This window comes from Pseudomonas oryziphila (assembly GCF_003940825.1).
Taxonomy (GTDB): domain Bacteria; phylum Pseudomonadota; class Gammaproteobacteria; order Pseudomonadales; family Pseudomonadaceae; genus Aquipseudomonas; species Aquipseudomonas sichuanensis.
On the sequence record NZ_CP034338.1, the window covers coordinates 5,220,525 to 5,335,867 of the forward strand.

Genomic DNA, 115,343 nt, shown 5'->3' on the forward strand with positions numbered 1-115,343 from the left:
TACGCGTGGCCTTGGCCTTGAGCGCACGTTCGATGTGGCCGGCGTCGGTCATGCTTTCATTGGCCAGCTGGCGGACGAAGTCAGCCTCGCTGACCAGCTGGAACAGGTCGCCGATACGTGCCGACAGCCGCGACTGGTTTTCTGCCAGGCGCGCGCTGTAGGTGGCCAGACGCGCCACGGCGTCGCTGGTCAGTGGCGCCATGCCTTCTTCGTTGGTGCGGGTGCGCAACAGCTGGGCAAACTGCTCCAGGCTCTCGTCGACCATGGGCAGGTCTTCGTCGAAGTCGACCAGCACCCGGAACATCTCCTGGAAGTCCGAATCGTGGTCCTGCAGCGCGTAGTACAGCTGGCGCGAACCGATGATCACCAGCTTGACCCCCAGCGGGATCATCTGCGGCGTCAGGCTGACCGTGGCCACACGCCCCAGCTCGCCCAGCGGCGACTCCATCTTCAGCTTGCGCGACTGCAGGGCGCGCTTGAGTGCATCCCAGACGAAGGGCTCACCGAGCATCTTGTCGGCTTCAAGAATCAGGAAACCACCATTGGCGCGGTGCAGTGCCCCCGCCCGCAGCTGGCGGTAGGAGGTGTACAGGGCGCCCTGGTCGGTGTTGTATTCGATGCGGCCGAACAGGTTGTCGTAGGTCGGGTGCGGCTCGAACACCACCGGTGCGCCGCCGTTGCCGCAATGGCCCACCACCAGGTTGGGCGCGTACTGCTCTTCGAGCATCTTGCGCGCCACGGCGTCGGTCTTGCTGTCGTCGACCAGTTGCTCGACCACCGTGCGCAGCAGGTTCAACTGCATGGATTGCAAGTAAGCGCAGACGGCCGCGTTCTCCGCATACTTTTCCGACAGCGGTGCCAGCAGCGGCTGCAGTGCCAGGGTGATGGTTTCTTCGTTGAGCTGGCGCAGCTGGTTGTTCGACTCGCGCTTCCACTGCGGCAGGCTGGCCAGCTCTTCGTTCAGGCGCTCTTCGAGCAGGGCGATGTCTTCATGGAAACGCTCGCGCAATTCTTCCGGCAGCTGGGCGAACTCGGCTTCGTCCAGTGCCTTGCCGTCGGCCATGGGGGTGAAGGCGACGTTGCTGCTGTCGCGGTACAGGGCCACGTCCTTTTCCAGCGAGGCGCGCTCGATCACGTCCAGCGCACGGTCGTAGCGCTGGTTGAAGGCGCGGTCGATGGCGCTTTTCTTCTGCTGGTAGGAGGGGTGCTCGAACACCGCCGGGAAGGTCGCCACCAGGTTGTCGATCAGGCCATTCATGTCACTGATGAATGCATGTGCGCTGCCGGCGGGCAGCTCCAGCGCACGCGGCTCGCGGGAATCCTCGAAATTGTTGACGTAGAGCCAGTCGGACGGCGTGGCCTGGCGCTTGCCCTCGGCCTTCAGGTAGCGCTTCACGAACGAGAAACGGCCGGTGCCGGGCTCGCCCATCACATACACGTTGTAACCGGGGCGCGGCATCGCCACGCCGAATTGCAGGGCCTCGACGGCACGCTCCTGGCCCAGCACACCACGAAATGGCTCCAGATCGTCGGTATTGGAGAAAGCAAACTGTTCAGCGGAGAAACGCCGGGTCAGGGCTTCGGGCGCGAGACGCAGGCGCGAGGCGACAGGATCGGGCATTGGGTTTCCTTACTTCGGCGGGGCGGATGGAAAGCATTCTGGCGCCGCCAGCGCGCAGCTTGCAAGGCTCTGCGGGACTTTATGTCGCAGCCCAACAATGGCGATCACGCAAGACATTTTTCGCAATAAACAACGCAACCTTTGGATCCTGCCTAAACTCCTAGCTGCGCGGGGGGGTGGCACGACTTCCTGTGCTGGCAACCGCGTTGCCAGAACCCTGACCATTGGTACGTCACTTGAGAATGAGAACAACGCTATGAAACGGATTCTTCTGGGTACTCTGTTCGCCGCTGTCTCTATCAACGCCATGGCCGAAGCGCCGGGTGGCCCCAACTGCGGCTGGGGCAACCTGCTGTTCGAAGGCCAGCGCGGCACCCCGGCCCACTTCCTGGCCTCCACCACAAACGGCACGTCCGGCAACGCAACCTTCGGCATGACCTCGGGCACCAACGGTTGCTCGACCAAGGCCTCCCTCACCTATGGCGGCAAGTCGTGGTTCGCCATGAACGGCATGATGAACGAACTGTCCGAAGACATGGCCAAGGGCCAGGGCGAAGCCCTGACCACCTACGCCGTGGTCCTCGGCGTGGCGCCTGAAGACCGCGCGCATTTCGCCGCCGTCACCCACGAGCATTTCCAGCAGATTTTCAGCAGCGCCGACATCACTGCCGAAACCGTCCACAGCAACACCCTGGCAGTGCTCAAGAGCGACCCGCAACTGGCCAAATACGCCACCGAGGCATGAGCCCCACGCCTCCCGCCCCGGCAGCGGGGCGGGCTTGGCGATCCACCTTCGGCATCATTCAGACGTAGTTGCCCGACATGCTCAAACGCTTCGCTACCCTGGCGCTGTTCGTCAGCGCACCCTTGCACGCCGCACCACAGCCAGACCCGGCCCGCCTGCAACAGCTGGCCGCCACACCCTACTGGATCGCCCTGGGCCACTATGAAACGGCCAAGCTCGGCGGCTGGCGCAGCTATGTGGACGACAACCGGTTCTTTCTTGCAGAAGACGGCGCGCACCATCCAGACCAGGAGCTCAAGGCCACGGTCGCAGCGCTGTATGCCCCGGCCAGCCTCGGCGACAAGCACCCGCAGTGCGTATTCCCGGCACGCACCCGCTGGTTGCGCGAACAGCTGGGCCTGACCGACCTGCCGAAGCCGGCTTGCCAGGAGTTCGCCACCTGGTACACATCGGTCGACCCGCACAGCGCGACGCTGATCTTCCCGGCGGCCTACCTCAACAGCCCGTCGTCGATGTTCGGCCACACCTTGCTGCGCATCGACCAGTCCAACACCCGCCGCGACGACACCACGTTGCTCAGCTACGCGATCAACTTCGGTGCCTATATCGAAGGCAGCGACAACAGCATCCTCTACGCCTGGAAAGGCCTGATGGGTGGCTACCCCGGGCTGTTCGCGATCATGCCCTACCAGGAAAAACTGTCCGAGTACCGCAGCCTGGAAAACCGTGACCTGTGGGAGTACCAGCTGGACCTTACGCCGGAAGAGACCGGACGGATGGTCGAGCATGTGTGGGAGCTCAAGCAGATCAAGTTCGACTATTTCTTCTTCGACGAAAACTGCTCCTACCGCCTGCTCGAACTGCTGCAGGTGGCGCGCCCGAGCCTGGACCTCACCTCCCAGTTCCCGCTGACCGCCATCCCCACCGACACCGTCAAGGCAGTCAAGCAGTCCGGGCTGGTCACCGATGTGCGCTACCGCCCGTCCCGCGAGCGTGAGCTGCTGGCCCGGGCCGAGCCGCTGGAGCCTGCGGAGAAACAGCAGGTATTGGCCCTCAGCGCCGACACTGGGCAACTGCAAAGCCCCGAATTCACCGCCCTGCCCCGCGACCGCCAGGCCCTGGTGCAGGACGCCGCCTACCGCCTGGAGCGATACCGGGCCAACGGCCAGGAACGCGACCCAGCCCAGGCCGCGCGCAGCTTCGAGCTGCTCAGGGCGATCAACCGCAACCCGCCGCCAGCGCTGCAAATTGAGCGGCCCGGCCTGCCTGAAGATGGCCACCAGTCGCGGACCTGGCAGCTGGGTGTCGGCACCCGTGAAGATCGCGCCTTCGCCGAGTACGGCCTGCGCATGGCCTACCACGATCTCAACGACAACATGTACAGCTTCCCCCTCGGCGCGCAGATCGAGATCCTCCAGCTCAAGCTGCGCCAGTACGAAGGCAACGACTGGCAGGTGCAGCGCCTGGACCTGGCCACCATTCGTTCGCTGACCCCGCGCAATGAGCTGCTCAAGCCCTGGTCGTGGCAGGTGGCGGGCGGGCTGGAACGGGTGCCGGGCAAGCATGATGACGAAGTGCTGGTCAGCCACGTCAACGGAGGCGCCGGCGGTACCTGGCAACTGAGTGACGGGCTGCTGGGCTTTGCCCTGGGCACGCTGCGTGTGGAGCATCACAACGACTTCGCCGAGTTCGTCTCACCGGCGGCCGGTTTCAATGGCGGCCTGTTGTGGCGCAATGGGCTGGGCAACCTGACGCTGGAGGCCAAGGGCGACTACTTCACCAACGGCGAGGTGCGGCGCAGCGTGAGCCTGAACCAGCAGTGGGAGATCAGCCGGGACCTGGGCGTGCGGTTGAGTGCTTCGCGCCAGTTCAGCCATCTGGCCACGGCGCAGAACGAAGTGATGCTGGAGTTGAAGTGGTATCAGTATTGATCAACTCAGCTTTCCTCGTGGGGGCAACGGTGCGGCGACCCGACTTGCCCCGCGATAAGCCGTCTAGCGCATCGCGGGACAAGCCCGCTCCCACGAACACGTGCAATCCTTCGACAGCGTTTTGACATATCCCCAACAGTTCCCCGCCTAGACTTTGCGCTATCACTTCAAGGGTCTGGTGGATATGTCGCGGTACTGGTTGGGCCTGTGTGTCCTGTTGCTGTTGGCAGGCTGCGAGACCACTCACGAACAGATGGTCAACCAAGGGTATCCCCCCGCCTACGCCGACGGTTTCGAGGACGGCTGCAGCAGCGGTCGCCAGGCCGCCGGGCCGATGGCCGGCGATTTTCGCAAGGACGTTGCGCGCTACCTGCACAACCGCCAGTACGAAAGCGGCTGGGACGACGGTTTTCGCCAATGCCAGGCCATGCAGAACAGCGAAGAGCAGCGCCAATACCATGACCGCTATTGGGACGAACGCGACCGCGACTGGCAGCGCGAGAAGGACCAGGGCGCCGCCCGCGCCTATCGCCGCAACTGACGTCGCAAACGGACAACCATTGCAACCCACGACCTGCCACCATGGTCTCCAGCACAAGGAGGCCCCCATGAGCCGAGCATTCGTCAACGAGGACCAGGCCGCCGCCCAGGCCGACCAGCCGGTAGAGCGGCGTGTCAGCGAAGAACCCAACTACGTCACTGCCAGCGGCCTGTGTCAGCTGCAAGCGCGCGTGGCCGAACTGAATGCCTTGCGCAGTGAACTGCAGGCGCAGGGCGAGCATGGCGACAAGCAGCGCCTGGCCGACACCGAACGCGACCTGCGTTATTTCAATGCCCGCGTGCAGAGTGCCCAGGTGGTGCCGGCAGCGGCTTCACGCAACAAGGTGCAGATTGGTAGCCGGGTACGCTTTGTCGATGCGCAGGACCAGGAGCATGTGGTGCGGCTGGTGGGCGAGGATGAAGCGGATGCTGGGCGGGGATTGATCAACTGGAGTTCGCCGTTAGGGCGGGCTTTGCTGGGCGCGGGGCCTGGGGATGAAGTGGTTTGGCGGCGGCCGGTGGGGGATCAGCTGATCGAGATACTTGAAATTGAGGGTGAAAGCTGAGGGCCTTGGGGGCTGCTTTGCAGCCCATCGCGGCACAAGGCCGCTCCTACAGGGAGCGCGAAAATCTGGATGATCGCGCAATCCTGTAGGAGCGGCCTTGCGTCGCGAAAGGGCCGCAAAGCGGCCCCGTCGGTCTCGGATCAAACCACGCCCTGCGCCAGCATGGCATCGGCGACTTTCACGAAGCCGGCGATGTTGGCGCCCTTGACGTAGTTGATGCTGCCATCGTCTTCCTGGCCATAGTGCACGCACGCATGGTGGATCGACTGCATGATGTTGTGCAGCTTGCTGTCCACCTCGCCCGCAGTCCACAGCAGGCGCATGGCGTTCTGCGACATCTCCAGGCCCGACACGGCCACGCCACCGGCGTTGGACGCCTTGCCCGGCGCATAGAGAATGCCAGCCTCGATGAAGATATCCACAGCGTCGAGGGTGGTTGGCATGTTGGCGCCTTCGGCCACGCAGATGCAGCCGTTGCGCAGCAGGGTACGGGCGTCTTCGGCGTTCAGTTCGTTCTGGGTGGCGCACGGCAGGGCGATGTCGCACGGCAAGGCCCATGGCGTCTGGCCCTTGCGGAACTCCAGGCCGTACTGGGTGGCCAGCTCGCTGAGGCGGCCACGCTTGACGTTCTTCAGTTCCATCAGCGCATCCCATTGGGCATCGCTCAAGCCGGCTTCGCAGAACAGCGTGCCTTCGGAGTCGGACAGCGAGATCACCTTGCCACCCAGGTCCATCACCTTGCGCGCAGCATACTGGGCAACGTTACCCGAACCCGAGATCGCCACGCGGCGGCCATCGATACGCTTGTCCTGGCGCTTGAGCATCTCTTCGGCGAAATACACGCAGCCGAAGCCGGTAGCCTCAGGGCGGATCAGGCTGCCGCCATAGGTCATGCCCTTGCCGGTCAGCACCGAGGTGAACTGGTTGGCCAGGCGCTTGTACTGGCCAAACATGTAGCCGATCTCGCGGGCACCCACGCCGATGTCACCGGCCGGTACGTCGAGGTCGGCGCCGATGTGGCGGTACAGCTCGCTCATGAACGCCTGGCAGAAGCGCATCACTTCAGCATCGCTCTTGCCCTTCGGATCGAAGTCCGAGCCACCCTTGCCACCGCCCATCGGCAGCGAGGTCAGCGAGTTCTTGAACACCTGCTCGAAGGCCAGGAACTTGAGTACGCCCAGGTTCACCGACGGGTGGAAACGCAGGCCACCTTTGTACGGGCCGATGGCGCTGCTCATCTGGATGCGGTAGCCGCGGTTGACCTGGACCTTGCCCTGGTCATCCACCCACGACACGCGGAACAGCACGGCGCGCTCGGGCTCGACCATGCGCTCGAGGATGCCGGCTTTGAGGTAGTGAGGGTTGGCTTCGAGGAAGGGCCACAGGCTGCGCAGCACCTCTTCCACCGCCTGGTGGAACTCGGGCTGGGCAGGGTCGCGCTGTTGCAGACGGGCCAGGAAGGCGTCGACAGATTCAGTCATGGTAGACATCTCACCAAGAGGGATTGTTTTTGGTTTTTTCGGGAATGTACCAAGAACCAATCGCACTGGAACAGGGCGCAATGTCGTTTTTATGAAATTATTTGGTGCGTTTTATATAACTGTATACAAAATTGCTCTCGCGTCGCCCTCTTCGCGGGTAAACCCGCTCCCACAAGGACTGCACCAATTTCACTGCCAGTGCCGGACCTGTGGGAGCGGGTTTACCCGCGAAGAAGCCAGCCCCGCTTTTCGATCAAGCACAAAAATGGGGCCGCATAGGGCCCCATTCTTGTGCAGCTAAAACCGGCTTACTGAGCCAGCTTCTTGTGACGCACACGGTGCGGCTGGGCAGCGGCATCGCCCAGGCGCTTCTTGCGGTCGGCTTCGTACTCGGTGTAGTTGCCTTCGAAGAACACCACGCTCGAGTCGTCTTCGTACGCCAGGATGTGGGTGGCCACACGGTCCAGGAACCATCGGTCGTGGGAAATCACGATGGCGGCGCCCGGGAAGTCCAGCAGGGCCTCCTCCAGCGAACGCAGGGTTTCGACGTCAAGGTCGTTGGACGGTTCGTCGAGCAGCAGGACGTTGCCGCCCTCTTTCAGCGTAAGGGCCAGGTGCAGACGGCCACGCTCACCACCGGACAGGTCCTTGACGAACTTCTGCTGGTCGCCGCCCTTGAAGTTGAAGCGGCCGACATAGGTGCGCGACGGGATCTCGTAATTGCCGATACGGATCTGGTCGGAACCGTCGGACACTTGCTGGAACACGGTCTTGTTGCCGTCCAGGTCTTCGCGGCTCTGGTCGACGCAGGCCAGTTGCACGGTTTCGCCGATCTCGATGCTGCCCGAGTCCGGCTGCTCCTTGCCCATCAGCATGCGGAACAGAGTCGATTTACCGGCACCGTTACCGCCGATAACGCCGACGATGGCGCCCTTGGGCATGGCGAACGACAGGTTGTCGATCAGCACGCGGTCGCCGTAGCCCTTGGTGACGTTCTTGAACTCGATGACCTTGTCGCCCAGGCGCGGACCGGCCGGGATGTAGATCTCGTTGGTCTCGGAACGCTTCTGGAACTCCTGCGACTGCATCTCTTCGAAGCGCTGCAGACGAGCCTTGGATTTGGACTGGCGGGCCTTGGCGCCTTTGCGCACCCACTCCAGTTCCTCTTTCATGGCCTTTTCGTGGGCGCTCTGCTGCTTGGATTCCTGCGCCAAGCGGTCCGACTTGGCCTCCAGCCAGCCCGAGTAGTTGCCTTCGTACGGGATACCGGCGCCGCGGTCCAGTTCGAGGATCCAGCCGGCGACGTTGTCGAGGAAGTAACGGTCGTGGGTGATCGCCACCACGGTGCCGGGGAAGTCGTGCAGGAAGCGCTCAAGCCAGGCCACCGAGTCGGCGTCCAGGTGGTTGGTCGGTTCGTCCAGCAGCAGCATGTCGGGGGCCGACAGCAGCAGGCGGCACAGGGCCACACGGCGCTTTTCACCACCGGACAGATGCTCGATCTTCGCATCCCAGGCCGGCAGGCGCAGGGCGTCGGCGGCGACGTCCAGCTGGCGCTCCAGGTTGTGGCCGTCGGCGGCCTGCAGGATGGCTTCGAGCTTGGCCTGTTCGGCGGCCAGCTTGTCGAAATCGGCATCCGGGTCGGCGTAGGCGGCGTAGACCTCGTCCAGGCGGGCCTGGGCGTCCTTGATCACGCTGACCGCTTCCTCGACCACTTCACGCACGGTCTTGGTTGGGTCCAGCTGCGGCTCCTGAGGCAGGTAGCCGACGTTGATGTCGGGCATCGGACGGGCTTCGCCGTCGAATTCCTTGTCGACGCCCGCCATGATGCGCAGCAGCGTCGATTTACCCGCGCCGTTCAGGCCGAGCACGCCGATCTTGGCGCCCGGGAAGAACGACAGGGAAATATTCTTGAGAATTTCCCGCTTCGGCGGCACGACCTTGCTCAGCCGATGCATGGTGTAGACGTATTGAGCCAAAACCAAGCCCTCTATCAGATAGGTAAAGACATCGACGTACGCCCGAGGCGGTTGCCCGGGGGATGTGTTTACGGGGTGTCATTGAACAAAGTGGGCCATTCTACGCCAAGCGCAGGCTTTGCACAGAGTGGTCGCAGGGTGGCCGAGCCCTTGGGGCTGGAGTGACAGCGATGGCCTGTCACGGCTTCATCGCAAGCAAGCCCGCTGCCACAGGGTTCGCAGCGCCGTGAGGGGCTTCGACATACCTGTGACAGCGGGCTTGCCGCGATGGGGCCAGTAGGGTCTGGCAGGGCTCAGACGTGCGACTGCCTGGCCTTGCCACGCGGCAGGCGGCAACGGTCCGACTGCTCGGCCAGGCGTGCGGCCCAGGCCGACTTGACGCTGAAGGCGCCGCTGCGTGCTGGCTTGTCGACGTGCTTGGCGGCAGGCTTGCTCACCGCCTTGGCGGGTGCTGCGGCAGGCTTGGCGAGCGGCTGCGCGGCAACTTCGGCAGCAGGCTCAGCGGCGGCCTTGGCCGCCTTGGCCGACTTGCGCAGCTCGGCCAGCGACGGCGTCTTGTTCAGGTTGGCAGCAGCCGCGTCCGGCTTGGCCAGCGAGCGCTGGCAGGTCTTGCAGGATACGTCCTCGGCCGCAGCAGTGCTGACCAGGGTCTGACTGCTGCGGCCGCAGGCAGAATCAAGACCATTGGTGGAATAGTGGGTAACCAAAACCTTACTTCTCCGATGCGTTGACTATGAAGCGGCCGGTATTCTCGCACAGGATGCAGGGGCTTGCCGAACCGGCAGGACCAGCTGCGATCACACCCACTGGCACTTTGCCATGTTTGAAGGCATGCTAGGCGGCTTCACATTGGCGGCTTATAGTGCGCCCGGCGGCTTGCCTGGCCACGGCATGCGCCGTGCATGCGCCCTCCCTGCCGTCAGCCCAATCGCAGGACCAACGCTTGACCAATCTCACGCATCCGTCATCCCTGCGCCCCGCTGCTGCCAAGGCCGGCAGCCATCTGCGCGGCTCGTTGAAAGGGGCGCTGGCCCTGCTGGCGCTGGTGTTGCTGGGCCTGCTGCTATGGCAACTGTTCACCCAGTTCCGCCACACCCAGGCTGACCTTCGCCAGCAAAGCCTGACGACCAGCGCGGAACTGGCCGACCATCTGAGCCTGAACATGGCGCTCAAGGCACAGCAAGCGCTGAACCTGGTCCAGCCCTACGTCAAAACTCCGGCGCCCGCCGCCCTGCCGACCCTGCTCGAAACCTTGCAGGCGCGCCTGCCTGCCCTGCAGCAATTGGCCTGGCTGGACAGCAATGGCCAGCCCCTGGTCGACACCCTGGACGGCAGTGACGATCGCCCACTGATTGACGAGCTCCTGCAACTCAACCAGGGGCGCGCCTTCTTCTATACCAACAGCCCTGACAACACCCAGGTCTACCTGCTGCTGCGCCAACCCGCCGAGCAGGACCGCGGCTACTGGCTGCTGCGCCTGAGCCCCGACTACTACAAGGAACTGGCCCAACACCTGGATGGCCCCGGCCACCCATTGTGGTTGCTGGAAAACAGCCGCAGCGGCGAGGTAATCGAGCGCCACGGCCCGACCACCACCAGCAACGAGCCGCTGCAGAGCGTGATGCTGGCCTACATCGACAACAGCAGCTGGCAGCTGCGCGGCCTGTTCGACGCCGGCCTGGCCCGCAGCAAGCTGCTCCCGGCGCTGATCGGCAAATGCGTGCTGGTGCTGTTCTGCGCCCTGCTGCCGGTACTGGCGCTGATCAACATGCGCCGCCGCCAGCGCGCCTTGCAGGAGGACCGGCGGCGTTATCAGGAAATCTTCGAGGGCACTGGCGTGGCCCTGTGCGTGCTCGACCTTTCCAGCCTGCCTGGCCAGCTCGACCGCTACCACTTGCGCAACCGCGCCGCGCTCAAGCAAAGCCTGGCCCTGGACCCGAACCTGCGCCGCTCGCTGCTGGCCGAACTGAAGATCACCGAAATCAACCAGGTCGCCCGCCAGCTGCTCAACGTCGATTGCAATGAAGGCGCCTGGCAACGCCTGATCGATGGCAGCGGCGACGGTCGCGACAGCGTCGGCATGCAACTGATCGACGCGCTGATCGAAGAACGCAGCCAGCTCGAACTGGAAGTGCGTCTGCCGGCCCCGCTGGGCGGTGAACTGCACCTGTGGCTGATGGTGCGCCTGCCGCAGCAGCGCCGCGACTTCCAGGCGGTGATCCTGAGCATCAGCGACATCACCAGCCGCAAGCAGGTGGAACTGTCGTTGCTCGAACGCGAGAGTTTCTGGTCGGACGTGGTCCGCACCGTGCCCGACCAGCTCTACGTGCAGGACGTGCACAGCCAGCGGATGATTTTCAGCAACCGCCACCTCGGCCAGACCCTGGGCTACGACCGCGCGGAGCTGGCGCAGATGGGCGAGCGCTTCTGGGAGTTGCTGCTGCACCCCGAGGACGCCGAGCACTATCAAACGCTGCGCCGGCAACAACTGGACAGCAACCGTGAACAATCGCTGTACTGCCAGCTGCGCTTCCGCCACCGCGACGGCGGCTGGCGCTGCTATGAAATTCGCGAGCAAGTGCTGACCCGTGACAGCGACGGCCTGATCACCCGCATCATCGGGGTGGGCAAGGACGTCACCGTGCAGATCGAGGCCAGCGCGTCGCTACGCGACAGCGAGCAGCGCTACCGCATGCTCGCCGAAAGCATCAGCGACGTGATCTTCTCCACCGACAGCCTGTTGCAGCTCAATTACGTCAGCCCTTCGGCGCAGGCGGTGCTCGGTTACCCGGCCGACTGGATCTTCGCCAACGGCTGGCAGTCGATCGTCGCCAACCCGGCCCAGCTCAGCGGCGTCTATGCCCTGATGGAACGGGTCAGCAAGGCCCTCGGCGACAACCAGCAGCTGGCCCTGCTGCGCACCACCCTGCCCACGCAACTGTTCCTGTTCGACTGCCTGCGCGCCGACGGCCGCAAGATCCCCATCGAGCTGCGCCTGGTGCTGGTGTGGGACGAGCATGAGCGCTTCGAGGGCGTACTCGGCGTGGGCCGCGACATCAGCCAGCAGCGCCGGGCCGAGAAGGACCTGCGCATGGCGGCCACGGTATTCGAGCACTCAACCTCGGCGATTCTGATCACCGACCCGGCCGGCTACATCGTCCAGGCCAACGAGGCGTTCAGCCGGGTCAGCGGCTATGCGGTCGCCGAAGTGCTCGACCAGCTGCCGGGCATGCTCACCGTCGAACACCAGCAGGATGCCCACCTGGGCTACGTGCTCAAACAGCTCAACCAGCGCGGCAGCTGGGAAGGCGAAGTGTTCCTCAAGCGCCGCAACGGCGAGCACTACCCGGCCTGGGTCGGCATCACCGCGGTACTCGACGACGAAGGCGACTTGGCCAGCTACGTGTGCTTCTTCACCGACATCAGCGAGCGCAAGGCCAGCGAACAGCGCATCCACCGCCTGGCCTACTACGACGCCCTCACCCACCTGCCCAACCGCACGCTGTTCCAGGACCGCCTGTACACCGCCCTGCAGCAGGCCGAACGGCAAAAGGCCTGGGTGGTGCTGATGTTCCTCGACCTCGACCGTTTCAAGCCGATCAACGACTCCCTCGGCCACGCCGCGGGCGATCGCATGCTCAAGGACATGGCCGAGCGCCTGCTGGCCTGTGTCGACGACGACGACACCGTGGCGCGCATGGGTGGCGATGAGTTCACCCTGCTGCTGCAACCCAAGGCTACCCGCGAACTGGCGCTCAACCGCGCCATCCACGTCGCCGAGAACATCCTCGGCAGCCTGGTCACCCCGTTCGTGCTGGAGAACCGTGAGTTCTTCGTCACCGCCAGCATCGGCATCGCCCTCAGCCCTCAGGACGGCAGCGAGCTGAGCCAGTTGATGAAGAACGCCGACACCGCCATGTACCACGCCAAGGAGCGTGGCAAGAACAACTTCCAGTTCTACCAGGCGGACATGAACGCCAGCGCGCTGGAGCGCCTGGAGCTGGAGAGCGACCTGCGCCACGCCTTGGAGCAGAACGAGTTCATCCTCTACTACCAGCCGCAGTTCAGCGGCGACGGCAAGCGCCTGACCGGCGCCGAGGCGCTGCTGCGCTGGCGCCACCCGACTCGCGGCCTGGTACCGCCGGGCGACTTCATCCCGGTGATCGAGGAGCTGGGGCTGGTGGTGGACGTCGGCGACTGGGTGCTGCGCGAGGCCAGCCGCCAGCTCAAGGCCTGGCACCTGGCCAAGGTGCGGGTGCCGAAAGTGTCGGTGAACATCTCGGCCCGGCAGTTCTCCGATGGCCAGCTTGGCACGCGCATCGCCACCATCCTGGAAGAAACCGGCCTGCCGCCGGCATGCCTGGAGCTGGAACTGACCGAAAGCATCCTGATGCGTGAAGTCCACGAGGCCATGCAGATCCTCGACAGCCTGAAGAACCTTGGCCTGAGCATCGCGGTCGATGACTTCGGCACCGGCTACTCGTCGCTGAACTACCTCAAGCAGTTCCCCATCGACGTACTGAAGATCGACCGCACCTTCGTCGACGGCCTGCCCGAGGGCGAGCAAGACGCGCAGATCGCCCGGGCGATCATCGCCATGGCCCACAGCCTCAACCTGGCGGTGATCGCCGAGGGCGTGGAAACCCACGAGCAGCTGGAGTTCCTGCGCGAGCATGGCTGCGACGAGGTACAGGGCTACCTGTTTGGCCGGCCGATGCCGGCCAACCAGTTCGAGGCGCAGTTCAGCAACGAGACGTTGTTCATGTTCCAGTAGCCGCTCCGAGGCTACTTCGCCCGCGTCGTGGGAGCGGGCTTGCCCCGCGATTGGCCGGCCGTGGCTACATCGCTTCATGGCCCAATCGCGGGGCAAGCCCGCTCCCACGACGCTCCCACGCAGACCTCGCGCACCCCGAAAAAACCGGACCCTGGAGTCAACTCAAGCCCAGACACGGCGCGGCCTGCAACATGAGTCCCATTGGTCCGCGACTTGATGCCACTTCATATGCCAGGCGCGAATCAATCGGTTAGAATGCCCCCCCAATCCAGCCCGATCCTTGAGGACCGCCATGTTCAGCCGTGATTTGACCATTGCCAAGTACGACGCCGAGCTCTTCGAAGCCATGCAGCAAGAAGCCCTGCGCCAGGAAGAGCATATCGAGCTGATCGCTTCGGAAAACTACACTAGCCCCGCCGTCATGGAAGCCCAGGGTTCGGTACTGACCAACAAGTACGCCGAAGGCTACCCAGGCAAGCGCTACTACGGTGGTTGCGAGTACGTCGACGTGGTCGAGCAACTGGCCATCGACCGCGCCAAAGAGCTGTTCGGCGCCGACTACGCCAACGTCCAGCCGCACGCCGGCTCCCAGGCCAACGCCGCCGTCTACCTGGCGCTGCTGTCGGCCGGTGACACCATCCTGGGCATGAGCCTGGCCCACGGTGGCCACCTGACCCACGGTGCTTCGGTAAGCTCGTCGGGCAAGCTGTACAACGCCATCCAGTACGGCATCGACGGCAACGGCCTGATCGACTACGACGAAGTCGAGCGCCTGGCGGTCGAGCACAAGCCGAAGATGATCGTTGCCGGCTTCTCTGCCTACTCGCAGGTACTGGACTTCGCCCGCTTCCGCGAAATCGCCGACAAGGTCGGTGCCTACCTGTTCGTCGACATGGCTCACGTCGCCGGCCTGGTTGCCGCTGGCGTGTACCCGAACCCGGTGCCGTTCGCCGACGTGGTCACCACCACCACCCACAAGACCCTGCGCGGTCCACGTGGCGGCCTGATCCTGGCCCGTGCCAACGCCGACATCGAGAAGAAGCTGAACTCCGCCGTCTTCCCTGGCGCCCAGGGCGGCCCGCTGGAGCACGTCATCGCCGCCAAGGCAATCTGCTTCAAGGAAGCCCTGCAACCTGAGTTCAAGGCCTACCAGCAGCAAGTGGTGAAGAACGCCCAGGCCATGGCTTCGGTGTTCATCGAGCGCGGTTTCGACGTGGTTTCCGGCGGCACCCAGAACCACCTGTTCCTGCTGTCGCTGATCAAGCAGGAAATCTCCGGTAAGGACGCCGACGCCGCCCTGGGCAAGGCCTTCATCACCGTCAACAAGAACTCGGTGCCGAACGACCCACGTTCCCCGTTCGTCACCTCGGGCCTGCGTTTCGGCACCCCGGCCGTGACCACCCGTGGCTTCAAAGAAGCCGAGTGCAAAGAGCTGGCCGGCTGGATCTGCGACATCCTGGCCGACCTGAACAACGAAGCGGTGATCGACGCCGTGCGTGAGAAGGTCAAGGCCATCTGCAAGAAGCTGCCGGTGTACGGCAACTGATTGGCAGACCGCTGATGTGAAAAAGCCCGGCCATGTGCCGGGCTTTTTTGTGGGTGCTTGGCGAGAGTCTTGCGGCGCTCGATCTCATAGGCAAAACAACTGTTACGTCACACAACTAGTAGTCTCCACGCTAATCCCGCTAATAGTTCTAGCGGGCTGAGGCGTTTCTGCTTCGGCATTTGCCCCGTCGAGTCTTAATGCACGACAGCGCTTGATGGCTTGCATCAGTTGCCAGATGAGCACCCGTTTCAACGCTGGCTCCATCACCGCCTCAGCTAAACCCTCTTCCAAAAGGAAGTCATCGAAATTCGACCCGATGTGAAGATTCATTTGACCCACTCTCATGAAGACCTTGAGGTGGAAAAAATGCCGCCATAAGGCGGCATTCACAAGTCAGACACTTCTGACCGACCCATCACTCAAAGCCTCGAAACCTGCCCGGATCTTCTCCTCCGGCAGCTCGTCACCAATAAACACCATTACGCTTTCCCGGGCCTCGCCTTCCTTCCACTCGGCATCCCAGTCAAACCCATACAGCTTGAGCACCCCCTGAAACACCAGACGGCGGTCTTCGCCGGCGATGTTCAGCACGCCCTTGTAGCGCAGCAATTGCTTGCCGTGCTCCTCCAGCAGCTCGTTCATGAAGTCGCTGAGACGATCAATATCCAACGGCGTTTCGGTGCGCAGCACCAGCGTCGAGATACGGTCCGGCGTCGCGGGCTTGAGCACGGGGCGCAGGCTCGGTTTCAGGCTGATGCCCAAATCCGGGTTGAGGTTGAAGCCGCGCACATCGAGCAACTCGGCCAGGTCGATACGACCATGCTCCACCACGCGGATCGCCGCCCGGCCGTTAATGCGCGCCAGGCGTTCGCGCAGGGCCTCCACCGCCGCACGTTCCGCCAGGTCAGTCTTGCTCAGCAGCAGGCGGTCGGCAAAACCGACCTGGGCCTGGGCGATGGCCTGGGTCAGGTGCAGTTCGGCATGCACGGCATCGACCAAGGTGATGATGCCGTCGAGGACATAGCGCTCACGCAGTTCCTCATCGATGAAGAAGGTCTGCGCCACCGGCGCCGGGTCGGCGAGGCCGGTGCACTCGATCACCAGGCGGTCGAAAGCGATTTCGCCGGCATCCAGGCGCTCCAGCAGCAGGTACAGGGCGCGGGTCAGGTCGCCATGGATGCTGCAGCACACGCAGCCGTTGGCCAGGGTCATGACCTGCACCGGTTCGTCGCCCAGCAGCTGGCTGTCGATGCCGGCCTCGCTGAACTCGTTTTCGATCACGGCGATCTTCAGGCCGTGCTCGGCCTTGAGCATGTGTTTGAGCAGGGTGGTCTTGCCGGCGCCGAGGAAGCCGGTCAACACGGTAACGGGAATCGGCGTTTGCACGCGGTTGTCTCCTGGGGCTGAAAACGAAAGTGGGAGCCCGGTTGCCCGGGCTCCCACTGATTCACACGTGTCGCGGGTTCAACAGCACTTGGGCCCGGACTTGCCACCGTAGCGCGCTTCCTGGCGTTCGCGGAAGAACGCTTCGTAGCTCATCACCGGCTTGTCCGGGTGCTTGGTCTGCATGTGCTCGACGTAGTTGTCGTAGTCGGGCATGCCGACCATCAGGCGGGCTGCCTGCCCCAGGTACTTACCCAGTCGACTCAAGTCGTTGAACATCGCGGCATTCCTCTCAAGCGTCAGGCAAAGCCTGGAACGGGGTTTCCTTGTCGCTGCGCTCCTTGCGGCCCCAGGCGGCATAGCCGACCTTGAGGGCGAAGAACAGGATGCTGAACACCACCAGCAGGAACAGGATCGTCAGGCCGGCGTTGGTGTAGGCGTTGAAGATCACGTGCTGCATCTGGCCGATGTCCTTGGCCGGGGCCAATACCTGGCCGGCGTCCAGCGCGGTGCTGTACTTCTTGGCCAGGGCCAGGAAGCCGACGGCCGGGTTCGGATCGAACAGCTTGATCAGGCCCGCGGCGGTGGTGCAGATCAGCAGCCAGACCGCTGGTACCAGGGTGACCCAGATGTAGCGCTGACGCTTCATCTTGATCAGCACCACGGTACCGAGCATCAGGGCGATACCGGCCAGCATCTGGTTGGAGATACCGAACAGCGGCCACAAGGTGTTGATACCACCCAGCGGATCGATCACGCCCTGGTACAGCAGGTAGCCCCACATCGCCACGCAACCAGCGGTGGCGAGCAGGTTGGCGCCCCACGACTCGGTGCGCTTGAGCGCCGGCACGAAGCTGCCCAGCAGGTCCTGCAGCATGAAGCGCCCGGCACGGGTACCGGCGTCCACGGCGGTCAGGATGAACAGCGCTTCGAACAGAATCGCGAAGTGGTACCAGAACGCCATGGTGTTCTCACCCGGCAGCACCTGGTGCAGGATCTGCGCGATACCGACCGCCAGTGTCGGCGCACCACCGGCACGGGCCAGGATGGTGTGTTCGCCGATGTCACGGGCAGTGGCTTCAAGCTGCTCGGGGGTAATCAGGAAGCCCCAGCTGCTGACCGTTTGCGCCACTGAAGCGACGTCGGCACCGACCACTGCGGCCGGGCTGTTCATGGCGAAGTACACGCCTGGTTCGATCACCGAGGCGGCAACCATGGCCATGATGGCGACGAACGACTCCATCAGCATGCCGCCGTAGCCGATGTAACGGGCGTTGGTTTCGTTGTCCAGCAGCTTGGGCGTGGTCCCCGAGGAGATCAGCGCGTGGAAGCCGGACACCGCGCCGCAGGCGATGGTGATGAACAGGAACGGGAACAGGGTGCCCTTCCACACCGGGCCCGTGCCGTCGGTGAACTGGGTCAGCGCCGGCATTTTCAGCTCAGGAGCGATGATCAGGATACCGATGGCCAGACCGACGATGGTGCCGATCTTGAGGAAGGTAGAGAGGTAGTCACGCGGCGCCAGCACCAGCCAAACCGGCAGCACGGCGGCGACGAAACCGTAACCGACCAGCATCCAGGTGATCTGCACGCCGGTGAAGGTGAAGGCCGGGCCCCAGACCGGATCCGCGGCGATCTGGCCCCCCAGCCAGATCGACAGCAGCAACAGCACCACGCCGATGACCGAGATTTCGCCGATGCGGCCCGGGCGGATGTAGCGCATGTAGATGCCCATGAACATCGCGATCGGGATGGTCGCCATCACCGTGAACATGCCCCACGGGCTCTCGGCCAGGGCCTTGACCACGATCAGCGCCAGCACCGCGAGGATGATGATCATGATCAGGAAGCAGCCGAACAGGGCGATGGTGCCCGGGATGCGGCCCATTTCCTCACGCACCATGTCGCCCAGCGAGCGGCCGTTGCGACGAGTGGAAAGGAACAGGACCATGAAGTCCTGCACCGCGCCAGCCAGCACCACGCCGGCGATCAGCCACAGCGTGCCGGGCAGGTAGCCCATCTGTGCTGCGAGCACCGGGCCCACGAGCGGGCCGGCACCGGCAATGGCGGCGAAGTGGTGGCCGAAGAGGATGTGTTTGTTGGTCGGGACGTAGTCCAGGCCATCGTTGTTGAGTACCGCGGGCGTGGCCCGACGGGGGTCCAGTTGCATCACCTTGGTGGCGATGAACAGGCTGTAGTAACGGTAGGCAACCAGGTAGATGGCCACTGCCGCGACCACGATCCACAAGGCGTTGATTGCCTCGCCGCGCCGCAGGGCTACCACACCCAGCGCGCAGGCCCCTATGACTGCCAGCGCCAGCCACGGAATGTGGCGTAGCAGGCTATTATTGTTGTTCATGGTTTACTTCCAGCTGGTGGATTGGAAAGACCGCCCATCGAGTCTAGGGCGTGTCATCGCGCATTGCCACACTTGCTTTGGTCTAGAGCCTCTGCGGCCAGATTGCGGTACCTGCTACAGCGACATTAACCACTATAGTCAGGTTGAACCCCCGAGGGCTTTCCCCCATGAGCAGTCACGACGAGCGCCGCCGCTTCCAACGCATCAACTTCGATGCACCTACCGAACTGCGCCAGGGCGAACGCCGCTGGCCCGCCAAGCTGCTGGATCTTTCGCTCAAGGGGTTGCTCATCGAGCGCCCCGCCCCCTGGGACGCCGACCTCACCCAGGACTTCGAGGCGATCATCCAGCTCGATGACGGCACGACCCAGGTGCGAATGCAGGTCGAACTGCGCCATGAAGAGGAAGCCTGCCTGGGTTTCATCTGCCTCTATATAGACATCGACTCGATGACTCATTTGCACCGTCTGGTGGAATTGAACGTGGCCGACAGCACCGAAATGATGCGTGAGCTGCGTGAATTGATCGAAGATTGAAATCTCTTAGCCTGCTAACAAACTGACCTGAGAGTGTTTCCTGTCTACCCAGACAGCTTTGTGCGGGCCCCATCGACCCTTGTACACACCCTTCTAGTACCGCATTTGTCGAGTTGGAACGCATTCTGCATCCAGAAAAAGTGCACCCTGGAGGCAGTACTGTGCGCGTCAGGATCAAAATATTGTATACAATTCTGATAGCAATCGAATCCACATCCTGTCTACAGTAGTGCCACAACAATAAATGCTGAGAGCCTGCTCCATGACTACGTCCCCTAGCACGTCTCCCACCCAACGCCCCGAGGATGAAAACCTCGGGCTTGGCGCCAACCTGGCCTACGGCCTGCAACACGTTCTGACCATGTATGGCGGGATCGTCGCGGTACCGCTGATCCTCGGCCAGGCGGCCGGTCTGGCCCCCGCGGAGATCGGCCTGCTGATTGCGGCTTCGTTGTTCGCGGGGGGGCTGGCGACGCTGCTGCAGACCCTCGGCCTGCCGTTCTTCGGTTGCCAGTTGCCCCTGGTGCAGGGCGTCTCGTTTGCCGGTGTGGCGACCATGGGCGCGATCCTCGGCAGCCAGGACGGTGGTGGCTTGCCGGCGGTGCTGGGTGCGGTCATGGCCGCCTCGCTGATCGGCTTCTTGATCACCCCGGTGTTCTCGCGCATCACCAAGTTCTTCCCGCCGCTGGTGACCGGTATCGTCATCACCACCATCGGCCTCACCCTGATGCCCGTCGCGGCGCGCTGGGTAATGGGCGGCAACAGCGCTTCGCCGGAGTTCGGCAGCGTGGCCAACATCGGCCTGGCGGCACTGACCTTCGCCATCGTCCTGGTGCTGAGCAAGCTGGGCAGCGCGACCATCTCGCGGCTGTCGATCCTGCTGGCCATGGTGGCGGGCACCCTGATCGCCTGGGCGCTGGGCATGACCGATTTCAGCAAGGTCACCGAAGGCCCGATCTTCGCCTTCCCCACCCCTTTCCACTTCGGCATGCCGACCTTCCACATCGCCGCGATCCTGTCGATGTGCATCGTGATCATGGTGACCCTGGTCGAAACCTCGGCCGACATCCTCGCGGTCGGTGAAATCATCGACACCAAGGTCGACTCCAAACGCCTGGGCAACGGCCTGCGCGCCGACATGGCATCGAGCATCCTGGCGCCGATCTTCGGTTCTTTCACCCAGAGCGCCTTCGCCCAGAACGTTGGCCTGGTGGCCGTGACCGGGGTCAAGAGCCGCTACGTGGTCGCCACCGGCGGCGTGATCCTGGTGGTGCTCGGCCTGCTGCCGATCATGGGCCGCATCATCGCCGCAGTCCCGACCCCGGTTCTCGGCGGCGCCGGCATCGTGCTGTTCGGCACCGTGGCTGCCAGTGGTATCCGCACCCTGTCGAAGGTCAACTACAAGAACAACGTCAACCTGATCATCGTCGCCGCCTCGCTGGGCTTCGGCATGATCCCGATCGCCGCGCCGAGCTTCTACCACAACTTCCCAAGCTGGTTCGAAACCATCTTCCACTCCGGCATCAGCTCGGCGGCGATCATGGCCATCCTGCTCAACCTGATGTTCAACCACTTCACCACCGGCAACTCGGAAAACCAGTCGGTGTTCGCAGCGGCTTACGAGCGCACCATCCAGTACTCGGACATCTCGTGCCTGCGCGATGGCGACTACTTCAAGGATGGCAAGCTGTTCGACGCCGATGGCAATGAAGTGCCGGTCATGGAACTGGACGAACACGGCAACGAAGCGCCCAGGCGCAAGGCCGTTGCCGAGCACTGATCGCTAAGCGAAGCGATCACGCAGGGGAGCCGATGCGCATCGTCGGCTCCCCTTTTTGTTTACCTGCGCAGATCGCTGATTTCGCAAACGCGGCGCGTTTCCTGTGGGAGCGGGTTTACCCGCGAACACCGGCGAAGCCGGTGCCCTGCACCGCGTCGTCTGCTTCGCGGGTAAACCCGCTCCCACAGGACCCCGCTAAATCAACAAGTCATTTGCAGTTCTTGGGATTGATCAGCCGTGGGCGGCAAAGTAACCGTTCAGCGCATTCAGGTCCCCGGCATCCAGCACCCCCGCCAGGTAGCGCAGTTTCAGCCACGCCCGCAGGTAGTCGTAGCGCGCCTGGGCCAGGTCGCGGCGGGCACTGTAAAGCTGCTGTTCGGCATCCAGCACATCCAGGTTGACCCGCTCGCCGCCCGTCACGCTCTTGCGCGTGGCCTCCACCAGCGCGCCCGCAGCGTTCACCGCCAGGTCATAGGCACGGATCTTCGCCGTGCTGCTGGCGCACAGGTTGAACTGCCGGCGCAACTGGTTGACCGTGTCGCGCAACTGGGCATCCAGCTCGAAACCCGCGGCATCGCGCTGGGCCTGGGCCTGGCGCACCGAGGCCGACACCCCGCCCCCGGCAAACAGCGGCATGCTCAGTTGCAGGCCGACACTGTCGGTGTCGTAGCGCTGGTTGTAGCTGCTTTCGGAACTGGAACTGGAAACCCCGCTGCTGGCATACGCACTCAGCGACGGCAGGTGCCCGGCGCGCTGGCGCTCGACGTTGTGCTCGGCCACCTCCAGGCCATGGCGCTGGCTGGCCAGCTCGGCGTTGTGGGCAACGGCCAGGTCGCGCCAGGGTTCGAAACGTGCCGGTGTCAGTGGCTGGACCGTGAAGCGCGTCGCCAGCGGTGCCAGGTCCTCGACCGTCACAGGCTCGCCGATGATCGCCTGCAGCGCCTGCAGCGCGGCATCGAGGCTGTCGCCGGCCTCGATCTCCTGGGCCTGGGCCAGCTCGAAGCGGGCGCGGGTTTCCAGAAGGTCGGTACGGGTGCCCTCGCCGCCCTTGAGCAATCGCTCATTGAGTGTCAGCTGCTCGGCATAGGTGCGCCGCTGGGCCTGGGCAAGGCCGATCTGCTCGTTGGCGAACAACGCCTCGCTGTAGGCCTGGAACAAGCGCACCACCAGCTCCTGGCCGCGCCCGCGCAGGCGCTCGTCCGCCAATGCAGCCTGGGCCACGCCCTGGCGATAGGCACTCCAGGCGGCGTAGTCGAACAGCGGTTGCTCCAGGGTCAGCGTCGAGCTGTAGCTGCGGTAGTCGCGCTGGGTGGTGACGTTGCCGAGTTGGCTGCGCTGGGTCACCTCGGAGTCGTTGCGCGCGCGGTTGTAGCGGTACGACAGTTTGGGCAACAGGCCGGCACGGCCGATCGCCAGGTTCTCCACACCGGCGGCGCGCTCGGCGATCGCCCCCTGCCAGGCCGGGTCGTTGCGCAGGGCCAGGGCATAGGCATCGCCCAGATCAAGCGCCTGCGCCGGCAGGCTGGCAGCGATCAGCATGGGCAGGGCAAGGCGGGCAAACAGCGGCATCCGCATCACTCCTCCGCCAGGGCGACATGCACCCGGTCGGCCAACGGCTTGAACAGGTAGTTGAGCAGCGAGCGCTCACCGGTACGCACGAACGCTTCCACCGGCATGCCCGGGCGGATGTCCAGCCCCGCCAGCTGCTGCAGGCCCTGTTCGCTGACCTTGATGCGCACCTGATAGTAGGGGTGCTGGGTCTTTTCATCGACCAGCCGATCAGCCGACACCAGGCTCACCTCCCCCTCCACCCGAGGCGTGGTGCTCTGGTTGAAGGCGGCGAACATCAGCTCCACCGGCAGCCCCGGGCGCAAGCGGTCGACCATCTCCACCGGAGCCCTGGCATCGACCAGCAGCGGCGCACCGGCCGGGACGATCTCCATCAACTGCTGGCCACGGGCGATCACCCCGCCATTGGTGAACACACTCAGCCCCACCACCGTGCCGGCCACCGGGGCACGCACCTGGGTGTGGGCCAGCTCGAACTCGGCGCTGCGCAGGCGATTGCCCAGGTCCTCGGCACTGGCTTGCAGCTCGGCCAACTGCTGACGCACTTCGTTCTGGAACTCCTGCTGGCGCTGGCCGATGCGCAGCTTGAGTTCCAGCACCTGGCGCCGGGTGCGGCCGATCGAGCCCAGGTCTTCGGCGATCGAGCCGTTGACCTGGGCCAGCAGGCGTTCATTGTCGAGCAGCCGGTTACGGGCGATATAGCCATCCCGGGCCAGGTCGCGCAGGCCACGCAGTTGCTCGTCGAGGGCGTCGCGCTGGGCCTGCTTGCTGGCCAGCGAGCCCTGCAAGCCCTGCAACGAGGCCTCGGCGCCGGCGATGCCTTCGCGCATGCCAGCAAGCTCCATGTCCAATGCGCGGGCACGGCTGACCCGCAATTGGCGTTGGCCCTCCAGGGCCGCGGCCACCCAGGGCGTGCCGGCCTCGGCCTGCAGGCCCTCCGGGAACGCCAGGCCCGGCAGGCCGTCACGCTCGGCCAGCAACCGCGCCTCACCGGCGCGGGCGTTGACGTACTGCACCCGCAGCGAGCCGACCTGGGCCTGGGCCTGGGTCGGGTCCATGCGCAGCAACACCTGGCCGGCACTGACCGGCTCGCCATCGCGTACCAGCAGTTGCTCGATCACCCCACCCGTGGGGTGCTGCACCGCCTGCTTGCTGCCGGCCACCACCACGTTGCCGGTCACCGGCACGCCCTTGTCCAGCGGCGCCAGCGCAGCCCACAAGAGGAAGCCGCCAAAGCCGGCCAGCACCAGCCAACGCCCCATCCGGGCGGGGCGATGTTCACTGAGGCTGAGCACGTTGTCAGGGTCGGCGGGCACATCGGTCTTGCGCTTGGTAACGGCATGTACGGTCATGAAGTCAGGCTCTTGGCAGGCCGAAGCTGGCGCTCAGGCCAAGGGGCGGGCGTGTGGCGGGGGCGGCGGCAACCGGCGCCGGGCGGGCGGCGCGCTGCAGGTCCTGCAGCACCCGGGCGGTCGGCCCGTAGGCTTGCAGCTGGCCGTTCTGCAGCATCAGCAAATTGTCCAGGCCCGCCAGCAACGACGACTTGTGGGTGATCAGGATCAGCGTGCGCTTGTGCTCACGCAGCTTGCCGACGGCCTTGAGCAGCGCCTGCTCACCGGCCTCGTCAAGGTTCGAATTGGGCTCGTCGAGCACGATCAACGCCGGCAACCCGTACAGCGCACGGGCCAGGCCGATACGCTGGCGCTGGCCGCCAGACAACCCGCTGCCGCCCTCGCCCAGCACCGTGTCATAGGCAGCCGGCAGCTTGAGGATCATCTCGTGCACACCGGCCATTTGCGCGGCGGCCACCACCTGCTGGGCGTCCACCGGGCCCAGGCGGGCAATATTGTCGGCAATGCTGCCGGCGAACAGCTGCACATCCTGCGGCAGATAGCCGATATGCCGGCCCAGCGCCTGGCGTTCCCACACCCGCAGGTCGGCACCGTCCAGGCGCACCTTGCCGGTGGACGGCGCGGCAGCACCGACCAACAGACGGGACAGGGTCGACTTGCCCGAACCCGACGGGCCGATGATGCCCAGCGACTCACCGGCAGCCAGGTCGAAACCCAGGTTGTTCAGGCAGGGCCGGTTGCTGCCCGGCTGCAGCGCGCCCACTTGTTCCACCGTGAGCCTGCCCAACGGCGCCGGCAAGGGCATGCCGGCCGGGCGCGGCGGTTGCGTGCGCAACAGCTCGCTCAGGCGCAGGTAGGCCTGGCGGGCACCGCTCCATTGGCGCCAGGCGCCGATCAACTGGTCGATCGGCGCCAGCACCCGGGCCATCAGGATGGAGCCGGCGATCATCATGCCGGGGGTGATCAACTGCTCGATCGCAAGCCAGGCGCCCAGCCCCAGCACCAGCGACTGCAAAGCCAGGCGCACGGTCTTGGACACCGCGCTGACCGCCGCGGTGCGCTCGCTGCCGAGGTTCTGCCGGGCCAGAAAACCATGGTGCAGGCGTGCCCAGCGCTGGCGCACCGCGCCCAGCATGCCCATGGCTTCGATCACCTCGGCGTTGCGCAGGTTGGCGCTGGCTTCAAGGCCGGCCTGCTGCGACAGCTCGCCCGCCTCGGCGAACGGGGCCTTGGTCAGGCGCTCGTTGACCCAGGCCAGCACTGTCAGCAACACCGCGCCCACCAGCGCCATCAGGCCAAGCCACGGGCTGAACATGAAGATCACCAGCAGGTACACCGGGAACCAGGGTGCGTCGAAGAAGGCGAACAGCGCCTGGCCGGTGGCGAACTGGCGCAGGCTGGTCAGGTCGGCGAGCATCTGCCCGGCAGCGCCCTTGTGCCCCGCCAGGCTGGCCGCATAGGCGGCGTCGAACACCCGCGGGTTGAGGTCCATGTCCATGCGCGTGCCCAGGCGCACCACCACTTGACTGCGCAGCCACTCCAGCACGCCCATGAAGGCGAACAGGCCCAGCACCAGGAGGCTGAGCATGAGCAGCGTCATCTCGTTGCGCGACGACAGGACCCGGTCATACACCTGCAACATGTACAGCGCCGGCGCCAGCATCAGCAGGTTGATCACCGCGGTGAACAGGGCGACGTTGGCGAGGCCGGCACGGCAGGCCTTGAGCGCCTGCAGCACTTCGTTGGCCGTGGCGGGAGCGGTTCGCATTCGTTGGAAACCTCACAGGGTGCGCCGACCGGCGATTGCTTTGTGCCGGTCGACGCCACAGAATTCGCACCACCGCAGCCTGGGCCCGGCAAAGACACGGGCTGCGGGGTAAATGCAACAAATCAGCGAATGGCAGGGTTACCTTCCATTCGCTTTTTCATGCCTGGGCTCAGGCCGCCAAGGCCAGGTCTTCAGGCAGCGCCTGCACGCCAACGGCTTCGGCCGAGGCCGCAACCGGGCCAGCCGCCAGGGCGGTGTTGATCTGGGCGAAGGTGTTGTTGGTGGACACGCCGTAGTCGGCCAGCAGGTTGTCCAGCACGGTTTCCAGGCCGCTGGTCTTGCCCTGCATCAGGTTGTAGATCACGTTGTGTACGTCGTTGCCTGCACGACCGGCACCTTGAGCGGCGTTCAGGTCCAGGCCGTCGAAGCTCACGGCCAGCGCCTGCACGCTGTAGTTGCCGCTGGCGTCACGCAGCAGGGTGTTGCCCAGGGTCACGGTGTCCAGCTCGCCGTACAGGTAGTGGTTCTGGTTGTCGCCGGCCGGCAGCGAGGCATTCCAGACGTAGTGCAGGCCGGTCGGGGTGTCGCTTTCGGCGATCACGGCAAAGTTCGAACCATTGGTGCCGCGAATGGCGTACTGGCTGCCATCGGTGCCGCCCTCGTTGAAGCCACCGGTGTTGCTGGCGTTGTGGGCGGCGGTCTTGAAACCGGTGGCCCAGGCCGAGAGGTACTGGTCAACGGTGAAGTTGGCGAAGGAAGCCGAGTAGGTAACGGACAGAGACATTGCATTTCCTCATTGCGTTGCAGTTGAGAGCGAAGGCGTCCAACGCCTTCGTGTTGCCCGACAGTGGGCGAACCTGGTGAATCAGAATCGATACTCGAGCATGCCGGAGAGGGTCCGGCCACGGGCCAGGGAGAGGTTGTTGGCGTCGCCCATGGCCACGAAGTAAGCCTCGTCGGTGACGTTTTCCAGCGACAGGGCAATGTTCAGCTGCGGGGTCGCCCAGTAGCTGGCATACAGGTCGTAGACCTTGTATTCCGGCCAGCGGGCCTTCTCCAGGTTGCCGTAGCCCTGGCTATTGAGGTGCTCGCCCCGGCCCGCGCTGTAGCGCAGGCGGGCGCCGACATCGAGGGTGTTGTCGAAGAAGCGCAGGCCGGTGGTCAACGCGCCACGGTCGGACGGCATGTAGGCGGCGTTGCCCATGATCTCGCCACAGCTGACCTGGTCATTGATCGCCTGGCCCTCGCTGAAGTTGTAGGCCGGCAAGGTCACCGGGAGCGGGAAGCCGCCGAAGTCGATCACCGTGTCGATCATGCCGGCGTCGTTGCGCTGTACACCGCCGCCCATGTACAGCTGCTTGGAGCAGAACTCGTTGCTGCCGATCATGTGGGTGTAGCTGAGCTGGGTGTAGAAACGGCCGTTGTCGTAGTCGAGCGAGTACTCCACGCCACGGAAGTTGGTGCCTTCAAGGTTGTTGGTGTAGGCACTGTTGCCCAGCGACAGCCCGGTGATGTCGGTGCCGGGCAGGTCGACGCTGTAGTCGAGGTACGAGAAGTTCTCGATCCGCGTATCGAAGTAGGCCACCTTCACGCCGAGGCGGTCGCCATCGCGAAACAGCGATTCCTTGAAAATGTTGAAACCGGCTTCCCAGTTATGCGACTGCTCGGGCTTGAGGAACGGGTTGGGGTACACCAGTTCATTGCCGCCACCGTGCGGCTTGCCGCTCATGAACGCTTCGGTCACCGCCGGCGGGCGCCAGCCGCGACCCCACCGGGTATAAAGCTGCAACCAGTCCAGCCCCGGCTTGACGCCGATACCGAAGGTCGGCGAGAAGCGCCCCTCTTCGCGTTCGACGTCGTAGGCAAACTCGGTTTGCTCGCGCAGCACGTCCACGCCGGTAACCCCGACCGGGTAGGCCCAGGTGGTGAACCCGGTCTTGCCCGTCAGGCGATAGCGGTCGTAGCGCAGGCCGGCATCCAGGGTCAGCCAGCCGTCATGCTCGAACGACAGGTTGCCGAACAGGCTGCCCATGGCCCGCTTGCCTTCTGGGTCAGCCCCGGCGATGAACGGGTTGTCCCTTTCACTCGGCGCGGGGATACGCTCGCTGCTCGGCTTGAAGGTATCCAGGAACAGTTCAGCGCCGTAGTTGAAGCTCAGCAGGTTGCTCTGGCCGAAATAGAAGCGCGAGGTGTTCTGCGCCTGCAGGCCCCAGGTGTCGGTCTGGAAGTGATCGTTGTAGTCGGCGTAGAAGTTGCCGCTGCCGACGCTGGCGGTATTGCTGTTGTTCCAGCGGTCCTGGCGGGTGGTGACGAAATACAGCTTGGCCTTGAAGTCGATCAGGTCGTTGTCCGGCGCATAGCTGTAGTCGAGCCCGAAGTTCTTCGCGTTGATGTCGCTGCTGGCGGTGCGCCGGTAGTAGAACGAGTTAAGGTCAGAGGCGAGCCAGGTCCAGGCGTCCTTGCTGTCGGTGTCGGTTTCCATGTAGCTCAGTTGCAGACGCTGGTCTTCGGGCAGGTTCAGGCCCACCTTGATCAGGTTCGAGCGGGTCACCGTGCCCATGTCGCCAACCTCGGACTCGATCCAGTTGTCCCAGGCCCGCGGGAACAACTTGCGCAGGCGCATCTCGGTGCCCAGGTTGTCCTTGTTGTTGGTGCCGGCGCGGTAGTTGCCGAAGTGGCGCTCGCTCATGCCCAGCAGCAGGTCACCCACTTCGTTGCCGAAGGCGAACACGCCGCTGCCGTTGAAATAGGTGCCGTTGCCCAGCTCGCCGATGCCATGCCCGGCACGAATCCGGCCGCCCATCTCCTTACCTGGGCCGAGAAACTCGGCGGCGTTCAAGGTATTGAAGCTGGCAATGCCGCCGAGCACACCCGCGCCGCCCATGCCGGACTGGCTGCCCTTTTCGATCTCGACGTTGCTGACGAACTCCGGGTCGATGAACATCGTGCCATTGCGCTGCTGGTGGCCGTTGACGCTGAAGTTCTGGCGCATGCCGTCGATGTTCATGTTGACCCGGCCGTAGTCCTGCACGCCGCGGATGTTCACCGACAGGCCCGGATCGCGCTGGTTGACTGCGGTGTACACCCCGGCGGTCTGCTCGAGCATGTCGGCGGCATGGCGCGGCGGGCGTTTGTCGATCTGATCGCGGGTGATCACGCTGGCCGAACGTGGCGCCTGGTACACCCAGTCACCGTCACGGCTGGACTCGACTTGGGTGGCCCCCAGTTCCAGGGCCGCGCCGGACTCTTCGAGCCGCTCCAGGCCCACCTGCCCCGCAGCGCTGAAGTGGTAGCGCACCGGCATGTTGCGCAGCAGCAGGCGCAGGCCCTCTTCCACGCTGTAGCCACCACGCAGCCCTTCGCTGTACAGGCCGACCAGCTTGCGGCTGTCATAGAACACCTGCACACCGGACTGTTCGGCATAGGCCAGCACTGCGCTGTCGAGCGGCTGGGCGGGAATGTCGAACTGCACCAGGCTGCGGCTGGTGCTGTTCGGCGGCGTGGCTGCCTGGGCCAGGCCGATCCCCATCGGCAGGCTCAAGGCGCCAATGGCCAGGCTGCTGGCCAAGGCGATGCGGCTCAGGGGCCGGCGGGGTTGTGCGGGGGGCGTGCTCACTGCGCGTCTCGTCTTCTGTTGGCGATTTCTAGTAATGAAAATCAATCTCAACAATCAGACGTGCGACGTAGGAAAACTCAGTAACGCGAAACCAAAGTTTTTTTCAGCGGTTCAGTAGATCAGCGTCAAACCAGGCAATTGCAGGCGTTCGGCCTTGAGTTCGGCGCTGAGCACATCGGCGGCCACGGCCAGGTTGTCGAGGCGGAACACCCCACTGACCTGGCGTTGCGCCAAGGCCGCGTCGACCACCAGCAGGCGCCCGTCACGGTAGCGGTTCAGCCGTTCGACCACCTCGGCCAGCGGCTGGCGCTCGAACACCAGCACCCCACGCTGCCAGTCGGTGGCCCGCTGCACGTCGCGCCCTGGCCACAGGCGCACGCCCTCGGCCTGGTCGTAGCGCAGCGCCTGGCCCTCCTGCAACAGCTGGCTGGTCACGCCCTGTGCCGGCGCGGCTTGCAGCTTTACCTCGACACTGTGTTCGAGCATGCCGACCCAACCGCCCTCGCCCGCCCTGCCGACCACGAACCGCGTGCCCAGGGCCCGCGTGCTGGCGCCGGCATAATCGACCACGAACGGCCGTGGCTCGGCGGCCGTGACCGGCGCTGCACTGAACACTGCATCGCCGGCCAGCAGGCGCACCCGCCGCTGCTGGCCATCGAAGGCCAGTTGCAAGGCGCTGCGGCTGTCGAGATCAACCAGGCTGCCATCGGGCAAGGTCACCCGACGCACTTCGCCGGCAGCGGTGACGTAGTCCGCGCGCCAGTCCAGCAGCAGGCCGGGCCCCTGCTCCACCCCCAGCACCGCCAGCAGTACCAACGCGCTGCAGGCCACAGCCCGCCGAATACGCGAACCCCTGCGCCGGGCAGGCGTGCGCGTACTGCGCGGCAGCGGCGCGCGATGCGGCGCGCCAGCGGGAGCAAGGCCCGCCAGTTGCCCCAGGTCGCCCCAGGTCGCCTGCGCGAAAGCATAGGCCCGGGCATGGCGCGGGTCACTCGCACACCACTGCTCCAGCGCCTGCTGCTGCACACTGCTCAGGGGGCCGGCGCCTTGCAGCACCACCCACTCGGCGGCCTGCTCGCGGATGGCTTGCTCGTTCTGGCTGCTCACACGGTTCTCTCGCGATCTGGTTATGTCTGGGCTGACGTCTGAAGCGGCGTTTGTCAGTAAACCGTTGGTCATTCCGCTTCCTGCAGGCACTGCATCACATAGGCCAGGGCCTTGGCCAGATGCTTCTGCACGGAGCTGTCGGAAATACCCAGGTGACGCGCGACTTCGGCGTGGGTCATGCCCTCCAGGCGATTGAGGCGAAACACCTGCCGGGTACGTTCAGGCAACGCCTCGAGGATCGCCTGCAAGCGGCGCAGGTGCTGGATGCGAGCAGCCTGCTCGTCGAGCCCGGGGCCGTCCTCGATGATGCTTTCCAGCGCTTCGTGGGGGACCAGATCGGTCTTGCGCCGCTGCTGCTGGCGCACATGATCGACCATCAGGTTGTGGGCGGTGCGGTACAGGTAGGCCTGGGCATTGTCGATGCGGTCGACGTGCTGCTGCTCGGCCAGGCGCAGGAAACTGTCCTGCACCAGGTCGGCGGCCAATTGCGGGTCGCGCACCTTGCGCGAAAGCATGGCCTGCAGGTTTTTCGCGTGCTTGAGGAACAGCCGCTTGAGGTCGAACTCCGCCACACGCACTCCATACGATGGTCGCAAGGTGGCGGCATGCTACTAGCTATTGAGAATCACTTGCAAGAAGCCGACTATTCGAACAATGCATCCAAGGCCTGCTCCAGACGCGTCACGGCAATCACCTGCAAGCCCGGCGGCGCCTCTTTCGGCGCATTGCCCTTGGGCACGATGGCACGCTTGAAGCCATGCTTGGCGGCCTCCTTGAGGCGCTCCTGGCCGCTGGGCACCGGGCGCACCTCGCCAGACAGGCCGATCTCGCCGAACACCAGCAGGTCGTGGGCCAACGGCCGGTTGCGCAGGCTCGACATCACCGCCGCCAGCAGCGCCAGGTCAGAGGCGGTCTCCAGCACCTTGACCCCGCCGACCACGTTGAGGAACACATCCTGGTCGTGGGTGGGGATGCTGCCGTGCCGGTGCAGCACCGCCAACAGCATGGCCAGGCGGTTCTGGTCCAGGCCCAGGGTCACCCGCCGCGGGTTGGCCAGGTGGCTGTCATCGACCAGTGCCTGCACCTCCACCAGCATCGGCCGGGTACCTTCCCAAGTGGCCATCACCACGCTGCCGGGCACCTCTTCCTGGGTACGGTTGAGGAAGATCGCCGAAGGGTTGGAGACTTCCTTGAGGCCGCGATCGGTCATGCCGAACACGCCCAGTTCGTTGACTGCGCCAAAGCGGTTCTTCACCGCCCGCAGCAGGCGCAGGCGCCCGTCCGATTCACCCTCGAAATACAGCACGGTGTCGACCATGTGCTCCAGCACGCGCGGGCCGGCCAGCGAACCTTCCTTGGTGACGTGGCCGACCAGGAAGATCGCCGTGCCGCTCTGCTTGGCATAGCGCACCAGCAGCGCCGCGCTTTCGCGTACCTGGGCCACGCCACCCGGGGCCGATTGCAGCTGCTCGGTGAAAATGGTCTGGATCGAGTCGATCACCATCACCCGCGGCTTCTCCTGGCGGGCAGTGGCGATGATCGCCTCGATGCAGGTTTCGGTCATGACCTTGAGCTGGTCCTGGGGCAGCCCCAGGCGCCGCGAGCGCATGGCCACCTGCTGCTGCGATTCTTCGCCGGTGACGTACAGCGCCGGCATCTGCGTGGCGATGTTGCACAGGGTCTGCAGCAGGATGGTCGATTTGCCGATGCCCGGGTCGCCGCCGATCAACACCACCGAACCATCGACCAGGCCACCCCCGAGCACCCGGTCAAGCTCGGTGCTGCTGGTGGTGAAGCGCGGGATCTCTTCGACGCTGACCTCGGCGAGGGTCTTGATCTGCGCCTGCTGCCCGGCCCAGCCGGCCCGACCGCTGGGGGCCGCCGCGCCGCCGCTTTCGATCATGGTCTCGACCAGGGTGTTCCAGGCGCCGCACTCGCCGCACTGGCCGGCCCATTTGGGGAAAGTCGCGCCACATTCGGTACAGCCATACAAACGCTTGGCCTTGGCCATGGGCGCAGTCTCCTGGAAAAAACCGCCATGATAGCCGAAGCCGGACGTGTCCCGAACGCACCGAGAGGCGACAAAACTATTCGCTCTAACCGCAGTCAGTAGCCCTGAATGCCACGCATGAAGCGTTTAAGTGGCTTACACTGCGTCTACCTCACCATTTGTTACAAGGAAATCGCACATGGGCATGCTCAGTGAGTTCAAGGCCTTCGCCGTCAAAGGAAATGTCGTGGACATGGCCGTCGGTATCATCATCGGCGCCGCCTTCGGCAAGATCGTCTCGTCGTTCGTCGGCGACGTGATCATGCCCCCCATCGGCCTGCTGATCGGTGGTGTGGACTTCAGTGACCTGGCCATTACCCTGAAGGCCGCCGAGGGCGATGTACCGGCCGTGGTCCTGGCCTACGGCAAGTTCATCCAGACCATCCTCGACTTCATCATCGTCGCCTTCGCCATCTTCATGGGCGTGAAAGCGATCAACCGCCTCAAGCGCGAAGAAGCCGTGGCACCGAGCGCACCACCGGTACCAAGCGCCGAAGAAACCCTGCTGACCGAGATCCGCGACCTGCTCAAGGCGCAGAACCAGAAGTAAGCGGCAAGCTTCAAGCTACAAGCTGCAAGAAAAAGCCGGACCGCGATCTGTCAGCATCTGCGGTCCGGCTTTTTCTTGCAGCTTGCAGCTCGAAGCTTGCCGCTTATTACCAGTAGTTCTCCACCGCGACCTGCCCTGGCCGCTTGCTCAGGCTCAATTGCAAGTCGCGCGCCTTGAGCACCTTGCGCGTCTCATCGATCATGTCCGGGTTGCCGCACAGCATGATCCGCGAATGCTCCGGCGACAGCTCCAGCCCCGCCGCGCGCTCCAGCTCGCCGTTTTCGATCAGCGTGGTGATCCGCGCATTCAACGCCCCCGGATGCGGCTCTCGGGTCACCACCGGAATGAACTGCAACTTGCCGGCGAACTCCGCCAGGTAGTCGCGTTGCTCAAGCCCGGCGATCTCCTGTACATACGCCAGCTCCTTGGCCTCGCGCACCGAGTACACCAGTTTGATGTTGTCGAAGCGCTCCCAGGCCTCGAAGTCCTGCAGGATCGACATGAACGGCGCGATACCGGTGCCGGTAGCCAACAGCCACAGGTCGCGGCCACCGGTAAAGCGGTCGAGGGTCAGGTAGCCGAATGCTTGGCGGTCGATCAGCAAGGTATCGCCCGCGCCCAACCGGCTCAGCTCGCTGGTGAACTCACCGCCGGGCACCACGATGGAAAAGAAGTCGAGGAATTCGTCGTGGGGTGCGCTGACCATCGAGTAGGCGCGCCATACCACGCTGCCATCGGCCTTGGTCACGCCCAGGCGGGCGAACTGCCCGGAGCGGAAGCGAAAGCCTGGATCACGGCTGACCCGCAGGCTGAACAGGTTCGGCGTCAGTGGCTGAACATCGAGCAGGGTCTGGCGGGTGAACTTGTCGGCGCTGGCGGTCATGACGGGCTCCATAAATCAGATGCGCCAAGTGTCTCGCAAAGCGCCGGGGATAAACACCACCGGATTGTAGGGCATCGTTTTTGGCTGACAAAAAGCTGCGCAACAAATGCGACAGCTATAGCAAAAAAACCCAGCGCATCACGAGGACTTTTCCTACAATTGGCCCGTGCAGTCCGGTAATTGGATCCATCGGATTTCAGGGAGTTTCACCCATGTCACAGTGGCACAGCGAACAGCTTCAACAGATGCTGGGGGAGCACGACCCCGACAGATTGTTCCTCCAGGCGGTTGAGCTGGTGCAGGCACTCGGCATGCAATTCGTCGGCCTGGCGACCCACATGCATGTCGCGGGTAAAGCCCCCAAGGTGTGTTTCCGCAGCAACTACCCGGACGAGTGGCACCAGGTCTATCAGCACGAGTTCATGAACAGCGACCCGGCTTGCTGCGAATGCCGCAAGACTACCCTGCCGCTGTTGTGGAACGACGACCTGTTCAAAGAAATGCCGCAGCTGCGCGAGTCAGCCTGTGCCCACGGCCTGCGCCATGGCTGGACGCAATCGTTGTTCGATCAACTGCACAACGAGAGCCAGCTGAGTGTAGCCCGGCCAGACGACCCGATTCGCCCCATCGAACTCTATGAAAACGGCGCACAGATCATGTGGTTGTGCCAGGTGCTGCATGCCGCAGTGAGCGAACAGCATATGGCCAGCGAAGAGCACTATCCGCCACTGAGCAAGCGTGAGCTGGAAGTGATTAAGTGGTCCTCGGAAGGCAAAATCGCCGAGGATGTCGCCAAGATACTCTCGCTATCCACCAGCACCGTGAACTTCCACATCCGCAGCGTGATCGCCAAGACCAACACAAACAACAAGGTGGCAGCCATCGTCAACGTCTTCCGCCAAGGACTGCTGTAACCCCCTCGAAGCGCAAAGCCCTGTAGAATCGCCTACCTCAAGCCCGTCGCGCACCGCGACGGCCAGATTCGCGCCGAGCCGTACTTAATGCCACTGTTCAACAGCCCCTTCGCCGACCTCGACCTGATTCGCCAGCCGGAACAGGCCAACGACCCGCTGCTGGCGTTCGACGCCGCCGACCAGTACCTGCTGGAGCACCTGGCGGCCCAAGCACCGGCCGCAGGCTGCCGGGTGCTGGTGCTCAACGACAGCTTCGGCGCCCTGGCCGCCAGCCTGGCCGGCAGGTTGGATGTCACCAGCAGCGGCGACTCGCACTTGGCGCGCATGGCGCTGGAGAAGAACCTGGCAGGCAACGGCAAGCCGTTCGATGCCGTGCCTTTCGTACCCGCCAACCAGCACTGGCAAGGGCCCTTCGATCGCGTGCTGGTGCGCGTACCGAAAACCCTGGCCCTGCTCGAAGAACAGCTGATCCGCCTGCAGGGCCACCTGGCCCCCGGCGCTCAGGTGATCGCCGGCGCCATGATCAAGCACCTGCCACGTGCGGCCGGCGACCTGATGGAAAAATACATCGGCCCGGTCCAGGCCTCGCTGGCCCAGAAGAAGGCCCGGCTGCTCACCGCCACGGTCGCCGAGCGCCCACTCGCCCAGTCCCCCTACCCTAGCCGCTACCGCCTCGACGCGCCGGCACTGGAGCTGGTCAACCACGCCAACGTGTTCTGCCGCGAAGGCCTGGACATCGGCACCCGTGCCTTCCTGCCGCACCTGCCACGCGACCTGGGCCGCGCCCGGGTGGCAGACCTGGGCTGCGGCAATGGCGTACTGGCCATCGCCAGCGCCCTGGCGAACCCTGACGCGCATTACACCCTGGTGGACGAGTCGTACATGGCGGTGCAATCGGCCCGTGACAACTGGCAGGCCGCGCTGGGCGATCGTGAAGTAGCCATTGAGGCGGCGGATGGCCTGGCGGGGCTAGCCAAGCAGTCGCTGGACGTGGTGTTGTGCAACCCGCCGTTCCACCAGCAGCAGGTGGTCGGCGATTTCCTCGCCTGGCGCATGTTCCAGCAGGCACGGGAGGCGCTGGAGGTGGGGGGAGCGTTGTACATCGTCGGCAACCGGCACCTGGGCTACCACAGCAAGCTGGCGCGGTTGTTCAGAGGTGTGGAGCAAGTAGCGGCGACGCCGAAGTTCGTCGTGCTCAAGGCCCGCAAGTAAGGCAGCCCCACTAAACGGGCTTGCACGTCCACTGTAGGAGCGGCCTTGTGCCGCGATAGGGCCGCAAAGCGGCCCCGGCGATTTCTGCATTAACGCTGAAATCCTGGGGCCGCTCTGCGGCCCTATCGCGGCACAAGGCCGCTCCTACAAGACGACAGTTGTTCCCACGGTGGTTTCAATGCAGGCTCAGTGCGTGCTCAACCCCGCAGCACTCATGAACATCCGCATCCCGTAGGCGAATACCCCAAGCGCCGCGACACTCAGCGCCCAGATCAGCACCAGCCAGCCCAGGCGTTGCCACAACGGTTTCTTCTGTTCGACATCCATCATGGCGCGCTCCTAGTGATAGCCGTCTTCATGGGTCACCTTGCCGCGGAACACGTAGTAGCTCCAGTAGGTGTACCCGAGGATGAACGGCAGGATGAACAACGTGCCCACCAGCATGAAGCCCTGGCTCTGCGGCGGTGCGGCGGCATCCCAGATGCTGATCGACGGCGGGATGATGTTGGGCCACAGGCTGATCCCCAATCCGCTGTAACCAAGGAAGATCAGCACCAGGGTGAGCAGGAACGGCGTGTAGTGCGCATTACGTGCCACCGCGCGCAGCAGGCCATAGAAGGTCACCATCACCAGTAGCGGCACCGGCATGAACCACACCAGATTAGGCATGCTGAACCAGCGGTCGGCGATCTGCGGGTAGGCGATCGGTGTCCACAGGCTGACGATGCCGATCACTGCCAGCAACACCAGCGCCAGGGGCCGCGCCATGTCGTGCATCTTCTGTTGCAGCGGCCCTTCGGTTTTCATGATCAGCCAGGTACAGCCCAGCAGGGTGTAGGCAACGATCAGGCCCAGGCCGGAGAACAGGGTGAACGGCGTCAGCCAGTCCAGGTAGCCGCCGACGAACTTGCGGTCGACCACCTTGAAGCCTTCGATGAAGGCGCCCAGGGCCACGCCCTGGAAGAAGGTGGCCACCAGCGAGCCCCAGATGAACGCCTTGTCCCAGATATGCCGCTTGTTGGCCCGCGCCTTGAAGCGGAACTCGAAGGCCACGCCGCGGAAGATCAGCCCCACCAGCATCAGGATCAGCGGCAGGTACAGCGCCTCCAGCACCACCGAGTAGGCCAGCGGGAAGGCGCCGAACAGCGCGGCGCCACCCAGCACCAACCAGGTTTCGTTGCCGTCCCATACCGGGGCGACGGTGTTCATCATCACATCACGGTCACGCTCGTCCTGGACGAACGGGAAGAGCATGCCGATCCCAAGGTCGAAACCGTCCATCACCACGTACATCATCACGCCGAAGATGATGATCACGGCCCAGATCAGCGGAAGATCGATACCCATCTCAGTTCCCCTCGCTCAGGCGGGTGGAGGTGGCCTCATGGCCATCATCGGCGGCGGACAGTGGCCGCGCCGGCGTACGTTGCTGGCCAGGGCCACCTGGGGTGTGCTCCTCGCCTTCGCCGGTTTTCGGCCCTTTGCGCACCAGCCGCATCATGTAGCCGATGCCGGTGCCGAACAGGGCGAAGTACACCACCACGAACATCACCAGAGTGAAACCGAGCTGCGCATAGCTATGGTTGGACACACCGTCGGCGGTACGCATCAGCCCATAGACCACCCATGGCTGGCGACCGATCTCGGTGGTGAACCAGCCAGCGAGGATGGCGATCAGCCCCGACGGGCCCATCCACAGGGTCAGGTAGAGGAACGGCCGCGAGCTGTACAGGGTGCCGCGCTTGCGCAGCCACACGCTCCACAGGCCAACGAAGATCATCAGCATGCCCAGGCCGACCATGACCCGGAACGACCAGAACACGATGGTCGAGTTGGGCCGGTCTTCGGGCGGGAACTCCTTCATTGCCGGTACTTGCTTGTCCAGGCTGTGGGTAAGAATCAGGCTGCCCAGGGCCGGGATCTCGATCTTGAAGCGGGTGGTTTCGGCTTTCATGTCCGGGATGCCGAACAGGATAAGCGGCGTCGGTTCACCGGGTTTGTTTTCCCAATGGCCCTCGATGGCCGCGATCTTCACCGGCTGGTGCTTGAGGGTGTTGAGGCCGTGGAAGTCACCGATCACGGCCTGGATCGGCGCGACGATCAGCGCCATCCACATGGCCATCGACAGCATCTTGCGCACCGCCGGGTTATCCCGGCCACGCAACAGGTGCCAGGCCGCCGAGGCCCCGACGAAGAACGCCGTGGCGACGAAGGCGGCGGTGGCCATGTGCATCAGGCGGTAAGGGAAGGACGGGTTGAAGATCACCGCGAACCAGTCCACCGGGATCACCTGGCCATTGACGATCTCGTAGCCCTGGGGGGTCTGCATCCAGCTGTTGGACGCCAGGATCCAGAAGGTCGAGACCAAGGTGCCGAGCGCCACCATGCAGGTGGCGAAGAAGTGCAGGCCTCGGCCGACACGGTTCCAGCCGAACAGCATGACGCCAAGGAAGCCGGCCTCGAGGAAGAAGGCCGTCAGTACCTCGTAGGTCAGCAAGGGGCCGGTGATGGAACCTGCGAAGTCGGAGAACTGGCTCCAGTTGGTGCCGAACTGGTAGGCCATGACCAGGCCGGAGACCACGCCCATGCCGAAGTTGACGGCGAAGATCTTCGACCAGAAGTGGTAGAGGTCACGGTAGGTGTTGTTGCCGGTCTTGAGCCAAAGGCCTTCGAGAACCGCCAGGTAGCTCGCCAGGCCAATGGTGATGGCCGGGAACAGAATGTGAAAGGACACGGTAAAGGCAAACTGGATTCGGGCGAGCTCTAGGGCTTCTAATCCGAACATGGTGCTTCCTCTTCAGATAATCCGGCGTCCAGGCTTGTGGCCCTTGTCGCCCACTGCCCCCACAGTGATCGAGTGCGGCTCGTTGGAATTGTTCTGTTCGATCGCAGGGATTCCGGCCCGAGGGCCAAATTCGTTGCATCTGGAACGATTGATCCAGGTCAACGAATGTCTGGAAGCATAGTCCCGAATCAAGTCACAAGATGTGTGGTTGATTGCCGCGTGACCCGTTGTCCCACCCCCTTTTCCGGGCGCTGAAAAACTGTCCACCTCGACATTCAGCAACTAAATGTTACAAACAGATGCTACTCTGCAGACCCCTCTATTGCCGAGGTTACAGGCCTGCCGATGTCCGACTCCGCCCCGCAATTGCTGCGTCATCACCGCCCTTTCATGGCCTTCTGGCTGGCCCGCGTCTTCACTGCCAGCGGCTTCCAGATGCTCACCGTGGCCATCGGCTGGCACCTTTACCAGTTGACGGGCAATGTGCTCGATCTGGGCCTGGTCGGGCTGGTGGAATTTGCCCCGCGCGTGCTGTTCATGCTGCACACCGGGCACGTTGCCGACCGCTATGACCGGCGCAAGGTCGCCGCGCTTTGCCAGACCTTGCAGGCGCTGATCGCCCTGGCATTGGCCCTTGGCAGTGTCACTGACAACGTCAGCCGCGAGCTGATCTTCGTGCTGGCCTTCCTGCTGGGCGCCACCCGCTCGTTCGAGATGCCGGCCACCCAGGCGCTGCTGCCCAACGTAGTGCCACCGGGGCTGTTCCCGCGGGCGGTGGCGGCGTCGGCCTCGGCGACCCAGACCGCGACCATTGTCGCCCCGGCGGTGGGCGGTTTCCTGTATGCCTTCGGCAGCATCTGGGTGTATGCCCCGACCGTGGCCCTGTACGTGATTGCCTGCCTGCTCATGCTCAGCCTCGACGCCCGCCAGCAACCGCTCCAGCAAGGCCGCGCCAGCCTGGATTCGCTGCTGGCCGGCATCCGCTTCATCCGCAGCCGCCCGGACATCCTCGGCGCCATCTCGCTGGACCTGTTCGCCGTACTGCTGGGCGGCGCCACCGCGCTGCTGCCGGTGTTCGCCAAGGACATACTGCTCACCGGCGCCTGGGGCCTGGGCCTGCTGCGTTCGGCCCCGGCGGTGGGCGCGCTGCTGATGTCGCTGTGGCTGGCGCGCTTCCCAGTGGAACGCAAGGTGGGCCTGGTCATGTTCACTGCGGTGGGGGTGTTCGGCGTGGCGACCATCGCTTTCGGCTTGAGCACCTCGTTCTGGTTCTCCCTGGCGGTACTGGTGGTGCTGGGCGCGGCTGACATGATCAGCATGGTCATCCGTGGCGCCTTCGTGCAGCTGGAGACCCCGGATGAAATGCGCGGCCGGGTGAGTGCGGTGAACGGGCTGTTCATCGGCGCCTCGAACCAGCTTGGCGAGTTCGAATCGGGGCTCACCGCGCACTGGTTTGGCACAGTGCCGGCGGTGGTGCTCGGTGGTGTCGGCACCCTGGTGGTGACCGGGGTGTGGATGAAACTGTTCCCGACCCTGACCCATCGGGATCGCTTGCACAACGGCTGAGTGAGCGCAGTTGCCTGCACCGGCCAATCGCCGGCAAGCCGGCTCCCACAGGGATGGCGCTAGGCTTGGAGGCGACGCGATCGGTGTGGGGGCCGGCTTGCCGGCGATTGGGCCGGCACAAGCGCCCGCGAACATGACCCGATCAGCCACCCCAACGGCCATAGGCCCCCGCCCCCCATGCTGGTATGATGCGCGGCTTTTTTGCCCCCCACGCAAAACCGCGGCATCCGGTACGGTCTGTGCTTTGCTGTTGGGGACGATACATTCACGGCGCGAGGCGCCCTGGGAGCAGGCATGCTGGAAAGGCTGTTTCAACTAAAGGCACACAACACCAACGTGCGCACCGAGATTCTCGCGGGCGTCACCACCTTCCTGGCCATGGCCTACATCCTGTTCGTCAACCCGAGCATCCTCGGCGAGACCGGCATGGACAAGGGCGCGATCTTCGTCGCCACCTGCCTGGCCGCGGCCATCGGCTCGGTGACCATGGGCATCATCGCCAACTACCCGATCGCCCTGGCGCCGGGCATGGGCCTGAACGCCTTCTTCACCTACACCGTGGTTCTGCACATGGGCCACACCTGGCAGGTGGCGCTGGGTGCGGTGTTCCTGTCCGCCGTGCTGTTCTTCCTGCTGTCGATCTTCCGCATCCGCGAATGGATCGTGAACAGCATCCCGCTGCCGCTGCGTTCGGCCATTGCCGCCGGTATCGGTCTGTTCCTGGCGCTGATCGCCCTGCATAACGCCGGCATCGTCGTCGATAACCAGGCCACCTTGGTGGGCCTGGGCGACCTCAAGAAACCAGCGCCAATCCTCGCCACCCTGGGCTTCTTCCTGATCGTTGCCCTCGAGGCGATGAAAGTGCGTGGCGCGGTGCTGATCGGCATCCTCGCGGTGACCGTGGCCTCGATCGCCATGAACGTCACCCCATTCGGTGGCGTGGTGTCGATGCCGCCATCGCTGGCACCGACCTTCCTGCAGTTGGACATCAAAGGCGCCCTGGACGTCGGCCTGATCAGCGTGATCTTCGCCTTCCTGTTCGTCGACCTGTTCGACAACTCCGGCACCCTGATCGGCGTGGCCAAGCGCGCCGGCCTGATGGGCAAGGACGGCCACATGCCGAAAATGGGCCGCGCCCTGATCGCCGACAGCACCGCCGCCATGGCCGGTTCGCTGCTGGGCACCTCGACCACCACCAGCTACATCGAATCCGCCGCCGGCGTCAGTGCCGGTGGCCGCACAGGCCTGACCGCCATCGTGGTCGCCGTCTTGTTCCTGCTGGCGCTGTTCTTCGCCCCATTGGCCGGCAGCGTGCCGGCCTTCGCCACCGCCCCGGCGCTGCTGTTCGTCGCCGTGCTGATGGCCTCGGGCCTGGCCGAGATCAACTGGGATGACGTTACCGAAGCCGCGCCGGTGGTGGTCACCGCCCTGGCCATGCCGCTGACCTACTCGATCGCCAACGGCATCGCCTTCGGCTTCATCGCCTGGACCGCCATCAAGCTGCTGTCCGGCCGTCACCGCGACCTGAACCCAGCGCTGGTGATCCTGTCCATTCTGTTCGTCATCAAGCTGGGCTGGTTCAACGCATGAGTGCCGTTTTCGACCCTACGCAATACGACGCGCAGCTGGCGACCAAGGTCGCCCGCCTGCGTGAGCTGCTGGCGCCGTTCGCGGCGCCCAAGCCTGCGGTGTTCGACTCGCCGCGCGAGCACTACCGCCTGCGCGCCGAGTTCCGCCTGTGGCGCGAGGACGGCCAGCGCCATTACGCGATGTTCGCCCCGGGCGAGAAGCACAAGGCGATCCTGATCGACGACTTCCCCATCGCCAGCCAGCGCATCAACCAACTGATGCCGCGCCTGAAGGCCGCCTGGCAGGGCAATGAGGCGCTGAACAACCGCCTGTTCCAGGTGGAGTTCCTCACCACCCTGGCCGGCGATGCCATGGTCACCCTGTGCTACCACCGCCCGCTGGACGACGCCTGGGAAGCCGCTGCGCAGCAGTTGGCCGCCGAGCTGAATGTCAGTGTCATCGGCCGCTCCAAGGGCAAGCGCCTGGTGATCGGCCGTGACTACGCGGTAGAGAAACTGGACATCGCCGGCCGCACCTTCAGCTATCGCCAACCCGAAGGCGCGTTCACCCAACCCAACGGCGCGGTGAACCAGAAGATGCTCGGCTGGGCCTTCGAAGCCATGGGCGAGCGCGACGACGACCTGCTGGAACTGTACTGCGGCAACGGCAACTTCACCCTGCCGCTGGCCACCCGGGCCCGCCAGGTGCTGGCCACCGAGATCAGCAAGACCTCGGTCAACGCCGCGCTGCACAACCTCGACGAGAATGGCGTGGACAACGTGCGCCTGGTGCGCCTGTCGGCCGAAGAGCTGACCCAGGCGCTGAACGAGGTCCGCCCGTTCCGCCGCCTGGAAGGCATCGACCTCAAGGCCTACGACTTCGGCACCGTGTTCGTCGACCCGCCGCGCGCCGGCATGGACCCGGACACCTGCGAACTGACCCGGCGCTTCGAGCGCATTCTGTACATTTCCTGCAACCCGGAAACCCTGGCGCAGAACATCGCCCAGCTGCACGATACCCACCGTATCGAACGCTGCGCGCTGTTCGACCAGTTCCCCTATACCCATCACATGGAAAGCGGGGTGCTGCTGGTTCGGCGCTGACCCTCGACATGGCGGGGCCGCAAGGGCCCCGTCGTGTGCTGCAAGGAGTGATGTGCCATTGGATCAGTTGAGTGCCATGCAGGCCTTCCGCCGGGTCGTCGACCACGGCGGCTTCAGCGCCGCCGCCCAGCAGGCAGGCGTTTCCCACACCGTACTGTCGCGCCGGGTGAAGAACCTCGAGCGCCACCTCGGCACCCAGCTGCTCAATCGCACCACCCGTCGCTTGCAACTGACCGAGGCCGGTGCGCTGTTCCATCGCCACTGCGTGCAGATTCTCGAGCAGATGCAGGCCATGAACCTGGAACTGTCCGAACACCAGCAGCAGCCCACCGGCACCCTGCGCCTGGGCGTGGCGACCGCCTTCGGTGAACTGGAACTGGGGCACTGGCTGCCGGACTTCATCGAGCGCCACCAGCGGTTGCAGGTCGAGCTGCACTGCAGCGACCGCTTCATCGATCTGCTGGAAGAAGACATCGATGTCTGCCTGAGGGTCACCGACCACCTGCCCGACTCCAGCCTGGTAGCCCGCAAACTGGCGGTCAGCACCCGTGTGCTGGTAGCCGCGCCCAGCTACCTGGAGCGTCATGGCACGCCGACCACACCTGACGCCCTGCTGGCCCATCCGCTGCTCGGCTACAACCGCTTGCCACAGCCACAGCGCCTGCAACTCACCGGCTCCACGGGTGAGCACCATGAGGTACTGATGCCCCGGCGCCTGGGCGCCAACTCGCCGATGGCCCTGCGAGCCGCGGCGATTGGCGGGCTGGGCATCGCCAGCTTCGATCGTTTCATTGTCCACGATGCCTTGCGCGACGGGCGCCTGGTACCGCTGCTGGCGGACTGGTCCCAGCCTTCACGCACGCTGTACGCCGTGTATCCGCAGAGCCGCCACGTCGCCCCCAAGGTACGGGCGCTGCTCGAGTATGTGCAGGCCTACTATGCCAGGCCACGGTGGGAACCTTGATTTGTGCATATTCGACACAAGACCTGGCTATTTTTTGACGTATTTGTGCGCATTTTCAAAGGCTAGTCTTCGCCCACTGTCATCTGGCGAAGGAGCCTCCCCATGAAAGTACTGCACACGATGTTCGTCGGCCTCACGCTGGCCGCACTCACCACCACGGCAAGCGCCGCTGGCGAGCCACCGAGCTCGGTACCTGACAGTACTGCCTTGAGATGGCAGGACGTGTCCGGCACCCAAGGCGTCGTGAGCTATGCCAACGTCGAGGGCGATCTGTTCGGCAAAGGGCCGTATTCAGCGTACGTGAAGTTTCGCAAAGGCACGGACAATGGCCTGCACAGCCACAGCCAGACACTGCCGACCGTGGTACTGAGCGGTACCTTCTATGCAGTGATCGATGGCAAAAGGGTCGAGTATCCGGCGGGCGCCTACTACAAGCTGCCGGCCAACCTCGTGCATGAAAGCGGCTGCACCGCTGCCGCGGATTGCCTGTTGTTCCAGTACCAGGCCGATGCGTTCGACCTGAACCCGGTCAAGGGCTGAGACTTGTCGCAAGGCCGGCTCCTGCGGGAGCCGGCCTTTGCTGGTCTTGAAACCTCAGAAGTCGAAGAACACCGTCTCCCCGTCCCCCTGGATACGGATATCGAAGCGATACGCCGTCTTCCCCTCCACTTCGCAGCGCTTGGCAATCAGCGTCTCGCGCCGCTGCGGCTGCTCGATGAGGTTGAGCACCGGGCACTTCGCGTTCGCCTCGCCCTCGTCATCGAAATACAACCGCGTGTGCAGGTGGATATTGATGCCCCGGGCAAACAGGCTGATGTTGATGTGCGGCGCCATCGGCACGCCCGCGGCGTTGTTCACCACACCCGGCTTGACCGTGTGCAGGGTCCATTCACCGGCATCGAAAGTGGTGGCGGTGCGGCCGAAGCTGTTGAAGACGTTCTCCTGGTTGTAGTCGTCCTGATACAGGCCGTTAGCGTCGGCCTGCCAGATCTCCAGGAACGAATCGCGCACCAGGTGGCCATTGCCGTCGTACACCTGGCCGATCAGCAGGATGTGCTCACCCGGGGCATTGGCCTTGGCCAGGCGGTTCCAGATTTCCTGGTCGCGGGTCGGGTTGCCGGCCGCTTCCAGGGCCAGGCCTATGTGTACGTAGGGGCCGGCGGTCTGCGAGGGGGTTTCCGGCAGCAGTTCGATAGGCATGACGGTGCTCCTCAGCGGTTTTCGAAGTGGGTCTGGCGCTGGCCGCGCAGGACGATGTCGAAGCGATAGGCCAGGCAATCCATGGGGTTGGCGTGGCTCATGTCGAGCCTGGCGATCAGCCGCTCGACCGCATCCGGGTTGGCGATCGACTTGACGATCGGGCACATCGGGATCAGCGGGTCACCCTCGAAATACAGCTGGGTGATCAGCTTGGTAGCGATCGACGGGCCGCTGACGGAGAAGTGGATATGCGCCGGGCGCCAGTCGTTGGGGCCGTTGCGCCATGGGTACGGGCCAGGCTTGATGGTGCGGAAGCTGTAGTAGCCGTCGCGGTCGGTCAGGCAACGACCGACGCCACCGAAATTCGGGTCCAGCGGCGCCAGGTAGCGGTCGTTCTTGTGCCGGTAACGGCCACCCGCGTTGGCCTGCCACATTTCCACCAGGGTGTTGGGCACCGGTTTGCCGTACTGGTCGACCACGCGGCCGGCGACGATGATCCGCTCGCCGATCGGCAGCCCACCGTTGTTGAAGTTCAGCAGCAGGTCGTGGTCATGCTCGCCGAAGCGCAGGTGGGAAAAGTCCGGGCCGGTGCTTTCGCTGATCGACTGCGGGATGCTCACCAACGCCTGGCGCGGCGAGCGGGCGACCGAGGTCTTGTAGTCGGGGGTGAAGGCCTTGGGGTGCCAGTTGCGATCACGGATCACGAAACGGCTGGTGTCCTGGGCAGGCATGCCGGTTACCTCTTTTGGAATTATGAAGTCGCCTGGGCGTGGCAGGCGGACTTGCAGTTTCCGGCAGGTACGACGGGATGAATATTGAATTCAGCGGTCATAGGCATAACCATTTGGTTATGCTCTTGCGCTTACCTCTACGGCCAGCGCGGCGCTGAACTAATCTTTTGACTTCATGTTTCAAAAAACTGGAGAGCAGCACATGGAATGGCGAAAAGGCCGACGCAGCGACAACGTGGTCGATGCCCGCGGCGAAGGTGGCGGTGGCGGCGGCATGCGTTTCGGCGGCGGCAAGGGCCTGGGGCTCGGTGCCATCCTGTTGATCGTCGGCATCGGCTGGCTCACCGGGCAGGACCCGCTGCAGATCCTCGGCCAGCTGGCCGGGCAGATGGACCAGCAGCAACAGACTGCCCCAGCCAATGTCGGCAGCAAGGCACCGCCCGCCAACGACGAACAGGCGGCGTTCGTCGCCTCGATCCTCGGCGACACCGAAGACACCTGGAAAGCCTTGTTCGCCCAGGCTGGCAAACAGTACCGCGACCCGAAACTGGTGCTGTTCAGCGGCCAGGTCAACTCGGCCTGTGGTTTCGCCTCGGCGGCGGTCGGGCCTTTCTACTGCCCGGCCGACCAGCGCGTGTACCTGGACATGAGCTTCTTCCGCGAAATGGAAACCCGCTTCGCCGCCGCCGGCGACTTCGCCCAGGCCTATGTGATCGCCCACGAAATCGGCCATCACGTGCAAACCCTGCTCGGGGTCTCGGCCAAGGTCGACGCCGCTCGCCGCAGCGGCCAGCGCCTGGAAGGCGACAATGGCTTGCTGGTGCGCCAGGAGCTGCAGGCCGACTGCCTGGCTGGCGTCTGGGCCTACCAGGCGCAAAAGCGCCTGAACTGGCTGGAACCGGGGGACGTGGAGGAAGCCCTGAACGCCGCCAATGCCATCGGCGACGACCGCTTGCAGCAACAGGGCCAGGGGCGTGTGGTACCCGACTCGTTCACCCACGGCACCTCGCAACAGCGGGTGCGGTGGTTCAAGGCCGGGTTCGGCAGTGGCGATGTGAACCAGTGCGATACCTTCTCCAGCCGTAGCCTTTGATCATCGCGGGGCAAGCCCGCTCCCACGCTTTGGGGCGGTCCACCGCGTGGGAGCGGGCTTGCCCCGCGATGATTTCGAATAAACGCAAACGTTTTCAGGCAGTTACAAATCTGCTGAAAAAGCGTTTCAGCTTGCCCCTGCCCTGCCGATAACCCCTGCACGAATCAGCGGGGCTCCCACAACAATAACGCCCAGCGATTGAGATCAAGTGAGCGAAATCATTTTCTGGGAGAGCGTGCATGAACAGCTGGTTCGCCAACATCAGCGTCAACCTCAAACTCGGCCTGGGCTTCGGCCTGGTGCTGGTACTGACCGGCCTGCTGGCCCTGACCGGCTGGAACAGCCTGGGCAGCCTGATCGACCGCAGCAATTGGATGGGCGACATCGGCCAGCTCAACAAGGACCTGACCGACCTGCGCATCGCCCGCCTGCAATACATGATCGCCAACGGCGACGACACAGCGGCGGCCAACACCCAGGCCAAGCTGGACGCGTTCAGCAAGCAGCAGGAATACCTGGTCAGCACCTTCAAGAGCCCCGAGAACGTCAAGCTGCTGCGTGAGCTGGGCCAGACCATCAGCGAGTACAAAGTCTCGCTGAACAAGATGCGCACAGGCTACAAGGCCTCGCTGGCCGCCCGTGAAGTGATGACCGCCTCGGCCATCAAGGCTGACGAAGCCATGGACACCCTGAGCCAGGATGTCATGGCGCGCGCCGAGAGCGACAGCGTGCGCCTGGCCCAGTACCAGCTGATCAGCAAGGCGCGCCAGCAACTGCTGCAGGTACGCATCGACGTGCGTGGCTACATCGCCGACAACAGCGCGACCAACGAGCAAGCCGCCCTGCGCCAGCTGGATGCCGCGCTGGCCGAAGCCGACAACCTCAAGGGCCAGCTGCCCAACGAAGCCACGCGCCTTCGCCAGTTCGAGCAATCGGTGCAGAGCTACCGTGACGCCGTGCGCCAGTTCCGCGACGCCGTGGCCAGCATCGCCACCGCCCGCGCCGAAATGACCGTGCAGGGCGCCGACATCGTCAAGCGCAGCGACGCGCTGTACCAGATCCAGCTTGAGCGCCGCGACATCGAAAGCGCCCAGGCCCGCAGCCTGCAGATCACCGCCACGCTGCTGGCACTGCTGGTCGGCGTGCTGGCGGCAGTGATCATCACCCGTCAGATCACCCGCCCGCTGCGCGAAACCCTGCAGGCCGTGGAGCAGATCGCCGGCGGCGACCTCACCCAGAACCTGCGCGTGACCCGCCGCGACGAGCTCGGCGTGCTGCAACAGGGCATCGGCCGTATGGGCACCACCTTGCGTGAACTGATCACCGGTATCCGCGACGGCGTCACCCAGATCGCCAGCGCAGCCGAAGAGCTGTCGGCGGTGACCGAGCAGACCAGCGCCGGTGCCAACAGCCAGAAGGTCGAGACCGACCAGGTGGCCACCGCCATGCACGAAATGGCCGCCACCGTGCAGGAAGTGGCGCGCAATGCCGAACAAGCGGCCTTTGCCGCGACCAATGCCGACGGCGAAGCCCGCGGCGGCGACAAAGTGGTGGGTGAGGCGATCAGCCAGATCGAACGCCTGGCCCAGGAAGTCAAACGCTCCACCGACGCCATGACCCTGCTGCAGCAGGAAAGCCAGAAGATCGGCAGTGTGATGGATGTGATCAAGTCGGTGGCCGAGCAGACCAACCTGCTGGCCCTCAACGCCGCCATCGAAGCTGCCCGTGCCGGTGAAGCCGGGCGTGGCTTTGCGGTGGTCGCCGACGAAGTGCGCGGCCTGGCCCAGCGCACCCAGCAGTCGACCGAAGAGATCGAAGGCCTGATCGCCAGCCTGCAGCACGGTACCCAGCAGGTCGCCGAAGCGATGAACGGCAGCCGTAGCCTGACCGACAGCAGTGTGGAACTGGCGCGCAAGGCCGGTGGTTCGCTGGAGAACATCACCCGTACGGTGTCGAATATCCAGTCGATGAACCAGCAGATCGCCGCCGCCGCCGAGCAGCAGAGCGCCGTGGCCGAAGAGATCAGCCGCAGCATCCTGAATGTGCGTGATGTGTCGGAGCAGACCGCTGCGGCCAGTGATGAAACCGCGGCCTCCAGCGTGGAGCTGGCGCGCCTGGGTGGTCACCTGCAGACACTGGTCAGCCAGTTCCGCGTCTGACCTCAAGAGGGCCGCTTTGCGGCCCATCGCCGGCAAGCCGGCTCCCACAGAAGCACTCAATACCCTGTGGGAGCCGGCTTGCCGGCGATGGGCTGCAACGCAGCCCTGATCGCCATTACTTGACGATCATCCCCACGCCCCGCCCACGCGGATCTGACGCGGTCTCCAGCTTCTCCCCGGTCACCCGGATCGCCTGGATGTCGCCCATCTCCCAGCCCTGATCTTCCAGCACATAACCCATCTTCTTCAGGTCATCGGCCACCTTGCCGGTAAGCGGCGCATAGCTGTCGAAGTAGATGGTGTCCTTGGGCAGCAACTGGTGATGCACCCGTTGTGCCGCCACCGATTTCTCCAGCGGCATGTTGTAGTCATACAGGTTGTTCATCACCTGGAAGATCGAGGTGAAGATCCGCGAACCGCCCGGCGTGCCCACCACCAGCACCACCTTGCCGTCACGGGTCACCAGGGTCGGGCTCATGGACGAGAGCATGCGCTTGCCCGGGGCGATGGCGTTGGCGTCACCGCCCACCACGCCGAAGGCGTTGGCCGCTCCGGGCTTGGCGCTGAAGTCATCCATCTCGTCGTTGAGCAGGAAGCCTGCGCCCTTCACCACCACGCCGCTGCCGTAGTCGAGGTTGAGGGTGTAGGTGTTGCTCACCGCGTTGCCCTGCTTGTCGACGATGGAGAAGTGCGTGGTCTGGTGCGGCTCCAGGCCCGGCTTGACCTTGTCGGTCTCGGAGATCGCATTCGGGTTGACCTGCTCTGCGCGCTTGGCCAGGTAGTCCTTGGCGACCAACTTGTCCACCGGCACCTGGGTAAAGGCGGGGTCACCCAGGTAGTCGGCGCGGTCGGCGAACACGCGCTTCTCGATTTCGGCCAGCAGGTGGATGTACTTGGCCGAGTTGTGCTCGACGCCCTTGAAGTCGGCCGCACGGTCTTCCTTGATGCCCAGCAGCTGGGCCAGGGCGACGCCGCCAGAGCTCGGCGGCGGCGCGGTGTAGACCACGTTGCCGCGCCAGTCGATGGCCATCGGGTTGCGCCACAGCGCCTTGTAGTCCTTGAGGTCTTCCTTGGTGATCAGGCCCTTGTCAGCCTGCATCTGCGCCACCAGCAGGTCGGCGGTCTTGCCCTGATAGAACTCGCTGACGCCCTTGTCGGCGATGCGTTCCAGGGTCTGCGCCAGCTCGGGCTGCTTGAACAGCTCACCCACCTTCATGCTGCCGAAGTAGTCATTGAAATTGGTGGCGGTCTTGAACAGGCCCTGGGCGTCGTCGCGGTACTGGTACTGCTTCTGGGCAATCTTGAAGCCGTTCTTGGCATAGCCGATGGCCGGGGTGAGCAGCTCACTCCACTTGAGCTTGCCGAACTTCTGATGCGCCTCCCACAGGCCCATCACCGTGCCCGGCACGCCGGCTGCACGCACGCCGACCAGGCTGAGGTTCTCGATCACCTCGCCCTTGTCATCCAGGTACATGGTCTTGGTGGCGGCCTTGGGGGCCACTTCGCGGTAGTCGAGGAAGTACGGTTTGCCGTCGACGAACAGGGTCATGAAACCACCGCCGCCGATGTTGCCGGCCTCGGGGTAGGTGACGGCGAGGGTGAAGGCCGTGGCGACGGCGGCGTCCACCGCGTTGCCGCCCTTCTTGAGGATATCGGCGGCCACCTGTGCGCCATATTGATCAGGTGCGGCTACCGCGCCGCCTTCCAGCGTCACGGCAAAAGCAGAGGAACAGCTCAGGATCGCGGCCCCGAGGGCCAATGGCTGGAACATGACAAGACGCATGGGCACTTCCTTGGTGTTGTTTTTGTTGATCAGTCATTAAGGCCGAAGCGCTCCGACTAAGCAAACACCGTAGGAAATTTCCGCCGCCGACGGGCAGCAGTTGTCGCATTCAGGCAACTGCGCAGGCGTACGCCGCCAGCTTGGCCTGGATGAAATCAAGGAAGCACTGAATGCGCAGGGCCAGCTGGGTGTTGCGGTAGTAGACCGCATTGATCGGCTGGCGATAGCCGTTGTTGTGCTCCGCCAGCAGCACCTGCAGGCGGCCGGCGCGGATGTCTTCGTGGGTCATGAAGTGCGACAGGCTGACGATGCCTTCCCCGGCGATGGCCAGCTGGCGCAGGGTCTCGCCGCTGGACGCGAGCAACTGCGGGCGGATCGCCCAGCGCTCACCCTGGGCGTGGCGCAGCGGCCACTGGTTGAGCGACTCGGGGGAGCTGAATCCGAGCAGGCAATGCTCGGCGAGGTCCTCGACCTTCTGCGGAGTGCCGTGCCGGGCCAGGTACGCAGGGCTGGCGAGCACCTGCACCGGGCTGCAACCCAGCGCCCGGGCATGCAGGCTGGAGTCGGCCAGCTCACCGATGCGGATGGCCACGTCGGTGCTCTGCTCCAGCAGGTCGATGATCAGGTCGTCGGTGTTCAGTTCAAGTTCGATATCTGGATACTGCTGACGGAACTCGCTGATCCAGGGCAGGATCGCGTGCAGCATGAACGGCCCGGCAGCATTGATGCGCAGGCGCCCGGACGGGGTCTGGCGGTGCATCGACAGGCGCTCTTCCATGTCGTCCATCTGCTCGAGGATCTGCCGCGAACGTTCGAGGAAGAAGCGCCCTTCTTCGGTCAGGTCCATGCGCCGGGTGGTGCGGTTGACCAGCGTGGTGCCCAGCTTGCCCTCCAGGCGCGACAAGGTTCGACTGACCGCCGACGGGGTCTGGCCGATCTGCTCGGCAGCGGCGGAGATCGAACCGCAATCGATGACGGCGACGAATACCTGGAGTTCTTCGGAGCGGGTTTTCACGCGGGTGGCCTTGGTGGGGGATCGCATTGATAGATAGCGTTTGGGCGGCAAGCGCGCAAGCCTGCATAACCATCGCGGGGCAAGCCCGCGCCCACGTAATCTTGTGGGCGCGGGCTTGCCCCGCGATCAGGCACCTATCACTCGGCCTTGCCGAACACCGCTTGCAGATGCTGCTCATAGGCCGCCAGCGCCGCCGGCACATCCGGCCGCTTCATCACATCCACCGCCAGGAAGGTCGGCAGCCCGGTCATGCCGAGGAACTGGTTGGCCTTGTGGAACGGGAAGTACACCGCGTCCACGCCCTTGCCTTCAAAGAAGTCAGCCGGGTCATCGAACGCCTGCTGGGGTGCGTTCCAGGTCAGCGACAGCATGTACTGCTTGCCATGGATCAGCCCGCCGCTGCCGTACTTCTGCGAAGCGTCCGAGCGGGTACGGCCATCGCTGGCATACAGGCTGCCGTGGCCAGCGGTGAACACCTCGTCGATGTACTGCTTCACGGTCCAGGGGGCGCCCATCCACCAACCGGGCATCTGGTAGATGATCACATCGGCCCAAAGGAATTTTTCGACTTCTTCCCGGGCGTCGTAACCGCCATCGATGAAGGTTTGCTTCAGGTCGAAACCGGCACGGTCCAGGTGGGCCAGGGCAGCCTCGTGCAGGGTCTCGTTGAGGCGACCGTCGGAATGGGCGAATTGCTTGCCGCCGTTGAGCAGAAGAATTTTTTTCATGGTGTGCCTCGAAGGGTCGGTATCGGCGACCGGGTCAATTGGATGGCGGCAGATTAGGCAGTCGCGGCCGGCGGATAAAGCCGGGGCACGGCAAAATACATTTGCCTGCAAATCACGAATTGCCAGCCAATTATTGCCTTAGAATCTGCTCACCATCTCATCCACAGAGGCCTCACCATGAGCGAGCAGTTTGCTTTCATCCTCCAAGCCAAGACCCGCCCGGAAATGTCCGATGCCTTCGAGCAACTGCTGCGCCCCTACGTGGAGCCGAGCCGCCAGGAGCCGGGCTGCATCGAGTACCACATGCTGCGCGACAAGGAAGACCCGAGCCTGTTCCTGTTCTTCGAGGTGTGGGCAGACAAGGCGGCACTGGACGTGCACTCGGCCCTGCCGCACATGGCTGAATTCTTTGAAAACCGCATGAAATACCTGGAGCGCGACTTCGATTTGCAGATGATCGAAATGCTCAGTGCCTCCTCCGCTAACCGTTGATCAGCAGGTGCCCGCCGAGCAGCGCCAGGCCGATGAAAAAGCAGCGCCTGAACAGCGCTGCACTGATACGGCTGCGAAGCCAGGTACCGGCGAGCATGCCCAGCAACGCCGGGGCCAGCACCAGCAATGAGGCACCCAGCGCCTGGCCGTCCAGTACCTCCTGGCCGGCCAGGCCGATGGCCAGCGCCAGGGTCGAGACGGTGAACGACAGGCCCAAGGCCTGGACCATCTCGTCTCGGCTCAGGCCGAGGCTCTGCAGATAGGGCACGGCGGGCATCACGAACACCCCGGTGGCAGCCGTGACCACTCCCGTCACCAGCCCGCACAACGGGCCCAGCCAGCGCTCGTGATGCCGCGCCAGGCGCAGGCCCGGCCCGATCAAGCCATACAGGGCGTAAACCACCAGCGCACCACCCAAGGCGTGAGCCGCCCAGGGGCCACTGTCGATCCCAAGCCAGCGACTGCCCAGCAAGGTGCCGACGAAGATCATCAGCAGCACCCCGCCCAAGCGCCGCACCAACGCCCGCAGATGCCCGCCTGCCGCCAGCTGCCACAGGTTGGTCAGCGTCGAAGGCACGATCAGCAGCACCGCAGCCTGCGCCGGAGGCATAGCCAGCCCAAGCAGGCCCATGGCGATGGTCGGCAACCCCAGGCCGATGACCCCTTTGACCGCGCCGGCCAGCAGGAAGGTGAGCACCACCAGCAACGTCAATGCCGGGCCGATGTTCTGGTAAAACGCGAAAAATGTATTCATGGCGCCATCCTGACCTGGCCGCGCAGGCCTGAAAATTCGCCATATACTCAGCCAGACTTTTGCCAGGACAGAGGCTGATGCATTTCGACCTGACCGACCTTGCGCTGTTCCAACACACCCTGGAGTGCGGCAACATCACTGCCGGCGCACGCCGTAGCCACCTGTCGCTACCGGCCGCCAGCGCACGGATCCGCGCCATGGAAACCTCGCTCGGCATCCCGTTGCTCGAACGCAATCGCCGCGGCGTGCAGCCGACACCCGCTGGCCAGGCCCTGCTGCAGCACGCGCGGTTGATCGCCGCGCAGGTGGAGCGGTTGCAATACGACCTGGCTCAGTACGCCAAGGGCCAGCAGGGCCAGGTGCGCCTGCTGTGCAACACCGCGGCGCTGACCGAGTACCTGCCCGAGTTGCTGGCACGGTATCTGGTCGAGTACCCGGGGGTGAGCATCGACGTGCAGGAACAGCCGAGCCTGCGCATCGTCCAGGCCATTACCCAAGGCATGGCCGACCTGGGCATCGTCTCCACCGCTGCGCCCAGCGGGCATCTGCAGACTCGAGTGTTTCGCGACGATCCGCTGGTGCTGGTGATGCCGGAGGGGCATGCACTGGCCGAAGCAGCCGCGCCCGATTTTGTGCAGAGCCTTGCATACGGGCATGTCGGCTTGGGCACGAACAGCGCACTGGCCTTGCACCTTGAGGAACAGGCACTGCGGCTGGGGCACAGGATGCGTGTGCGGGTACGCGCCGAGGGCTTCGATGGAGTGATCCGCATGGTGGCTGGCGGGGCCGGCGTGGGGGTGGTGCCATTAGCCTCGGTACGGCGTTGGGAAGGTGTATTGCCCCTGCACTGGGTGGCGCTGCACGAGGCGTGGGCGAACCGGCAATTGCAGGTGTGCGCCCGGGATTTTGCCGCGCTGCCAGGCTATGCGGCGGCGCTGGTCGAGCATTTGCTGATGGTCTGAACAGCTGCGCGATCCCTGTAGGAGCGGCCTTGTGCCGCGATAGGGGCGCGGAGCGGCCCCAGGATCGGTGTATGTCACACAATTGCCGGGGCTGCTACGCAGCCCTATCGCGACACAAGGCCGCTCCTACAGGGACCGCGCCAACCCCGGCGGCTAGCGGAAGGCGACCGCCAGCTCGCGCAGCGCAGCCGAGGCGAGGAAGCCAGAGCGCGAGGCATAACGATGATCGCGTTTCACCTTTTCGTCGATGCGCTGCAGCAGGTTCTCGGGCAACGTGGCATTGAAGCGCACCGCCTTGCCCAGGTACGGGGTGACATCGAAGTCCACCACCGCCCAGACGCCCCCGGCGTAGTCGGGATTGGCCACATGCACATCCACCTCCTCGGCCTGCGGCAGCGCCTCGCCGTCGGCCACCAGGCCTTCGAAATGCAGGGCCAGCGCTTCCTGCACATTCTCCAGCGCCTGGGAAACAGTGGCGCCGGCCGAGAAACAGCCAGGCACGTCGGGCACGATCACGCCGTAGTCAGTGCCCTCATCCTTATGCAGTACAACGGGAAATTTCATGGTCTGTCTCCAGTGATCCTGTGGGCCGCCAAGCGCCCCGCTCAACGCAACCGGCCTCATTTCAAGCCAGCCTGTTTCAAAATGCTGTGCACGGTGCCCCTGGGTAGATCGCTTTTGGGATGGGGAACCGTGACCCGCCCTCGCTTGTACGGATGCCTGAATTGATGGTGACTTCCTTTCACTTCCACCTCGTACCAACCATCAGCCTCGATGAGCTGGATCACGTCCCTGCTGCGCATGCATCCGTCCTTTGGCAGGTGATGTGTAGCGTACACACCACTATGGGTTTTAACCAAGCCAAATACACACCATGCACACAATAGGCGACAAGCGGCACATTCCTTCCGTTTCGTAGGCCTGATGCACTTCACAGATGGGCGCTTTCAACTTGCCGCCGCCCATGCGCCTTATTCACAATTGCCGCATCGCCGCACCACGACAGGGAATTCCAAGTGCCATCGATCTACCAGCTAAAACCCCGCTTCCAGGCGCTGCTGCGCCCGACCGTGCAACGCCTGTTCGAGCGGGGCGTCACCGCCAACCAGGTCACCGTCGCCGCTGGTGCAATCTCCGTGCTCATCGGCCTGCTGCTGGCCTGGCTGCCCCAGGTGGCGTGGCTGTTCATCCTGGTGCCGGTGTGGATGCTGCTGCGCATGGCACTGAATGCGGTGGACGGCATGCTCGCCCGGGAGTTCGGCCAGCAATCGAAGCTGGGCGCCTACCTCAACGAGCTGTGCGACGTGATCGCCGATGCCGCGCTGTACCTGCCCTTCGCCCAGCTGGCCGGCGTGTCGCCGGCGCTGGTAGTGCTGGTGGTGCTGCTCGCGGTCATCAGCGAGTACGCCGGGGTGATGGGCCCACTGGCCGGCGCGTCGCGGCGCTACGACGGGCCGATGGGCAAGAGCGACCGGGCCTTCGCCTTCGGCGTGCTGGGCACCGGGGTAGCCTTCGGGCTGCTGAGCGCAACCTGGATCAATGGCCTGCTGCTGGTCATCCTGCTGCTCTCGCTCTATACCCTGTACAACCGGGTTCGCCAGGGCCTGGCCGAAACCCGCTGAGCCCCCCGCTGCCGGACAAGGATATTCGCCATGCGCCAAGCGCAATCGCTGCATTTTTCCACCCATGACGGCGTCGAGCTGCACTACCGTCACTGGCCCGCCACACGCAACGAACACCAGCCGCGCCGTGCCGTGGTGATGTTCCACCGTGGCCACGAGCACGGCGGGCGCCTGGCGCACCTAGCCGACGAGCTGGACCTGCCCGGCTATGACGTTTTCGCCTGGGACGCCCGTGGCCATGGCCAGTCGCCGGGCGCGCGCGGCGACAGCCCGAGCTTCGCCACCAGCGTGCGCGACGTGCAGACCTTCATCGAGCATATCCAGGCGCAGCACGGCATCGCCGAGCCCGACCTGGTGGTGCTGGCACAGAGCGTCGGGGCAGTGCTGATCGCCACCTGGGCCCATGACTACGCGCCCAAGGTGCGCTGCCTGGTGCTCGCCTCGCCAGCGTTCAAGGTCAAACTCTACGTACCTTTTGCCCGCCCCGGGCTGAAGCTGATGAAAGCCCTGCGCGGCAATTTCTTCGTCAACAGCTACGTCAAGCCACGCCTGCTCACCCACGACCCGGAGCGGGTCATGTCCTACGTGGCCGACCCGCTGATCAGCCGGCCGATCTCGGTGACCATGCTGCTCGGCCTGTACGAAGCCGCCGACCGCGTGGTGGCCGATGCCCAGGCGATCCAGGTGCCGACGCAACTGCTGGTATCGGGCTCGGACTTCGTGGTCGAACGCGCCCCGCAGGAGCGCTTCTTCGAGCGCCTGGGCAGTGCGCGCAAAGAGATGCACATCCTGCCCGGCTTCTTCCACGACACCCTCGGCGAACGGGACCGTGGCCATGCCCTGGCACGGATCAAGCGCTTCGTCGAGCATTGCTTCGATAACCCCGCACCCGTGCCATCGCTGCTCGATGCCGACAAGACCGGCGCCAGTTGCGCCGAGGCCGAAAGCCTGGCCGCGCCGCTGCCGCGCAACTCGCCACGCGACCTGTACTGGCGCGCCACCCGCGCCGGCCTGCAACTGGGCAAGGGCCTTTCCGATGGCGTGAAACTGGGCTTCGACACCGGCTTCGACTCTGGCTCGACCCTGGACTACGTGTACCGCAACCAGCCCACCGGCAAGGGCCGGCTGGGCGAGATGATCGACCAGAACTACCTCAACGCCATCGGCTGGCGCGGCATCCGCCAGCGCAAGCTCAACGTCGAGGAACTGCTGCGCCTGGCCATCGCCCAACTGCGTGAGCAACAGCGCCCGGTGCACATCGTCGATATCGCCGCCGGCCACGGTCGCTACATCCTCGAAGCGCTGCAGGGCTTGCAGCAACTGCCCGACTCGATCCTGCTGCGCGACTACAGCGAGCTGAACGTGCAGCAAGGCAACGCGCTGATCAGCGAAAAGGGTCTGGGTGAAATCGCCCGTTTCGTCCAGGGCGACGCCTTCGACCGCCAGAGCCTGGCCAGCCTCGACCCACACCCGACCCTCGCCGTGGTCTCAGGCCTGTATGAGCTGTTCCCCGGCAATGAGGCCGTGGCTAACTCGCTGGCGGGGCTGGCCGATGCCGTCGAGGAAGGCGGCTACCTGGTGTACACCGGCCAGCCCTGGCACCCGCAACTGGAGATGATCGCCCGGGCGCTGACCAGCCACCGTGGCGGCCAGGCCTGGGTGATGCGCCGGCGCAGCCAGGCGGAGATGGACCAGTTGGTGGCGGCGGCTGGCTTTCGCAAGATCACCCAACGCATCGACGAGTGGGGCATTTTCAGTGTCAGCCTGGCGCAGCGGGTGCGTTGATGGCCCGTGAAACAGGGCTGATCCGACGTGGCGTGCTGTGGCTGTTGCTGCTCGGCCCGTTGTTTTTCCTCAGCTACGGCCTGGCCAACAACTACACGGCTGGGCGCGAAGATGTCGGCAGCCTGGTGTTCGCCTGGGAACGGCACATGCCGTTGTGGCCATGGACGATCATCCCGTACTGGTCGATCGACCTGCTGTACGGCTTGTCGTTCCTGTTGCCGCACACCCGGCGGGAGATGGACCGGCACGCCCTGGCGCTGCTGACCGCGCAGTTGGTCAGCGTCGCTTGCTTCCTGCTCTGGCCGTTGCGCTTCACCTTCGAGCGCCCGGAACTGTCAGGGCTGTTCGGCTGGCTGTTCGATGTGCTGATGGGCTTCGACAAGCCTTACAACCAGGCGCCATCGCTGCATATCGCACTGCTGGTGATCATCTGGACGATGTTCGCCCGGCACACCCAGCAGCCTATGTGGCGTTGGCTGGTGCATGGCTGGATGGGGCTGATCGGGGTGTCGGTGCTGACCACCTGGCAACATCACTTCATCGACCTGCCAACTGGCGCACTGGCCGGTTTCGTCTGCCTGTGGCTGTGGCCGCAGCAAGGCCCGCTGCCCTGGCAGCAGGCCCGGCTGGCGCGCGACCCCAAGCATTGGCGCATGGCGTTGCGCTACGGGCTCGGCGCGATGCTGCTGGCCGTGCTGGCCCTCAAGTTGGGGCACCTCAGTTTGTGGTTGTTGTGGCCGGCTGTGTCGCTGCTGCTGGTGGCGCTGAACTATGGCCTGTTCGGTGCGGGTGGTTTCCAGAAAGGCGCGGATGGCCGGCTGTCGATTGCCGCGAGCGTGTTGCTGGCGCCCTATCTGCTGGCAGCGTGGGCCAACTCACGGTTGTGGACCCGGCGGCACCCGCAGGCGGATGAAGTGTTGGATGGGGTGTATCTGGGGCGGATGCCGGGGCACGGGGAGGCGACGGCGTTTGCAGCGGTGATCGACCTGTGTGCGGAGCTGGCCTGTACCGACGCCATCGCGTGGCAAGCCCGCTCCCACGAGCCATTGCCAAGCGCTGAGTGGGAGCGGCGGTGCGCCGCTGCGACTTGCCCCGCGATGGCCCTCGAACAGCCTGTGCAGTACTACCAGAGCTTGCCGAGCCTGGACCTGATCGCCCCAAGCCGGCAAACCCTGGAGCAAGCCGCCGCCGCCATCGAACACCTGCGCCAGCATGGCCCGCTGCTGGTCTGCTGCGCTCTGGGCTATTCGCGCAGCGCCAGCGCGGTGGCTGCCTGGCTGATCATCAGCGGCCGTTGCAGCGACGCCAGCCAGGCCGAAATGCTCATCCGCAAGGCACGCCCCAGGGTGGTCCTGCACCCGGCCCATAGGCAGGTGCTGCAGCAACTGGAGGCCCGGCCATGAACCTGCGCGTCGTCGCCAGCTTGCTCGCCCGCGGGCGCCAGCTGGAACGTCTGTCGGACGGCATCAGCCTGCTGGCAATCGCCAGCAGCCTGGCGCCGCTGTTCGGCGTGGCGCTACCTTCGCCAACCCACGCACTGTGCGTGGCGCTGCTGGTCATCGGCCTGGCCCACAAGTACTGGGCGATACGTGTCGCCCTGGATGCCGAGCTGTTCGCCCACCTGGCCGCCAGCAGCGACCTGCCCGCCGATACCCAGGCCCTGGACCGTGCCCTGCATGAACTCCGCCTCAAACCCAGCGCCAGCGACAGCCGCGCCTGGCCGGCACGCAGCCAGGCCGCCCTGGCCCTGCTGCGCCGCCAGGCCCTGTGCCTGGCCGTGCAAGTGCTGCTGGTACTGACCCTCCCCTTCACCGGATAAGACCGCCGCCATGCTCGCCAGCCTGACCGCCTTCGTCATCACCTCCGCCGCCCGCCTGATCACCGGCGCTCGCGCCCTGTGGCTGGGTTGCACGCCACAGCCGGTACAACGGCTGTATTTCGCCAACCACAGCAGCCACGGTGACTTCGTGCTGCTGTGGGCGGCACTGCCCGACCCCCTGCGCCGCCATACCCGCCCCGTGGCGGGGGCCGACTACTGGTGCAAGCCCGGTATTCGCGACTTCCTCATCCGCCAGGTGTTCAACGCCGTGCTGATCGATCGCACGCGCACGCCGGCCGAGGGCAATCCGTTGCAACCGGTGCTCGACGCGTTCGCCCAGGGCGACTCGCTGATCTTCTTCCCGGAAGGCACGCGCAACCTCGGTGACGAACCGCTGTTGCCCTTCAAGAGCGGCCTGTTCCACCTGGCCGCGGCCAACCCGCAGGTCGAGTTGGTGCCGGTGTGGATCGCCAACCTCAACCGGGTCATGCCCAAGGGCCGTGCCCTGCCGCTGCCGCTGCTGTGCACCTTGAGTTTCGGCGAGCCGCTGCACCTGCAGGCGGACGAAGGCAAACACGCATTTCTCGAGCGGGCCCGCGAGGCCCTGCTGAACCTGGCCCCGAAGGATGCCTGAGATGGATCACAACACCCTTTCGCTGTTCGCCGGCATCGGCGCCCTGTTGCTGCTGGCCAGCGCCATCGGGCGCCTGCTCAAGTGGCGCGCCGGCCCTGCGCCCCACGCTGTGATCGACAACCTCAACGCGCGCATCAATGCCTGGTGGGTCATGGTGCTGGTGATCGGCATCGCCTTCGTGTTCGGCAAGTACGGGGTGATCGTGCTGTTCTACGGTGTGTCGTTCTACGCCCTGCGCGAGTTCATGACCCTCACCCCGACCCGGCGCAGCGACTACCCGGCGCTGGTGGCGGCATTCTACGTGGCGCTGCCGGTGCAGTACCTGCTGATCGCCATGGACTGGTACGGGCTGTTCAGCATCTTCATCCCGGTGTACCTGTTCCTGCTGCTGCCGATCCTCGCCAGCTTCGGCGGCGACACCACGCGCTTCCTCGAGCGTGCCTCGAAGGTGCAATGGGGGCTGATGATCGCGGTGTACTGCGTGTCGTCGGTGCCGGCGCTGATGACCCTGGATATCCCTGGCTTCGAAGGCCGCAACCTGCTGCTGATCGCCTGGCTGATCCTGGTGGTGCAGATCAGCGACGTGCTGCAGTACGTGTGCGGCAAGCTGTTCGGCAAACGCAAAGTGGCGCCCAACCTGTCGCCGTCGAAAACCGTCGAAGGCCTGGCCGGCGGCGTGGCGCTGGCCACCCTGGTGGGCGCGCTTTTGTGCTGGATCACCCCGTTCACCTTCTGGCAGGCGGCGCTGATGGCGCTGACCGTCAATGCCATGGGCTTCTTCGGCGGGCTGGTGATGTCGGCGATCAAGCGCGACCGCGGGGTGAAGGACTGGGGGCACATGATCGAAGGCCATGGCGGCATGCTCGACCGCATGGATTCGGTGTGTTTCGCAGCGCCGGTGTTCTTCCACTTCGTGCGCTACTGGTGGGCCTGAGTCGGTGGACATCCCCGGGGAATACATCGTCCACGAGAGCGAGCACTGGATCGTCAACCATCACCTGACGTCGCGCCTGCCCGGCTACCTGATGCTGGGTTCGCGGGCGCCGGTGGACAGCCTGGCCGACCTGCCCGACCAAGCGCTGGCGGACATGGGCCGGCTGATGGCCAGGCTGCAACGGGCCATGGAGCAAGCGCTGGCGCCCAGGTGGTTGTACATCGGGCGTTTCGGGCATGTACCGGGTTGCCCGCTGCATTTTCACTTCATCCCGGTCCATGACTGGGTCGAGGCGCTGTTCTGGGCTGATGAGCGTTACCGCGCGCTGCAACAGTTCGGCTCGCTGGAGCATGCCCTGTCGAAGACCGACGGGGCGGAGCTGACGTTGTTCGTCTGGCGCGAGTTCGGCGAAAGCCCGACGCCACCCAAGGTACTGGGGAGGGGTATCCCTGAGGTGATTGCCGCTGTGCGTGAGCGGTTGTAGCGCGTATCGCGAGACCAGCCCCACGGTGTTGGCAAACGCTATTTCAGGTAGGAGCGCAGCAGCGCAGCTACCTTGTCGGCCTCCTCCAGCCGTTCCTCGGCGCTCAGCCCCTCCGCCACCAGATGCTCGCGGATATGCCCTTCCATCATTTCGGCCATCAGCCCGTTCACTGCACCGCGCACGGCGGCGATCTGCTGCAGGATCGCCAGGCAGTCCTTTTCCTGCTCCAGCGCGGTCTCCAGCGCGGCTGCCTGGCCTTTGATCTTGCGCACCCGGGTCAGCAGCTGCTTCTTGCTCTTGAGGGTATGTGCCATTCTGCTTCCATCACTGCAGGTATACTGGGGTATAGTATATTTCACGCCTGTTCGAGAGCATGATAAACCATGACCACGCAAACCTCCGACCGCTGGCTGCACAGCCACCAGTTCCATACCAGCAACCTCGGCGCAGAGCGCAAGACGCGGCTGGCGGTATGGCTGACTGCCGTGATGATGGTGGCGGAGATCGCCGGTGGCTGGTTCTTCAACTCCATGGCCCTCCTGGCCGACGGCTGGCACATGAGTTCCCATGCCCTCGCGCTCGGCCTGTCGCTACTGGCCTACGCCGCTGCGCGGCGCTACGCAGGCGACCGTCGTTTTGCCTTCGGCACCTGGAAAATCGAGATTCTCGGCGGCTACTCCAGCGCCCTGTTGCTGCTTGGCGTGGCCGCACTGATGGCGTTCCAGTCGGTTGAACGGCTGCTGACGCCAGGCGCCATCCATTACGACGAGGCGATCTTCATCGCCGTGATCGGCCTGGCGGTCAACCTGATCTGCGCCTGGTTGCTGCGCGATGACCACAGCCATCATCACGAGCATGCACATGACCACGGCCATCACCACCACGACCTCAACCTGCGCTCGGCCTACCTGCATGTGATCGCCGACGCCGCCACTTCGGTTCTGGCGATCGTTGCCCTGGTGGCCGGCAAACTGTGGGGTGCCGGCTGGCTCGACCCGGTCATGGGCCTGGTCGGCGCGCTGCTGGTGGCGCTGTGGGCCAAAGGCCTACTGCGCGATACCGGGCGGGTGCTGCTGGATGCCGAAATGGATGCGCCGGTGGTCGCGGAGATCCGCGAGGTGGTCGCGCAGCTGCCGGTGGCTGCCGCCATTACCGACCTGCATGTGTGGCGCGTTGGCAAGGACCAGTACGCCTGCATCGTCAGCCTGGCCACTGCCGGCGCACTGAGCGCCGACAGCGTGCGCCAGGCGCTCGGGGTGCATGAAGAGCTGGCACACATCACCGTCGAGGTGAATGCCCTGCGCTGAGCGTCGCTCAGACAAGCGCCAGTGGAGCCAGCAGGCCGGATAGCGCATCCAGACAGCCAGGCGTCGAGCACAGGCAACTGGCCGACGACGCCTGGCCCTATGGTGATGCGTTCTATCACTCATTGCCTGGAGCCACGCCATGTCCGATTTCATCACCGTCCTGCGCGAAACCTGCCCCACCCCGGTGGTCGACGCGACCAAGTGGAAGCGCATCGGCGGCGACCCGCACACCGTCAACCTCAACGCCTACCTGTCGGCCGACGGCAGCAAGATCATGGGCACCTGGATCTGCACCCCGGGCAAGTTCGAGGTCAACTACGAGAAATGGGAGTTCTGCCACTTCCTCGATGGCTACTGCATCGTCACCCCGGAAGGTGAAGAGCCCAAGCACCTGAAGGCAGGGGATGTGTTCGTGATCGAACCGGGGATGAAAGGCACCTGGGAAGTGGTCGAGACGGTGCGCAAGTACTTCGTGTTTGCCTGAAGCGCTAATCGTGGGAGCGGGCTTGCCCCGCGATGACGTCAGGCGGGACAACGCTGTAGCCTGACATGACGTCATCGCGGGGCAAGCCCGCTCCCACGATTCGAAAGCCGGTTCTAACGGGCAAAAAAAATCGCGGAGCGCATGCCCCTCCCCCAAGGTGCGCAGTTACAAGGGGGAGGACCATACGGCCCGCGATGAAGTCCCTCTCGCCCATCAATCCTTCTTGCGATACCCCTCGACGATCGCCGAGAAATCCTTGCCGCCTTCGCCGCGCAGGCTCATGGCCTGGTACAGCTGCTGGGCCACGGCGCCCATGATCACCGGCTGGTGCGCCTGGCGTGCGGCCTCGGTGGCCAGGCCCAGGTCCTTGAGCATCAATTCGGCGCCGAAGCCGCCGGTGTAGCCGCGTGAGGCCGGTGCGGTCTCGATGATGCCCGGCCACGGGTTGTAGGTGTCCGAACTCCAGCAACGCCCGGTCGAGCTGTTGATGATCCCGGCCAGTACCTTGGTGTCGATGCCCAGCGCATTGCCCAGGGCCATGGCTTCGGACACGCCGATCATCGAGATGCCCAACAGCAGGTTGTTGCAGATCTTGGCGATCTGCCCGGTACCTACCTCGCCGCAGTGCACGATGTTGCGGCCCATCTGCTCCAGCACCGGCTTGAGGGTGGCGAACAGCGCCTCGCTGGCGCCGACCATGAAGGTCAGCGTGCCGGCCGCCGCGCCGCCAGTGCCGCCGGAGACCGGCGCGTCACCCATGTCGATGCCCTTGGCCGCCGCGGCCTTGGAAACCTCGCGGGCGGTCTGCGGGTCGATGGTGCTGCAGTCCACGGTCGGGGTGCCGGGGCGGATGCCGGCCAGCACGCCGGTCTCTTCGTCCAGGTAAACACTGCGTACATGGGCAGCGGCCGGCAGCATGGTGATTACCAGCTCGCTGTTGGCCGCGGCCTCCTTGGGCGAGGCGCTGACCTGCCCACCCAGCTCGGCAAGCTCCGCCAGTACGGTCTTGTTCAGGTCGAACAGGTTCAGCGAGTGCCCGGCCTTGATCAGATTGCGGGCCATGGGCGCGCCCATGTTGCCCAGGCCGATGAATGCGATACGCATGGTCAGCTCCTTAGCGCAGGCTGATGGTGGTGTTTACACCGTCGTTGACACTGTCATCGTCGAACCAGCGGGCGGTGACGGTCTTGGTCTGAGTGTAGAACTGCACCACCTGCTTGCCGTAGGGACCGAGGTCGCCAAGCTTGGAGCCGCGCGAGCCGGTGAAGCTGAAGTACGGCACCGGTACCGGGATCGGGATGTTGATGCCGACCTGGCCGATGTCGATCTCGCTCTGGAACTTGCGCGCCGCCGCGCCGCTCTGGGTGAACAGGCCGGTGCCGTTGCCGAACGGGTTGGCGTTGACCAGGGCGATGGCCTCGTCGAGGGTGTCCACCTCCAGCGTGACCAGCACCGGGCCGAAGATTTCCTGGGTGTACACCTGCATGTCGGTCTTGACCCCGGAGAACAGGGTCGGGCCGACGAAGTTGCCCTGCTCGTAGCCCGGCACCTTCACGTCACGGCCGTCCAGCTCCAGCTTGGCGCCTTCCTTGATGCCGCTTTCGATCAGGCCCAGCACCCGCTCCTTGGCACGCTTGGACACCACCGGGCCGACGTCGGTGCCTGGCTCGTTGCCGGCATTGACCTTGAGCTTGCTGGCCGCGTCCTTGATGTCCGGCAGCCACTCGCGGGCCTTGCCCACCAGCACCGCCACCGAGGTAGCCATGCAGCGCTGGCCGGCGGCGCCGAACGCAGCACCGACCAGCGCATTGATGGTCTGGGTGCGGTTGGCGTCAGGCAGCACCACGGCGTGGTTCTTCGCGCCCATCATCGACTGCACGCGCTTGCCGTGCTGGCTGCCCAGGTTGTAGACGTGGGTGCCGACTTCGGTGGAGCCGACGAACGAGATCGCCTTGATGTCCGGGTGGGTGCAGATGCCATCGACCACCTGCTTGCCGCCGTGCACCACGTTGAGCACGCCAGCCGGGATCCCGGCTTCCAGCGCCAGCTCGACCAGCATCATGGTCGACAGCGGGTCCTGTTCGGACGGCTTGAGCACGAAGGTGTTGCCGCAGACGATGGCCATCGGGAACATCCACAGCGGGATCATCGCCGGGAAGTTGAAGGGGGTGATGCCGGCGCACACGCCGATCGGCTGGCGCAGGGTGTAGGTGTCGACGCCACTGGCGACGTTCTCGGCGAATTCGCCCATCTGCAGGGTGCCGATGGAGGCGGCGTGCTCGACCACTTCCAGGCCGCGGAAGATGTCGCCCTCGGCGTCGGCAATGGTCTTGCCCTGCTCGGCGCTGAGGGTCACGGCGATGCGTTTGCTGTGTTCGCGGATCAGCGCCTGCAGCTTGAGCATGATGCGCATGCGCGCGCCGATCGGGGTGTCGCGCCAGGTCTTGAAGGCGCGCTCGGCGGCGGCCACGGCGGCGTTCACTTCATCGACGGTGGCAAACGGCACCCGCGCCAGCACTTGCTGGGTGGCCGGGTTGACGATGTCGCGCCACTCGGTGGTCTTGGATTCGACCCATTGGCCGTCGATCAGCAGTTTTACCTGTTCGACCTTGGTCTGGCTGGGGTTGTGGGGTGCGTTCATCTGCGCTCTCCTTGGAATTATTGTCGGAACGAAGACGCCTACGCCGGGGTGGACACGGGGTGGCGTGTAGGGGCTGAGATCGAGTATAGATGTGCAAACATCCAACAAGAATGAACAAAAAAACCGGATCATCATGCAAAAAGACCTCACCTCCCTGAGCGCGCTGAACTGGGACGACCTCAAGTTCTTTCTTGAGGTAGCGCGCACCCGCAAGGCCAGCAGTGCGGCCAAGCGCCTGGCCGTGGACTACACCACGGTGTCGCGGCGCATCGGCTCACTGGAAGGGGCGCTGGGTACCTTGTTGTTCGAGAAGTCGCGCACCAACGGCTTCGTCCTCACCGCCGAAGGCCAGCGCCTGCTGGGCTACGCCGAGTCGATCGAGAGCACCCTGCACATGGCCTGCGAGCAGGTCTCGGGCTCGGGCGTGGCGTTGTCGGGGCATGTGCGCATGGGCTGCACCGAAGGCTTCGGCAGCTTCTTCGTCACCCCGCAGCTGAGCCATTTCGTCGATGCCTGGCCGGCGATCTCGGTGGATATCCTGCCGTTGCCGCACTTCATCAGCCTGTCCAAGCGCGAGGCCGATATCGTCATCGCCCTGGAGCGGCCCGAGCATGGGCCTTATGTGTGCTGCAAGCTGTGCGACTACCGGCTGCGGCTTTACGCCACCCAGGACTACCTCGACAGCCACGCGCCGATCGGCGCGGTGAGCGACCTGGCGAGCCACCCCTTCATCAGTTACGTCGACGATCTGGCGTTCAGTTCGGAGCTTTTGTACCTGGCGAACCTGATCCCCAATGCCAATGCGCACCTGCGCAGCACCAGCGTGATCGCGCAGTACACGGCGGCCTTGCAGGGGCGTGGGCTGGCGATTTTGCCGTGCTTCCTGGCGGCGCAGGATCCGCGGTTGGTGACGGTGTTGCCGGAGGAGATCGAGGTGACGCGGCAGTTCTGGATGTACTGCCGGGAGGATTTGCGCAAGCTCAAGCGGATTACCCTGCTGTGGGATTACATCCGTGAGGTGACCGAGGCGAATGCGCCGTTGTTGATGGGGGAAACCCGCGAGATGCGCTTCGCCGATTAGTCAAAGGCGACAAGGAGAAATCTCCCAAAGCCTGCCCCAAGGTTGCGCCTTGAGCCCAACAGAGATAGATTTCCCCAGTCGTCGGAGCATCGGCGACGCGACCTTGGCCGGTCGGAATCGAAAGGCGCAGCAGCGCCCAGTCTTCATCGCAGGCGCTTTTTTTGTGCCCGCGATGTCGCGTTATGGCGGTGGTGCGCGGGACACCTTCGGGTGTGCCGGGCCCCTTTCGTCCCGGTCGGCCAACCCGCGTACTGCTGCCACCTCAACTTGCTTGGCCGCGAGCGGTGGCAGTTCCATAACGAAAGGAACTCATGCATGACCACCACGATACTGAGGATCCTCGCATCCGCTCTCCGCCGCCCATCCCCCGCGGCGCCCCCTTCTCCAACCTTCTACCCAATCGACAGCCAATCCCTCGCCACCCGCGCAAACCGGGAGGCATCCCATGACTGACCACGAACGCCTGTCCACCATCCAAAGCTACGCCTGGACCCTCGAATTGCTCGGTGAAGCACTGGTCCAGCATGACGAGGTGCTGGAGTGCGAGCACAACCCACAGCTGAGCTTCCGCAATACGGCGGGGATTCATCAGGCGATCCGGATCATCAGCCGGCTGGCCAGCGAGCAGGTCGGCAAGCTGGAGGCGATGAAGGAGACGGAGTGACCTTGGGGCAGTGAAACCTGCAGCATTGGGGCCGCTTTGCGGCCCTTTCGCCGGCAAGCCGGCTCCCACCCCGACCGCATCGACCACATGCTATACGCGATCCCTGTGGGAGCTGGCTTGCCAGCGATTGGGCCGCGCAGCGGCCCCGGGGCGTCAGTCCGACGCCACCACAATCGACACCCGGCGATTCTCCATGCGCCCGGCGCTGGTGCGGTTGTCGGCCACCGGCTGACTGCTGCCCAGGCCGCGGGTCTGGATGTTCTGCGGCTGCATGCCGATGCCGGCCAGCGCCTTGGCCACGCTCTGGGCGCGGCGTTCGGACAGCTGCTGGTTATAGGCGGCCTTGCCCGAGGCATCGGCGTGGCCGTCGATGCGCACGCGCTGGATATCCACCGACAGCAGCGCCTTGCCGATACGCTCGACGATCGCTTCGCTCTGGCTGTTGAGGCCGTCCAGGTCGCTGCCGAACAGCACCTTGCCGGACAGATCGAAGGCCCAGCCCTCATCGACAGGGGCAAAGCCTTCGCGCTTGAGCACGGCCACCTGCTCCGCAGTCAGGCCCTTGGGCGGTACGCTCTGGCAGCCGCCGAGGGCGAGCAGGGCCAGGGCCATGGCGAACAACGGCAAACGCAGCGATAACAAACGGTCGATCACGGTTCAGCTCCTGTGCTTTTTACATCCGTGGCGCAGCGTTCCGTCTGTGCCACTTGCCAATGGCCACGGCGCTTGCGCTTGGCCTGGTACATCGCCGCATCGGCGGCATTGAGCAGACTGGCCGGGTCGTGGCCGTCGTCCGGGTAATAGGCGATACCGACACTGAGCGAGCTGGTGATGCGGGTGCCATCCTCCAGCAGAATCGGCAGCTGCATGCTGGCGATGATCTTCTCGGCGATGCGCTGGGCATCTTCACGCGCCTGCAGCGGCGCCAGCAGCACGGCGAACTCGTCGCCGCCCAGGCGCGCCACCAGGTCATGCTCACGCAGTTGCGCGCGCACCCGGCTGGCGATGGTGATCAGCACTTCGTCACCCACGGCATGGCCGAGGCTGTCGTTGATCTGCTTGAAATGGTCACTGTCGAGGAACAGCAGGGCCAGGCGCTCGCCCTGGCGCTCGGCACTGCGCAGGCTGCGGTTCAAGCGGCCCTCGAAGAAGGCGCGGTTGGGCAGCCCGGTGAGGCTGTCGTGGCTGGCCTGATGGGCGAGGGTTTCGTTCTCGCTTTGCAGGTGGCTGTGCCAGACCTCCAGTTCGTCGAGCAAGGCATTGAAGTCATTGCCCAGTTCGTTGAGTTCGGCGATCTGGGTTTGCGGCACGCGCCGGTCGAAACTGCGTTCGCGGCGCGCTGCGTGGGCCACGCTGGCCAGGTGGCGCAGCGGGCGGATGATGTCGGCGAACAGCCGGCGCGACAGGTACAACGCCAGTAGCGCACTGAGCACCGTGCACAGCAGGATCCCGACCAGGCCACTGAGCAGGAAGCGCAACAGGCTGCCGCCCTGGCCGACCAGTTCGACATGCCCGACCTTCTGGCCCTTGTGCTGCACCGGCAGGTTGACTGGCTGCTCCAGCAGGGTCCGCGCCACCTGGCTTTGCAGCTGTGCCATCAGGGTTCGGTCATCGCGCTGCCAGTGGGCGAGCAGCTTGCCATCGTTGTCGAAAACCTTGGCCTCGGCCACCTCTTCGGTCTCGGCGATCAGCGCCAGTGCCTCGTTGGCCGCTGGGCTGTCGTCGAACACCACGGCGGCTTCGACGGTGTAATTGATCGAGCGGGCGATCAAATGCAGGTTGTGGTTGGCATAGACGCGCAAGGCGGCCACCCCGAGCAGGGTCACCAGCACCCCGGCCAGGCCGGCGGCGAGCAGGGCAATACCCAGGTGGCCACGCCCCAGCGCCGCTCGCAGCGTCGGCCGGGGCATGCGCTGGTCAGGGCCGCTCATGGCTGCGCCGCCCGCCGCCGCGACAACTGCAGCACGCTGGGGTGGATGCGCACGCCGCTGCGCGCCACCGAGTCGAGGTTGACGTCGAATGCCACCTGCTGATCGCTGACCCGCAGGCAGAACAGGCTGCCCACGGTACAGGGGTCGTCGGCTTCGGTGATGCTCAGCACCGGGTGACCGCTGATGGCCTGGAACAGGCGATCACGCTCGCCGGGTTCGAGCTTGCCGATGTAAACGGCGTCACAGGCACTGGCCAGGCTGGCATTGCCGGCCAGCAGGCGGCGCACCTGCAGTGGCTGCCCGGAATTCTGCGCAGTGCCTTTGATCAGGTCGTCGGCGTATTCGGTGGGGCCGACCAGGCACAGGCGCAGGGGGTTGGGCTCGGCGGGCCAGCGGGCATAACTGAGGATGCCCAGTACCACCTGGGTCACGGCCTTGGCCCGTTGCTGCGCCTGCGCGCTCGGCTCGCCGGCCTGCGCCTGGGCGCACACGCCGGTCAGCAACAGCGTGGCCATCAGCAGCGAGCGCGCGCAATCCTTCACCCGCCTCAAGACCGAGACAGCCACTGTCATGTGGGAAATCTCTCAAAAAGTTGCCAGATAATGCCGCAACGATAGCACAGCAACGTGGTACGCCCGTATCACAGTTGTTCCAGCATCAGCCCCGAAACACGTCGCACCCTGCGCCCCACAGCCTCCTCGAACACGCCACTGCGCGGCTCGATCAGGCTGAAGCAGTGCTTGGCCCGGGTGATGCCGGTGTACACCAGCTCCTTGGTCAGCACCGGGTTGAGAGCGTCGGGCAGCACCAGCGCGGTGTGGCTGAACTCCGAGCCCTGGGACTTGTGCACGGTCATGGCGAACACGGTTTCCACTTCGCTCAGGCGGCTGGGCAGGACGAAACGCACCCCGCCACTGCCGTCGTTACGCGGGAAGGCCACGCGCAGCGGGGCCTGGCCCTGGTCATCGGGCAGGCGCAGGGCAATGCCGATATCACCGTTCATCAGGCCGAGGCCGTAGTCGTTGCGGGTTACCAGTACCGGGCGCCCCTCGTACCACAGCTGCTGGCTGTCGATCAGCCCGGCATTGTGCAACACCCGCTCCACCCGCTGGTTCAGGCCTTCCACGCCCCAGGCGCCCTTGCGCACCGCGCACAGCAGCTGGAAGTCCTCGAAACGGCTCAGCACTTCGCCGGCCCACTGTTCCCAGCGCGGATCCTCTGCCGGGGTGCCCGGCGGCGGGCGCAGGCGGCCGATGTTGCGCAGGTAGCTGCGATAGCCCTGCGGGCCTTCGGCGCCGCGGTTGAGGCCTTCGAGCAGCAGGCGGTCGAAGCGCTTGTCGTGCTCGCCGCCGAGGGTCAGGCAAAAGACGTCATCGGGCTTGCTGGCCAGCAGCGCGCGGGCCTCGGGGGCCTGCTGGCGGTTGACCAGCCGTGCCAGCTGGCCAATGCCGCTGCCTTCACCGAAACGCCGGGAATGGCGCAGCATGACGATCTGCTGGGCCAGCGGGCTGCGCGGGCTTTCGCCCGGTTTCAGGCCGCTGTTGGCCAGCGATTGGCCGCCGATCTGCTCCAGCCAGGTCTGGGTCTGCGGCCAGTAGCAGCCATCCTCGGCGTCGCGGCACAGGTCGCCGAGCACCGCACCCGCCTCCACCGAGGCCAACTGGTCCTTGTCGCCCAGCAATACCAGTCGCGCATTGGGGGGCAACGCGTCGAGCAGGTTGGCCATCATTTCCAGGTCGATCATCGACGCCTCGTCGATCACCAGCACATCCAGTGGCAACAGGTTGCCTGCGTTGTGCCGGAAGTGGCGCGAGCCCGGGCGGCTGCCGAGCAGGCGGTGCACGGTGCTGACGTCGGTGGGGATCTGCGCGCGCACCGCGCTGTCGACCTGCAACCGCTCGACCTGCTGGCCGATGGACTCGGTCAAGCGCGCCGCTGCCTTGCCGGTGGGCGCCGCCAGGCGAATGCGCAGGGGCCGGCCCTGCTCTACCGCCGGTGCCTGCAGCAGGGCCAACAGGCGCACCACCGTGGTGGTCTTGCCGGTACCGGGGCCGCCGGTGATGACGCTGAAACCGGCACGGGTGGCCAGGGCGCAGGCAAGTTTCTGCCAGTCCACTTCACCGGTGGGGGCACCGCCTTCGAACAGCTGCGCCAGCCGCGCCGACAGGTCCGCTTGCAACGGCTGCTGACGGGCCAGGCGCTCGTGCAAGGCGCCGTCGATGCGCCGCTCATAAGCCCAGTAGCGGCGCAGGTACAAACGTTCACCGTTGAGCACCAATGGGCGCGTGTGCTGTGCGCGGCTGCCGCCTGCTGCCAGCAAGGGGCTTTGGTCGATGCGCTGCAACCAGGTGTTCAGGTCGAGGCTGGCGAGCAACTGCGAAGGCAGCAGCAGCGGCCCGGCCAGGGCATCGCCTTCCGGCGGCAGCGACAGGGCGAAGTCTGGCTCGGCCAGAGTTTGGGCAAGGTCGAGGCAGACATGGCCGTGGCCCAGTTGGTGGCTGGCCAGCGCCGCCGCCAGCAGCACCAACGGATCGCTGCCCGGGGCGAGCTCTTCGAGGAAGCCGACGAAGGCCCGGTCCAGCGCACGCAGCCAGCCACGCTCCACCCAGCGGTCGAGCAGGGCCAGCAGGTCGTGGCTGTCGTGCAGTGGCGCCAGGGCAGACAGGTGCTCGGCCTGCAGCGGGGTCGGCAGAAGGTCGTCGAGACTGCGGCTCATGGCGTGGCTCCAGCAAACAGATCCTGCTGCGCGGGCGCGTGCTCGCCACGGAACAGCGCATCGAGGGCTTCGATCAGCGCGCGTGGCGGCCGGGCGTGATACAGGCCATGGCCGGCCGAGTGGGTGCCGCGCAGGAAGATGAACAGGGCACCGCCGACATGGCGGTCGTAGTCGTAGTCGGGCAGGCGTGCGCGCAACTGTCGGTGCAGGGCCAGCAGGTAGAGCACGTACTGCAGGTCGTAGCGGTGCTCGAGGATCGCCTGCTCCATGGCCAGTGCGCCATAGGCCTGGGCGTCGGGGCCGAGCCAGTTGGATTTGTAGTCGGCCACGTAGTAGCGCCCGTCCAGCTCGAAGGCCAGGTCGATGAAGCCTTTGAACATACCGTTGAGCTGGGTCGGCTGCAGCGCCGGGCGCGCGGCGCCGTCATGGGTATGGCGAACCACCAGTTGGTCGAGGCGCACGGCATCGACCTGATGGCTGGCAAACCAGAATTCCATCTCGATCTGATACTGGCTCAGTGCCGCCAGCTGCAAGGTAGCGCCCTGCAACGGCATGGGCTGCACCAGCATCTGCTGCAGCCACTGGCTGAGCGTGGGGATCCAGCCGGCCCAGTCGCGACGGTTGCAGCGCCGGCCCACGGTGCGCTCGATCAGCTCGGGCTGGCTGCTCACGGCGGCGAAGCCTTCCAAGCCGGCCCATTCGAGCAGGCCATGGAGGAAGGTGCCGGGGTTGGGGCCACGGGGGAAGCGGTGGATATCACCGGACTCGGCCGGCACTTCGCGCAGCAGCTGGCTGTCCAGGGCTTCGTCGTCCAACAGTTGCTGGGCCTGGGAGCTGTCGGCGATGAGCGTTTGATCGCCGACGCGCAGCGCACTGTAGGAGGCGATCCACCACTGCTCGGCGGCGGCCCGTCGAGGTTTGCGTGCCGGCAACAGCTCACTGTCGTTCGCCGGGGTACGGTAGCTTTGCTCGTCTGCCTCGGGCAGCGGCCCACTGATGATGGCCGGGCTGTTCGCCCCCAGGGCCTGCAGCCACTCGCCCAGTTGGCTGGAGGCCGTCAGAGGCAGGCCGCCGCCGAGCAGGTAACCCAGGGCCGAGCGGTGCAATTGCGAGCTGCGCTGGGTGCCGCGCTTGAGGTCGGCGACACCCAGCCAGCAACCGTGCTGGGCGCGGGTCAGGGCGACATAGAGCAGGCGCAGGTCTTCTGCCAGGCGCTCGTCGTCGGCACGTTCGACTTGCTGCGCATCGGGGGTGAGCGTGAGGTGCGCGATGCCGTCGTCGTCATGCCAGGACAGCGGCAGGCGCGAGCCATCCACCGGCTTGCTGGTGCAGATGAACGGCAGGTACACCAGGGGGTATTCCAGGCCTTTGGATTTGTGGATGGTCACCACCTTGACCAACTGCTCGTCGCTTTCCAGGCGCAGGATCTGCTCTTCGCCGGCCTGCCCGGCATTGGCCAGGTGCTCGGCCAGGTGGCGGATCAATGCCTGCTCGCCATCCAGTTCGCCGGCCGCCTGCTGCAGCAGTTCGGCCAAGTGCAGCAGGTTGGTCAGCACCCGCTCGCCGTCGGTGCGCGCCATCAGGCTGCGCGGCAGGTGGAAGTCGTGCAGCAGGCGGCGCAGCATCGGCAATACGCCTTGGCGCTGCCAGATCTCGCGGTAACGGCGAAAGCGCATGACCCAGTCTTCCCAGACCCGCTCGTCCTGGTTCAGGCGTTCCAGTTCGATCAGCGGCAGGCCGAGGGTCAGGCTGGCCAGGGCGGCCTTGAGCATGCGCTCGGCGTCCGGCTCGGCGCAGGCCTTGAGCCAGGCCAGCAGGTCGTGGGCTTCCTGGGCGGCGAACACTGAATCTTTGTCCGACAGATAGACGCTGCGCACCCCGCGGGCCGCCAGTTCAGCACGGACCAACTGCGCTTCGCGACCGTCGCGCACGAGGATGGCGATATCGGACGGCAGGCACGGGCGCAGTGCGCCGTCACTGCCGGCAAAGCCACTGACGCCCTGCTGGCCGCCGTTGAGCACGGCCACGATATGGCTGGCGCAACTGGCGGCCAGGCGTTGGCGATACAGGGTGTTGGACACTGGCTCGTCACTTTGCAGATGCCAGCAGTACAACGCCGCTGTGGGCTGGCCGTCGATCAGCAGCTGTTCGCCGCGGCCTTTGGCGCGGACCTCGACGAAGGGCAAGGGGTTGTCGCCATGGGCGCGGAACAGGAAGGCGCCGCGGCCTTGAGCACGCGCCTCGGCCTGCAGGAAGACACGGTTCACGGCCGCGACCATGGCCTGGCTTGAGCGGTAGTTGGTGTCCAGGCTGTGCAGGCGCCCGGCGGTGGCGCGGCGGGCGGCCAGGTAGGTGAAGATGTCGGCGCCACGGAAGGCGTAGATCGCCTGCTTGGGGTCGCCGATCATGAACAGGCCGGTTTGCGGGTTGTTCTCGGTGATGCGATAGATGCGCTCGAAGATGCCGTACTGCACCGGGTCGGTGTCCTGGAATTCGTCGATCAGCGCTACCGGGAACTGCTCGCGGATCAACCCGGCCAGGCGCTCGCCGGACTCGCTGGCCAGCGCATGCTGCAGGCGCAGCAGCATGTCGTCGAAGCCCATTTCGGCGCGGCGGCGCTTTTCCACTTCGAAGCGCGCCGAGACCCAGGCGGCGGCATGTTCCAGCACGCGCACCTCGGGGCTGGCGAGCCCCTGCAATTGTTCGCGCAGGGTTTGCATGGCGTGCAGGGCTGGATGGCTCGGCGGCTCGCCGACCTTCCACGCCTCGGCCATGCCGTCGGGGGTCAGGCGGGTGAAGCCGGTGCCCAGGTCGAGGTCCATGGCTTGATCGTCGCCAGCCCAGGCCTTGAGCTTGTCGAACCAGGGCTCGAAATAGCGCGCCTGAAGCTTGCGACCGTCGGCCTGCTTGGCGGCCACGGCGTCGCGGCAGATCTGCTGCAGCTCATCGGCCCAGGCGGCCCATGGCGCCTTGAGCTGGCGCAGCTGCTCACTGCGCTCGCGCAGGGTCGTTTCGATCAGTTGTTGCGGGTCTTCGTCGTGCTGTTCGCTGCGCACCCGGCCGAACAAGGGCCGGATGCGGGGCAGCAGTGCATCGGGGCTGCCCCAGTTGCCGCGCACCCACGCAAGGGACTCGCCGCGCATGCCGTAGCAGAAGCGCCGCCAGTAGTCGCGCATGACCTGGCCAAGCAGCTCGCTGTGGTCGGTTTCCAGGCTTTGCGTGAACAGGCTGCCACTGTCGAAGGCGTGCTCGCGCAACATGCGCTGGCACCAGCCGTGGATGGTCGATACCGCGGCCTCGTCCATCCACTGCACGGCGATCTCCAGGCGGCTGGCACAGCGTGGCCAATGCTCCTGTGGATACTCGTCGCGCAGCTGCTGCAGCAGCGGGTCGGCGTCGTCCAGCTCGCCGCGGAAAAACCGGCCCGCCTCGGCCAGGCGAGCACGGATGCGTTCGCGCAGCTCTTTGGTGGCGGCGTCGGTGAAGGTCACCACGAGGATCTGCGGGGGCAGCAGCTCGCGGGCAAAGCCCTGCTCGCCGCCGTGGCCGAGGATCAGTCGCAGGTACAGCGCCGAAATGGTGAAGGTCTTGCCGGTGCCGGCACTGGCTTCGATCAGCTGGCTGCCGTGCAGGGGGAAACTCAAGGCCAGCGGGCGGGCTTGGCTCATTGGGCGCTCTCCGGGTTGCCGAGGGTCTGCCAGGGCGCTGCGAACAGGGGGCGGTACAGGGCTTCGCACCAGCCTTCGAAGGTTTCATCCAGCACCAGCGCGGCGAAGTCGTTGTACTGGCGGGCCAGGGCGAGGCTTTCGCTGCGCTCGCCGTGGCTGATCAGGCCGTCACCTTCGTAGGCGCGGGCGGCAGCGGCAAGCGCCTTGTCCGGGTCTTCCTGGGCCAGCCAGGCGAAGGCGGTCTTGGCCGCGACAGGCAGGGGCGCGTTCATGCCGGCCTGGCGCGCCACCAGCAGTTCGCCCAGCCGTTCGGCGGCCTGGCCTTGCGGCAAGGGCGCCAGGAGCAGGGTCAGGTCGCTGGCCACCAGGGCGCTGTGCAACGGGTAGCCCGAGGCGCAGGCGGCCAGGTGCATGACCCAGGCCGGGATCAGCCGGTGCCACTTGAGGTTGTTGCGCCCGGCGCTGAGGGTGTTGGGCACGGTGGCGATGCTCAGCAGGCTCTGGTCGTCGGCCTGGTAGACCCGGCCCAGCCAGCCCTCGAGGCGGTGCAGGCCGTGCTCGAAGTGGATCGGCAAGGCGCCTTCCACCAGCGTTGGCCAGCGCTGCAGCAATTGCCCATGGCGTTGCAGCAGGTCTGGCAGGGGCTGGATCAGCTCGGCCTGCAACGCCTCGCCGAACCCGGCCAGCGGCAGCAGGCCGCAGGCTTGCAGGCGGCGGGCCTGGGCCTGCAGCGCCTGCTCGGGGTTGTCCGGCTCGGCCAGGGCGGCACCCAGCAGGCTTTCACTCAGGCCGTAGCGTTGCAGGGCGTCGAGGGCGAAGGGTTCTTCGTCCGGCGTGGGTGCTTCCAGGGCTTCGAAGTAGACTTTCAGGCGCTGGCTGAAGAAGTGCCTGACGGGATGGCGCAAAAAATCCTGCAACTGCGTCAGGCTCAATGGCTCATCGCTGCTGTAGGGCAGCAACGGGGCATGGGCTGCCTGGGTCTCTGCGGCATCCTGATGCAGGACCAGCCACTCATGGGCAAAGCTGAACAGCGGGCTGCCTTTCTGGAAATAGCGCTGGCTGAACGGTTGCAGCGGGTGCTCCTGGGTCAGGGCATGCAGCAGTTGTTGACCGGCATCGTCCTTCTGCCCTGGTTTGGCGTTGGTCAGTTGCCAGCCAGCGGCCAGGTGATCGCGCAACTGTCCGATCAGCACCGAGGCTGGGCGCTCGCTGTTGTCGCGGATGCTGCGCCCGACCCAGCTGACGTACAGTTGGTCACGCGCCGACAGCAGCGCTTCGAGCAACAGGTAGCGGTCATCTTCGCGGCGCGAACGGTCGCCCGGGCGGTAGTCGCTGGCCATCAGGTCGAAGTCCAGCGGTGGCTGCGCACGAGGGTAGTCGCCGTCGTTCATGCCCAGCAGGCAGACCACCCGGAACGGGATGGCGCGCATGGGCATCAAGGTGCAGAAGTTCACCGAACCTGCGAGGAAACGCTGGGACAATTTGCCCTGGTCGAGGCCCGACAACCACGCTTCGCGAACCACGGTGAGCGGCAGCAGGTCTTGCAGGCTGACCGCCTCGCAGGTTTCCAGCCAGGTGTCGCGCAGGTCCTGGAGCTGCACCAGCAGCAGTTCGTCGTGCTCGTTTTCGGCCAGGAAGAAGATCTGCAGCAGCGCATGCAGGCGCTCGCCCCATTGCGTGGCCGTGGCCGGCTGCGAAAGTGCCTGGCAGGCGATGTCCAGGGCGTCGAGCAAGGCAACCAGCGGCCCGATCAGGGCGGCATCGAGCCCGCCGATCTCGTCGTAGGGCTCGATGCCATCGCAGCCCTCACCTACGCCCACCGCGTACCCCAGCAGCATTCGGCGCAGGCCGAAACGCCAGCTGTTCTGCTCCAGGCCTTCGGGCAATCCGAGGGTGGCGCGTTGCCGGGCGTTAAGGCCCCAGCGGATGCCGGCGCCCTCGATCCAGCGGTGCAGGGTGGGCAGGTCGCTTTCTTCGATCGCAAAGCGGGCGCGCACTGCCGGTACGTCCAGCAGGTCGAGTACCTCACTCACGGCAAAACGGCTGTCGGGCAGCTTCAGCAAGTGTTCGAGGGCGATCAGCAAGGGATCGCGGCCGCGTTGGCCTTGGTCGGTCAGGGTGAACGGGATATAGCGTGGGTCGCTGCGCTCCAGCTGGCCGAACACCGCGCGAATGTGCGGGGCGTAGGTGTCGATGGCCGGGAGCATGACGATGATGTCGCGCGGGCGCAGGCTGGGGTCGGCACTGAAGCGGGCCAGCAGCTGGTCGTGCAGGATCTCGACTTCGCGCTGGGGGCTGTGGGCCACATGGAAGCGCACGGAGCGGTCCTTGGCAGGGTCCACCTGGGGCCATTGCTCGCGGGTTTCGGCCAGGGGGCGAAGTTCGAGGATGTCGTCCTGCAGCTGGTTGAGCAGGTTCTTGGGTTCACCGTCGCTGAACAGGTCGATGCGGCCATCGTTGAACACGGCCTGATAGCTGCCGGGGTCGTCGTAGCTGTCGAGCAGGTTGATGTAGTCACGGCCCTGCTTGCCCCAGGCGGCCAGCAGCGGGTGCGCGTGCTGGTGCAGCAGCTCGTCGTCCAGCAGCATGGGCATGCCTTGCTTGCGCTGCTGGCGTTTGTACTGGTGGCGCAGCAGGTCTTTGTCGGCAACGATGTCGCCCCAGTGGTGGCGGCAGGGGTTGTGCACGCACAGCAGTACCTGGCTGAAGCGTGCCAGGCCGGCCATGGCCTCGAGGATCTGTGCCGGCAGCGATGAGATGCCGAACACGATCAATCGCGCGGGCAGGCCAGCGGGCGCTTGTTCCAGGCTATTGATACGTTCGATGAAGCGCTGGTGCACACCGGCGCGGCTCTGGGCCATGCCCTCTTCGCCTACGTCTTCGAGCAGGATTCGCCACAACTCGGCCTGCCAGCGGTTGCCGGCAGCCAGGGGCTTGCGTTCACCGCGGGCGGTGTTGAGCACATGGTCCCCGGCAGCCCAATCCTTGAGCCAGTCGGCACGGTAGACCTGGTATTGGTCGAACAGGTCGGCCAGGCGTTCGGCCAGCTGATAGCGTTTGCGCAGGTCGCTGTCGTCGGTGAGGAAGCGGCGCAGGGGCTCGAAGTGCGGGCGCTCGATGACCTCCGGCAGCAGGCGCATGAGGCGCCAGGTCAGGGGGGCTTTGTCGAGCAGCGACACTTCGGGGATTTCATCGCGGCCCAGCACTCCTCGGTACAGTTGCCACATGAAGCTGCCGGGCAACTGCACGTCGATCGCGGCGGCAATGCCGCAGCCGCCCAGGTCGCCGTCCAGCGGATCCTCGGCCAACGCCAGTTTCAGCCACTGGGCGATACCGTTGCTCTGTACCAGGGCGATTTCGTTTTCCAGCGGTGCCAAGGGAAAGCGGCGCATCACACTCACCACCAGATTGCGCAAGTCATCCAGGCGATTGCCCTGGACGATCATGAAACCTGGGTGCAGTGAGGTCGTGTTGGCCATTGGGCGCTCTCGTGAAGGCGGGCGAATATGGTGGGGAACCATATCACGGGGTTGATCTTTTCCGATCCGGAAAAGACAAAACCCCTACCTGCATGCGCAGATAGGGGTTTTGCGGAATGAATCTTGACGATGACCTACTCTCACATGGGGAAACCCCACACTACCATCGGCGATGCATCGTTTCACTACTGAGTTCGGGATGGGATCAGGTGGTTCCAATGCTCTATGGTCGTCAAGAAATTCGGTTGCCCAGAATGTCTTGTGAACACTCTTGGCTAATTCGGATATGCGATTTGTGATGTTGCGAACTTTCGGGTTTTTCGTCTTCACCACCACAATTCGGCTTACGCGCAAATTGCTTGGGTGTTATATGGTCAAGCCTCACGGGCAATTAGTATTGGTTAGCTCAACGCCTCACAGCGCTTACACACCCAACCTATCAACGTCGTAGTCTTCGACGGCCCTTCAGGGGATTCAAAGATCCCAGTGAGATCTCATCTTGAGGCAAGTTTCCCGCTTAGATGCTTTCAGCGGTTATCTCTTCCGAACATAGCTACCCGGCAATGCCACTGGCGTGACAACCGGAACACCAGAGGTTCGTCCACTCCGGTCCTCTCGTACTAGGAGCAGCCCCTCTCAAATCTCAAACGTCCACGGCAGATAGGGACCGAACTGTCTCACGACGTTCTAAACCCAGCTCGCGTACCACTTTAAATGGCGAACAGCCATACCCTTGGGACCGGCTTCAGCCCCAGGATGTGATGAGCCGACATCGAGGTGCCAAACACCGCCGTCGATATGAACTCTTGGGCGGTATCAGCCTGTTATCCCCGGAGTACCTTTTATCCGTTGAGCGATGGCCCTTCCATACAGAACCACCGGATCACTAAGACCTACTTTCGTACCTGCTCGACGTGTTTGTCTCGCAGTCAAGCGCGCTTTTGCCTTTATACTCTACGACCGATTTCCGACCGGTCTGAGCGCACCTTCGTACTCCTCCGTTACTCTTTGGGAGGAGACCGCCCCAGTCAAACTACCCACCATACACTGTCCTCGATCCGGATAACGGACCTGAGTTAGAACCTCAAGGTTGCCAGGGTGGTATTTCAAGGATGGCTCCATGAGAACTGGCGTCCCCACTTCAAAGCCTCCCACCTATCCTACACAAGCAAGCTCAAAGTCCAGTGCAAAGCTATAGTAAAGGTTCACGGGGTCTTTCCGTCTAGCCGCGGATACACTGCATCTTCACAGCGATTTCAATTTCACTGAGTCTCGGGTGGAGACAGCGCCGCCATCGTTACGCCATTCGTGCAGGTCGGAACTTACCCGACAAGGAATTTCGCTACCTTAGGACCGTTATAGTTACGGCCGCCGTTTACCGGGGCTTCGATCAAGAGCTTCGCTTGCGCTAACCCCATCAATTAACCTTCCGGCACCGGGCAGGCGTCACACCCTATACGTCCACTTTCGTGTTTGCAGAGTGCTGTGTTTTTAATAAACAGTCGCAGCGGCCTGGTATCTTCGACCGGCATGGGCTTACGGAGCAAGTCCTTCACCCTCGCCGGCGCACCTTCTCCCGAAGTTACGGTGCCATTTTGCCTAGTTCCTTCACCCGAGTTCTCTCAAGCGCCTTGGTATTCTCTACCTAACCACCTGTGTCGGTTTGGGGTACGGTTCCCAGTTATCTGAAGCTTAGGAGCTTTTCTTGGAAGCATGGCATCAACCACTTCGCGCTCTAAAGAGCACTCGTCATCAGCTCTCGGCCTTGAGATCCCGGATTTGCCTAAGATCTCAGCCTACCACCTTAAACTTGGACAACCAACGCCAAGCTGGCCTAGCCTTCTCCGTCCCTCCATCGCAATAACTGGAAGTACAGGAATATTAACCTGTTTTCCATCGACTACGCTTTTCAGCCTCGCCTTAGGGACCGACTAACCCTGCGTCGATTAACGTTGCGCAGGAAACCTTGGTCTTTCGGCGTGGGAGTTTTTCACTCCCATTGTCGTTACTCATGTCAGCATTCGCACTTCTGATACCTCCAGCAAGCTTCTCAACTCACCTTCACAGGCTTACAGAACGCTCCTCTACCGCATCACCAAAAGGTGATACCCGTAGCTTCGGTGCATGGTTTGAGCCCCGTTACATCTTCCGCGCAGGCCGACTCGACTAGTGAGCTATTACGCTTTCTTTAAAGGGTGGCTGCTTCTAAGCCAACCTCCTAGCTGTCTAAGCCTTCCCACATCGTTTCCCACTTAACCATGACTTTGGGACCTTAGCTGACGGTCTGGGTTGTTTCCCTTTTCACGACGGACGTTAGCACCCGCCGTGTGTCTCCCATGCTCGGCACTTGTAGGTATTCGGAGTTTGCATCGGTTTGGTAAGTCGGGATGACCCCCTAGCCGAAACAGTGCTCTACCCCCTACAGTGATACATGAGGCGCTACCTAAATAGCTTTCGAGGAGAACCAGCTATCTCCGAGCTTGATTAGCCTTTCACTCCGATCCACAGGTCATCCGCTAACTTTTCAACGGTAGTCGGTTCGGTCCTCCAGTCAGTGTTACCTAACCTTCAACCTGCCCATGGATAGATCGCCCGGTTTCGGGTCTATACCCAGCGACTAAAGCGCCCTATTAAGACTCGCTTTCGCTACGCCTCCCCTATTCGGTTAAGCTCGCCACTGAATATAAGTCGCTGACCCATTATACAAAAGGTACGCAGTCACCTAACAAAGTAGGCTCCCACTGCTTGTACGCATACGGTTTCAGGTTCTATTTCACTCCCCTCTCCGGGGTTCTTTTCGCCTTTCCCTCACGGTACTGGTTCACTATCGGTCAGTCAGTAGTATTTAGCCTTGGAGGATGGTCCCCCCATATTCAGACAAAGTTTCTCGTGCTCCGTCCTACTCGATTTCATTGATAAGAGATTTTCGTGTACGGGGCTATCACCCACTATGGCCGCACTTTCCAGAGCGTTCCACTAATCTCAAACCAACTTAAGGGCTGGTCCCCGTTCGCTCGCCACTACTAAGGGAATCTCGGTTGATTTCTTTTCCTCAGGGTACTTAGATGTTTCAGTTCCCCTGGTTCGCCTCTTGCACCTATGTATTCAGTACAAGATAACCAGCTTATGCTGGCTGGGTTCCCCCATTCAGAGATCTCTGGATCACAGTCTGTTTGCCGACTCCCCAAAGCTTATCGCAGGCTACCACGTCTTTCATCGCCTCTGACTGCCAAGGCATCCACCGTATGCGCTTCTTCACTTGACCATATAACCCCAAGCAATCTGGTTATACTGTGAAGACGACATTCGCCGAAAATTCGCATTTCGCTCAATTAAGAGCAGAACTCACAAATTTTACCTTAGCCTGATCACACACCAGTGAAAGTGCATGTCAGTCTATCTATCACATATCCGAATTTTTAAAGAACGATCTGACAAAAGTCAGAAATCAACATTCATTGCCGAATGTTCATTTCTAAGTTCTGAGCAGTGCTGCGAAACCTGAAAGAGTGGTGGAGCCAAGCGGGATCGAACCGCTGACCTCCTGCGTGCAAGGCAGGCGCTCTCCCAGCTGAGCTATGGCCCCATTTGACCAGCCGCACCAAGTAATTGGTAGGTCTGGGCAGATTTGAACTGCCGACCTCACCCTTATCAGGGGTGCGCTCTAACCAACTGAGCTACAGACCTATACAGGGTCGCGTTACAGCATCGTCTTTACACAATGAATCAAGCAATTCGTGTGGGAGCTCATCAGCAGGCTGATGTCGTCGATTAAGGAGGTGATCCAGCCGCAGGTTCCCCTACGGCTACCTTGTTACGACTTCACCCGAATGAATCACACCGTGGTAAAACCGTCCTCCCGAAGGTTAGACTAGCTACTTTCTGGTGCAACCCCATGGTGTGACGGGCGGTGTGTACAAGGCCCGGGAACGTATTCACCGCAACATTCTGATTTGCGATTACTAGCGATTCCGACTTTCACCACGGTCGAGTTGCAGACTGCGATCCGGACTCACGATCGGTATTTGTGAGATTAGCTCCACCTCGCGGTTGGCAACCCTCTGTACCCGACCCATTGTAGCACGTGTGTAGCCAGGCCGTAAGCCATGATGAGACTTGACGTCACTCCCCACCTCTTCCTCCGGTTTGTCACCGGCAGTCTCCTTAGAGTGCCCCACCATAACGTGCTGGTAACTTAAGGACAAGGGTTGCGCTCGTTACGGGACTTAACCCAACATCTCACGACACGAGCTGACGACAGCCATGCAGCACCTGTCTCAGAGTTCCCGAAGGCACCAATCCATCTCTGGAAAGTTCTCTGCATGTTCAAGGCCTGGTAAGGTTCTTCGCGTTGCTTCGAATTAAACCACATGCTCCACCGCTTGTGCGGGCCCCCGTCAATTCATTTGAGTTTTAACCTTGCGGCCGTACCCCCCAGGCGGTCAACTTAAATGCGTTAGCTGCGCCACTAAAATCTCAAGGATTCCAACGGCTAGTTGACATCGTTTACGGCGTGGACTACCAGGGTATCTAATCCTGTTTGCTCCCCACGCTTTCGCACCTCAGTGTCAGTATCAGTCCAGGTGGTCGCCTTCGCCACTGGTGTTCCTTCCTATATCTACGCATTTCAAACACACAGAAATTCCACCACCCTCTACCATACTCTAGCTCGCCAGTTTTGGATGCAGTTCCCAGGTTGAGCCCGGGGCTTTCACATCCAACTTAACGAACCACCTACGCGCGCTTTTACGCCCAGTAATTCCGATTAACGCTTGCACCTCTGTATTACCGCGGCTGCTGGCACAGAGTTAGCCGGTGCTTATTCTGTCGGTAACGTCAAAACAGCAAGGTATTAACTTACTGCCCTTCCTCCCAACTTAAAGTGCTTTACAATCCGAAGACCTTCTTCACACACACGGCATGGCTGGATCAGGCTTTTCGCCCATTGTCCAATATTCCCACTGCTGCCTCCCGTAGGAGTCTGGACCGTGTCTCAGTTCCAGTGTGACTGATCATCCTCTCAGACCAGTTACGGATCGTCGCCTTGGTGAGCCATTACCTCACCAACTAGCTAATCCGACCTAGGCTCATCTGATAGCGCAAGCCCGAAGGTCCCCTGCTTTCTCCGTAGGACGTATATGCGGTATTAGCGTTCCTTTCGAAACGTTGTCCCCCACTACCAGGCAGATTCCTAGGCATTACTCACCCGTCCGCCGCTGAATCGAAGAGCAAGCTCTTCTCATCCGCTCGACTTGCATGTGTTAGGCCTGCCGCCAGCGTTCAATCTGAGCCATGATCAAACTCTTCAGTTCAATACTGCTTGGGTTTTTAAAACCCTAAACTTGGCTCAGCAATCTCAAATGACTATGTGATTTCTCGCATGGCCACTTGTGATGCTGATAATCTTTTTGACTATCAGTCCGTACTCACAAGCACCCACACGAATTGCTTGATTCAATTTATTAAAGAGCGTTTGGCTAAGAGCTTTTCGTCTCAACCGAGGCGCGCATTCTACGCTTCCTCATTGGCTGTCAAGCGTTATTTTTTGAAGTTCTTCCGAGAAACTCGTTTAGCTTCAACCGCTTAACTCGCTGCGATCTCTCGTAGCGGGAGGCGAATCATACAGCGTTACAACCTGCTGTCAACTGCCTTTTTCACCGCTGCCGATCCTGAGACCGAAACGCCTCCGGAGCTTTCGATTCGCTTAACTCGTTGAATTTCAAGGAGTTTTGCGTTCCGTTGTCGCTGGAAGTGGGGCGCATTATAAGGGGATCTGAAACCCCGTCAACCTTTAATTTCAAGAAAGCTTCATTTGCCTGAAAACAAAGCGGGGAGGCCTGTCGGCCTCCCCGCTTTTATATAGCAACCGCGCTTACAGGCTAGGGAACGCGAACTGCGACGCCTCGTGGCTGGCGCGCTGCGGCCAGCGCTGGGTGATCGCCTTGCGACGGGTATAGAAACGCACACCGTCTGGCCCATAGGCATGCAGGTCACCGAACAGCGAACGCTTCCAGCCACCGAAGCTGTGATACGCCACCGGCACCGGCAGCGGCACGTTGACCCCGACCATGCCCACTTCGATTTCGTCGCAGAACAGCCGCGCCGCTTCACCGTCACGGGTGAAGATACAGGTCCCGTTGCCATACTCATGATCGTTGATCAACTGCATGGCCTGCTCCAGGCTGTTCACCCGCACCACGCACAGTACCGGCCCGAAGATCTCTTCCTTATAGATGCGCATCTCGGGGGTGACCTTGTCGAACAGGGTGCCTCCGACGAAATAGCCATCTTCGTTACCCGCCACACGCAAGCCACGGCCATCGACCACCAGCCGGGCACCAGCGGCGACGCCGTCGTCAATGTAACCCAGCACCTTGTCACGCGCTGCGGCAGTCACCAGCGGCCCCATGTCCAGGCCACAGGACGTGCCGGCACCGATCTTCAGCGCCTTGATCTGTGGCTCGAGCTTGGCAATCAGGGCATCGGCCACCTGGTCCCCCACACACACGGCCACCGAAATGGCCATGCAGCGCTCGCCGCAAGAACCATAGGCAGCCCCCATCAGCGCGCTCACCGCGTTGTCGAGGTCAGCATCCGGCATCAGCACGGCATGGTTCTTCGCTCCGCCCAAGGCCTGGACGCGCTTGCCGCGCTTGGTGCCCTCGGCATAGATGTACTCGGCAATCGGGGTCGAACCGACGAAGCTCAGGGCTTTCACCTCCGGCGCCTCGATCAGCGCATCGACCGCTTCCTTGTCGCCGTGCACCACATTGAGGATGCCCTTGGGCAGGCCGGCTTCCAGCAACAGCTGGGCAATATAGAGGGTAGAGCTCGGGTCGCGCTCGGACGGCTTGAGGATGAATGCGTTGCCGCAGGCGATGGCCAGTGGGTACATCCATAGCGGCACCATGGCCGGGAAGTTGAACGGGGTGATACCAGCCACCACGCCCAGCGGCTGGAAGTCGGACCATGCATCGATGTTCGGGCCAACGTTGCGGCTGTACTCACCCTTCAGTACTTCTGGCGCAGCGCAGGCGAACTCGACGTTCTCGATACCGCGCTTCAGTTCGCCGGCAGCGTCTTCCAGCGTCTTGCCGTGCTCCTCGCTGATCATCTGCGAGATCTTCGCTTCGTTCTGCTCAAGCAGCTGCTTGAAACGGAACATCACCTGGGCGCGCTTGGCTGGTGGGGTGTTGCGCCAGGCCGGGAAGGCGGCCTTGGCCGAATCGATGGCTTCCTGGACAGTGGCACGGCTGGCCAGCTCGACCTTGCGCACGGCCTGGCCGGTAGACGGGTTGAAGACATCGGCGGTGCGCTCGCCCTTGGTGACCAGCTCGCCGTGGATCAGGTGCTGAACAATGCTCATGCAGAACTCCAGATAAAGAAGGTAGTGCCAGGCCCGTGTCGTTCACGCGCCTGGCATCAGAATCAGAAAGATCAGTCGATTTTGTTGAGGGTTTCGCCTACCGCGTCGAACAGGCGGTCCAGCTCCTGCGGCTGGGTATTGAAGGTTGGCCCGAACTGCAGGGTGTCGCCGCCGAAACGCACATAGAAGCCGGCTTGCCACAGCTTCATCGCGGCCTCGTAAGGGCGGACGATGGCATCACCGTCACGCGCCCCAATCTGGATCGCGCCGGCCAGGCCGTAGTTGCGGATATCTACGATGTTCTTGGTGCCCTTCACTCCATGCAGCAGCTTCTCGAAGTGCGGCGCAAGTTCGGCGGCGGACTGCACCAGGTTCTCTTTCTGCAGCAGGTCCAGCGCGGCGATACCGGCGGCGCAGGCGACCGGGTGCGCCGAGTAGGTGTAGCCGTGGGGGAATTCCACCGCGTACTCAGGGGTCGGCTGGTTCATGAAGGTCTGGTAGATCTCGCCAGTGGCGATCACTGCGCCCATCGGGATGGCGCCGTTGGTGACCTGCTTGGCGATGCACATCAGGTCTGGGGTCACGCCGAAGGCCTCAGCACCGGTCATGGCGCCCATGCGGCCAAAGCCGGTGATGACTTCGTCGAAGATCAGCAGGATATTGTGCTGCGTGCAGATCTCACGCAGACGCTTCAGGTAACCCTTCGGCGGTGGCAGCACGCCTGCGGAACCGGCCAGTGGCTCGACGATCACTGCGGCGATGTTCGAGGCATCGTGCAGTTCGATCAGCTTGAGCATCTCGTCGGCCAGGGCGATACCGCCCTCCTCCGGCATGCCCTTGCTGAAGGCGTTGGCCGGCAGCACGGTATGAGGCAGGTGGTCGACGTCCAGCAGCTGGCCGAACATCTTGCGGTTGCCGTTGACGCCGCCCAGGCTGGTGCCAGCGATGTTCACACCGTGGTAGCCACGGGCACGGCCGATGATCTTGGTCTTGGTGGCCTGGCCCTTCAGGCGCCAGTAGGCACGGACCATCTTCAGCGCGGTGTCGGCGCATTCGGAGCCGGAGTTGGTGTAGAACACGTGGTTCAGGTCACCTGGCACCAGGTTGGCAATTTTTTCGGCCAGCTGGAACGACAGCGGGTGACCGAACTGGAAGGCCGGGGAGTAGTCGAGCGTCGCCACCTGGCGGGCCACCGCTTCGCTGATTTCCTTGCGGGTATGCCCGGCGCCGCAGGTCCACAGCCCCGACAAAGCGTCGAAGATCTTGCGGCCCTTGTCATCGACCAGGTAGTTGCCCTCTGCCGCCACGATCAGGCGCGGGTCGCGGTGGAAGTTACGGTTGGCGGTGTAGGGCATCCAGTGGGCATCCAGCTTGAGCTGGCTGGCCAGGCCGGAATGGGCGGTTTCGGGCATGTTCATCGGCGGTTCCTCGGAAGACGATTAGGCAACGATGGATGTTGTTGCAGCTAAATTCGCACGGGGATAAAGTCCGGAAAACCCAACATTTCTAATCTTCAGTCAGCAGATAACTAAACATATGAGCCGACGCCCCGATCCCCTCGCCCAAGTCAGTGATTTCGATATTCGTTTGCTGAAGATCTACCGTAGCGTGGTGGAATGCGGCGGTTTCTCCGCGGCAGAGAACGTGCTGGGTATCGGCCGCTCGGCGATCAGCCAGCAGATGAACGACCTCGAGCAGCGTCTGGGCCTGCGCCTCTGCCAACGCGGGCGCGCCGGTTTCTCGCTCACCGAAGAGGGCCGTGAGGTGTACCACTCGGCCTTGCAGTTGCTCAGCGCCCTGGAATCGTTCCGCACCGAGGTCAATGGCCTGCACCAGCATTTGCGCGGCGAGCTGAACATCGGCCTCACCGACAATCTGGTGACCTTGCCGCACATGCGCATCACCCACGCCCTGGCCGAACTGAAGGACCGCGGCCCCGACGTGCGAATCCAGATCCGCATGATCGCCCCCAGCCAGGTCGAACAAGGCGTGCTCGACGGCAGCCTGCACGTCGGCGTGGTGCCGCAGACCAGCCCGCTGTCGGGCCTGGAGTACCAACCGCTGTACAGCGAGCGCTCGCTGCTCTACTGCGCCGTCGGCCACCCGCTGTTCTACGCCGATGACCAGCAGATCGACGACGAGCGCCTCAACAGCCAGGACGCCATCGCCCCGACCTTCCGCCTACCCGCCGACATCCAGGCGCACTACCAGGCGCTGCACTGCACCGCCAGTGCCTCGGACCGCGAAGGCATGGCCTTCCTGATCCTCACCGGGCGCTATATCGGTTACCTGCCCGACCACTACGCCAGCTTCTGGGTGCAGCAAGGCCGCCTTCGCGCGCTCAAGCCCGCGCAACGCTTCTATGACCTGGGCCTGAGCTGGGTTACGCGCAAAGGCCGACGTCCCAACCTGGTACTGGAAAGCTTCCTCGAGAGCCTGGCTGCGACACGTTGATACTTATCCAGGCCGCAAATGCTTGTCACTTCGGCACAGGCAGGTAATCTGTCGAACATTCGTAACGACCCGTCCGGAATCGTCCATGACCCTAGAAGTCCCTGCGCATCGCTCCCCCGCCTCGGGCAAGCCCGCCGGCCGCATCCGCCAGAAGAACGAGCAGGCCATCATCCAGGCCGCCGAAGACGAATTCGCCCGCCACGGCTACAAGGGCACGAGCATGAACACCATCGCGCTCAAGGCTGGGCTGCCCAAGGCCAACCTGCACTACTACTTCACCAACAAGCTGGGCCTGTACATCGCGGTGCTGAGCAACATCATCGAACTGTGGGACAGCACCTTCAACGCCTTGAGCGTCGACGACGACCCCGGCGAAGCGCTGAGCCAGTACATCCGCACCAAGATGGAGTTCTCCCGGCGCAACCCGCAGGCCTCGCGGATCTTCGCCATGGAAGTGATCAGCGGCGGCGAGTGCCTCACCGAATACTTCAGCGCCGACTACCGTGAATGGTTCCGTGGCCGCGCCGCGGTATTCCAGGCCTGGATGGAGGCCGGCAAGATGGACCGGGTCGACCCCGTGCACCTGATCTTCCTGCTGTGGGGCAGCACCCAGCACTACGCCGACTTCGCCACCCAGATCTGCCAGGTCACCGGCCGCAGCCGCCTGACCAAGCAGGACATGGAAGACGCGAGCAACAATCTTATCCACATCATTCTCAAAGGCTGCGGCATCAACACGCCCGCCTGACCCGGACCTATGCCTTCTACCCTGCTCGACCTCTGCGAGTTCCGCGAGGAAATCCGCAAGAGCCGTTTCATCACCCTGGCCGGCCCGATCGCCAGCCCTGCCGAGGCAATGGCCTTCATCGAACGCCACAGCGACCTGGCGGCCACCCACAACTGCTGGGCCTGGAAGCTCGGTGGCCAGTACCGCAGCAGTGACGACGGTGAACCAGGTGGCACCGCCGGGCGCCCTATCCTCGCCGCCATCGAGGCACAGGATTGCGACCAGGTGGTGGTACTGGTGATCCGCTGGTACGGCGGCATCCAACTGGGCACCGGTGGCCTGGCCCGCGCTTACGGCGGCGGCGCCAACAAATGCCTGCAGCAAGCGCCCAAACGACTGCTGGTGCAGCGCAGCGAATTTACCTGCAGCTGTACCTTCAGTGAGCTGGCACTGGTCAAGCTGCGCCTGGCGGAGGTAGACGGCCTGGTGCTGGACGAACAATTCACCGCCAATGGCGTCGACCTGCATATCGCACTGGGCGATACACACCAGCACACCCTGCAACAACAACTGGCCGACCTGAGCCGCGGGCGCATCCTGTTGGAACGCTGCTGAGCGTTGCCCACAACTACTGTGGGCCCGCCTGTGGATAAGCTTGGGGCATTCTTGCCCAGGCCTTGCGCTCCAAGGCTCGCAGCGCTTTGATCATATTTTGATCACAATCATGTGACGGTGACCCAAGTCACTGAAACCCGGTGAGTTATCCCCAACCTTGAACACAGCTACGCACTGAAACCAGCGTTTCAGCGGCAATTTGCTTGCGCACAATAACTGTGGAGCAGCCTGTGGATAACCCGTTAGCCAGTCAGCCAAAGCCCGATTCCATCGGCTGCGCAGCGAGCTGTTCATTTTTTGTACAGCCCTCATCGGCCGCACAGGCCTGCGACGCATTACTGGGATATGCTCCTCATCCACGCCCTGCGCATATGAGGGCGCCCACACTTTGCCATGGGGCGAGCAGCCACTCGTTTCACCCAATCAAGGAGCATCGCAATGACCGCGAACAAGACCGCCCTGATCATCGGCGCCTCCCGAGGCCTCGGCCTGGGCCTGGTACAACGCCTGCGCGAAGATGGTTGGAACATCATCGCCACCGTACGTGATCCACAGCAGCCCGGCGCCCTCGGCGAGGTAGCGGGCGTGCGTATCGAGCGCCTGGAGATGAACGACACCGCCCAGCTCGATGGCCTCAAGCAACGCCTGCACGGCGAAGTTTTCGACCTGGTGTTCGTCAACGCCGGCGTAATGGGCCCGCTGCCGCAGGACCTGGAGAGCGTCCAGGTACCGCAGATCGGCGACCTGTTCATGACCAACGCCGTGGCCCCTATCCGCGTCGCCCGGCGCCTGGCCGGCCAAGTGCGTGAAGGCACCGGCGTGCTGGCGTTCATGAGCTCGATCCTGGGCAGCGTGACCATCCCCGACGGCGGCGAGATCTGCCTGTACAAGGCCAGCAAGGCCGCGCTCAACTCGATGATCAACAGCTTCGTGGTCGAGCTGCAGCGCCCCGACCTGTGCGTGCTGGCCATGCACCCGGGCTGGGTGAAGACCGACATGGGCGGCGAGAACGCCGAGATCGACGTGCTCACCAGCACCCGTGGCATGCTTGAGCAGATCAAGGCCCAAAGCGGCAACGGCGGCCTGCGCTTCATCAACTACAAGGGCGAAGCACTGATCTGGTAAGCCCCGGGCGATACAGGCCCGGGTGGGCGCATTGCCCGGCCGGGCCCTGTAGAATGGCGGCCAACCGTACCTGATCGAGATTGCACACATGTATGACTGGCTGAACGCCCTTCCCAAGGCGGAACTGCACATGCACCTGGAGGGCTCGCTGGAGCCCGAACTGCTGTTCGCCCTGGCTGAACGCAACAAGATCGCCCTGCCCTGGGCGGATGTGGAAACCCTGCGCAGCGCCTACGCCTTCAACAACCTGCAGGAATTCCTCGACCTCTATTACCAGGGCGCCGACGTACTGCGCACCGAGCAGGACTTCTATGACCTGACCTGGGCCTACCTGCAACGCTGCAAGGCGCAGAACGTTATCCACACCGAGCCCTTCTTCGACCCGCAGACCCACACCGACCGTGGCATCCCCTTCGAAGTGGTACTGAGCGGCATCAACCGGGCGCTCAAGGATGGCCGCCAACAACTGGGCATCAGCAGCGGCCTGATCCTCAGTTTCCTGCGCCACCTGAGCGAAGACGAAGCGCAGAAGACCCTCGACATGGCCCTGCCCTTCCGCGACGCCTTCATCGCCGTGGGCCTGGACAGTTCGGAAAAAGGCCACCCGCCGAGCAAGTTCCAGCGCGTGTTCGACCGCGCCCGCAGCGAAGGTTTCGTGGCCGTGGCCCATGCCGGCGAGGAAGGCCCGCCCGAGTACATCTGGGAAGCCCTCGACCTGCTCCAGATCAAGCGCATCGACCATGGCGTGCGCGCCATCGAAGATGAGCGCCTGATGCAGCGCATCATCGACGAACAGATCCCGCTGACCGTCTGCCCACTGTCCAACACCAAGCTGTGCGTGTTCGACCACATGAGCCAGCACAACATCCTCGACATGCTCGAGCGCGGTGTGAAGGTCACGGTCAACTCCGATGACCCGGCCTATTTCGGTGGTTACGTCACCGAAAACTTCCACGCCCTGCACCAGCACCTGGGCATGACCCAGGACCAGGCTCGTCGCCTGGCGCAGAACAGCCTGGACGCCCGCCTGGCAGGCTAACCCACCTGCCGGGCAGGAAGGCTTGCGATACCGTTGATCTGCTGAAGGCCGAGCGGGGTAACATGCACCGCCCGGCTACCTTCCTGTTCACGCACCCAGCCCGACTGCACGAACAGTTTGAGCAGGGCCTGCCCCAGGCTACCGCCAAGGTGCGGCCCCTGATCGCTCCATTCGCTGCAATGGCAGATCACACAATCACGTGGCTGCCCCGGTGCCAGCGCATCGATGTATAGCCCCATCGCCTGCAGCCGTAGCCGGCCTTCCTGGCTCACGAACAGTTGCTGCTCGCTGCCTTCCAGCCATCCGGCGGCAAGCAGGCGCTGGTATAGCTCGGCAACCACTTCGCCGCCCAGGTGATCGCCGCACAGACGCGCCTTGCGCATGGACAGTGGTATCTGCCGCGGCGAGCCGGCGTGGGCTCCCGCACGGCTCTCGAGCTGCACGCTGGCCAACGCCTCCACCGCCGCTATCACCTCTGGGTTGGCCAGACGGTAGAAGCGTTTGCGCCCGCGAATTTCCAGCCGCAGCAAGCCTGCGCCAGCCAGCAGGGTCAGGTGCGAACAGGCCGAGGAGACGCTCAGGCTGGTCATGCTCGCCAGCTCGTCCGCCGCACGCGGAGTACCATCGATCAGTGCCCATAACATGGCACTGCGTTTGGGTTCTGCCATCAGGCCGGCGGCCTGGCTGATACTGTGGACTGCGTTCATCAACCTGAAGCTCCCTGAAAGTTCTCGTCCGAAAAACCAGAGCGAACCTGCCGGTCTCATCAAGGTGGCCCAGACTAGGGTGTCGATGAATGATCGGCGAATGGTGCGATACCCCTGCACATCCCTGAGCGCTGGTTCGCCCTTCTGGCGGGGAAGTATCTCTGGCTGGCACTGGCTGCCGGGAGCAGTATAAGCCGCGTGAAAGCACGCGCCCTGCCACTGGTGGAGCGCAGCCGTAGAGGGGAGCACCTGGCTGTCACGGTCGGCGGCAGGCACTTGGCAAGGCCTTTTCCCCCGTGCCACAGCGCCCAAAGCCTGCAACGGCCAGCCGCCCCAGTTGCATCGCCCGACAATACCGACAGTGCCCTACATAACTTTCGGGCATCAAACCAGAAAGCTTCCCGGCTCCTGCCCGCCATGACCGTCAGTCCGAGTACTGATATCGGTCATGGCGAGCGCCTTGGGCGGCGCTAAACTTCATCGGCGCTCGCTCACTGGAGGTGGATCGCGATGAAGATTGTCGTCTGTGCGTCGAACCGAAACCCCAATTGCCCGTGGCAGGTCCAGCTTGATCAGCACGTCGTGAGTTTTCGCAGCGAAAGCGAAGCGCGTGCCTTCGTCGCCCTGCTGGAAACGCGGCTCAATGCCCCCCACCCGCTCACGCAGAGCGCTTGGCCTGCAAGCGTCGGGTCAGCACTTCGACACTGACCACCAGCGCGCCGCACAGGCTGATCACCAGCGCCATGGGCACCGCGCTGCCGTCGTGTAGCACGCCAACCAACGCCGCCGCACCGGCGGCGACGCTGAACTGCAGGCAACCCATCAACGCCGAGGCACTGCCGGCCCGCGCACCTTGCCCGCTCATGGCGCAGGCCGAGGCGTTGGGAATGATGCATCCCAGGCTGGAGATGCACACGAACAGCGGTACCAGCAACGGCCACAGTGCGGCCGGGTGCAGTGCCGCCACCGCCAGCAGTAGCAAGGCAGCCGCCAGGTACAACCACACCGCGCGGGCCAGCAGGAAGGCCGGGCCACGCTTGGCCAGCAAGCGGGCATTGACCTGGGCCATGAGGATGAACCCTGCGGCGTTGCTACCGAACAGCCAGCCATAGTGCTCCGGCGCTACGCCGTACAGCTTGATGAAAACGAACGGCGAACCGGCGATATAGGCGAACATCCCGGCAATGGCGATGCCACCGGTCAGCGCATGGCCAACAAAAGCCCGGTCAGCCAGTAACCGCAGGTACTGGCGCAAGGCGCCAGACAAGGGTTGGCGCGGCACATGCGTCGGCAGGCTTTCCGGCAAGCCCAGGCCAACGGCCAGCAGGCACAGGCCGCTGAACAGGCTCAAGGCGAGGAAGATCGATTGCCAGCCGGCCACGTTCACCAGCACGCCACCGAGCATCGGCGCCAGGATCGGCGCCAGTCCCATCACCAGCATCAATTGCGAGAACACCTTGGCCGAGGCCACCGGGTCGCACTTGTCGCTGACGATCGCCCGCGACAAGACCATGCCCGCACAGCCGCCCAGCGCCTGGACGAACCGCGCCAGTATCAAAGTGTCGAGGTTCGGCGCGAAGGCACAGGCCAGGGAGGCCAGGGTGAACAGCGCAACACCGAACAGCAATGGCTTGCGTCGACCAAAGCGATCGGCCACCGGCCCATAGGCCAGTTGCCCAAGGGAGAGGCCCAGGAAATAGGCAGCCAGGGTTGTCTGGACATGTTTTTCATCGGTGGCGAACGCCTGAGCCATGGCCGGAAAGGCAGGCAGGTAGAAGTCGATCGCCAGGGGCCCGAACGCACTCAATGCGCCCAGGATCAGCACCATTCGCAGGTTCATCAGGAATCCATAGCAGGCTAAGCAAGTGCCCAGTCTACCTGTACCGCTCGCGGACGCTATCAAAACCTGGCAAAGCACGGTCGATCCGTCTCGAACAAGCGCCTGAGACCTAGCAGAAATGCCAGGTTACACACTCTCGGCTGACTTCTAAGATCGCAATCAACGTCCAGGACCCAGTACAGGCTCGTGCCCCAGGCCTGGATGGCCTGTGTCCCTTTGGCCTATGTCAGACAGCAGGAGATAAACATGAACATGTCCCCCACAGGGCCAGGCATCAAAGCGGCTGCCGAACTCTACTTCACCGACCTGAATGACTCGCCCGCCAACCCGCGATTGGGCATCGGCTACGAGCTGCTGAAAAGTCCGATCAGGCTGCATGCGGGAATGCCGATCACACCCCGGAACGGCGATTCGGCCATTTTGTACTGGAACAACCAGCAGGTGGATCGCATCGACATCAACGCAGAGAACATCGACAAACCACGGCTGGAGTTCAGCGTCCCCACTCTTTACATCCAACCGCCCCAAGGGTCGGTCTACTACGAATACACGGACACCGATGCCGGCAACACCACGCCAAGCCTGACGCGGACCATCGCCGTCAATACCCTGGTACCCGGCGGGCCGGGGCCCGATCTGAACCCTCCGTTCAACGACAACCTGCAAGCCTGTGTCGTCACTCCCAATCCTGTCACCAGCCTGAGCGCCTCGGTCACCGTACAAGTCCCCCAGTGGCTGAACAAGGAAGCAGGGGATGAACTGGTCGTCACCTGGGGAAGCATTCCGGTCGCTCACCCCAAGGTCACCAACCCTAACGGTGGCGAGACAGTGACTATCCCGGTGGATGTGCTCATGCAGGCGGGAACACAACCCAGCCTGCCGGTGTTCTATGAAATCCGCGACAGCGTCGACAACTACTCACGCCTGGCCCGACCGACCCAGGTACCGGTGCAGTTGCCCGCGCCCCAGGTCATCGCCAATGGCAGCGTCGTCACGCAGATCGACCTGAACGGGCTCAACCAGCTTGAAGCCAGAATCTCCAACTACGGCATGGAACAAGGCGACACGGTGACCGTCGTCTGGAGCGGGGTCGTCGTACGCCAGAAAACCGAGCCGGTCGTGGTGACCGGCCCATTACCAATCCCACTCGATCTGGCATGGGCACAGGAAAACAAGGATCGCCAGGTAACCGTGACCTATGTGGTCACGCGCAATGGCAGGACGATGTCGTCATCCCCAGTCACGCTCCAGGTCGTGGAGGGTGACGAAGGGATATTTCTGCCTCCCCCCACGGTCAACGACCTGCAGAACGGTCAGCTCGACTACTACTGGTTGCTGGATAACCGCGGTGGCGAGGCCACCATCGTCGTACCCGCTTACACTGGCATGAAACCAGGCCATTCCGTGAGGGTCACCTGGGCCAACAACATCAATTGGAACACTGAAGCGAAGACCGTCGGCACCATCGGCCCGATGGAGTTCAAGATCCGCAATACCGAGATCATCGACACCATCGGCGGGTCGGCCAACGTCAACTACACCGTGGTCACCGCCACGGGCGCTCCTCCCGTGGCATCGACGCACACCGTATGTCGCGTCAAGGACAATCCTCCACCCTTCGAGTCGATGCCACCGCCCACGCTGCAAGGGCTGAACCTGCGGATTCCCAAGAGCGGGCAGACTACCTGGGCCGTAAGAGTGCGCTGGTATCACCCGGAGTCGGGCTGGCAACAGGAATCGCCAATACTCCATTACGGTTACAACGGTCAGCCCTATCTGGATTACACGGTGCCCCAGGCATGGGTCACCGCGAACAGAGGGAGGCTGGTCTATATCAGCTATTCCATGAGCGTTGGCACTGACCGAATCCGGATTTCACGCTACCTGCGCTACAACGTCGCGGCAGCGGACCAACCGGTCAGCACCGGCATTTCTCAGGGTAGCGACCCAGCGACCCAGGCACTGGCCGACAGCCTGCTATCGATGCTTCAGGCACTCAAGCGTTGGTTCAACTCCTGATCGCTGCAAATGAGGGCCAAGGGTGCAACACTGCCCCTCGGCCCTCAATCTTCAGACGCTGCTTGCCTGATACCCCTCATCGCGGATCGCCGTCAGGATTTGCTCCACACCGAGCGCGCTCTCCACACGCACTTGTGCACCCGCCAGGTCCACTTCGACACGTGCCTTCGAATCCAGCTCCTGCACCGCACGCGTCACGGCCTTCACACAGTGACCACAGGTCATGCCTTTCACATTGAACACTTGCATGGGTGTTGCCTCCTTCAGGATTTTGCGCAGTCTCAGGGTTGCCATCGGGGTAAGGTCAAGTTTCGTCTGCAACGGCCGGGCTGGAAATCCGCGCCCCGCTCGGCCAAGCTTCGCCTCTGACGATTTTGCCAAGCAGGAGATTCTTCATGATCAGGACCGCATTGACCCTCGCCGGATTGCTCGGTGCGCTGGCCGTGGTGCCACCGGCCAGCGCCGAGGGCAACTCGGACTACAGCGTGCTGATCATTTCCCGGGAGCGCCTGGAAGTGGCCACCAATTGCGAGATCGGCATCTACCTCAACGATCAGTTGTCCGGCCGGGTATTCCAGGAGCAGTCGACCTCCTTCAACCTGCCCGCCGGCCCGATCGATGTGCGCCTGCGCCTGCTACCTGGGCAGAGCCCCGGTTGCGCCCCCGGCATCGAGGACCAACGCAGCACGCGCCTGACCTTGCAGGCGGGCCAGATCAACAAATACCGCATTGCCATGGGGCACAATGGCCTGGTGCTCAAGCGAGCCAGCCTGGGCTATTGACCTTGCCAGCATGGCAAGGTTGATGCTGCTGGCTTGTCCACGGAGGAAAGAGCCATGCCCGCATCCACCATCTTCGACCTGCCGATCGCCGGCATGACCTGCGCCAGCTGCGCAGGTCGGGTCGAGCGCGCGCTGCGCAAGGTCACTGGCGCAGAACAGGTCAGCGTCAACCTCGCCACCGAACAGGCCCGGGTCCAGGCCCCGGCCGACAGCCTGCCGGCGCTGGTCGACGCAGTGCGCGAGGCAGGCTACAGCGTGCCCACCCGCACCCTCGAACTGCAGATCGGCGGCATGACCTGCGCCAGTTGCGCCGGCCGTGTCGAGCGCGCCCTCGGCAAAGTGCCGGGGGTCGAGCAGATCAGCGTCAACCTGGCCAGCGAACGCGCCCACCTCGAAGTGCTGCAGGCCGTCGATGACGCCGTGCTGATCGCGGCGGTGGAGCATGCCGGCTACAGCGCCACCCTGCCGCGCACCGCACACGATGACCTGGCCCAGGCGCAACGCCGCTTGCGCAACGAACGCCTGGCCGTCGGCGCCGCCCTGCTACTGGCGCTGCCATTGGTGCTGCCGATGCTGGTGCAACCGTTCGGCCTGCACTGGATGCTGCCGGCCTGGGCGCAGTTCCTGCTGGCCACACCAGTGCAGTTCATCCTCGGTGCACGCTTCTACGTCGCCGCCTGGAAGGCCGTGCGCGCCGGGGCCGGCAACATGGACCTGCTGGTCGCCCTGGGCACCAGCGCCGGTTACGGCCTGAGCCTGTACCAATGGGCCAATGCCCATGCCGGCATGGAGCCGCACCTGTATTTCGAAGCCTCGGCGGTGGTGATTGCCCTGGTACTGCTCGGCAAATACCTGGAAAGCCGCGCCAAGCGCCAGACAGCCAGCGCCATCCGCGCCCTCGAAGCCCTGCGCCCGGAGCGGGCGGTGCGGGTGGTCGATGGTCATGAAGAAGACGTGGCAATCAGCCAACTGCGCCTGGGCGACCTGGTGCTGGTCAAACCTGGCGAGCGCTTCCCGGTCGACGGCGAAGTGCTCGAAGGCAGCAGCCATGCCGACGAAGCGCTGATCAGCGGTGAAAGCCTGCCTGTCCCCAAACAACCCGGCGATGCCGTCACCGGCGGCGCCATCAACGGCGAGGGCCGGCTGCTGGTGCAGACCCGCGCACTGGGTACCGAAACCGTGCTGGCGCGCATCATCCGCCTGGTCGAGGACGCCCAGGCAGCCAAGGCACCGATCCAGAAACTGGTCGACCGGGTCAGCCAGGTGTTCGTCCCCGCCGTGCTGGTGCTGGCGCTGCTCACCCTGGTGGGCTGGTGGCTGGCCGGCGCGCCGCTGGAAACCGCGTTGATCAACGCCGTTGCCGTGCTGGTGATCGCCTGCCCCTGCGCCCTCGGCCTGGCCACGCCCGCCGCGATCATGGCCGGCACCGGTGTCGCCGCCCGCCACGGCATCCTGATCAAGGACGCCGAAGCACTGGAACGCGCCCATGCGGTCAACCGCGTGGTATTCGACAAGACCGGCACCCTCACCTCCGGCAGCCCGCGCATCGTCCACAGCCAGGCGGCCAGTGGCGACAAGGGTGAGCTGCTGCGCCTGGCCGGGGCCTTGCAACGCGGCAGCGAACACCCACTGGCCAAAGCGGTACTCGACGCCTGCAGCGAACAAGGCTTGCAAGTGCCACAAGTAAATGACAGCCAGTCCCTGACCGGCCGAGGTATTGCCGGCCTGGTGAATGGTCGCGATCTGGCGCTGGGCAATCGCCGCCTGCTCGATGAAAGCCAGTTGCTGCCCGGTGGGCTGGCGGCCAGTGCCCAGGCCTGGGAGGCCGAGGGCCGCACCCTGTCCTGGCTGATCGAACGGGGCAGCCAACCCCGCGTGCTGGGCCTGTTCGCCTTCGGCGACAGCCTCAAGCCCGGCGCGGCCCCGGCCATCGACGCCCTGCACGCCCGTGGCATCAGCAGCCACCTGCTGACCGGCGACAACCGTGGCAGCGCCAAGGTCGTCGCCGACGCCCTGGGCATCGACGATGTGCATGCCGAAGTGTTGCCGGCCGACAAGGCCGCCACGGTTGCCAAACTCAAGCAGGATGGCGTGGTGGCCATGGTCGGCGACGGCATCAACGACGCCCCCGCCCTGGCCGCCGCCGACATCGGCATCGCCATGGGCGGTGGTACCGACGTGGCCATGCAGGCCGCCGGCATCACCCTGATGCGCGGCGACCCACGCCTGGTGCCCGCCGCGCTGGAGATCAGCCGCAAGACCTACGCGAAGATCCGTCAGAACCTGTTCTGGGCCTTCATCTACAACCTGGTCGGCATCCCCCTGGCAGCCTTTGGCTACCTCAATCCGGTGCTGGCCGGCGCCGCCATGGCCCTGTCCAGCGTCAGCGTGGTGAGCAATGCCCTGTGGCTGAAAACCTGGAAACCCACCGGCACCGACCAGGAGGCGCCATGAACATCGGCCAGGCCGCCCGCCACAGCGGGCTCAGCGCCAAGATGATCCGCTACTACGAATCCATCGGCCTGCTGCGCCCGGCCAGGCGCAGCGACAGCGGCTACCGCCTCTACGGCCCGCAAGACCTGCACAGCCTGGCGTTCATCAAGCGCTCGCGTGACCTGGGCTTCTCGCTGGAAGAAGTGGCAAAACTGTTGACCCTGTGGCAGGACCGCCAACGGGCCAGCGCCGACGTGAAAGCGCTGGCCACCCAGCACATCGATGCGCTCAACCGGCGTATCGAAGAGCTGGTCAACCTGCGCGATACCCTCGGTGAGCTGATCGCCCACTGCCAGGGCGACGACCGCCCGGATTGCCCGATCCTCAAGGACCTGGCCAATGGTTGCTGCCACTGAACCCAGGCCAGTGCGTGGGAGTGGCGGTGCGCCGCCGCGACTTGCCCCGCGATCGTGCCAAACCGGCCGATCGCGGGGCAAGCCCGCTCCCACGCCTCCTTGCCTCTCAATCGCTGCACTTGGTATGCCATATTAGCCAACCCCGACCGATTCCCCCTCAAACACCCGTTTAATCCAATAATTACGGGCATTTCCCTTCAAGAAACCCAGACGCTGCCGATGCCCTGAGTACCTGCCTCGTGTATCGAAAAAAATAATCTGGGAGCGTGGATGAACATCAAGCAAAAACTGACCTGGGCGTTCGCCGTCATTGCCGGCCTGCCCATCGTCATCGTCGCCACCCTGGTAGTGGTCAACCTGCGCGGTGAAGCCCGTGACGATTTCCTCGACAACAGCAGCCGGGAAATCCGTCAGGTCGGCAACGCCATGAACCTGTTCTTCCAGGGCATCACCCAGAACGTCGACTACCTCGCCGCGCAGCCGTTGGTGGCCGCCAGCGCCGACAACGTGAAAAAGCACATCAGCGCCGATGCCGCCAACATTGCCCCTGGCGAGCAGGACAAGGTCCTGTTCGACCTGTTCAGCCGCCTGGCCCAGAGCCACCCGGACTACGCCTATGTGTCCTACGGACTGAAGGACGGCGGCTATGCGTTCTGGCCCGGCGATCCGAAAATGGCCAACTACGACCCGCGCACCCGCCCCTGGTACCAGGCCGCCATGGCCAACCCTGGCAAGACCCTGCGTACCGCGCCTTACTATTGGGCCGGTGACGACGCCGTACTGGTCAGCACCGTGCGCGCCGTGGCCAACCAGCTGGGCAACCCGGGCGGTGTGGTCAACATCGACGTGTCGCTCAAAGGCCTGACCGAGATCGTCAAGCAGATCAAACTGGGCGAAAGCGGCTACCTGATCCTGATGGAAAACAACGGCAACGTGATGGTCGACCCCCGCGATGCCAGCCACAACTTCAAGCAGCTTTCCAGCTTTGGCGATGGCTATGCCGAGCTGGCCAAGGCCGGCAAAGGCCTGGTCGAGGTCGAGATCAACGGCGAGCGCTTCATGGCCAACGTCTACCCTGACGAACAACTGGGCTGGACCTTCATCGGCCTGATCCACGAAAGCGAAGTGATGCAGACCACCACCCGCCTGACCTGGCTGATCGGCGCCGTGGCGCTGATCCTCGCCGCCGTGTTCGCGGTGGTCGGCGCGGCCTTCGCCAAGCTCATCGTGCGCCCGATCAACAGCGTCACCCATGGCCTGGAAGACATCGCCCAGGGCGAAGGCGACCTGACCCGCAACCTGGAAATCCGCGGCCGCGACGAAACCGCGCAGCTGGCCAGCTGGTTCAACCAGTTCCTCGGCGCCATTCGCAGCCTGATCCAGCACATCGGCACGGCGGCCAGCCAGATCCTCAGCACCTCCAGCAGCTCGACCCGGGTCTCCGCCGACATGAGCGAAGCCGCCGGGCGCCAGCGCGAAGCGGTGGACATGGTCTCGACCGCCTTCCACGAGATGGTCGCCACCGCCAACGAAGTGGCGCGTTCGTGCAGCCAGGCCGCGCAGTCCGCCGACAGCGGCCAGCAGCAGGCCCGTGACGGCCAGCAGCAGATCGACGCCGCGGTGCAGAGCGTCGACCGCCTGAGCCGTGAGATCGAGCAGTCGGCGCAGTCGATCCAGCAGCTGGAACGCGACAGCAACGCCATCCAGTCGATCCTCGGCACCATCCGCTCGATCGCCGAGCAGACCAACCTGCTGGCGCTCAACGCCGCCATCGAAGCCGCCCGCGCCGGCGAGCAGGGCCGTGGTTTTGCCGTGGTCGCCGACGAAGTCCGCGCCCTGGCCAAGCGCACCGCCGATTCCACCGCCGAAATCGACGGCCTGCTGGGCAACCTGGCCAGCCGCACCGCCGAAGTGGCCGAACAGATGCACGCCAGCATCGAGGTGTCGCAGCAGTCGGTCAGCCGCATCGGCCTGGCCCGCGACAGCTTCGGCCAGATCCGCGAGTCGGTGGATGTGATCCGCGACATGAACACCCAGATCGCCACTGCCGCCGAAGAGCAGCACCAGGTGGCCGAGGACATCAACCGGCACATCAGCCAGATCCATGGCGATGCGCAGCTGGTGGCCGAGCTGGCCCAGGCCGCGCGACAGGACTCCGAGAGCCTGGCCGGGCTGTCCAACGAGCTGGATGCCCTGGTGCGACGCTTCCGCACCTGATATTCCCTATCGCCGGCAAGCCAGCGCCCTGTGGGAGCCGGCTTGCCGGCGATAGGCCCTTGAATGCGACACAAGGCCCACAGGGGCCTTACAACCTCAACTCCCCCGGCGTCGCCCCGAACAACTGCTTGAACGCCGCAATGAAGGCCGACGTAGAGTCATAGCCACAGCCCAAGGCCGCGTCCGTCACACTCTCCCCCGCCTCCAGCAGCGCCAGCGATGACAAAAGGCGCATGCGCTGGCGCCAGTTGCGAAAGCTCAACCCCGTTTCACGCTGAAACAGGCGCATCAAGGTCTTCTCCGACACCCCCAACTGCACCGCCCATTGCTGCAAGGTCTGCGGCTGGTCGGGCGCGGCGATCAGCCCGTTGCACAGCGCCAGCAGGCCGGGATGGCGGGGCAACGGCAGGGAGAACGCGACTTGCGGCAAGAGGCGCAACTGGTCGAGCAACACCGACACCAGGCGTGCCTCGACACTGTCGCCTTCGGGGTAGTCCACGGCAAAGGTGCAGAACTGCTTGATCAGCTCCCGCGCCAGCGGCGTCACCTCCAGCACCCGGCACTCCTGCGTGGCCCAGGGGCAGGCATCGCGGCGCACGTACAAGCTGCGCATCTCGGCCTGCATCGAAGTCACCACCTCGTGCTCGGCCCCCGCCGGTATCCACACCCCCCACTGCGGCGGGGCGAAGTAGCTGCCGTCACGGGTATACACGCCAAGCACGCCGCTGATGGCGTAGGAGAACTGCACCCAGTCATGCTGGTGGCGCGTGGTCCAGGAGCCGGCACCGAGGCTTTCGGCACGGGCGTAGAGTGGCCTGGGCAGATGGTCCAGGGCGGGGATGGGGCGCGGGGCGGGGGTCTGTCCGACGGTCGACATGGCTGGGCCTGTTGTTTCTGATCGGACAAGACTAACAGCCCCGCGCCGGCTTAGCGCTCGACGATGGCCGTCACCCCCTGCCCGCCCGCCGCGCAGATCGAAATCAGCCCACGCCCCTTGCCGCGCCCGGCCAACAGCTTGGCCATGTTGGCCAGGATGCGCCCGCCGGTCGCCGCGAACGGATGCCCGGCGGCCAGCGAGCTGCCCTTTACATTGAGCTTGCTGCGGTCGATGGCCCCCAGCGGTGCGTCCAGCCCCAGGCGCGTGCGGCAGTAGTCGGGGTCTTCCCAGGCCTTGAGCGTGCACAGCACCTGCGCGGCGAAGGCTTCATGGATCTCGTAGAAATCGAAGTCCTGCAGGCGCAGGCCGTTGCGCGCCAGCAGCCGTGGCACCGCATACACCGGCGCCATCAGCAGGCCCTCCTGGCCGTGGACGAAATCGACGGCGGCGTTCTCGCCATCGACCAGATACGCCAGCACTTCCAGGCCATGGGCCTGCGCCCAATCATCACTGCCCAGCAGCACCAACGAGGCGCCATCGGTCAACGGCGTGGAATTGCCTGGCGTCAGGCTGCCCTGGCCGCTGCGATCGAACACAGGCTCAAGCCTGGCCAACTGTTCCAGAGTGAGGTCGGGGCGCAAGTTGTTGTCGCGGGTCAGGCCCAGGTAAGGCGTCAGCAGGTCGTCGTGCCAGCCTTCGGCGTAGGCGGCGGCCAGTTTCTGGTGGCTCTGCAGCGCCAGTTCATCCTGCGCCGCCCGCTCGACCTGCCAAAGCTGCGCCATGCGTTCGCAATGCTCGCCCATCGACAGCCCGGTGCGCGGTTCACCGTTGCGCGGCAGTGCAGGCTTCAAGTGCCGTGGGCGCAACTTGAGGAAGGGCTTGAGGCGTTCGCCCAGCGTCCGGCCACGGTGGGCCTGCAGGAGAATCTGGCGCAGGCCCTCGTTGACCGCGATCGGTGCATCGGAGGTGGTGTCGACGCCGCCGGCAATGCCACTGTCGATCTGCCCCAGGGCAATTTTGTTGGCGACCAGTAGCGCGGCCTCCAGCCCCGTGCCGCAGGCCTGCTGGATATCGTAGGCCGGGGTGCATGGCGACAGGCGCGAGCCGAGCACACATTCGCGGGTCAGGTTCATGTCGTGGGAATGCTTGAGCACCGCCCCCGCCGCCACTTCACCGAGGCACAGGCCGTGCAGGCGGTAACGCTCGATGAGGCCCTCCAGCGCCGCCGTCAGCATCGCCTGGTTGCTGGCCCGGGCGTAGGCGCCATTGGAGCGTGCGAAGGGAATCCGGTTACCACCCAGGATCGCGACCCGGCGAGTTGAACGCATGCCTGTAACTCCAGAAGCAAATTGATCCGTAAGCGTAGTTCTTTTCGCCTGGTAGAACGCCCCTGCCACAAACATGGTCCACACTTGCATGCTTGCCTTCAGGGAGATCCGTACATGAGTGATCGCTATCTCGGCTTTGCCAACTCCAACCTCGGCCGGCGCCTGGTCGATGCCCTTGGCCTGCCACGCCCGGCCCCGCTGGAACGCTGGCAACCAGGCCGCCTGCGCCCGGTGGAAGGCGCCCTGGTGCTGGGCGGCGGGCCACTGGCCAGGCAGGTTGAGAGCATTGCCCCGCGCCTGACCGGCGAATGCTACAGCTTCAATGACGACAGCCTGCAATCGCCGGCCTGGGTTGCAGGCCTGGGGCCAAAACCCAAGGCGCTGGTGTTCGATGCCAGCGCGTTGGCCGATAGCGACCAGCTCAAGCAATTGCGCGAATTCTTCCAACCGCTGCTGCGCAGCCTGGCGCCTTGCGCCCACGTGGTGATCCTCGGCCGCCCCCCGCAGGCCACCGCCAATCCGCAGGCCAGTGTTGCCCAGCGCGCCCTGGAAGGCTTCAGCCGTTCCCTGGGCAAGGAGTTGCGCAACGGCGCCACCGCCAACCTGCTGTATGTCAGCGCCGATGCCGAGGACCAGCTGGAGGGTGCGCTGCGTTTCTTCCTTTCGCCCAAAAGCGCCTTCATCAGCGGCCAGGTACTGCACCTGAGCGCCTGCGCCGCCCAGGTCGGTGACTGGACCCGCCCGCTCGCCGGGCGCCGGGCCCTGGTCACCGGCGCCGCCCGTGGTATCGGCGCGGCCATCGCCGAAACCCTGGCCCGTGATGGCGCCGAGGTGACCCTGCTCGACGTGCCCCAGGCGCAAAAGGACCTCGACGCCCTCGCCGAGCGCCTGGGTGGCCGCGCCCTGGCCCTGGACATCTGCGCCGCCGACGCCGCCACGCAACTGGTCGAAGCGCTGCCCGATGGCCTCGATATCCTCGTGCACAACGCCGGCATCACCCGCGACAAGACCCTCGCCAACATGACCCCGGAGTACTGGGACGCGGTGCTGGCGGTCAATCTCAAGGCGCCGCAAGTGCTCACCCAGGCGCTGTTCGAGGCCGGCAAGCTGCACGATGGCGCACGCATCACCCTGCTCGCCTCGGTCAGCGGCATCGCCGGCAACCGTGGCCAGGCCAACTACGCGGCGAGCAAGGCCGGGCTGATCGGTTTTGCCCAGGCCTGGGCACCGACACTGGCCAAGCACGGCGCCAGCATCAACGCAGTGGCCCCCGGCTTCATCGAAACCCACATGACTGCCGCCATGCCCATGGGCCTGCGCGAGGCCGGGCGACGCCTGAGCTCGCTGGGCCAGGGCGGGCTGCCGCAGGATGTCGCCGAAGCCATCGCCTGGCTCAGCCAGCCGGGTTCGGGGGCGGTCAACGGCCAGGTCCTGCGCGTTTGCGGGCAGGCACTGATAGGAGCCTGACATGACCTTGACCTGGCACGACCTGCACAGCCCCGACGCACGGGTCAACCTGTACCTGCGCGCCCTGCGCAAACGCAAGATCAGCGCCACGCAGCTCCCCGAGCAAGGCTTGCGCTGCTTCCTGCGGGTCGACCCGAACCACCTGGCGGCCTACCGCCGGCTCTGTCACTTCCCCGACGATGGCCGCCTGCCGGGCACCTACCCGCACATCATGGCGTTCACCCTGCAGTTGCAACTGCTGACCGCCAACGCCTTCCCCTTCCCGCTGCTGGGCATGGTGCATCTGCATAACAGCATCGAAGTGCTGCGCCCGCTCGGCGGCATCGACGGGCTGCGCTTCGCCGTGCATGCACAGAACCTGCAGGCGCACGACAAAGGCGGCACGTTCGACCTGATCACCGAGGCCGAGGATGGCCTGGGCCTGCTCTGGCGCGAGACCAGCCGCATGCTGGTGCGCGGGCTGAAACTCGACGCCAGCGCGCAACCAGCCGGCGAAACCGCCCCCACTGAGCTGCCCGAAGCCACCCGCTGGTACGCCGACAGCGATATCGGCCGGCGCTACGCCCGGGTGTGCGGTGACTACAACCCGATCCACCTGAGCGCGGCCAGCGCACGCCTGTTCGGTTTCCCCAGGGCCATTGCCCACGGCATGTGGAGCAAAGCCATGGCGCTGGCGGCGCTGCAGGGCCATCTGCCGAAGGCCGGCTATGGCTTCGAAGTGGATTTCCACAAGCCGGTTCGGCTGCCGTCGGAAGTCGTGCTCAGTGCCAGTGCCGCGGCGCCAACGGGTGAGCTGCGCTTGGATGGGCATGGCGGACTGCTGCACATGGTAGGTCGCTGGCGCTCATGCTGATCATCGCGGGGCAAGCCCGCTCCCAGGCCAACTGTGGGAGCGGGCTTGCCCCGCGATAAGGCCACCACTGATGTCACTTGCTTTACCCTCGACCTCGCCGGAAGCTATGCGCCACGAGGAGAACCCCGATGAACCTGCAAGAACTGACCGAACGCCTGCACCGGATCCGCGACACCAACGACTGGCGCGGCTTCCACAGCCCGAAGAACCTGGCCATGGCTGCCAGCGTGGAAATGGCCGAGCTGGTGGAAATCTTCCAATGGTTGAGTGAAGACCAGTCACGCCAGTTGCCCCCGGAGCAACTGGCCCATGCCGGCCAGGAGGTCGGCGACATCGTCCTCTACCTGTTGCTGCTGTGCAGCGAGCTGGGCCTGGACATGAACGACGTGGTACGGGCCAAGCTGGCCGACAGCGAGAGGCGCTTCGGCAAATGAACGACCGTCACTTCGATGAACTGGCCACCCGCTTCGCCGAGAAGATCTACGGTGGCGCCAAGGGTGCGATCCGCCTGGCGGTGCTCCAGGCCGACCTCGCCGACGCCCTGCCCGACCGCCCGCTGCGCATCCTCGACATCGGCGCCGGCCTCGGCCACATGGCCCTGTGGCTGGCCCAGCGCGGCCACCAGCTGACCCTCGCCGAGCCCGCCGAGCCGATGCTCGAAGGCGCCCGTACCCGCTTCGCCGAGGCCGGCGTGCAGGCCACGTTCATCCAGGCGCCGTGGCAGGACCTGCTCGGCCAGCTGACCGAACCCTACGACCTGGTGCTGTGCCACGCGGTACTGGAATGGCTGGCCGAACCGGAAAGCATCCTGCCGGTACTGCACCAGCTGACCGCCCCCGGCGGCTGGCTGTCGCTGGCGTTCTACAACCGCGACGCGCTGGTCTACCGCAACCTGCTCAAGGGTCACTTCCGCAAGTTGCGCAGCAACCGCCTGGCCGGTGAAAAGCAGAGCCTGACCCCGCAAAAACCACTTGATCCGCGCCAATTGCGGGCGCAACTTGAACCTCTGTGGCAGGTCGAAAGCGAAAGTGGCGTGCGCGTGTTCCACGACTACATGCCCAAGGAATTCCAGGACAAGGCCGAGCTGCTCGACCTGCTGGAAATGGAACTGGCGCACCGCCGTCACCCGAGTTTCGCCGGGCTCGGCCGCTACCTGCACTGGATCTGCCGCCCGCACTGACCCCAACGGCCAGGAGGAACCATGCCGTACCGCTTGCTCTGCCTGGCCCTCTTGCCATTCGCCCTGGCCGCCTGCCAAAGCAGCAACCCCTACGTGGCCAGTGGCAACCCCATCCCGCCGGCCCCGCCCCAGGCCGCCGGCACCTTCGATGCCAGCGCCTACCCGACGCCACCGCGCGACTATGGCCGCTACCGCAGTTGGAGCTGGCGCGACAACCAGCAGCCCATCGGCCTGGCCAACGGCGAACCGGGGCAACTGGCCGACGCGGTGAGCAGCGCCCTCGATCAACAAGGCCTGCGCCCGGCCCGGGGTGGCGCGCCAGACTTGCTGGTCAGCGCCGACATCCGCCTGGAGCGGCGCCTGCGCCAGGTGCGCGACTACGACAGCTACGACCCCTACTACGGGCCCTACCCTTACGGCAGCGTCGGCTACGGCGGCTACCGCAACGGCTACGGCGCCTATGGCAGCGTACCGATCGTGCGCACCTACCAGGTCGAGGTCATGGTGGTGCGCATCGACCTGTTCGACGCGCGCAACGGCCAGCCGGTGTGGAGCGCCAGCGCCGAAAGCGGCAGCGACAAGGACTCGCCGCGCGAGCGCGAGAGCGCCCTGCGCGAATCGGTGAGCAAGGCACTGAGCGGCTATCCTCCCAGTTAACTTTTTAACGGAGAACCATCATGTTGCGACGTCTGGTTGTACTGTCCTTCGCGCTGCTGCTCGGTGCCTGTGCGAGCAACAACGTCCAGCAGGATTTCGATGCCAGCCGCGATTTCGCCGCCTACCGCAGCTGGGCCTGGCAGGAGCCCGGCCTGCAGTACCGGCCGGATGACCCGCGGATCAAGAGCGACCTCACCGAGCAGCGCATCCGCCAGGCCGTCGCCGGCCAGCTCGACCAGCGCGGCCTGCGCCCGGTACAGGGCAACGCCAAACCTGATGTGAAAGTGCGCGCCTACCTGATCGTCGAGGACCGCCAGCAGCAGGTCACCACCAACTACGGTGGCGCCTGGGGCGGCTATTGGGGGGGCTACTGGGGCGGCCCGATGTACAACGAGACCCGCAGCGTCGACTACAAGGTGGCGACCATCCAGGTCGACCTGTTCGATGGCCGCGACGGCAAGCTGGTCTGGCGCGGCAGCGCCGAGCAGATCATGAACAACTACCCGCCCAGCCCACAGGAGCGCAACACAGCGATCCAGAAAACCGTGACCCAAGTGTTGAGCAACTACCCACCCCATTGAGTGAGTGGTGGCCCCATCGCCGGCAAGCCGGCTCCCACAGGTACAGCGCCGCTCTGCAGACATTCGCCACACCTGTGGGAGCCGGCTTGCCGGCGATAGGCCGTGACAGACAGTCCACGACCTATACCCCAATCAAGGCAACATGCCACCACCTTGACTACACTCCCTGCACCGCCGCCGTGCTGCCAGGCCACTGGCCGGCAAAGGAGTGCCTGTGGTTGCCCATCCAGCAATACGTCAACGCGGCGCGATCGGCCTGATGGCCGCACTGACCCTTGGCCTGGCCCTGCTGTTCATGCTGCTCACCGTCGACAGCGGGCGCCTGTACCTGGAACAACGCAAGCTGCAGCGCATCGCCGACATGGCCGCGCTGGAGGCCGCCGAACATGGCGGCGTCTGCAGCGGCGCCGGCGTCCAGGCCTCGGTCCTGGCCCGCAACGCCGCCACCCGCAACGGCCATTCCGTCAACAACCCCTTGATCGCCAGCTGTGGCTACCTGCGCACCGGCACTGACAACCTGCGGGTATTCAACGCCGATAACAGCCGCCCTGAAGCGATCAAGGTCGAAGTCCGCGAGCAGGTGACCACCAGTGCCGCCGGCGGCCTGTTCAGCCTGATCGATGGCAACTTCTCGCGTACCACCACGCTGCATGCCACTGCGGTGGCGGCCAAGCCCGCGCCGCCACAGGCAATGCTGCGAATTCGCAGTACCCTGGCAACCCTCGACTCGCGCCACTCCACCTTGCTCAATGCCCTGTTGACCAGCCTGGGCGGTAACGCCCAGCTCAACCTGGCCGGCTGGCAGGGCATCGCCGATACCCAGATCAACCTGCTCAAATATGTCGAGCAACTGGCGGTAGACCTGAATATCAAGGCCGGTGATTACGACAAGCTGCTCAACACGGATGCCACGCTCACCCAGTTGCTGAACGCCGCCGTCCATGTCTTGCAACAGAGCAGTTCGACGCTTGGCGTCGCCACCAACCTTGGCAATGTTGCTGTCGGGACACCCAGCGGCAAACTGCATCTGGGTGACATTCTCGACATCCAGAACGGCACGGCGCAGGCCGGTCTGGACAGCAGCATTCAGCTGTTGCAACTGGTCCAGGGAGTGATCCAGTTGGCCGTGAGCAAGAACGCTGCCAACGTCGATCTACCCATCAGCGTATTGGGGCTGGTCAATGGCCGAGTCCAGATGAAGGTGATCCAGCCCGAACAGGTCTCGGCGGTGGGCAACCCCGCCACCGACGTGATCGAAGTGCATACCGCACAGGTGCAGGCATTGGTATCGCTCGACCTGCCACTGCTCGATGGCGTGCTTGGGCTGGTGAATGCTGTGACCAGCCTGGCCGCCCCGCTGACCTCGGTGCTCAACGACCTGCTGCACTTGAACCTGGTGGGTGTGGTGCAGTCGCTGACTTGCGCGTTGGGGCTCAGTCAGTGCAAGTACGTCGACGTGAAAGTCGTGCCGGACAAAGCATCACTGCACATCGGTATCGAGGTGGCCAAGGCCGAAAGTCGGGTGACCGACTACCGTTGCCAACCCGACAAGCGCCTTACCGCCACCACTCGCAGTGCAGCGGCCATCGTGACCATCGGCAAGTACAAGGACGCGAACACCTTCTTCGTGAATGGAAGCTCGGCGCTCACCCCAATACCGCTCGTTGATATCGGCATCAAGACCTGCGGCCCACTCGGCGCCGCCTGTACCCGTGCCGCTTTCGCCGGAGGTGGCCTTGGGCTCAAGGCCAATGCCCCGATCATGCAGGCGACGACCACGCCGCTGCTGTTCGAAGGGAGTTCTGCACCGCCCGAGCTCAACCAGCTGCCGGCCTACCAGCGCATGAGCAACCAGGATGTGGTCGGCAGCCTGACCAGCACATTTGCGGGCGTTCAGATAGAAGCCTACAAGCCTGACGTGAACAATGTGTTCGGTGACCTGATGACCCTTGTGGCAGGCACGCTCTCTACCGTGAAAGGTATCCTGGAGCCGCTGATCAAAAACCTGCTCAGCCCACTGATCGACCCCTTGCTCAACGTGCTGCTCAAGACCCTGGGCATCGACCTGGCCAACGCCCAGGTCGGCGCCAACCTCAGTTGCAGCAGCGGGCATGCTCAACTGCTGCTGTGAAGCGGCAGTTCAACCCGGAAACACGCGCCCTCGTCGCTGTTGGCCACCGACAGGCTGCCGCCCATATGGCTGACGATCCCGTGGCTGACCGACAGCCCAAGGCCGGTGCCGACCCCGGCCGGCTTGGTAGTGAAGAAGGGTTCGAAGATACGTTCGAGCAGATGCGGGTCGATGCCACCGCCGTTGTCTTCCACCAGCAGGCACAGGCGCGAACCCAGCAAGGTCTGGCGAACACGAATCCACGGCTGCGCGCGGCGCTGCTCGAGCAAGGCGTCCCGGGCGTTGACCATCAGGTTGATCAACACCTGCTCCAGCTGGTCCTGATGGCCGAACACCTGCGGTTGCTCGGCGGGCGCCTCGATGCACAGGTTCACGCCCTTGCCGCGCAGCCCCTCCTCCAGCAAGGCGCGGGCCCCTTCCACCGCGCCCCAGGCGCTGAAGCACTCACGCTCGGGCGCCGAACGCCGGCCATACACGCGCATGTGCTCGACCAACCGCGCGGCGCGCTCGATCTGGGCCTCGATCCGGCGCAGTTTCTGTTCCATGTACGCAGGCTCGGCAGTGCCGTTCTCCAGGCGTTGCAGCGCGTTGACCAGCGCCATGCGCATCACGTTGAGCGGCTGGTTGATCTCGTGCACCAGCCCGGTGGCCAGCTCGCCCAGCGTGGCCATCTTCGCCCCCTGCAGCAATTGCTGCTGGCTGCGCCGCACCGCCGTGTTGTCACGGCCGACAGCCTGGATCTCCAGCAGGCGGCCCTGGGCATCGAACAGCCCGCGATCGGCCCACACCCACCAGGCCTGTTCACGGCCAGGCAGTTGCAGGCAAATTTCCGCGCTGCTCATCGGCTGCTCCGGGGTCAGTGCCTGCAAGCGCTGCAGGAAGTCTTCACGCTGGCTGGCGGACAGCCACTGGCCCAGGTTCGCGCCCACCAACTGCTCCGGCGTGCAGTGCAGGTAGTCGGCCAGGGGCCGGTTGCCGAACACCAGGCTCAGGTCCGGGCGGTAGCGGCAGATCATCGCTGGCGAGTCCTCCACCAGCACGCGGTAGCGCTCCTCACTCTGGCGCGTGCGCTCAGCGGCCTCGGTCGCTTCGCTGACATCCAGCCACAGCCCGACCACCTCCCGTGGCTGGCCGAGGTCGTCACGCAGCAGGCGCGCCTCATCGTGCATCCAGTGGTAGCCGCCAAGCTGATCACGCAGGCGGTAACGGCAGCGCACCTGGCCGTCGCGCAACAGGTCGCGGGTGCGCGCCAGCCACAGCGGCCGGTCATCCGGGTGCACGGCCAGGCCCGGCTGGCGGGCCAGCTCGCCGTCGGCAGGCCAGCCCAGCAACGGCGCCAGGCTGGTGCTGAAAAACTCGCTGTGCAGCGCGCCGTCGGCGTAGCGCTGCACGTAGATCACCGCCGGCGAACTGGCGATCAGGTTTTCCAGCCGGGCACGGGCAGTGCCGGCCTGATGTTCCTGGATCTTGAGCGCGCTGATGTCGAGCAGAAAACCGCGCAACTGCTGCCCCTGCAACTGGCCGACCCATTGGAACCAGCGCTGCGCCCCCATGCCTTCGGCCTCGCCCAGGCGCAGGCTGAGGTTCAGCGCCAGCCCTTCACGCGCCTGCTGCAACGCCAATTGCGCGGGCTCACGGTCGGCCGGGTGCAGGCGCGCCAACCAGTGCCCTTCACCGACCTGGCACGGCAACGCCAGCGTCGTGGCCAGCGCCGGGTCGAGTTGCAACTGGCCGTCCAGCGGCCACTCCCACCAGCCCGCCCCCAGTTGCTGCTGGAGGTCGTCGAGGTGGCTGGCCTGGTGCTGCAACTGCTGGTGCCGATGGCGCGCCAGCAGCGGCTCGACCAAGGTCCGCGCCAACGCCAGCGCCATGTCGGCCGGGGGCGGCTGCGTGGCCCCGGCGCACAGCAGCCAGGCCTCGGCATCCCGCCCTTGGCGGTAGGGCACCAGGAACAGCGAAAGCCCCCCGCAGCGCGCCAGCAGCTCGGGGTCATCGGTGACCTCGATCAAGGTCTGCGCTGGCAGTTGCCGCAGCCAGGGCTGCAGCCGGCCATCGTCCGGCCAGGGCCACTGGTCTTCGTTGCTGGCGTAATGGCGCCAGCCACCCGGCTCACGCAG

The 115,343-nt window shown here is 64.3% G+C and carries 90 protein-coding genes, 2 tRNA genes, 3 rRNA genes and 6 pseudogenes (2 of these 101 cut by a window edge); 52 read left to right on the plus strand and 49 right to left on the minus strand.

Annotated elements, in window-relative coordinates; translation table 11 throughout:
* Positions 1–1,621: the 5' portion of a Lon protease family protein gene (locus EJA05_RS24390; protein ID WP_125465579.1), read on the minus strand. 818 nt of this gene lie to the left of the window's left edge; the window shows 1,621 of its 2,439 coding nt (coding positions 1–1,621); its start codon is at positions 1,619–1,621; the stop codon falls past the left edge of the window.
* A 256-nt stretch (positions 1,622–1,877) separates the two neighbouring features.
* On the opposite strand from EJA05_RS24390, the gene EJA05_RS24395 reads away from it, so the two are divergent.
* The 4 genes from EJA05_RS24395 to EJA05_RS24410 all read left to right on the plus strand — a co-directional run bounded on the left by EJA05_RS24395 (position 1,878) and on the right by EJA05_RS24410 (position 5,403).
* A complete protein-coding gene (locus EJA05_RS24395) occupies positions 1,878–2,366 on the plus strand; it encodes a DUF3015 domain-containing protein (RefSeq protein ID WP_125860425.1) in 489 nt (162 codons plus the stop codon).
* Positions 2,367–2,443: 77 nt separating this feature from the next.
* Positions 2,444–4,297, plus strand: coding sequence for an Lnb N-terminal periplasmic domain-containing protein (locus EJA05_RS24400; RefSeq protein WP_125860427.1), 1,854 nt, complete (start codon positions 2,444–2,446; stop codon positions 4,295–4,297).
* Between the two features lie 184 nt (positions 4,298–4,481).
* Positions 4,482–4,838, plus strand: a complete 357-nt coding sequence (locus EJA05_RS24405; RefSeq protein WP_125465581.1) for a hypothetical protein — start codon at positions 4,482–4,484, stop codon at positions 4,836–4,838.
* A 67-nt stretch (positions 4,839–4,905) separates the two neighbouring features.
* Positions 4,906–5,403 (plus strand): GreA/GreB family elongation factor, encoded by a 498-nt coding sequence (locus EJA05_RS24410; RefSeq protein ID WP_125860429.1) that lies wholly within the window; start codon positions 4,906–4,908, stop codon positions 5,401–5,403.
* 140 nt (positions 5,404–5,543) lie between these two features.
* On the opposite strand, the gene gdhA is transcribed toward EJA05_RS24410, so the two are convergent.
* The 3 genes from gdhA to EJA05_RS24430 all read right to left on the minus strand — a co-directional run bounded on the left by gdhA (position 5,544) and on the right by EJA05_RS24430 (position 9,567).
* Positions 5,544–6,884: an NADP-specific glutamate dehydrogenase gene (gene gdhA / locus EJA05_RS24415; RefSeq protein WP_125465583.1), complete on the minus strand. Its 1,341-nt coding sequence runs from the start codon at positions 6,882–6,884 to the stop codon at positions 5,544–5,546.
* A 308-nt stretch (positions 6,885–7,192) separates the two neighbouring features.
* The gene (ettA, locus tag EJA05_RS24425) at positions 7,193–8,860 is read right to left on the minus strand and encodes an energy-dependent translational throttle protein EttA (protein WP_110996559.1); all 1,668 of its coding nucleotides are present in this window, start codon (positions 8,858–8,860) and stop codon (positions 7,193–7,195) included.
* A gap of 293 nt (positions 8,861–9,153) precedes the next feature.
* Positions 9,154–9,567: a hypothetical protein gene (locus EJA05_RS24430; protein WP_125465584.1), complete on the minus strand. Its 414-nt coding sequence runs from the start codon at positions 9,565–9,567 to the stop codon at positions 9,154–9,156.
* 935 nt (positions 9,568–10,502) lie between these two features.
* Between EJA05_RS24430 and EJA05_RS24435 the strand changes: the two are divergent.
* Both EJA05_RS24435 and glyA read left to right on the plus strand, forming a co-directional pair.
* A pseudogene (locus tag EJA05_RS24435) lies at positions 10,503–13,634 on the plus strand (sensor domain-containing protein); the annotation flags it as partial.
* Between the two features lie 292 nt (positions 13,635–13,926).
* Positions 13,927–15,180 (plus strand): serine hydroxymethyltransferase, encoded by a 1,254-nt coding sequence (glyA, locus tag EJA05_RS24440; RefSeq protein WP_110996555.1) that lies wholly within the window; start codon positions 13,927–13,929, stop codon positions 15,178–15,180.
* A 393-nt stretch (positions 15,181–15,573) separates the two neighbouring features.
* On the opposite strand, the gene yjiA is transcribed toward glyA, so the two are convergent.
* The 3 genes from yjiA to EJA05_RS24455 all read right to left on the minus strand — a co-directional run bounded on the left by yjiA (position 15,574) and on the right by EJA05_RS24455 (position 18,922).
* Positions 15,574–16,566 (minus strand): GTPase, encoded by a 993-nt coding sequence (gene yjiA / locus EJA05_RS24445; protein WP_125860433.1) that lies wholly within the window; start codon positions 16,564–16,566, stop codon positions 15,574–15,576.
* Between the two features lie 78 nt (positions 16,567–16,644).
* Positions 16,645–16,842 carry a YbdD/YjiX family protein gene (locus EJA05_RS24450; RefSeq protein WP_110994698.1) on the minus strand — a complete coding sequence of 66 codons (198 nt, stop codon included), beginning with the start codon at positions 16,840–16,842 and terminating at the stop codon, positions 16,645–16,647.
* 13 nt (positions 16,843–16,855) lie between these two features.
* Positions 16,856–18,922, minus strand: coding sequence for a carbon starvation CstA family protein (locus EJA05_RS24455; RefSeq protein WP_125465589.1), 2,067 nt, complete (start codon positions 18,920–18,922; stop codon positions 16,856–16,858).
* 167 nt (positions 18,923–19,089) lie between these two features.
* On the opposite strand from EJA05_RS24455, the gene EJA05_RS24460 reads away from it, so the two are divergent.
* Both EJA05_RS24460 and EJA05_RS24465 read left to right on the plus strand, forming a co-directional pair.
* Positions 19,090–19,458 carry a PilZ domain-containing protein gene (locus EJA05_RS24460; RefSeq protein ID WP_125860435.1) on the plus strand — a complete coding sequence of 123 codons (369 nt, stop codon included), beginning with the start codon at positions 19,090–19,092 and terminating at the stop codon, positions 19,456–19,458.
* Positions 19,459–19,720: 262 nt separating this feature from the next.
* The gene (locus EJA05_RS24465) at positions 19,721–21,238 is read left to right on the plus strand and encodes a nucleobase:cation symporter-2 family protein (protein WP_125860437.1); all 1,518 of its coding nucleotides are present in this window, start codon (positions 19,721–19,723) and stop codon (positions 21,236–21,238) included.
* Between the two features lie 231 nt (positions 21,239–21,469).
* On the opposite strand, the gene EJA05_RS24470 is transcribed toward EJA05_RS24465, so the two are convergent.
* The 8 genes from EJA05_RS24470 to radA all read right to left on the minus strand — a co-directional run bounded on the left by EJA05_RS24470 (position 21,470) and on the right by radA (position 32,661).
* Entirely contained in the window at positions 21,470–22,807 is a 1,338-nt protein-coding gene (locus tag EJA05_RS24470; RefSeq protein WP_125860439.1) for a TolC family outer membrane protein, read from the minus strand.
* Positions 22,808–22,812: 5 nt separating this feature from the next.
* The gene (locus tag EJA05_RS24475) at positions 22,813–24,159 is read right to left on the minus strand and encodes an HlyD family type I secretion periplasmic adaptor subunit (protein ID WP_125860440.1); all 1,347 of its coding nucleotides are present in this window, start codon (positions 24,157–24,159) and stop codon (positions 22,813–22,815) included.
* A gap of 4 nt (positions 24,160–24,163) precedes the next feature.
* Positions 24,164–25,927 (minus strand): type I secretion system permease/ATPase, encoded by a 1,764-nt coding sequence (locus tag EJA05_RS24480; protein ID WP_125860442.1) that lies wholly within the window; start codon positions 25,925–25,927, stop codon positions 24,164–24,166.
* A 169-nt stretch (positions 25,928–26,096) separates the two neighbouring features.
* Positions 26,097–26,711: a heme acquisition protein HasA gene (locus EJA05_RS24485; RefSeq protein WP_125465595.1), complete on the minus strand. Its 615-nt coding sequence runs from the start codon at positions 26,709–26,711 to the stop codon at positions 26,097–26,099.
* Between the two features lie 81 nt (positions 26,712–26,792).
* Positions 26,793–29,456 (minus strand): TonB-dependent receptor, encoded by a 2,664-nt coding sequence (locus tag EJA05_RS24490; RefSeq protein ID WP_125861422.1) that lies wholly within the window; start codon positions 29,454–29,456, stop codon positions 26,793–26,795.
* 198 nt (positions 29,457–29,654) lie between these two features.
* On the minus strand, positions 29,655–30,650 hold the full coding sequence (locus EJA05_RS24495; protein ID WP_125860444.1) for a FecR family protein: 996 nt from the start codon (positions 30,648–30,650) through the stop codon (positions 29,655–29,657).
* Positions 30,651–30,718: 68 nt separating this feature from the next.
* On the minus strand, positions 30,719–31,222 hold the full coding sequence (locus tag EJA05_RS24500; RefSeq protein ID WP_110994689.1) for an RNA polymerase sigma factor: 504 nt from the start codon (positions 31,220–31,222) through the stop codon (positions 30,719–30,721).
* Between the two features lie 71 nt (positions 31,223–31,293).
* On the minus strand, positions 31,294–32,661 hold the full coding sequence (gene radA, locus EJA05_RS24505; protein ID WP_110994688.1) for a DNA repair protein RadA: 1,368 nt from the start codon (positions 32,659–32,661) through the stop codon (positions 31,294–31,296).
* Between the two features lie 178 nt (positions 32,662–32,839).
* On the opposite strand from radA, the gene mscL reads away from it, so the two are divergent.
* Positions 32,840–33,250 (plus strand): large-conductance mechanosensitive channel protein MscL, encoded by a 411-nt coding sequence (mscL, locus tag EJA05_RS24510; RefSeq protein WP_125465597.1) that lies wholly within the window; start codon positions 32,840–32,842, stop codon positions 33,248–33,250.
* 106 nt (positions 33,251–33,356) lie between these two features.
* Here mscL and EJA05_RS24515 read toward each other — a convergent pair whose 3' ends face one another.
* Positions 33,357–34,133: a ferredoxin--NADP reductase gene (locus tag EJA05_RS24515; protein ID WP_125465598.1), complete on the minus strand. Its 777-nt coding sequence runs from the start codon at positions 34,131–34,133 to the stop codon at positions 33,357–33,359.
* A 212-nt stretch (positions 34,134–34,345) separates the two neighbouring features.
* Here EJA05_RS24515 and EJA05_RS24520 point away from each other — a divergent pair, with 212 nt between their 5' ends.
* Together EJA05_RS24520 and EJA05_RS24525 are read left to right on the plus strand one after the other, a co-directional pair.
* On the plus strand, positions 34,346–35,047 hold the full coding sequence (locus EJA05_RS24520) for an autoinducer binding domain-containing protein (protein ID WP_125860446.1): 702 nt from the start codon (positions 34,346–34,348) through the stop codon (positions 35,045–35,047).
* Positions 35,048–35,134: 87 nt separating this feature from the next.
* Positions 35,135–36,259: a methyltransferase gene (locus EJA05_RS24525; RefSeq protein ID WP_125860448.1), complete on the plus strand. Its 1,125-nt coding sequence runs from the start codon at positions 35,135–35,137 to the stop codon at positions 36,257–36,259.
* Positions 36,260–36,445: 186 nt separating this feature from the next.
* On the opposite strand, the gene EJA05_RS24530 is transcribed toward EJA05_RS24525, so the two are convergent.
* From EJA05_RS24530 to EJA05_RS24540, 3 genes are read right to left on the minus strand one after another with little or no spacing between them, the layout of a single operon-like run.
* Positions 36,446–36,586 carry a DUF2474 domain-containing protein gene (locus EJA05_RS24530; protein WP_178125879.1) on the minus strand — a complete coding sequence of 47 codons (141 nt, stop codon included), beginning with the start codon at positions 36,584–36,586 and terminating at the stop codon, positions 36,446–36,448.
* 12 nt (positions 36,587–36,598) lie between these two features.
* Positions 36,599–37,606, minus strand: a complete 1,008-nt coding sequence (cydB, locus tag EJA05_RS24535; RefSeq protein ID WP_125465602.1) for a cytochrome d ubiquinol oxidase subunit II — start codon at positions 37,604–37,606, stop codon at positions 36,599–36,601.
* 1 nt (position 37,607) lies between these two features.
* Entirely contained in the window at positions 37,608–39,044 is a 1,437-nt protein-coding gene (locus tag EJA05_RS24540) for a cytochrome ubiquinol oxidase subunit I (RefSeq protein ID WP_125860450.1), read from the minus strand.
* Positions 39,045–39,389: 345 nt separating this feature from the next.
* On the opposite strand from EJA05_RS24540, the gene EJA05_RS24545 reads away from it, so the two are divergent.
* The 5 genes from EJA05_RS24545 (at position 39,390) to EJA05_RS24565 (ending at position 44,786) form a co-directional block, all read left to right on the plus strand.
* Positions 39,390–40,610, plus strand: a complete 1,221-nt coding sequence (locus EJA05_RS24545) for an MFS transporter (RefSeq protein ID WP_125860452.1) — start codon at positions 39,390–39,392, stop codon at positions 40,608–40,610.
* Positions 40,611–40,904: 294 nt separating this feature from the next.
* A complete protein-coding gene (locus EJA05_RS24550; protein ID WP_125465605.1) occupies positions 40,905–42,200 on the plus strand; it encodes an NCS2 family permease in 1,296 nt (431 codons plus the stop codon).
* Positions 42,197–43,282 (plus strand): tRNA (uridine(54)-C5)-methyltransferase TrmA, encoded by a 1,086-nt coding sequence (gene trmA, locus EJA05_RS24555; RefSeq protein WP_125860454.1) that lies wholly within the window; start codon positions 42,197–42,199, stop codon positions 43,280–43,282. Before EJA05_RS24550 ends, trmA begins: the two co-directional genes overlap by 4 nt.
* Before the next feature lie 58 nt (positions 43,283–43,340).
* Positions 43,341–44,246: a LysR family transcriptional regulator gene (locus tag EJA05_RS24560; protein ID WP_125860456.1), complete on the plus strand. Its 906-nt coding sequence runs from the start codon at positions 43,341–43,343 to the stop codon at positions 44,244–44,246.
* A 120-nt stretch (positions 44,247–44,366) separates the two neighbouring features.
* A complete protein-coding gene (locus EJA05_RS24565) occupies positions 44,367–44,786 on the plus strand; it encodes a cupin domain-containing protein (protein ID WP_374046963.1) in 420 nt (139 codons plus the stop codon).
* A gap of 54 nt (positions 44,787–44,840) precedes the next feature.
* Here the strand turns inward: EJA05_RS24565 and pcaG are convergent, their stop codons facing one another.
* The gene (gene pcaG, locus EJA05_RS24570; RefSeq protein ID WP_125860460.1) at positions 44,841–45,446 is read right to left on the minus strand and encodes a protocatechuate 3,4-dioxygenase subunit alpha; all 606 of its coding nucleotides are present in this window, start codon (positions 45,444–45,446) and stop codon (positions 44,841–44,843) included.
* Positions 45,447–45,457: 11 nt separating this feature from the next.
* Positions 45,458–46,177 carry a protocatechuate 3,4-dioxygenase subunit beta gene (gene pcaH / locus EJA05_RS24575; protein ID WP_125465610.1) on the minus strand — a complete coding sequence of 240 codons (720 nt, stop codon included), beginning with the start codon at positions 46,175–46,177 and terminating at the stop codon, positions 45,458–45,460.
* A gap of 202 nt (positions 46,178–46,379) precedes the next feature.
* Here pcaH and ypfJ point away from each other — a divergent pair, with 202 nt between their 5' ends.
* From ypfJ to EJA05_RS29035, 4 genes and pseudogenes are all read left to right on the plus strand, one after another.
* Complete coding sequence (gene ypfJ, locus EJA05_RS24580; protein WP_125465611.1) at positions 46,380–47,270, plus strand: KPN_02809 family neutral zinc metallopeptidase; 891 nt, start codon at positions 46,380–46,382, stop codon at positions 47,268–47,270.
* A 239-nt stretch (positions 47,271–47,509) separates the two neighbouring features.
* A pseudogene (locus EJA05_RS29025) lies at positions 47,510–48,307 on the plus strand (methyl-accepting chemotaxis protein); the annotation flags it as partial.
* A 117-nt stretch (positions 48,308–48,424) separates the two neighbouring features.
* Positions 48,425–48,574: pseudogene (locus tag EJA05_RS29030) on the plus strand (HAMP domain-containing protein); the annotation flags it as partial.
* 141 nt (positions 48,575–48,715) lie between these two features.
* Positions 48,716–49,306 (plus strand): annotated as a pseudogene (locus EJA05_RS29035) (methyl-accepting chemotaxis protein); the annotation flags it as partial.
* 238 nt (positions 49,307–49,544) lie between these two features.
* On the opposite strand, the gene ggt reads toward EJA05_RS29035, so the two are convergent.
* The 3 genes from ggt to EJA05_RS24600 form a co-directional block, all read right to left on the minus strand.
* Positions 49,545–51,212 (minus strand): gamma-glutamyltransferase, encoded by a 1,668-nt coding sequence (gene ggt / locus EJA05_RS24590; protein ID WP_125860464.1) that lies wholly within the window; start codon positions 51,210–51,212, stop codon positions 49,545–49,547.
* Between the two features lie 109 nt (positions 51,213–51,321).
* A complete protein-coding gene (locus tag EJA05_RS24595; protein WP_125860466.1) occupies positions 51,322–52,227 on the minus strand; it encodes a LysR family transcriptional regulator in 906 nt (301 codons plus the stop codon).
* Between the two features lie 137 nt (positions 52,228–52,364).
* The gene (locus EJA05_RS24600) at positions 52,365–52,955 is read right to left on the minus strand and encodes an NAD(P)H-dependent oxidoreductase (protein ID WP_125860468.1); all 591 of its coding nucleotides are present in this window, start codon (positions 52,953–52,955) and stop codon (positions 52,365–52,367) included.
* A gap of 177 nt (positions 52,956–53,132) precedes the next feature.
* Between EJA05_RS24600 and EJA05_RS24605 the strand changes: the two genes are divergently transcribed.
* On the plus strand, positions 53,133–53,447 hold the full coding sequence (locus tag EJA05_RS24605) for a putative quinol monooxygenase (RefSeq protein WP_125860470.1): 315 nt from the start codon (positions 53,133–53,135) through the stop codon (positions 53,445–53,447).
* On the opposite strand, the gene EJA05_RS24610 is transcribed toward EJA05_RS24605, so the two are convergent.
* Positions 53,437–54,201: a sulfite exporter TauE/SafE family protein gene (locus EJA05_RS24610; protein WP_125860472.1), complete on the minus strand. Its 765-nt coding sequence runs from the start codon at positions 54,199–54,201 to the stop codon at positions 53,437–53,439. The genes EJA05_RS24605 and EJA05_RS24610 overlap by 11 nt on opposite strands.
* Positions 54,202–54,278: 77 nt before the next feature.
* Here EJA05_RS24610 and EJA05_RS24615 point away from each other — a divergent pair, with 77 nt between their 5' ends.
* A complete protein-coding gene (locus EJA05_RS24615) occupies positions 54,279–55,163 on the plus strand; it encodes a LysR family transcriptional regulator (RefSeq protein WP_125860474.1) in 885 nt (294 codons plus the stop codon).
* 153 nt (positions 55,164–55,316) lie between these two features.
* Here the strand turns inward: EJA05_RS24615 and EJA05_RS24620 are convergent, their stop codons facing one another.
* Together EJA05_RS24620 and EJA05_RS24625 are read right to left on the minus strand one after the other, a co-directional pair.
* Complete coding sequence (locus EJA05_RS24620; RefSeq protein ID WP_125860476.1) at positions 55,317–55,727, minus strand: type II toxin-antitoxin system HicB family antitoxin; 411 nt, start codon at positions 55,725–55,727, stop codon at positions 55,317–55,319.
* A gap of 56 nt (positions 55,728–55,783) precedes the next feature.
* Positions 55,784–55,966, minus strand: coding sequence for a type II toxin-antitoxin system HicA family toxin (locus EJA05_RS24625; protein ID WP_125465620.1), 183 nt, complete (start codon positions 55,964–55,966; stop codon positions 55,784–55,786).
* Positions 55,967–56,179: 213 nt separating this feature from the next.
* Here EJA05_RS24625 and EJA05_RS24630 point away from each other — a divergent pair, with 213 nt between their 5' ends.
* The 7 genes from EJA05_RS24630 to EJA05_RS24660 are packed head-to-tail and all read left to right on the plus strand — an operon-like array spanning position 56,180 to position 62,441.
* The gene (locus tag EJA05_RS24630) at positions 56,180–56,785 is read left to right on the plus strand and encodes a CDP-alcohol phosphatidyltransferase family protein (RefSeq protein WP_125860478.1); all 606 of its coding nucleotides are present in this window, start codon (positions 56,180–56,182) and stop codon (positions 56,783–56,785) included.
* A gap of 30 nt (positions 56,786–56,815) precedes the next feature.
* On the plus strand, positions 56,816–58,570 hold the full coding sequence (locus tag EJA05_RS24635; protein ID WP_125860480.1) for a bifunctional alpha/beta hydrolase/class I SAM-dependent methyltransferase: 1,755 nt from the start codon (positions 56,816–56,818) through the stop codon (positions 58,568–58,570).
* On the plus strand, positions 58,570–59,973 hold the full coding sequence (locus EJA05_RS24640; RefSeq protein ID WP_125860482.1) for a phosphatase PAP2/dual specificity phosphatase family protein: 1,404 nt from the start codon (positions 58,570–58,572) through the stop codon (positions 59,971–59,973). Before EJA05_RS24635 ends, EJA05_RS24640 begins: the two co-directional genes overlap by 1 nt.
* Positions 59,970–60,389, plus strand: coding sequence for a hypothetical protein (locus EJA05_RS24645; protein ID WP_125860483.1), 420 nt, complete (start codon positions 59,970–59,972; stop codon positions 60,387–60,389). The genes EJA05_RS24640 and EJA05_RS24645 overlap by 4 nt, the downstream gene beginning before the upstream one ends.
* Positions 60,390–60,399: 10 nt before the next feature.
* A complete protein-coding gene (locus EJA05_RS24650) occupies positions 60,400–61,023 on the plus strand; it encodes a lysophospholipid acyltransferase family protein (protein WP_125465625.1) in 624 nt (207 codons plus the stop codon).
* A gap of 1 nt (position 61,024) precedes the next feature.
* Positions 61,025–61,957 (plus strand): phosphatidate cytidylyltransferase, encoded by a 933-nt coding sequence (locus EJA05_RS24655; protein ID WP_125465626.1) that lies wholly within the window; start codon positions 61,025–61,027, stop codon positions 61,955–61,957.
* A 4-nt stretch (positions 61,958–61,961) separates the two neighbouring features.
* The gene (locus tag EJA05_RS24660) at positions 61,962–62,441 is read left to right on the plus strand and encodes an HIT family protein (protein WP_125860485.1); all 480 of its coding nucleotides are present in this window, start codon (positions 61,962–61,964) and stop codon (positions 62,439–62,441) included.
* Positions 62,442–62,479: 38 nt separating this feature from the next.
* Here EJA05_RS24660 and EJA05_RS24665 read toward each other — a convergent pair whose 3' ends face one another.
* Positions 62,480–62,755, minus strand: coding sequence for a metal/formaldehyde-sensitive transcriptional repressor (locus tag EJA05_RS24665; protein WP_125465627.1), 276 nt, complete (start codon positions 62,753–62,755; stop codon positions 62,480–62,482).
* Between the two features lie 69 nt (positions 62,756–62,824).
* Here EJA05_RS24665 and dmeF point away from each other — a divergent pair, with 69 nt between their 5' ends.
* Together dmeF and EJA05_RS24675 are read left to right on the plus strand one after the other, a co-directional pair.
* Positions 62,825–63,748, plus strand: coding sequence for a CDF family Co(II)/Ni(II) efflux transporter DmeF (gene dmeF / locus EJA05_RS24670; RefSeq protein WP_125860487.1), 924 nt, complete (start codon positions 62,825–62,827; stop codon positions 63,746–63,748).
* A 139-nt stretch (positions 63,749–63,887) separates the two neighbouring features.
* Positions 63,888–64,232 (plus strand): cupin domain-containing protein, encoded by a 345-nt coding sequence (locus EJA05_RS24675; protein WP_125465629.1) that lies wholly within the window; start codon positions 63,888–63,890, stop codon positions 64,230–64,232.
* 213 nt (positions 64,233–64,445) lie between these two features.
* Here EJA05_RS24675 and mmsB read toward each other — a convergent pair whose 3' ends face one another.
* Positions 64,446–65,336: a 3-hydroxyisobutyrate dehydrogenase gene (gene mmsB, locus EJA05_RS24680; RefSeq protein WP_125465630.1), complete on the minus strand. Its 891-nt coding sequence runs from the start codon at positions 65,334–65,336 to the stop codon at positions 64,446–64,448.
* 10 nt (positions 65,337–65,346) lie between these two features.
* Positions 65,347–66,873 (minus strand): CoA-acylating methylmalonate-semialdehyde dehydrogenase, encoded by a 1,527-nt coding sequence (locus EJA05_RS24685; RefSeq protein WP_125465631.1) that lies wholly within the window; start codon positions 66,871–66,873, stop codon positions 65,347–65,349.
* 133 nt (positions 66,874–67,006) lie between these two features.
* Here EJA05_RS24685 and EJA05_RS24690 point away from each other — a divergent pair, with 133 nt between their 5' ends.
* Positions 67,007–67,954, plus strand: coding sequence for a LysR family transcriptional regulator (locus EJA05_RS24690; protein WP_125860489.1), 948 nt, complete (start codon positions 67,007–67,009; stop codon positions 67,952–67,954).
* A 445-nt stretch (positions 67,955–68,399) separates the two neighbouring features.
* Entirely contained in the window at positions 68,400–68,618 is a 219-nt protein-coding gene (locus EJA05_RS24695; protein WP_125860491.1) for a hypothetical protein, read from the plus strand.
* A 153-nt stretch (positions 68,619–68,771) separates the two neighbouring features.
* On the opposite strand, the gene EJA05_RS24700 is transcribed toward EJA05_RS24695, so the two are convergent.
* The 13 genes from EJA05_RS24700 to EJA05_RS24760 form a co-directional block, all read right to left on the minus strand.
* Complete coding sequence (locus EJA05_RS24700) at positions 68,772–69,230, minus strand: OmpA family protein (RefSeq protein ID WP_125861424.1); 459 nt, start codon at positions 69,228–69,230, stop codon at positions 68,772–68,774.
* 38 nt (positions 69,231–69,268) lie between these two features.
* On the minus strand, positions 69,269–70,549 hold the full coding sequence (locus tag EJA05_RS24705; protein WP_125860493.1) for a diguanylate cyclase domain-containing protein: 1,281 nt from the start codon (positions 70,547–70,549) through the stop codon (positions 69,269–69,271).
* A complete protein-coding gene (locus EJA05_RS24710) occupies positions 70,546–71,121 on the minus strand; it encodes a YfiR family protein (protein ID WP_125860495.1) in 576 nt (191 codons plus the stop codon). The genes EJA05_RS24705 and EJA05_RS24710 overlap by 4 nt, the downstream gene beginning before the upstream one ends.
* 68 nt (positions 71,122–71,189) lie before the next feature.
* Positions 71,190–73,265 carry an exodeoxyribonuclease V subunit alpha gene (recD, locus tag EJA05_RS24715; protein WP_125860497.1) on the minus strand — a complete coding sequence of 692 codons (2,076 nt, stop codon included), beginning with the start codon at positions 73,263–73,265 and terminating at the stop codon, positions 71,190–71,192.
* Positions 73,262–76,933, minus strand: coding sequence for an exodeoxyribonuclease V subunit beta (gene recB, locus EJA05_RS24720; protein ID WP_125860499.1), 3,672 nt, complete (start codon positions 76,931–76,933; stop codon positions 73,262–73,264). Before recB ends, recD begins: the two co-directional genes overlap by 4 nt.
* The gene (gene recC / locus EJA05_RS24725; protein WP_125860501.1) at positions 76,930–80,412 is read right to left on the minus strand and encodes an exodeoxyribonuclease V subunit gamma; all 3,483 of its coding nucleotides are present in this window, start codon (positions 80,410–80,412) and stop codon (positions 76,930–76,932) included. The genes recB and recC overlap by 4 nt, the downstream gene beginning before the upstream one ends.
* A 121-nt stretch (positions 80,413–80,533) precedes the next feature.
* Positions 80,534–80,649, minus strand: a 5S ribosomal RNA gene (gene rrf, locus EJA05_RS24730).
* Positions 80,650–80,782: 133 nt separating this feature from the next.
* Positions 80,783–83,677 (minus strand): 23S ribosomal RNA (locus tag EJA05_RS24735).
* Between the two features lie 245 nt (positions 83,678–83,922).
* A tRNA-Ala gene (locus EJA05_RS24740) sits at positions 83,923–83,998 on the minus strand.
* A 24-nt stretch (positions 83,999–84,022) separates the two neighbouring features.
* Positions 84,023–84,099 (minus strand) — tRNA-Ile (locus tag EJA05_RS24745).
* A gap of 85 nt (positions 84,100–84,184) precedes the next feature.
* Positions 84,185–85,724: ribosomal RNA gene (locus EJA05_RS24750) — 16S ribosomal RNA — on the minus strand.
* The 16S, 23S and 5S rRNA genes sit together here with 2 tRNA genes alongside, the layout of an rRNA operon.
* A 560-nt stretch (positions 85,725–86,284) precedes the next feature.
* Positions 86,285–87,778, minus strand: a complete 1,494-nt coding sequence (locus EJA05_RS24755; protein WP_110992890.1) for a CoA-acylating methylmalonate-semialdehyde dehydrogenase — start codon at positions 87,776–87,778, stop codon at positions 86,285–86,287.
* Between the two features lie 71 nt (positions 87,779–87,849).
* A complete protein-coding gene (locus tag EJA05_RS24760; protein ID WP_125465650.1) occupies positions 87,850–89,196 on the minus strand; it encodes an aspartate aminotransferase family protein in 1,347 nt (448 codons plus the stop codon).
* Positions 89,197–89,314: 118 nt separating this feature from the next.
* Between EJA05_RS24760 and EJA05_RS24765 the strand changes: the two genes are divergently transcribed.
* The 5 genes from EJA05_RS24765 to EJA05_RS24785 all read left to right on the plus strand — a co-directional run bounded on the left by EJA05_RS24765 (position 89,315) and on the right by EJA05_RS24785 (position 93,738).
* Positions 89,315–90,232: a LysR family transcriptional regulator gene (locus EJA05_RS24765; RefSeq protein ID WP_110992892.1), complete on the plus strand. Its 918-nt coding sequence runs from the start codon at positions 89,315–89,317 to the stop codon at positions 90,230–90,232.
* A gap of 85 nt (positions 90,233–90,317) precedes the next feature.
* Positions 90,318–90,980 carry a TetR/AcrR family transcriptional regulator gene (locus tag EJA05_RS24770; protein WP_125465651.1) on the plus strand — a complete coding sequence of 221 codons (663 nt, stop codon included), beginning with the start codon at positions 90,318–90,320 and terminating at the stop codon, positions 90,978–90,980.
* A 9-nt stretch (positions 90,981–90,989) separates the two neighbouring features.
* Positions 90,990–91,574, plus strand: a complete 585-nt coding sequence (locus EJA05_RS24775; RefSeq protein WP_125860503.1) for an IMPACT family protein — start codon at positions 90,990–90,992, stop codon at positions 91,572–91,574.
* A gap of 438 nt (positions 91,575–92,012) precedes the next feature.
* Complete coding sequence (locus tag EJA05_RS24780; protein WP_125860504.1) at positions 92,013–92,699, plus strand: SDR family oxidoreductase; 687 nt, start codon at positions 92,013–92,015, stop codon at positions 92,697–92,699.
* An 88-nt stretch (positions 92,700–92,787) separates the two neighbouring features.
* On the plus strand, positions 92,788–93,738 hold the full coding sequence (locus EJA05_RS24785; protein ID WP_125860506.1) for an adenosine deaminase: 951 nt from the start codon (positions 92,788–92,790) through the stop codon (positions 93,736–93,738).
* Here EJA05_RS24785 and EJA05_RS24790 read toward each other — a convergent pair.
* Positions 93,735–94,445, minus strand: a complete 711-nt coding sequence (locus tag EJA05_RS24790; protein ID WP_125465655.1) for an ArsR/SmtB family transcription factor — start codon at positions 94,443–94,445, stop codon at positions 93,735–93,737. The two genes, EJA05_RS24785 and EJA05_RS24790, sit on opposite strands and share 4 nt — an antisense overlap.
* Before the next feature lie 510 nt (positions 94,446–94,955).
* On the opposite strand from EJA05_RS24790, the gene EJA05_RS28525 reads away from it, so the two are divergent.
* Positions 94,956–95,153: a hypothetical protein gene (locus EJA05_RS28525; RefSeq protein ID WP_125465656.1), complete on the plus strand. Its 198-nt coding sequence runs from the start codon at positions 94,956–94,958 to the stop codon at positions 95,151–95,153.
* On the opposite strand, the gene EJA05_RS24800 is transcribed toward EJA05_RS28525, so the two are convergent.
* A complete protein-coding gene (locus EJA05_RS24800; RefSeq protein ID WP_125860508.1) occupies positions 95,104–96,285 on the minus strand; it encodes a multidrug effflux MFS transporter in 1,182 nt (393 codons plus the stop codon). The two genes, EJA05_RS28525 and EJA05_RS24800, sit on opposite strands and share 50 nt — an antisense overlap.
* A gap of 246 nt (positions 96,286–96,531) precedes the next feature.
* On the opposite strand from EJA05_RS24800, the gene EJA05_RS24805 reads away from it, so the two are divergent.
* Complete coding sequence (locus EJA05_RS24805) at positions 96,532–98,304, plus strand: hypothetical protein (RefSeq protein ID WP_125860510.1); 1,773 nt, start codon at positions 96,532–96,534, stop codon at positions 98,302–98,304.
* A 51-nt stretch (positions 98,305–98,355) separates the two neighbouring features.
* On the opposite strand, the gene EJA05_RS24810 is transcribed toward EJA05_RS24805, so the two are convergent.
* Positions 98,356–98,553, minus strand: a complete 198-nt coding sequence (locus EJA05_RS24810) for a cation transporter (protein ID WP_125860512.1) — start codon at positions 98,551–98,553, stop codon at positions 98,356–98,358.
* Between the two features lie 146 nt (positions 98,554–98,699).
* On the opposite strand from EJA05_RS24810, the gene EJA05_RS24815 reads away from it, so the two are divergent.
* From EJA05_RS24815 to EJA05_RS28960, 5 genes and pseudogenes are all read left to right on the plus strand, one after another.
* Positions 98,700–99,086: a hypothetical protein gene (locus EJA05_RS24815; protein WP_125465659.1), complete on the plus strand. Its 387-nt coding sequence runs from the start codon at positions 98,700–98,702 to the stop codon at positions 99,084–99,086.
* 54 nt (positions 99,087–99,140) lie between these two features.
* A complete protein-coding gene (locus EJA05_RS24820; protein ID WP_125860514.1) occupies positions 99,141–101,540 on the plus strand; it encodes a heavy metal translocating P-type ATPase in 2,400 nt (799 codons plus the stop codon).
* Entirely contained in the window at positions 101,537–101,935 is a 399-nt protein-coding gene (gene cueR, locus EJA05_RS24825) for a Cu(I)-responsive transcriptional regulator (RefSeq protein ID WP_125860516.1), read from the plus strand. The genes EJA05_RS24820 and cueR overlap by 4 nt, the downstream gene beginning before the upstream one ends.
* 426 nt (positions 101,936–102,361) lie before the next feature.
* Positions 102,362–103,294 (plus strand): annotated as a pseudogene (locus tag EJA05_RS28955) (HAMP domain-containing protein); the annotation flags it as partial.
* 261 nt (positions 103,295–103,555) lie between these two features.
* A pseudogene (locus tag EJA05_RS28960) lies at positions 103,556–104,152 on the plus strand (methyl-accepting chemotaxis protein); the annotation flags it as partial.
* A gap of 88 nt (positions 104,153–104,240) precedes the next feature.
* Here the strand turns inward: EJA05_RS28960 and EJA05_RS24835 are convergent.
* Together EJA05_RS24835 and EJA05_RS24840 are read right to left on the minus strand one after the other, a co-directional pair.
* Positions 104,241–105,029 carry an AraC family transcriptional regulator gene (locus tag EJA05_RS24835; RefSeq protein WP_125860518.1) on the minus strand — a complete coding sequence of 263 codons (789 nt, stop codon included), beginning with the start codon at positions 105,027–105,029 and terminating at the stop codon, positions 104,241–104,243.
* Positions 105,030–105,079: 50 nt separating this feature from the next.
* Positions 105,080–106,357, minus strand: coding sequence for an acetyl-CoA C-acetyltransferase (locus EJA05_RS24840; RefSeq protein WP_125465664.1), 1,278 nt, complete (start codon positions 106,355–106,357; stop codon positions 105,080–105,082).
* 114 nt (positions 106,358–106,471) lie between these two features.
* Between EJA05_RS24840 and EJA05_RS24845 the strand changes: the two genes are divergently transcribed.
* From EJA05_RS24845 to EJA05_RS24875, 7 genes are all read left to right on the plus strand, one after another.
* The gene (locus EJA05_RS24845; RefSeq protein ID WP_125860520.1) at positions 106,472–107,824 is read left to right on the plus strand and encodes a 3-oxoacyl-ACP reductase; all 1,353 of its coding nucleotides are present in this window, start codon (positions 106,472–106,474) and stop codon (positions 107,822–107,824) included.
* A gap of 1 nt (position 107,825) precedes the next feature.
* Positions 107,826–108,677 (plus strand): MaoC family dehydratase, encoded by an 852-nt coding sequence (locus tag EJA05_RS24850; RefSeq protein ID WP_125860522.1) that lies wholly within the window; start codon positions 107,826–107,828, stop codon positions 108,675–108,677.
* Positions 108,678–108,805: 128 nt separating this feature from the next.
* Positions 108,806–109,111, plus strand: coding sequence for a MazG-like family protein (locus EJA05_RS24855; RefSeq protein WP_125465667.1), 306 nt, complete (start codon positions 108,806–108,808; stop codon positions 109,109–109,111).
* The gene (locus EJA05_RS24860; protein WP_125465668.1) at positions 109,108–109,857 is read left to right on the plus strand and encodes a methyltransferase domain-containing protein; all 750 of its coding nucleotides are present in this window, start codon (positions 109,108–109,110) and stop codon (positions 109,855–109,857) included. Before EJA05_RS24855 ends, EJA05_RS24860 begins: the two co-directional genes overlap by 4 nt.
* Before the next feature lie 21 nt (positions 109,858–109,878).
* Positions 109,879–110,514 (plus strand): DUF4136 domain-containing protein, encoded by a 636-nt coding sequence (locus tag EJA05_RS24865; protein ID WP_125860524.1) that lies wholly within the window; start codon positions 109,879–109,881, stop codon positions 110,512–110,514.
* A 20-nt stretch (positions 110,515–110,534) separates the two neighbouring features.
* The gene (locus EJA05_RS24870) at positions 110,535–111,095 is read left to right on the plus strand and encodes a DUF4136 domain-containing protein (protein ID WP_125860526.1); all 561 of its coding nucleotides are present in this window, start codon (positions 110,535–110,537) and stop codon (positions 111,093–111,095) included.
* Between the two features lie 214 nt (positions 111,096–111,309).
* Complete coding sequence (locus tag EJA05_RS24875; protein ID WP_223811874.1) at positions 111,310–113,226, plus strand: pilus assembly protein TadG-related protein; 1,917 nt, start codon at positions 111,310–111,312, stop codon at positions 113,224–113,226.
* On the opposite strand, the gene EJA05_RS24880 is transcribed toward EJA05_RS24875, so the two are convergent.
* Positions 113,211–115,343: the 3' portion of a PAS domain-containing sensor histidine kinase gene (locus EJA05_RS24880; RefSeq protein WP_125860528.1), read on the minus strand. The gene runs 474 nt beyond the window's last position; the window shows 2,133 of its 2,607 coding nt (coding positions 475–2,607); the start codon falls outside the window, past its right edge; the stop codon is at positions 113,211–113,213. The genes EJA05_RS24875 and EJA05_RS24880 overlap by 16 nt on opposite strands.

What these genes read in the sequence shown, in the direction of transcription:
- EJA05_RS24470 (WP_125860439.1), bottom strand. Translation starts at nt 22,807, where the DNA reads ATGCCGCTGTTTGCCCGCCTTGCCCTGCCCATGCTGATCGCTGCCAGC.
- ypfJ (WP_125465611.1), top strand. Translation starts at nt 46,380, where the DNA reads ATGGAATGGCGAAAAGGCCGACGCAGCGACAACGTGGTCGATGCCCGC.
- EJA05_RS24780 (WP_125860504.1), top strand. Translation starts at nt 92,013, where the DNA reads ATGACCGCGAACAAGACCGCCCTGATCATCGGCGCCTCCCGAGGCCTC.
- EJA05_RS24775 (WP_125860503.1), top strand. Translation starts at nt 90,990, where the DNA reads ATGCCTTCTACCCTGCTCGACCTCTGCGAGTTCCGCGAGGAAATCCGC.
- cueR (WP_125860516.1), top strand. Translation starts at nt 101,537, where the DNA reads ATGAACATCGGCCAGGCCGCCCGCCACAGCGGGCTCAGCGCCAAGATG.
- EJA05_RS24600 (WP_125860468.1), bottom strand. Translation starts at nt 52,955, where the DNA reads ATGAAAAAAATTCTTCTGCTCAACGGCGGCAAGCAATTCGCCCATTCC.
- EJA05_RS24540 (WP_125860450.1), bottom strand. Translation starts at nt 39,044, where the DNA reads ATGTTCGGATTAGAAGCCCTAGAGCTCGCCCGAATCCAGTTTGCCTTT.
- recB (WP_125860499.1), bottom strand. Translation starts at nt 76,933, where the DNA reads ATGAGCCAAGCCCGCCCGCTGGCCTTGAGTTTCCCCCTGCACGGCAGC.
- EJA05_RS24805 (WP_125860510.1), top strand. Translation starts at nt 96,532, where the DNA reads ATGAACATGTCCCCCACAGGGCCAGGCATCAAAGCGGCTGCCGAACTC.
- mmsB (WP_125465630.1), bottom strand. Translation starts at nt 65,336, where the DNA reads ATGCGTATCGCATTCATCGGCCTGGGCAACATGGGCGCGCCCATGGCC.
- EJA05_RS24815 (WP_125465659.1), top strand. Translation starts at nt 98,700, where the DNA reads ATGATCAGGACCGCATTGACCCTCGCCGGATTGCTCGGTGCGCTGGCC.
- EJA05_RS24705 (WP_125860493.1), bottom strand. Translation starts at nt 70,549, where the DNA reads ATGAGCGGCCCTGACCAGCGCATGCCCCGGCCGACGCTGCGAGCGGCG.
- EJA05_RS24485 (WP_125465595.1), bottom strand. Translation starts at nt 26,711, where the DNA reads ATGTCTCTGTCCGTTACCTACTCGGCTTCCTTCGCCAACTTCACCGTT.
- mscL (WP_125465597.1), top strand. Translation starts at nt 32,840, where the DNA reads ATGGGCATGCTCAGTGAGTTCAAGGCCTTCGCCGTCAAAGGAAATGTC.
- gdhA (WP_125465583.1), bottom strand. Translation starts at nt 6,884, where the DNA reads ATGACTGAATCTGTCGACGCCTTCCTGGCCCGTCTGCAACAGCGCGAC.
- EJA05_RS24640 (WP_125860482.1), top strand. Translation starts at nt 58,570, where the DNA reads ATGGCCCGTGAAACAGGGCTGATCCGACGTGGCGTGCTGTGGCTGTTG.
- EJA05_RS24635 (WP_125860480.1), top strand. Translation starts at nt 56,816, where the DNA reads ATGCGCCAAGCGCAATCGCTGCATTTTTCCACCCATGACGGCGTCGAG.
- EJA05_RS24675 (WP_125465629.1), top strand. Translation starts at nt 63,888, where the DNA reads ATGTCCGATTTCATCACCGTCCTGCGCGAAACCTGCCCCACCCCGGTG.
- EJA05_RS24840 (WP_125465664.1), bottom strand. Translation starts at nt 106,357, where the DNA reads ATGCGTTCAACTCGCCGGGTCGCGATCCTGGGTGGTAACCGGATTCCC.
- EJA05_RS24625 (WP_125465620.1), bottom strand. Translation starts at nt 55,966, where the DNA reads ATGCGCAGCAGGGACGTGATCCAGCTCATCGAGGCTGATGGTTGGTAC.
- EJA05_RS24465 (WP_125860437.1), top strand. Translation starts at nt 19,721, where the DNA reads ATGACTACGTCCCCTAGCACGTCTCCCACCCAACGCCCCGAGGATGAA.
- EJA05_RS24845 (WP_125860520.1), top strand. Translation starts at nt 106,472, where the DNA reads ATGAGTGATCGCTATCTCGGCTTTGCCAACTCCAACCTCGGCCGGCGC.
- EJA05_RS24700 (WP_125861424.1), bottom strand. Translation starts at nt 69,230, where the DNA reads ATGGCCCTGGCCCTGCTCGCCCTCGGCGGCTGCCAGAGCGTACCGCCC.
- EJA05_RS24850 (WP_125860522.1), top strand. Translation starts at nt 107,826, where the DNA reads ATGACCTTGACCTGGCACGACCTGCACAGCCCCGACGCACGGGTCAAC.
- EJA05_RS24455 (WP_125465589.1), bottom strand. Translation starts at nt 18,922, where the DNA reads ATGAACAACAATAATAGCCTGCTACGCCACATTCCGTGGCTGGCGCTG.
- trmA (WP_125860454.1), top strand. Translation starts at nt 42,197, where the DNA reads ATGAGTGCCGTTTTCGACCCTACGCAATACGACGCGCAGCTGGCGACC.
- EJA05_RS24690 (WP_125860489.1), top strand. Translation starts at nt 67,007, where the DNA reads ATGCAAAAAGACCTCACCTCCCTGAGCGCGCTGAACTGGGACGACCTC.
- EJA05_RS24835 (WP_125860518.1), bottom strand. Translation starts at nt 105,029, where the DNA reads ATGTCGACCGTCGGACAGACCCCCGCCCCGCGCCCCATCCCCGCCCTG.
- pcaG (WP_125860460.1), bottom strand. Translation starts at nt 45,446, where the DNA reads ATGCCTATCGAACTGCTGCCGGAAACCCCCTCGCAGACCGCCGGCCCC.
- cydB (WP_125465602.1), bottom strand. Translation starts at nt 37,606, where the DNA reads ATGGGTATCGATCTTCCGCTGATCTGGGCCGTGATCATCATCTTCGGC.
- EJA05_RS24770 (WP_125465651.1), top strand. Translation starts at nt 90,318, where the DNA reads ATGACCCTAGAAGTCCCTGCGCATCGCTCCCCCGCCTCGGGCAAGCCC.
- recD (WP_125860497.1), bottom strand. Translation starts at nt 73,265, where the DNA reads ATGAGCCGCAGTCTCGACGACCTTCTGCCGACCCCGCTGCAGGCCGAG.
- EJA05_RS24395 (WP_125860425.1), top strand. Translation starts at nt 1,878, where the DNA reads ATGAAACGGATTCTTCTGGGTACTCTGTTCGCCGCTGTCTCTATCAAC.
- EJA05_RS24865 (WP_125860524.1), top strand. Translation starts at nt 109,879, where the DNA reads ATGCCGTACCGCTTGCTCTGCCTGGCCCTCTTGCCATTCGCCCTGGCC.
- EJA05_RS24550 (WP_125465605.1), top strand. Translation starts at nt 40,905, where the DNA reads ATGCTGGAAAGGCTGTTTCAACTAAAGGCACACAACACCAACGTGCGC.
- EJA05_RS24870 (WP_125860526.1), top strand. Translation starts at nt 110,535, where the DNA reads ATGTTGCGACGTCTGGTTGTACTGTCCTTCGCGCTGCTGCTCGGTGCC.
- EJA05_RS24565 (WP_374046963.1), top strand. Translation starts at nt 44,367, where the DNA reads ATGTTCGTCGGCCTCACGCTGGCCGCACTCACCACCACGGCAAGCGCC.
- EJA05_RS24620 (WP_125860476.1), bottom strand. Translation starts at nt 55,727, where the DNA reads ATGAAATTTCCCGTTGTACTGCATAAGGATGAGGGCACTGACTACGGC.
- EJA05_RS24475 (WP_125860440.1), bottom strand. Translation starts at nt 24,159, where the DNA reads ATGACCGTACATGCCGTTACCAAGCGCAAGACCGATGTGCCCGCCGAC.
- EJA05_RS24695 (WP_125860491.1), top strand. Translation starts at nt 68,400, where the DNA reads ATGACTGACCACGAACGCCTGTCCACCATCCAAAGCTACGCCTGGACC.
- EJA05_RS28525 (WP_125465656.1), top strand. Translation starts at nt 94,956, where the DNA reads ATGAAGATTGTCGTCTGTGCGTCGAACCGAAACCCCAATTGCCCGTGG.
- EJA05_RS24615 (WP_125860474.1), top strand. Translation starts at nt 54,279, where the DNA reads ATGCATTTCGACCTGACCGACCTTGCGCTGTTCCAACACACCCTGGAG.
- EJA05_RS24480 (WP_125860442.1), bottom strand. Translation starts at nt 25,927, where the DNA reads ATGCGAACCGCTCCCGCCACGGCCAACGAAGTGCTGCAGGCGCTCAAG.
- EJA05_RS24765 (WP_110992892.1), top strand. Translation starts at nt 89,315, where the DNA reads ATGAGCCGACGCCCCGATCCCCTCGCCCAAGTCAGTGATTTCGATATT.
- EJA05_RS24490 (WP_125861422.1), bottom strand. Translation starts at nt 29,456, where the DNA reads ATGGGGATCGGCCTGGCCCAGGCAGCCACGCCGCCGAACAGCACCAGC.
- EJA05_RS24755 (WP_110992890.1), bottom strand. Translation starts at nt 87,778, where the DNA reads ATGAGCATTGTTCAGCACCTGATCCACGGCGAGCTGGTCACCAAGGGC.
- EJA05_RS24655 (WP_125465626.1), top strand. Translation starts at nt 61,025, where the DNA reads ATGGATCACAACACCCTTTCGCTGTTCGCCGGCATCGGCGCCCTGTTG.
- EJA05_RS24460 (WP_125860435.1), top strand. Translation starts at nt 19,090, where the DNA reads ATGAGCAGTCACGACGAGCGCCGCCGCTTCCAACGCATCAACTTCGAT.
- EJA05_RS24545 (WP_125860452.1), top strand. Translation starts at nt 39,390, where the DNA reads ATGTCCGACTCCGCCCCGCAATTGCTGCGTCATCACCGCCCTTTCATG.
- radA (WP_110994688.1), bottom strand. Translation starts at nt 32,661, where the DNA reads ATGGCCAAGGCCAAGCGTTTGTATGGCTGTACCGAATGTGGCGCGACT.
- EJA05_RS24790 (WP_125465655.1), bottom strand. Translation starts at nt 94,445, where the DNA reads ATGAACGCAGTCCACAGTATCAGCCAGGCCGCCGGCCTGATGGCAGAA.
- EJA05_RS24515 (WP_125465598.1), bottom strand. Translation starts at nt 34,133, where the DNA reads ATGACCGCCAGCGCCGACAAGTTCACCCGCCAGACCCTGCTCGATGTT.
- EJA05_RS24810 (WP_125860512.1), bottom strand. Translation starts at nt 98,553, where the DNA reads ATGCAAGTGTTCAATGTGAAAGGCATGACCTGTGGTCACTGTGTGAAG.
- EJA05_RS24710 (WP_125860495.1), bottom strand. Translation starts at nt 71,121, where the DNA reads ATGACAGTGGCTGTCTCGGTCTTGAGGCGGGTGAAGGATTGCGCGCGC.
- EJA05_RS24665 (WP_125465627.1), bottom strand. Translation starts at nt 62,755, where the DNA reads ATGGCACATACCCTCAAGAGCAAGAAGCAGCTGCTGACCCGGGTGCGC.
- EJA05_RS24605 (WP_125860470.1), top strand. Translation starts at nt 53,133, where the DNA reads ATGAGCGAGCAGTTTGCTTTCATCCTCCAAGCCAAGACCCGCCCGGAA.
- dmeF (WP_125860487.1), top strand. Translation starts at nt 62,825, where the DNA reads ATGACCACGCAAACCTCCGACCGCTGGCTGCACAGCCACCAGTTCCAT.
- EJA05_RS24650 (WP_125465625.1), top strand. Translation starts at nt 60,400, where the DNA reads ATGCTCGCCAGCCTGACCGCCTTCGTCATCACCTCCGCCGCCCGCCTG.
- EJA05_RS24450 (WP_110994698.1), bottom strand. Translation starts at nt 16,842, where the DNA reads ATGTTCAACGACTTGAGTCGACTGGGTAAGTACCTGGGGCAGGCAGCC.
- EJA05_RS24520 (WP_125860446.1), top strand. Translation starts at nt 34,346, where the DNA reads ATGTCACAGTGGCACAGCGAACAGCTTCAACAGATGCTGGGGGAGCAC.
- glyA (WP_110996555.1), top strand. Translation starts at nt 13,927, where the DNA reads ATGTTCAGCCGTGATTTGACCATTGCCAAGTACGACGCCGAGCTCTTC.
- EJA05_RS24800 (WP_125860508.1), bottom strand. Translation starts at nt 96,285, where the DNA reads ATGAACCTGCGAATGGTGCTGATCCTGGGCGCATTGAGTGCGTTCGGG.
- EJA05_RS24400 (WP_125860427.1), top strand. Translation starts at nt 2,444, where the DNA reads ATGCTCAAACGCTTCGCTACCCTGGCGCTGTTCGTCAGCGCACCCTTG.
- EJA05_RS24860 (WP_125465668.1), top strand. Translation starts at nt 109,108, where the DNA reads ATGAACGACCGTCACTTCGATGAACTGGCCACCCGCTTCGCCGAGAAG.
- EJA05_RS24820 (WP_125860514.1), top strand. Translation starts at nt 99,141, where the DNA reads ATGCCCGCATCCACCATCTTCGACCTGCCGATCGCCGGCATGACCTGC.
- EJA05_RS24685 (WP_125465631.1), bottom strand. Translation starts at nt 66,873, where the DNA reads ATGAACGCACCCCACAACCCCAGCCAGACCAAGGTCGAACAGGTAAAA.
- EJA05_RS24760 (WP_125465650.1), bottom strand. Translation starts at nt 89,196, where the DNA reads ATGAACATGCCCGAAACCGCCCATTCCGGCCTGGCCAGCCAGCTCAAG.
- recC (WP_125860501.1), bottom strand. Translation starts at nt 80,412, where the DNA reads ATGGCCAACACGACCTCACTGCACCCAGGTTTCATGATCGTCCAGGGC.
- EJA05_RS24525 (WP_125860448.1), top strand. Translation starts at nt 35,135, where the DNA reads ATGCCACTGTTCAACAGCCCCTTCGCCGACCTCGACCTGATTCGCCAG.
- pcaH (WP_125465610.1), bottom strand. Translation starts at nt 46,177, where the DNA reads ATGCCTGCCCAGGACACCAGCCGTTTCGTGATCCGTGATCGCAACTGG.
- EJA05_RS24645 (WP_125860483.1), top strand. Translation starts at nt 59,970, where the DNA reads ATGAACCTGCGCGTCGTCGCCAGCTTGCTCGCCCGCGGGCGCCAGCTG.
- EJA05_RS24855 (WP_125465667.1), top strand. Translation starts at nt 108,806, where the DNA reads ATGAACCTGCAAGAACTGACCGAACGCCTGCACCGGATCCGCGACACC.
- EJA05_RS24410 (WP_125860429.1), top strand. Translation starts at nt 4,906, where the DNA reads ATGAGCCGAGCATTCGTCAACGAGGACCAGGCCGCCGCCCAGGCCGAC.
- EJA05_RS24405 (WP_125465581.1), top strand. Translation starts at nt 4,482, where the DNA reads ATGTCGCGGTACTGGTTGGGCCTGTGTGTCCTGTTGCTGTTGGCAGGC.
- EJA05_RS24610 (WP_125860472.1), bottom strand. Translation starts at nt 54,201, where the DNA reads ATGAATACATTTTTCGCGTTTTACCAGAACATCGGCCCGGCATTGACG.
- ggt (WP_125860464.1), bottom strand. Translation starts at nt 51,212, where the DNA reads ATGCGTCTTGTCATGTTCCAGCCATTGGCCCTCGGGGCCGCGATCCTG.
- EJA05_RS24785 (WP_125860506.1), top strand. Translation starts at nt 92,788, where the DNA reads ATGTATGACTGGCTGAACGCCCTTCCCAAGGCGGAACTGCACATGCAC.
- EJA05_RS24530 (WP_178125879.1), bottom strand. Translation starts at nt 36,586, where the DNA reads ATGGATGTCGAACAGAAGAAACCGTTGTGGCAACGCCTGGGCTGGCTG.